The following is a 115343-nucleotide window of genomic DNA, read 5'->3' on the forward strand; positions in this document are numbered from 1 at the left end:
CGGAGGATTAGCTCAGCTGGGAGAGCACCTGCCTTACAAGCAGGGGGTCGCAGGTTCGAGCCCTGCATCCTCCACCATTTATGCCGGTCTAGCTCAATTGGTAGAGCAACTGACTTGTAATCAGTAGGTTGGGGGTTCAAGTCCTCTGGCCGGCACCACTTGCCTATAATACATGGAGGGATAGCGAAGTTGGCCAAACGCGACGGACTGTAAATCCGTTCCCATCGGGTTCGTAGGTTCGAGTCCTACTCCCTCCACCATTGTATATTTTAAAGCTCAGTGTATATAATAAGGTTATACACTTTTTTATTGGGCTATAGCCAAGCGGTAAGGCAACGGTTTTTGGTTCCGTCATGCGTTGGTTCGAATCCAGCTAGCCCAGCCATTTTTTTATTTGAGTCACAATAACATTAGAGCCATTAGCTCAGTTGGTAGAGCATCTGACTTTTAATCAGAGGGTCGGAGGTTCGAATCCTCCATGGCTCACCACTTTCTGGGGCCTTAGCTCAGCTGGGAGAGCGCCTGCTTTGCACGCAGGAGGTCAGCGGTTCGATCCCGCTAGGCTCCATTCTAAAATAGAAGAAATTAAAGAATAGGTAATCAATTACCTATTCTTTTTTTATCTATATTCAGTTGCTTTCGTCATCTGATGCCAGATAGATCCTTTAGCCTTCTCTCCTCCTTCTATCCGGGCAAGTGCCATTTTAGCTTGCATTCTTACCTCGAATTCAGGATCGTCTATAGCTGCATTTAAAGCAGGTATTGCCGTTTCATCACCTAATTCATATAAAAACATAGCTGCTCGCCATCGTACGAGGCGATTTTCATCTTTAAGAGATTCAATCATTTTAGGCATCGCTTGTTTAAAACCAAGATCTGATAAACAGTCACCTGCCGTTCTCCTGACATTAACTGCGTTATCTTTTAATGCCTTGTATAAATATGGTAGTACTCTTTCATTCTCAATCATCCCTAAATAAGCTGTAGCTAGTCTGCGAATAGAAGCTTTCTCATCTTCTAGCGCTTTGTCTAAAAGATCTAAATCTTTAATTGTCGGGGACATCCGATCAAGAGCGGCATACCGAGCTTTCCAATTTGGATTCTCTAACATTTCCATTGTCACTCTCTGGCGGGTAAATTGATGATCCTTGTGCCGGTTAGTTAATGCAAAATCAACTAATTCCTGCAGACGTTTATTATCATAACTAGCTGATAATTCTTCCGTTATTTCCTCTGCGATTTGATCTATGTCTCCATATCTCGGGGATTGCTCTATCCATCTTCGTTCTTCCAGCATATTTTCCGTATTTTCTGATGCTTTTAGTGCAGCTTCAGTGAAATTAGCCGGAAGGCCAACTCTTTTTTCATGTTCACCTTCTACTAACTTAATTTGCATTGGAATAAAGCGAAACATTTGGATAAAAACATTTATCTCACCAAATGAATCATCTGCTTTTTCTGTGGTGGTATAGAAAGTACTCTCAAATGATGCATCAGTGCCTAGTATAGTTGTCACTTCTGGTAATATTTCTTCCCAGGAAACTTTCGGATTTCTCTCCAAGGCAATAAAATCGATTACCCGGTAAATTCCCTTTACACCATTTATCTGAAACAGTTCTTTTATATAAGCAGGCGCGCTATTCAAATCGTCATTTGCTTTGTAATTTTCAGTCCAGTTGTCTGGTAGCTTCTCATCTAAATTTAGTTTCATGGAATAAGGACTTGGTGTCGGCTCAATAGATAAAATTTTCATAAGATTTGTTTCCCCCTCTATAAGCAAGCATATTAGTTTATTCTAACAAACAGCCTATGGTTTATACAATCTTCATGCAATACAATTAGAATGCTCGGAAATGCCTGCTTTATTAGAAAATTTTTCAATACATAAACAAAAAGTACAATTTTCTTGTTATAATAGCCTTATTGTGCAATTAATAATTTTTTTTAAAAATAATGAAACCTAATGTTGTGGTTTTTCGTACAATAGGTAACCGCAAATTTGGCGGAGGTAATAAGATGATCGAGAAAAAGATAGCAAAGAGTATTAAATTAGTAAAAAAAGGAGATCAATCAGCATTCGAAGATATTGTTGAGCACTTCCAAGGCAAGGTGTTTGCAATTTGTTTTCGTATGGTTGGAAATAAACATGAAGCGGAAGATATTGCACAGGAAGCATTTATTCGCGCATATATTAATATACAATCATATGATGAAAATCGAAAGTTCTCGACATGGTTGTACAGGATTGCCACAAACTTGGCCATCGACCGTATGAGGAAGAAGAAACCTGATTATTATCTTGATGCTGAGATTCAAGGTGCTGATGGATTAAACCTTTATGCGCAAATCCCTGATGATGGTGTATTGCCGGAAGATGAAGTAGAAAGCCTTGAGACACAGAGTTATATACAAAAAGAGATAATGGAATTGCCAGCTAAATATCGGAGTATTATTGCATTAAGGTTTATCGACGAACTCTCTCTTAAGGAAATAAGTGAAATACTGGAAATACCAGTTGGCACGGTTAAGACAAGAATTCATAGAGGGAGAGAAGCTTTAAGGAAAAAGCTTCGACATGTGTAAAGGAGTGTGAGTAAGATGAAGTGTAATAATGAAGTGATAGAACTAATGCATCAATATTTAGATGGTGATATAACTGGAAATGATGAAGAAGCATTACGCTCCCATTTGAGATCATGTGAAGCTTGTCAAACACATTTTCGGGAATTAAAAAGAACAGTAGCTTTAATTACTACAAATGTTGATCTCCAGCCTTCTGCTGATTTTACAAACAAAGTGATGGCACAACTGCCAAAAGAGAAGAAAAGATCAACAGTCCGCCGATGGGTGCGAATCCATCCATTAGTAACCGCTGCTGCTATTTTCTTTATTTTAATGTCCAGTAGTCTTTTATCATTTTGGAATCAGGACCATCAATTAAGTTATCCAAAAGGAATGAACCTTGTGGTGGAAAACGACACAGTCATCGTTCCTGAAGGAGTTACTATAGAGAATGATCTGGAAATAAAAAATGGAAATATTAAAATAAATGGAGAAGTAAAAGGCGATGTTGTGATTATTAATGGTGAGAACCTTACTGCATCTGCTGGAAGTGTTGCCGGGGAAATTGAACAAGTTGACCAAATGTTCGGCTGGCTTTGGTACAAGTTAAAAAATTTAACGGAAGAAGTATTTAGCTTTGACGAGTGATCTTATTGGAAGGATAAGATCACTTTTTTTCTATATATAAATAAATTGTAAAGAAAAAGTAAGGAGTTAACATATGCTCTAAGTGAAGTTACAGATTATTTTGTGCTATAATGTGGGTACTAACGATAATTTTAAATAGGAAGAGGATTCGGATGGACATAAGGTTGTGTTTTCATGTTTAATTGGGAATGGTCGTTTCTCAATATATTAAAGATAGTTGTAGACATAGGAATTGTCTGGTACATACTTTACAAGCTTCTTATGCTGATTAGAGGAACAAAGGCTATTCAGTTATTAAAGGGTATTTTCGTTGTTATATCTGTTTATCTGATCAGTGTTTTGTTTGACCTGGCAACAGTACGAATCTTAATGTGGCAAGTAATTATGTGGGGGCCACTAGGGATAATTATCTTATTCCAGCCGGAACTGAGAAGAGCGTTAGAGCAATTAGGAAGAGGAAGCTTCTTCTCCCGTAATTCGAAATCTGAAGACGAAATATTTCATCACTCTATAAAGGCCATTGCAGATTCGTGTAATTATATGGCGAAAAGAAGGATTGGTGCATTAATTACAATCGAACGTGAAACAGCAATGGGTGATTATATTTCAACAGGAATTCCGATTAATGGAAAGTTAACCAATCAGCTATTAACTAACATTTTCATCCCGAATACACCTCTTCATGATGGTGCGGTCATTATTAATAAAGATGAAATTGTTGCCGCAGCTTGTTATTTACCTTTATCGGAAAGTCCGTTTATCTCAAAAGAACTTGGAACAAGGCATAGAGCAGCACTTGGTATTAGTGAAGTAACAGATTCAATTACAATAACTGTATCCGAAGAAACTGGAAATATTTCGTGCACAAAGAATGGAGAACTGCATCGAAATATTACTGTCGATAAATTAACAGAGTTACTTGAAAAGGAGCTCGTGACAAAATTCAAATCCTCTGCAACAAAAGGCTGGAACTGGAGGGGTAAAAAAGATGATGAATAATTGGTTGGAAAAGCCATGGGTCATACGAATTGTCGCTTTAGCACTTTCCGTTTTACTTTTTGTGGTTGTTGCATTTGATGAAAATGTTTCCGAGGAAGATGTTGGTATTGATTCTATCTTCGGAACAACAAATGAAACTAGAACATTGGAAGATATGCCTGTAAATATTGAAATTGATCAGGAGAAATATGTGGTAAGCGGTGTTCCGGAGACAGCAAAGGTAACACTGCAAGGATCAGTTAGTCTTGTTACCTCCACATCTTTACAAAGGAACTTTGAAGTGTTTGTGGATTTAGAGGGGTTAGGAACAGGGACACATGTCGTACCCCTCGAATATTCAGGCATCGCAAACCAGTTAAATGTATATGTGGAGCCTCAGGAAGTAGAAGTGTCGATTGAAGAGAAAGCAGCCCAGGAATATACTCTAAATATTGATGTACTAAACCGTGATCTGATTGCAGCAGGTTATGAAGTTGGTAACGTCTATGCAGATCCGGAAACAGTTACAGTAACTAGTTCGAAAAGTATTGTAGACCGTATAGCTATTGTGAAAGCTTTCGTCGATGTCTCTAATGCGGAGGAATCCTTTACTACAGATGATGTGCCAGTTAAAGTATATGACAATCAAGGAAATGAGTTAAGTGTAAGGATTGATCCGCCAACTGTCGATGTTACCGTGGATGTAAGAAATCCTAATAAGTCTGTACCGATTTCACTGGAAACGACGAATGAATTAGCAGATAATTTAAAGGTTACTTCTATGGAACTGCAAACGAAAGAGGTTACTGTCTTTGCAGCTGAATCATATTTGGATAATTTGAAGGAATTGAAAACAAAGCCAATTGATCTAAGTGAAATAGAGGAAAGTGGCACAATAGAGGTGGAGTTGGATCTCCCGCAGGAAGTAAGGAAAGTCAGCCCTGCTACGGTGAATGTAACTGTCGAAGTAGAACAGACAGAAGAGCGGGTGATGGAGAATATACCAGTCTCTATTGAAGGGCAACCGGAAGATGGAAGTGTATCTTTTGTTACTCCATTTTCCGGGGCTGTAAATGTCACAATAAGGGGCTTCCCTTCAGATATTGAAGCATTAACTGCGGAGGATATTCCGTTGGAAGTGGTATTGGACAATCAATCGCCAGGTGAATATACTTTGCCGATTAATCACAATATTTCCGAGGAAATATTAGAAAATGTCGAAATTGAACTTGCAATAGAAGAAGCAACCATCCTGGTTGAGCCTTAATGTTTAGGAATGAATAAAGGAGAGAATTATTAATGGGAAAATATTTTGGTACTGATGGTGTTCGAGGAGTAGCAAACCAAGATTTAACACCGGAATTAGCATTTAAGTTAGGACGTTATGGTGGTTATGTGTTAACAAAGGAGTCGCAAAATCCTAAAGTATTGATTGGAAGAGATACGCGGATTTCCGGAAACATGTTAGAAGGTGCTCTTGCTGCTGGTCTGTTATCGATTGGTGCCGAAGTGATGAGATTAGGTGTGATTTCTACACCTGGAGTAGCCTATTTATCCAAGGCGATGGACGCTCAGGCAGGAGTAATGATCTCAGCCTCGCATAATCCGGTAGAAGATAATGGGATTAAGTTTTTTGGATCTGACGGGTTTAAATTATCTGATGAGCAAGAGGCAGAAATAGAAGCATTATTAGAGCAAGATGAAGATAATCTTCCACGACCTGTGGGAGGGGATATTGGCCAGATAAATGACTATTTTGAAGGTGGGCAAAAATATATCCATTATTTAAAAGAAACAATTGATAATGAATTTGATGGTATACATATCGCACTTGACTGTGCTCATGGAGCCACTTCAAGTTTAGCTTCTCATTTATTTGCTGATTTAGAAGCAGATATATCAACAATTGGATCATCTCCAAATGGATTGAATATTAATGACGGATTTGGGTCTACTCATCCTGAAAAACTGCAGGAATTAGTGATTGAAAAAGGTGCTGATATTGGATTGGCATTTGATGGAGATGGAGACCGGCTCATAGCAGTTGATGAGAAGGGAAATATAGTAGATGGTGACCAGATAATGTTTATTATCGCTAAATATTTAAATGAAAGAGGTCTGCTGCGTCATTCCACAGTAGTATCCACTGTCATGAGTAATATCGGGTTCTATAAGGCACTGGAAGAAAATAATATGAAGAGCGATAAGACGGCTGTAGGTGACCGGTATGTAATGGAGGAAATGCGTAAAGGTGGTTATAACCTTGGCGGTGAACAATCCGGCCATATTATTTTCCTTGATTACACAACAACAGGAGATGGTATGTTATCTGGACTCCAGCTGGTAAATGTTATGCGTGAAACAGGAAAGAAATTATCTGAACTTGCTGGTGAAATGGATAAATTCCCGCAATTATTAAAAAATATCCGTGTCGTTAATAAAAATGAAGTAATGACAAACAGGCTGGTTCTGGAGTCCATAGAAAAAGTGGAAAAGGAAATGGGCAGTGAAGGCCGGGTACTTGTAAGGCCTTCCGGTACAGAACCATTAGTACGTGTCATGGTAGAGGCACCTACACTGGAAGAATGTAATCATTATGTAGATGAGGTCGTAGCTGTCATTCAAAGTGTTATCGGCTATGAGGAGTAAGAGTAATGTAAAAGGCTTAAAATGTTACCGAATTTTAAGCCTTTTACTAAACACCTTTTTGGCTTGTATTACATAATCTTTTAGTAAGCCATTTTACAATATTTATTGCGCAGAAGAAAGTTTTCAAGTAAAATGGGGACAGTCATCATTTTTTGAAAAAATGGTGCTGATTATTCAAGAATAGAAAGGAGCATTGATGGTTTTCTGATTGATGAAGCGCCAGGGCTAAAAGAGGGAGTCTCTGATAGCTGACGAGGTGGGGGTTTATCGAACATGATCGGCGGATACCTCCCGGTTGGACATCATCTCAACCGATATGTTTTTGTTCGAAAACAAAAAGGCAACTTTTTGCACAAGAATAAAAACAAGATGATACAATCACACGAGAAAGGGGCAAAGAAACGCCCCATGTCATAAATATAAGTCAATCGGTCGTTTGTTTGCCCCTTCATATACAAGGAGGAAACAACGCTATGTGCGGTATTGTAGGTTATATTGGAGCAAATGATTCAAAGGAAGTTTTACTGACAGGACTGGAAAAGTTAGAATACAGAGGCTATGATTCAGCAGGGATTGCAATTCTGAATGAACAGGGAATGAACGTCTTTAAAGTTAAGGGACGTATTGCAGCATTACGTGAGAAAGTCGACGCTTCTGTCATGGCGAATGTTGGGATTGGTCATACGCGCTGGGCAACACACGGTGAACCAAGCGAAGAGAATGCCCACCCGCATCAAAGTGCAACAGAACGTTTTACTTTAGTTCATAATGGGGTAATCGAGAACTATTATGAGCTTCGTGATGAATATTTACAAAATGTAGAACTCAAAAGTGAGACTGATACAGAGATCGTTGTACAGCTAATTGAACAGCTTTATAATGAAACAAATGATGTACTTGAAGCATTCCGCAAAGGATTATCTTTATTAAAAGGATCTTATGGAATTGCATTAATTGACAAAGAAAACCCTGATCTTATATATGTTGCTAAAAACAAGAGCCCATTGCTTGTAGGTCTCGGTGATGGCTTTAACGTTGTCGCAAGTGATGCGATGGCAACACTTAGAGAAACAAATCGTTATGTAGAAATTGAAGATAAAGAAGTAGTGCTTGTTCGTGCGGACAGAGTGGAAATCCAGAAATTAGACGGTACAGTTGTGGAGCGTGCAGAATATGTGGCTGAAATCGATGCGTCTGATACAGAAAAAGGAACATATCCACACTTTATGTTAAAAGAAATTGATGAGCAGCCATTTGTTATTCGTAAGATCATTCAGGAATATCAAGCAGAAGATGACTCTATCAAGCTTAATGAAGATGTACGCAAGGCAATGCAGAAAACAGACAGGGTTTATATTATCGCTGCCGGAACTAGCTACCACGCAGGTCTTGTTGGAAAGCAGTTTATCGAGAAATTAGCAAATATTCCTGTTGAAGTTCATATCGCAAGTGAATTTTCATATAATATGCCACTACTATCTGAAAAGCCATTGTTTATCTTCATTTCTCAAAGTGGAGAAACTGCAGACAGCCGTTCGGTTTTAGTACAGACAAAAGCGTTAGGCCATCCAGCCTTAACAATTACGAATGTTCCTGGTTCTACCCTTTCTCGTGAAGCAGATTACACATTACATTTACATGCAGGACCAGAAATTGCCGTAGCATCAACTAAAGCATATACTGCACAAATTGCTGTACTGGCAATCCTGGCAGTAGACACAGCAAGAGTGAAAGGTCTTGATCTTTCATTTGATCCATTGCAGGAATTAGGTATTGTTGCTAGTGCAATGGAAACATTAACAGATCAGAAAGAAGAATTTGACCGCCTTGCGAAAGAAATGTTCGAAACAACCCGTAACGCTTTCTTTATCGGTCGTGGTGTTGATTACTACGTAGTTCAGGAAGCATCATTGAAACTGAAGGAAATCTCTTATATCCAAGCAGAAGGTTTTGCTGGAGGAGAATTGAAACATGGTACAATTGCATTAATTGAAGAAGGAACACCAGTGATTGCAATTGCTACACAGGAAAACGTGAATTTATCTATCCGTGGAAATGTACAGGAAGTAGCGGCACGTGGAGCAAATACATGTACAGTAAGTATGAAAGGATTGGAGAAAGATAGTGATTCTTTCGTATTGCCACAAGTCCATGAATTGTTAACACCACTTGTAAGTGTTATTCCAATGCAGTTACTTGCATATTATGCAGCATTGCACCGTGATTGTGATGTTGATAAGCCACGTAACCTTGCAAAATCAGTTACGGTAGAGTAAAAGAAAACTTTAATATAAAAAAATCGCATCGTTTGTATAAAAATGTGAGGTCTCACCCCTTTGGATATGATAATCCAAAGGGGTGTTTTTATGGTCTTCCAAAACCCCTGGCTATGCCGGGGGTTCCATAGAGCTTCATGGGGACACAAAAAAGCCTCACTTCAAGGTAAGATATGGTTGGTTTCCCGACCACCAAATCTCACCAAAGAAGGAGGCATGTCCAATGGAGGGCAAGAATAGTTTAGCACATACACAATGGAGATGTAAGTTTCACATCGTTTTTGCGCCAAAATATAGAAGACAAATTATCTATGGAAAGTATAAAAGAAGCATTGGAGAAATAATAAGAGAGCTTTGTGAAAGGAAGGGAGTTGAAATACACGAAGCAAATGCATGTAAAGATCATATTCATATGTTAGTAAGTATCCCACCAAAATTAAGCGTATCTCAATTCATGGGGTACTTAAAGGGCAAAAGTAGTTTAATGATTTTTGATCGTCACGCCAATTTAAAGTACAGATATGGTAATCGCAAATTCTGGTGCCAAGGTTACTTTGTCGATACAGTGGGAAGAAACAAAAATCAAATTCAAGAATATATAAGAAATCAGCTTAAAGAGGACTATATGAGCGATCAGTTAACCTTATTAGAAGAATTTGATCCGTTTACTGGAGAAAAGAATAAGAAGAAATAAGAGATTCTTCTAGAATCAGTGAGTGAGTGTGGTGCGGAAGGGAAACCTATTCAGTGGGCCTTTAAGGCCGAGGCCGGTAACAGAGGCTTCTAGCCGCAGAGCAAACCACCAGTTCACACTGGTGGTTTTGATTATGATCAGGACGAAAACTCGGGAGTCCGAGCTAAAGATTTGGTTGTGAAGTGGAGATCAGGACGAAAACTCGGGAGTCCGAGCTAAAGATTTGGTTGTGAAGTGGAGATCAGGACGAAAACTCGGGAGTCCGAGCTAAAGATTTGGTTGTGAAGTGGAGATCAGGACGAAAACTCGGGAGTCCGAGCTAAAGATTTGGTTGTGAAGCGAAGATCAGGACGAAATCTAGGAAGTGCGAGCCAGAGATTTGGTTGTGAAGCGGAGATCAGGACGAAATTGTCTCCCTGTAACTCTCCCTTTCAAAAATGTAACTCTTCTTACAAGATGTAAGTAAGTTTTACAAAGAAGGGGAAGCGGAGGCAGGTATGTATCGGGCTTTATGTAATACTTCAATCAGAATCGGGAGCGTACCGTTGGTACGCCTTCTCGGTTCTTTTTTATTGGGTGAAATCCCAGAAAAGCAGGTGACACAAGGGATTAAAGTCATCCAAGCAAGAGAAAAAGCGTGAAGAAAAGCGTGAGAAAACGCCAGAAGATCCTCTGTTAATCCTTAAACCTTATCCCTATTACCTCCATAATTTCTATTCTGTTTTGTAAAACTGAGTTCCATTTTCCAATATTTCATCAAATGATTTTTGCCTGATTTCTGTATGAAATAGCGGTTTTCTTTGTAAAACTTAGTTAAATTAAAAGGCGAGGTTCCAAGGGTGAAAAAGGGCGTGATGTCAAGTGGAGAAGGGATTGTGGGGGTGAGAGAGTTTTGTAAAACTAAGTTTAAAAGGCACATAGTAGAGGATAAAGGTTAAGGTAATTAAAAAAGGGTTGCAAATTAATGTGAATCTGGGTTGACTTTTAAATCACCGTTAGTTATCATTTATATAATTTAATAAATAATTTGATGACGAGAAAGAGTAGTTATGTTTATCTTATCTACAGAGAGTTGACGATTTGCTGGAAGTCAATGTTAAGACCATAATGAAAATCCTCTCCGAGAAGCAAAGTTGAAAGGACTTTTAAACTTTGACGGCATTCTACCGATATCCAGGACACGTATGATAGTACGTAGTGAAATGAACTGATAAAAACCACTACTATGGTTTTTTTTATTTTGTTAAAGGAAGATTATATATTTATATATAAACTCGATTCTACGTATGTAGGGTCGAGTTTTTTTAATTAAAATGAGGTGATAATGTTGAAGGAGTCCAGTGTAGAAAGGGAATTAAGGGTTCGTAAAAAATGGGAAAAAGATGGAACGTTCGAACGTTCCATATCTAACCGAGAAGGAAGAGAGACCTATGTTTTTTATGAAGGGCCTCCAACTGCAAATGGCTTGCCACATGCAGGTCATGCCCTTGGGAGAACAATCAAGGACTTTGTAGCGAGGTACAAAACAATGTCTGGTTATCAGGTTTTAAGAAAAGCGGGTTGGGATACACATGGCTTACCTGTGGAATTAGAAGTTGAAAAACAATTGAATATTCGTGGTAAGGATCAAATTGAGGAGTTCGGAATAGAAAATTTTATTCAGAAATGTAAAGAAAGTGTCTTTGCATATGAAAATGAATGGAAACAATTTACTGAGGCTCTTGGTTATTGGGTGGATATGGAAGACCCTTATGTAACCTTAAACAACAAGTATATTGAGTCTGTATGGAATATCCTATCCATGATACATGAGAAGGATTATTTATATAAAGGACACAGGGTTGTTCCTTATTGTCCACATTGTGAGACTTCACTTAGTTCTCACGAAGTTGCACAAGGGTATAAAGATGTTACCGATTTATCCGTTACAGCCAAATTTCGATTACAGGGAACTTCAAAAGAATATCTTTTAGGTTGGACAACTACACCATGGACATTACCAGGTAATGTTGCTGTTGCTGTAAACCCTAATATGAATTATGTACGAGTTAGACAAGGATCAGAAATATTTGTTCTTGCAGAGTCTCTGGCTTCCACTGTTATGAAGGAGGATTATGAGATTTTGGAAGTTATGAAAGGAAAAGACTTAATTGGCGTCTCTTACGAACCGCCTTTTAATTATGTCACAGTAACCAAAGGACATGAAGTTCTCGGTGCAGATTTTGTTACTGATACAAGTGGAACTGGTATTGTGCATATAGCACCTGCCCATGGAGAAGATGATTACAAGGCAATTCAGGATAATCAATTTGATTATGTGAATGTTGTTGATTCCAAAGGTCGTTATAAGGAATATGTAGCCCCGCTTGCAGGACAATTTGTAAAGAAAAGTGACGTAGAAATTATCAAAATGCTATCGAAGCAAAACCTTTTATTTGATAAGCAAAAGTATGAACATAGTTATCCCCATTGTTGGAGATGTGACAGTCCTCTTCTTTACTATGCCATGGAGGGTTGGTTTATTAAGACAACGGAAGTTAAGGAAAACATGCAATCAAATAACCAAGGGGTTCAATGGTTCCCTTCTCACATGAAGGATGGAAGGTTTGGAAACTTTTTGGATAACATGGTGGACTGGAATATTGGAAGAAACAGATATTGGGGAACTCCACTAAACGTTTGGATTTGTCAAGATTGCAGTAAAGAAAAAGCCCCGCATTCAGTTAAAGAATTAAGAGAGCTTTCTATTGAAGAATTGCCAGAAGATATAGAGTTGCATAAACCATACGTAGATAAAGTACATCTAACTTGCTCTTGTGGCGGTACAATGTTTAGAACAAGCGAAGTTATTGATGTATGGTTTGATAGTGGCTCCATGCCATTTGCTCAATATCATTATCCATTTGAAAATAAAGATATGTTTAAGAAGCAATTTCCTGCAGATGTGGTCATTGAGGGGGTTGACCAAACAAGAGGATGGTTTTACAGCTTATTAGCGGTTTCTACTCTGTTTACAGGACAATCACCTTATAAACGAGTCCTTTCTTTAGGACATATTTTAGATGAAAAGGGACAAAAGATGTCAAAAAGTAAGGGAAATGCCTTGAACCCTACTGAGCTAATTAATGAGTTTGGTGCAGATTCGTTAAGATGGGCCTTGTTGGCTGATAGTTCTCCATGGAATAATAAACGCTTTTCCAAAAAGACTGTTAGTCATGCTAAGTCTAAAGTGATTGATACACTTTTGAACGTTTATTCTTTTTACTCCATGTATGCAGAAATTGATCAATTTAATCCAGATAGTGACATGGGTGGAACTCAAAAAACTCTCGATAAATGGGTTTTTTCAAGATTAAATACTGTTATTAGGGAAGTTGTCCAAAGTTTAGATGATTATGATGTAACAAAAGGGGCAAGATCCATTGCAACGTTTGTTGATGAACTTAGTAATTGGTATGTAAGACGTTCCAGGCAACGATTTTGGAGCAGTGGTATGACTGATGATAAAAGGTCAGCATTTAGCACTTTATTTGAGGTCTTAAAGAAGCTCACGCAACTAATGGCTCCTTATACACCTTTTGTTACAGAAGATATATACTCAAACTTAGTGAAAGATAGTGTGCATGTATCTGATTACCCTCAACCTGACGAAACGCTTATTGATGAACAATTAGAAAAAGATATGGATGCTGTCCTACAAATAATAGAGCTAACAAGATCCCTAAGAAATACAGTTGGAATAAAAACCAAACAACCATTAGCTCAATTGGTTGTAGTTCCGATAAAAGAAACCACTCTATCTCAGTTGCAAAAGTATTCCTCTATTATAAAAGATGAAATGAATATAAAAGAAGTAAAGTTTAAAAATGATTACCAAGATTTGTTGCAGGTTGATTTCAAATTGAATTTCTCAGTAGTTGGGCCAAAGTTAGGTAAATCATTGGGTGAAGTTAAAAATAAAGTTGATGAATTAGACGATAACGAGAAGGATAAATTTCTTGAAGATAAAGAAATACAGTTATTATTAAATTCGGGTGATACTATCACACTTAATACGGATGACATACTTATTGAGAAAAAAGGAAAAAATGGTTTTGAATTGCTGGAAGGGAGTAAATTCATAGTTCTATTAGATACTAATTTGACGCAGGAATTAAAAGAAGAAGGATTAGTAAGGGAGTTTGTTCGGGCTGTTCAGACATATCGGAAGGAATTAAATCTTCCAGTTGAACTACGAGTAGATCTTTTTGTTCAGACTGATTTACAGCTTCAAAAAGTATTGATTAAATTTGATGAATTAGTGCAAAAAAATCTAATAATTAGTGCAGTTCATTTTGAAAGTAAACCAGATATGGTAAGTTTCAAAGTAGAAGGGTATGAAGTTAAATTATTCATTAAATCGTAGGGAATACTCATAGATGATACATTATATTCTTTGACTGTTCGCCAATTAAAACTTTTTCATTCCTATCAAGATAAAAACACCTTGCTTAAAAAAGTAAGGTGTTTTTTGCATACGTTAATTGTCATTATACATTTTTTGAAATATAAGTATATTAATATTTACCATATGCTTTATAATCGTTTTCAAGCACTATATGTCACCTAAAAGAAAATGAAAGGGGATCTATATGAATAAATAAAGCTAAGAAATATCATCAAGCCTTTGGTGTGTATGGAATCTGCGTAGAAGATAACAAGCTCTTGGTAATACACAAAAACGGTGACCCGTATAAAAACCGCTATGATCTTCCTGGCGGTAGCTTGGAGTTTAAAAGATGTATCCTTTCAACTGGAAAAGGGTTATATTATGGGATTCATCGGTGCTAATGGTGCAGGGAAAACAACAACTATAAAGTCAATTTTGAATATGATTCATTTGGATAGAGGTGAGATTCATATTTTAGGCAAGAATATGGCCGAACATGAGCTGGAATTGAAACAGGACATCGGGGTAGCAGTTGGCGGTATGAATTTCTATACTAGGAGCAAAATTAAGACACTAACCAATACGATTAAGAAGTTCTATAAGAATTGGGATGAGGCGACCTATCGCAACTGTTTAAGAAAATTCAAGTTAGACGAGAACAAAAGAATCATTGAATTGTCGGAGGGAATGAAGATAAAATACAGCTTATCTCTTGCTCTATCCCACGGGGCGAAGCTTCTTATCCTAGACGAACCGACAAGCGGACTGGATCCAGTTGCTAGAGATAATCTGTTGGATATTTTTCAGGACCTTGTAGTAGATGGCGAAATCAGCATTCTTTTCTCCACTCATATTACATCTGACTTGGAAAAGTGCGCCGATTTTATTACTTTTATCGAAAATGGACAAATCATTCAAAGTATGGAAAAAGAAGATTTTAAGGAATCCTACCGCCTATTGAACGGCAACGAAAGCCAGCTCCACCAAGTGAAAGAAAAATTAATTTCCTACAAAACAAACTCATTCGGCTTTACAGGATTGATTCACTTCAGCAATTATGACCCATCCGCCAATATTAAAGCAACCGTCCCAACTCTTGAAGAAATTTTGATCTTTTTCGCGAAAAAGGAGGATATGTATGTATAATTTAGTAATGAAAGATCTGAAATTAGGAATAAACCCCTGGTTTCTAGCGATGCCTTTTTTAATTGGTGCCTTAATGTTTATTCCCGGCTGGATCTATTTATTAGTCCTTCAGTATTTTTTCTGGATATCGGTACCGAATATCTTTGGTCAATTTAAAGCGCAGAATGATCTGATGCTTACAATGACTTTGCCTGTATCCAGAAAAGACAAGGTGAAGCCAAGGATAATCGTAATCGTTATCTTGGAATTATTGCATATTTTTGTTGCAATGATCTTTAGTTTGTTCACGATTCGCTTGTACCCGAATGTGGACTATTTTTTCTTCGCCCCATATATGGGCTTTTGGGGGATATGTTTTGTGATGCTTGCAATCTTCAACATTATCTTTATCCCCATGTATTACAAAACGGCGTATAAATATGGTGCTGCACTGATTGCCTCTGTTGTGGCAACATTACTTTTTTCTGGAGTTGTACAATGGTTGGGTATCCAGAATAATTTCGTATTTGATACTTTTAATGGTAGTGGTGCTGATGATACGACACTTCAATTATTCATTCTACTTGCTGGAATTACAATATTTGCAGTTTTTACGATTGTAGCCTACAATATAGCCATTAAACGATTTGAGAAAGTGGATATTTAATGAAAATAGATATTTCAAACACCTCTGAAAAACCAATTTATCAGCAACTTTTTGAGCAAATTAGCGCCCAGATTCTTATGGGAGAGATAGACCAAGGCTATAACTTACCGCCAATACGACAAGCAGCCAAGGAATTACGTGTTAGTATTATTACAATAAAAAAAGCTTGGGAAGAACTCGAACGAAAGGGTTTAATTTATACTATAACTGGTAAAGGATGTTTTGTATCCGAACTATCATCCAATGATAAGCTTGAAAAACGTAATGAAATGATTAGGAAGCAAATGATTAAAGATGTGTCCTACTATAAATCTTTTGGGCTGACGATAGATGAAATAATTAAACTATTAAAAGAGATAGATTGACAGCAAATTATATTGTATTCTTTGAGGATGTTGGTGGGGATATATTCCATAGGGCGGCAGACAGTACAGTCCTTGCAAAGGCGGAAATTATCAAGCATTTAAAAAATTTAACTTTTCATATTTTAAAAGCTCAGAATTAATCTGAGCTTTTTTCTATGAGTCCACACTGGGCTTGAATGCCACTTGAATAGTGATTAATACTAGAATAATTAATTCGTCTGTATATTTATTTTCCTTTTTATAAAACCTGGATAATAGTAATTAAGTGACCTCTATCACATCGAATGTTGTCGAATTTTGTTATTTTAGATATGGGATGCACTGTTTAGAAAAATACTTGAGACTTAAGTAAGTAAAGAGTAAAGCTGAAGGTCAGCACAATTACCGAAAGGATGAGATAAAGTTGAAAGATAGGAATTTAACTGAAATTACTCAAAAGCTGAATTTTACAGTGGTTAAGCGTAGTATTAGCCTAAAATTGATTATTGCCATTATGTTAAGTTTAATAGTAAGTTCACCTGTATCAGCTTTTATTAACTCGCTTATCAAGCAATACATACATGGAAATTATGGAGTCTATATCAATGCATTAATTTCATTATTAGTAACAACAGTGGTTATTCTGCTATTTGTAAGATTAATCATTATTAAGCCCTTAAACTTGGTTGAAGAGGCAATGCATACAGCTTCGGAAGGAGATCTAACTGTAACAATACGTCATAATTCAAAAGATGAAATCGGAAGGTTATCCAGCTCTTTCAATGTAATGATAAATAATCTGATTGAATTGATAAATAAAGCTAATCATACTGTATTAAAAATAAATGATTACTCAGATCAACTAAGTTTAATATCTGAAGAAAATAGTAAAGCAATCGATCATATTTCCTCCTCTATTCAGAAAGTGGCTTCAGGGGCTGAAGGGCAGGCACAAAATTCAATAGATTTAGTTTATTCGGCTAAGGAAATATCAAAAAGAATGGACCAGTCTGCTTCGTCTATTCAGACTGTTGCGAATACTTCTATTTCAGCAAACAGTAAGGCAAATGCAGGGAATGATTCTGTTAATAAAACTATTTATCAAATGAGAGAAATCCAGGATTCAGTGAAAAAGACCTCGGACGTTATTCATTCATTAAATATCAAATCAAATAAAATCGAAGAAATTGTTGGAATGATAACCCAAATTGCAGATCAAACAAATTTACTCGCATTGAATGCCTCAATCGAGGCTGCTAGAGCCGGAGAACATGGCAAGGGCTTCGCAGTTGTTGCTGAGGAAGTACGAAAACTTGCAGAACAATCTGGAAGTGCGACAGAGAGTATCCGGGAAATCATTAGAGAAATTCAGACTGTAACAAATGACGCAGTAGAGTCCATGAATCAAGGAAGGAAAATTGTTGAAAAGGGAATGGAATTAGTAGATCATACGGGTTACAGTTTTAGTGATATATCAAAATATATTGAGGAGATATCCAGGCAATCTCAAGAAGTATCTACGGTTGTCAAAGAAGTTAATCAAAGGTCATTAAACATGGCCAAAATGATTGAAGAGGCAGCTTCGGTTACTGAGCAGAATTCAGGAAATATTCAAACAATAACTGCATCAACGGAAGAACAAAGTGCTTCTATGGAAGAGATAGCTTCATCTATCTCTGAGTTAAATGATATGTCTGATGATTTGAAGGGATACCTTGACAGTTTCAAAATAGTGGCAGACACAAACTAACCTTAGTGACTGTTCTGGTTCACCAACTGTATTTAAATCCAGTTGAAGAAAAGAAGCATTGATCTCAGCCAGTAATAGCTTATTAAAGGTAGGATGAATTTTCTAAATTCTATCTCTTCACAGCATAGAATGTAGTGTAAATACTGTTTCGCTCTGCTCTTAAGAAGACAGAGCTTTTTATTTGTTTGTCCCCAATACAAAAGAAGTGTATCATCTAATTCCCAGGTCCATAAAATATCCAAGTCTTTCTACAAATCACTGGAGGCAGCAATAGTTCCAAATTCAGATGGACAAAGATAAACTAAACATTGAAATGTTTGACAGTAATTGGATCTTGCTTTAAAGTTAGACATTCCTAACGACTAAGTGTAAATAACAATAAAATGGAATGGAGAATTATAATGAGAAATTGGTTTTATTTTTTGTGTTCTACAGTAATTATTATGATTACGCTAGCAGGATGTAGTGGCAGTAATGCAAGTACTTCCGCTGGAGGTTCGAAAGATGTATCTGCCGGATTTAAGGAGATTACGTCACTAGACTTAGAAGGTCCCGTTACTAACATGAACTTTTCTCTTGATGATGATGGAGATACTCTGTTATGGGGAGAAAATGATGGGGGTATTGGAGATGATTTAAGGCGGAATGTATGGGTTGATGGAGAAGTTAAGAGCCTTGATATCGAATCATGGGACCAGTTTGCTTTTTTGACTCAAACAGGCAAGCTTATCAATGCAGAGACGAACTGGGATGCTGATGTAGATAAAAGACATTCAATTCTTGAGTATGATCCAATTACCGATCAAACGGAAAAGTTCACGGCTCAGAATGATCGTGATGACATATTGTTACCAGGTCACGGTACATATATTCAAGATCCGAAGACATATATACACACAGAAACAAACCCGAATCATGAAGATGCAGGAATTTATCTTTGGGAAATAGGGAGCAATGAATTTACTGATTTAAATTTTCTTAATGACATAAAGAGCGATGTTGGGGAAATAACGTCATATCCTCACTATTTCCTAAATAAAGATGTAACGACAATATATGCAACGGTTTTAAACGCAGGGATTTTCTCTTATGATATAGAAGCAGGAAAAACAGATAAATTGCTGGATACAGACGAGGTAATGCCACAAGGTAATACGACTACAATGCTGACAGCTGATGAAAAATATCTTATTTATGTTACCAATAATTCTGAAGACTACAATTTAATCTACCATGCTCTGGACTTAGAAACAAAAGATTCACTGGAAATTGGTATGGGGACTAAAGTTTTTACACTGACAAATGGGAATATTGCTATCATCGATGAAGGGGAAGTAAAGATTTTCAACTTTGAAACAGAAAAACTGGAAACCATTCATAAAATTGAATTAGAAGAAAATCAAAGCATTGACAATTTAACGGTAAGTTTAGACGGGAGTACTATCGCCTATGGATATACAACAAAAGGTGAAGGAGACCAGGAAGATACGTCTCATATCAGCATCTTAAGCAATAAGTAATTTTTTTTGGAGGATGAAACTAGAGTTAAGCGGCAGTATTCAATAATTTATAGGATTTTTTTAAGGCAGTTATTTAGAGTAACAGTCTTCTTTTTTATTAGCTGATTATAAGGGAGTCCTGATAGATTCAACTATCATTAATTAGTTATTCCCCAACAGTGAGAAATAAAATGTTTGAGACCCATCAAGATTGGATATGTAGAGGATAAATGGTAAAGGTGGGTACTTATGAAAGCTTTTTTTCGAACACTCTACTCTCTCCTTCTTCTGGGGGCTGGTATCATGCATTTTGTCCGTAAGGGAAATTTTCTAAGAATGGTACCGAAAATATTACCCTTTCGCAGGTTCATTGTATTAATCTCAGGTGTTTTTGAGTTAATATTTTCTTTAATGCTTTGGGTGAAAAAAGGGCAGCAAATTACTGGAAGGCTATTAGCGTTATTCATGATAGCTATTTTTCCTGCAAATGTGTATATGGCTGTAAATATGATTTCATTCAAACCGGAAAAGAAACCAAATCCTTTGTTGCAATGGTTGCGTCTTCCGATGCAGATTCCACTGATTATTGGAGCATTAAAAGTGGGAAGAGGCAAAAGGTAAATTCAGGCATAATCCTGTGGGGTTGTGTCTTTTTTATAGATTTTGATGATGGATACCATGATGTCTACATTGTCTTCAAAGATTCTGATGTTCGATTAGATTCCATCAAGTTTGAAAGTTAGATAAATAAGTGAAAAAAGAGATCTTCATTACAGAAGATCTCTTCCACTTTATAGATCAATCACCATTAAAAATCGAGTTTTTCACAACAACATAATCTACATGACGAATAGCATCAAGTGTGTTTCCTCCAGCGTATGAAATAGAAGATTGCAGATCCTGTTCCATTTCTGTTAAGGTGTCCTGGAGTGAACCTTTATGCTCCACATGCATTTTTTTCCCTTCTACGTTCTTCTTTTCGCCTTTTTGGAATTCGGATGCGGAACCGAAGTACTCCTTATACAGCTTACCGTCTTTTTCGATGTTTTCTCCAGGTGATTCTTCATGTCCGGCAAAAAGCGAACCGATCATGACCATTGATGCACCAAAGTGGATAGATTTAGCGATATCACCGTGTGTTCTTATGCCGCCATCAGCAATAATCGGTTTCGTTGCTGCTTTGGCACACCAGCGTAACGCAGCTAATTGCCACCCGCCTGTTCCGAATCCTGTTTTGATCTTTGTGATACAAACTTTACCAGGGCCAATCCCCACTTTTGTTGCGTCTGCACCAGCATTTTCAAGTTCCCTTACCGCCTCCGGTGTACCAACATTTCCGGCAATAACAAAGCTTTTCGGAAGAAGTTCTTTAATATGCTGGATCATGTTAATAACTGCATTGGAATGACCATGTGCTATATCGATTGTGATATATTCAGGGGTAAGATTAGCTTCAGCCAACTCTTCGATAAATTGATATTCCTCTTCCTTCACACCAACACTAATAGAAGCGTACAATCCTTTTGACTGCATTTCTTCTACAAATGATCTGCGTGTTTCTGGTTCAAAGCGGTGCATAACATAAAAATAATTATTTTCAGCAAGGTAAAGTGCTATATTTTCATCTATAATTGTTTGCATATTTGCAGGGACTACAGGAAGCTTAAAACTGCGTCCACCCAGTGTAACGGTGGTGTCACATTCAGAACGGCTGTTAACGATACATTTAGCGGGTATCAGTTGAATGTCTTCGTAATCAAATGTATTTTCCATTATATACACTCCTAATAATTGATTTAAAATTACAGATTAAAAAAATCCTGACTATAAATGGGTAGAATTTTTCCACCCATTCGTAGTTAGGATTTATCGGTTCCCAGTAGAGACTCTTAGACCATTATTCTAAGAATATACGAATGATTTTTATAAATATTTTCTCAATCCAAAAGTAATTATAAACGAACTTTTATAAAAAGTAAATAGAAAAATGTTCGTGTATTAGTTGAAAAAGGATCGGAATTCCAATTTATTTAATGAATTTGTGGTTTTTTCCTGTATTGAGAGGGGGCAGGAGAAAATGTTGATGAGGTTTTTGAAAAATAAAAGACACCATATGCGGTTTAAAATCACATATAGTGCCTCCGATAAAATTATTCCTCTGAGCGCCAACTGTCATTTATATTAAGGGATTAATTTATCACTTAACCGAATAAATTCATTAGCTTCTTTCGCCATTAATTGAATACCGGCTACCCAGAATTCTTCTTTTGTAATATCGGCATCCAAATGTTTTTTAGCCAGTTCTTCCACTTTCATGGAGCCTGTGTCTCGCAGTAAGGCGATATATTTCTCCTCAAAGCCTTCTGGATTCTCTAAATATTTAGCATAAATCCCTAGGCTAAACAGGAATCCGAATGTATATGGAAAATTATAAAATGGTACATCATCAATGAAGAAGTGCAGTTTGCTGCTCCAGAAATACGGGTGATAGCTAGCTAAACTGTCCCCATATGCTGTCTTTTGTGCTTCTACCATTAATTGATTTAATCTTTTTTCAGGAACAATTCCTCCGGCACGCTCTTCATAAAACGCATTCTCAAACAGGAAACGAGCGTGAATATTCATAAACATAGCAGTTGCATTTTCCAGTTTGGTATTCAGCAGGGAGATCTTTTCTAGCTCCGATTTGGCATTTGACAAAGTGGCACTTCCAATAATCGTCTCTGCAAACGTACTGGCAGTTTCTGCAACATTCATTGCATAATTACGGTTCAATTCCGGTAGGTCTGTCATGACATGGCTGTGAAAAGCGTGGCCTAATTCATGTGCTAATGTGCTTGTATCAGAAGTCGAGCCGGTAAACGTCATAAAAATACGAGATTCTTCTAATTCCGGCAGACTTGTACAATAACCGCCAGGGCGCTTGTTTGGCCGGTCTTCAGCTTCTACCCAGCGGTTTTCCAGAGCGTGTCTGGCGAAGTCCGCTAATTTCGGACCAAAAGTTGTGAAGTTATCTATCACAAAATCACAAGCTTCATTATACGTAAATTCAGTAGATTTCACATTTTCCAGATCTAGTGGTGCATCTACGTCCTGCCATGCCAGTTTTTCCATGCCTAGTAATTTTGCTTTCTGATTTAGAAAATCTATAAATGGCTGCTTATTATTCGAAACAGCAGACCACATGGCATTCAAGGAATCCTCTGTCATACGGTTATATTCCAATGGTTCTTCCAGATGGCTTTTGTATTGATGCTTTGTTTGCAGGGTTATACGGTAGCCAGTTAAATGATTTAACGTATCAGCGAAAACAGGACCATTTTTAGCCCATGCTTCCTCCCAATTTTTAAACAGCTGTTCCCTCACTTCAGGATCTGGATCTGCATACATTCTATTCATTGCCTGACCAACAGAAAGCTCAGATATTTCTCCTTCACGATCAGTGTATGGTATGGTCATAGTGGAAACGATAGTGTCATATATACTGCTCCAGGCGGCAAGCCCGTCTTTATTCAGTTCTGCAATCAGCTCTTCTTCTCCATCTGACAGCAGTCGTTTTCCTTCCTCGCGAATTTCCTTGAGTGCGAAAGCTACCTCTTTTATATCCCCATCATTTAAGAGGTTCACCCACTCGGTATCAGAAATGACAACAAGCTTTTTCTTGAAAACATTGGAAAGCTTTTGTATATCACTATATAATTCCAATATTTGTCCTTTTACTACAGTGGCATGCTCATCATTCATAAATGCATCATGCCACATGTTAACGAAAGTAGATGCCTGACCTAATCCTTTGTCGATGGACTCACGATTTTGCAAAATTGCCTTCAATGCACCGGCTGTTTTTATTTCTTCATCACTATTATTTAATAAAGAATCATACTCCTTAATCTGATGCTTAACCTCCTGCAGTTTTGCTTGTAATTCTTCAGAAGTCGTCCCTCCGGGGAAAATAGAATCTAAATCCCACGTGTCATTATAATTCATTCTAAATCACTCCCTTTTTATCATTGTATACATATCTAGAATAATTAAAAACTGAAACTAACTAAAAAAGCCCTCTAGTTTGTTTTAAAACTAGAAGACTTTTCTGAAAAATTTAAAAAGAACTTAGAATGTTAATTAGTCTAATTCCACATTGTGATAAACTTGCTGAACATCTTCTAAATCCTCTAATGCATCAATCAGTTTCTCAAATTGTTCCTGATCATCCTCTGAAAGAGTAACATCATTCTGAGGAAGCATCGTTAATTCAGCGACAGTAAATTCAGTTATTCCCTTTTCCTTAAAAACTTCCTGAACCGCATGGAACTGGTCAGGCTCGGCATAAATAATGACAACATTATCTTCTTCGATAAGATCCCGGGCATCGACATCTGCCTCCATTAAAATCTCTAATATCTCATCAGCAGACATTCCTTCGATCCCAAAGACAGCAGTATTATCAAACATATAAGATACCGACCCGTTTGTTCCCATATTACCGCCGTTTTTGTTAAAGGCTGCACGGACATCCGCTGCTGTACGATTCACGTTATTGGTTAATGTATCAACAATAATCATTGAGCCACTTGGCCCGAAGCCTTCATAGCGTAATTCATCATAATTCTCATCATCTCCGCCTTTGGCCTTTTCGATGGCGCGATCAATGATTGATCTAGGTACACTGTAGGTTTTGGCTCTTTCCAACACAATCTTTAATGCCTGATTAGATTCTGGATTAGGCTCTCCCTGTTTGGCAGCAACGTAAATCTCGCGGCCGAACTTAGCATAAATACGGCTTGTGTTTTTATCTTTGGCAGCTTTCTTTTCTTTAATATTATTCCATTTACGGCCCATTTGACCACTCTCTTTCTGTTAACTGATTGCTTATATCTACTTATTAAATTATACACTAAAAAATAGTGATTGTGTGCAGGACATGACTGAAACAGTAATATGGTAAAATAAAAAGCGAAAATTCAAATCGATAAAATAATAAGAGGGTAGGGTGTTTAGATGGGGAATTACTTTGAATATAAACATACAATTGATTCAGAAGAAGAACTGCGCAAGCTTATTGGTTATCCAGGTGAGTTAGTAAACAATAAGGCGATTCAATATATTGATAGAAATTGTCAGGAGTTTATATCCAAATCACCCTTTTTATTAATAGCCACATCAAGTGAATCAGGATTTTGTGACGTTTCTCCAAGAGGAGATCATGCCGGTTTTGTCCAAGTGTTAAATGAGAAACAATTAATCATCCCTGAAAGGCCTGGGAATAAAAGGGCAGATTCACTGCGAAATATATTATCAAATCCATATGTAGGGCTGTTATTTGTTATTCCTAGATTAGGGGAGACATTAAGAGTAAATGGAAATGCGGTAATAATTAAGGATGAAGAAATACTTAACAGAATGATTGTTAAAGGTAAGAAACCGCTGCTGGCAATTGGGGTAGATGTGGAAGAATGCTATATTCATTGTGCAAAAGCTTTTATTCGTTCAGGTTTGTGGAATCCGGAATCCTGGACAGATAAGGCGGAATTACCGTCAGCAGCGAAAATGATCTATGAGCATGCTAAACAGCCTGATACAAGTATTTCTTCTATTGAGGAAAGGCTCAAAGAAAGTTATTCAAAAAGACTATATTAACTCATGAACAAGGGGCGTTACTATTGAAAAGTAACGCAACTGATACCCTTGTTTTTAGCATCATTTTTCTTCTCCTAAAGATAAAATCCCGTAGCTCTTTGGTAAATCATAAATTTCAAGTACTATTTAATGAATTGATGACCATAGAATAAAAAAAGGGGGGGGAGAATGAATGACAATACATGTGGTTACAGCGGGGGAATCCCTTTGGCAGATTTCGACTCAGTATCAGATTCCTGTTTCAGATATTGTGAATGTGAATGGTTTGCCTGCTTCTCATGCAATAATTCCCGGACTGGCACTCTATATTCCTGATGATGCCAATGTAAAGAACAGGCCCTATATAGTCAAAGAAGGTGATACGCTCTGGCGGTTAGCGAATCGCTTTAATACTCCAACAGGAACTATCGTCCAAGCAAATCCGGGCGTGAATTTAAATCAATTATATGCCGGGCAGAAGCTTGTCATTCCTACATCGGTAAGACCCCAAATAGAGACGCTCGGATTTATCATTCCATATTCGGCACAAAATGCATTAACTATTTTACGGATATTAACTAATTCCCTTACATACGCAGCAGTCGTTTCATATTCCTTCACATCTCAGGGATATGCTTACGTTTTATTAGATGATACAGAGGTTGTTAGAGAAAGCATACAGCAGGGTATCACCCCGCTTTTAATGATTCGTAATTTTACTTCCGCTGGTTTTGATGCAGAATTAGCAGGAAATGTACTGGCTAATCCGCTGTATCGCAGAAACCTTATTGAAAGTTTATTACGGTTTGTTAATGAAAAGGAATATGGCGGAGTTTCCCTCGATCTTGAATTTATTCCTCCAGCAAGAAGGGGAGATTTTAATACATTTTTGAAAGATCTAAAAGCCGCCCTGGGAACACGGATCCTGCATGTTAATGTGCATGCTAAAACAGAGGACCTGCCAACCAACCGAATCGTAGGTGCATATGACTATAAGGAAATCGGCGAAATTGCTGATGTAGTAGCTGTAATGACAATTGATTACGGATATCCTGGTGGCCCGCCTAATCCTGTGAGCCCGCTATGGTGGATGTATCAGGTTGTCCGATATACCGTGAGCTTGATTGAATCAAGTAAGTTACAAGTTGCCTTTCCTTTATATGGGTATGATTGGAGAGTAGCTGATAATACCTCTACAGCATTATCGGTTACCGGTGCACAAAACCAGGCAATTGCTGCGAATACTGTAATAGAATTTGATGTTGCCGCGGCCTCCCCCTGGTACAGGTATTGGGCTTTAGCTGAAGAGCATGTCACATGGTTTGAAGATATTAGAAGTTACCAGGAAAAATATTATCTTGTTGATCAATATGAATTGCTAGGGGTAACATACTGGCAGGCGGGGTTGCCTGCACCACAGAACTGGTATTACTTAAATAATCATTTTACAGTCACATAAGAGTGGCCACGTCTGGTTACTCTGTATGTGACTGCATTGTTATGGATATATTTTGGATGTTTTTTACAATAGAAAAAGTAATATAGAGTAGGTAAAGATTCCGATAAAGAAGGCTGTAAAACTGCTTTCTCGTTCCTCTGGCAGTTCTTCCTTCATTACATTTAAAATGATGCCTCCTGAAATAAAAGCGACTAATAAGGAAATAACCATTTCATTTACTTCCGTAAGCACACCTATAAACCAGCCGGCAAAGATGGAAGTAGCCAGTAGCCAGCGGCCGTATTTATCATATTCCTCTTTATGTGTTTCACCTAGACTCTTATCATTTGTAATAAAATGAACTCCCATGGCAACAAAGAAGAAGAACATTCCCCACGGCCCTGAAAATTCCTCCCTGATCAGCAGATAGCCAATGATGGCATTATAGACTGTGAAAGAACCTATATGGATCCAAAACACTCCTGATGAAGGCCTGTTTTCTCCATTTGCCCCTCTTTTTTTGGATAACTTTACAACCTTCTCCAGACCATAAAAAATGGCCAGTCCAACCATCGCAATTAAATAAATATGATGTTCAAGAAAGCTCCAAAAGGCATTTTCAATTTCTCCTTCAAGTTCTGCCTGATATTCCCCAAGTTCCGGCAGCAAATGGAGAAATACATAGGCTACAGCTATCCCGCCAACAATAGAGAGTAGCCTGCTTCTCGGTACCATCTTTATAAATTTCATACGTTTCGAGATTAAATGGAGAATTACAAATCCAATGACAAATACAAAACTCAGCCAAAATTCCATATTATTCCCTTCCTTTTCGATCTATTAGATGTTTCTGATCTGTGCTGCTGATTTCTTTATGAAGTGAATTTTTCCCTTTCTATCAAGGGATCAAACATTACTTATTTGCAGAAATGAGGTTTTATTTGAATAAAAATCTTTCTTTTTGCAGAAAGTGATAGTCTATTTGCAAATTCTGTTGCTTCGTTCTTTTACAAATGCCTGATTATCCTGTTTGTTTGCAGGAATTTAAGAAATAAAGTATGATCAGATTTATATTTAGTGCATAAAATTTTGACAAAAAGGGTGACGTTTATGACTGACCAAAAAATATATTCTTTAGAACCGATTATTAACCGCCAATCATGTGTTTTAATTCTTGGTTCTATCCCAGGTCGCCAGTCATTAATGAAACAGCAGTATTATGGCCATCCGAAGAATCATTTTTGGCCAATTCTATTTGAGATTTTCGGGCAGGAAAAGATTGAGGATTACGAAAGGAAGATTGAGTTTTTGCATAATAAAAACATTGCGTTGTGGGATATGATAGGATCATGTTACAGGGAGGGCAGTCTTGATTCCAAGATATTTGAGGCAGAACCAAACCCGCTTGAACAATTGCTTGATGCCTATCCAAATATTAAGAGAATTGGATGTAATGGTACAAAGTCCTATCAAACATTTCAAAGGCACTTCCTACACTTAACCAATCGATTCAATGTAGTGAAACTGCCTTCCACAAGTCCTATTCCGGGCCGATATAATAAAACGTTTGAAGAGAAGGTTCAAATATGGAAGGAATTCATTGAGGGTGAATCCTAGAAAGATTTTCTGAACAAAGTCTCGAATTTTTAATAAAAGAAGAGGATTGAACTATTCAATCCTCTAACAAACCTTCTCCTTTTAAATACTCTTGAGCCACCTCATTTGCACTGTATCCTTCTTCGGCAACTTTATAATTCATTTCTCTCATTTGATCATCACTGATTTTCCCTGCTAGTTGATTAAGTACCTCTTCTAACTCAGGAAATTCCTTGAGAGTTTCTGCACGCAGTAAAGGTGCCCCTTGATATGGAGGGAATAGGTTCTTGTCATCTTCCAGCACTTTTAAGTTATATCTTCTTAGTTCACTGTCTGTTGAGTATGCATCAACCAGGTTAATATCACCTTCTTCAATTGCTGTATACCTTAATTGAGGTTCCATCGTTTTAACATGTGGAAACTGGATGTTATATACCTTCTGAATTCCAATGTATCCATCTTCCCGATCAGAGAATTCCAGAGTAAATACAGCCTTAACTTCATTTTCTACTGCTTGCAAGTCGGAAATTGCCGATAATTGATATCTTTCGGCAAAAGCTTCAGGGACAGCCAATGTGTAAGTATTGTTATATTCCATCGGTTTCAGGAAACGTAAATTAAATTCATCTAATAATCCCTTACGTGCCTGCGTATATACTTCCTCTTCATTATTGCTGGCAGCTGTTTCATTTAAAAACTGTGATAATGCAGTACCGGTAAATTCAGGGTAAATATCTATACTCCCTGTTTGTAATGCATTAAATAAAAACGAGGTTTTTCCTAAGCCGGGTTCCAATTCTACATCTAAATCTGTCTCTTCCTCTATTAGCAGTTTATACATATTGATTAAAATTTCAGGTTCGGTTCCTAACTTTCCGCCAATAACAATCGTTTCATCACCGCTATTTGTCAAGACAGGAACAAGAAGGAACATTAATGAAACAATAACAAGGATACTTATTGTAATAATAGACGTCCGAAAAGAGAACTTTTCCATTTTCTTTAACAGAATATCAAAGAAAATAGCCAGTAATGCAGCAGGAATTGCTCCCATTACAATTAAGGATGTATTATTTCGGTCGATACCTAATAAAATAATATCTCCTAAACCTCCAGCACCAATTAATGCAGCGAGAGTAGCTGTTCCGACAATTAACACCATCGATGTTCGGATTCCTGCCATAATAACAGGCATTGCCAGAGGCAATTCTACTTTTATAAGGCGTTTTGTAGAGTTCATCCCCATTGCTGTAGCAGCTTCAATTAATGAGGGATCAACTTCTTTAATGCCTGTGTATGTATTTCGCAAAACGGGTAATAAGGCATAAAGGATTAAAGCAATAATAGCAGGTATTTTACCAATACCGAATAATGGGATAAATAAACCAAGTAAAGCTAAGGAAGGTATTGTCTGTAAAATGGCCGTAACACCTATTACCGGTTCAGCAACCTTCTCTTTTTTAGTTAAATAAATTCCAAGCGGGATAGAGATAAGTACAGCAAACAGCAATGCGATAAAAGAAATCTGGATGTGTTCAAGCAGTGCCTGCCATAATTGTTGCTGCCGATTTTCAAAAACTTCCATTAAATTAGACATGTTTTAGCCCGCCTTCTTTCAATTCTCCTGAAAAGTAATTTACTATAGCCAATCTGTCTATTTTCCCGATGACTGTACCGTCAGACTCCACAAGAATTTCTTCTCTCTCTGATAATAAATCCAATACTTCTTTCAGGGACGTATCTGTATTAATTCGGAACATATCCACTGAGGATGCATTCGATAAAGGGTGAACAAGCTTTAGTAAATCAAAGTTACCACCCGTTATTTCAGCGGAACCAACGAAATCTTTAACAAAGGAATTAGCCGGATTTGTGAAAAATTCACGAGGCTTGCCTATTTGTACTACTTTTCCTTCCTTCATTAAACAAATGCGGTCAGCTATTTTTAATGCCTCCTGGATATCATGTGTTACAAAAACAATGGTCTTGTTAATCTGTTTTTGCAACTCCACTATTTCTTCCTGGAGCTTTTCTCGGCTGATAGGATCTAATGCACTAAATGGTTCGTCCATTAAGATAATGTCGGGATCTGCTGCAAGAGCTCGGATAACCCCGATGCGCTGCTGTTGGCCGCCAGACAGTTCGTTCGGCTTGCGATTCCGGTATGTTTCTGGGTCAAGACCCACCATTTCTAATAATTCCGCAACACGTTTTTTTACTTTACTTTCTTTCCATTTCTTCATTTCAGGAACAATAGCAATATTTTCTTCAATGGTCATATGTGGAAAAAGTGCAATCTGCTGGAGTACATACCCTATATTCCACCGTAATTCATGAATATTATAATCACTGATCTTTCTTTTATCTATGTAAATAGTTCCTTCAGAAAGAGGGATTAGTCTGTTCATCATTTTTAAGGTAGTTGTTTTACCGCAGCCACTGGGACCGATAAGAACGAATAATTCCCCTTTTTTTATGGAAAAGTCCGCTTGGTTAACTGCTATGGTTCCATCTGAGAACTGTTTTGTTACATTTTCAAAAGTAATCATTTCTTTTACTCCTCATCTATTCTTACTTCTTCCAGGTAGAAATTATCATCTGGATAAAAAACAACCCATTTTGGCTGCTTCCTCCCAAAATGGGTTATTTTATGTTTACCATTTGTTTTCATGATTTTCATTATCGTCTTTTGCGTGACCTTTCTCTTCCTGCATTTTTCCTTTTAACTTCTCTTTTTTACCTTCTGTTACCATTTTGGAGTTACCTACTGCGTTTCCAATCTGGTCTTTGGCTTCACCCTTTACTTTACTCACATTACTTTTCACTTTATCGCTCATGCCATTATTATTACTCACTAAAATGCACTCCTTTTGGAAGAATTATTCACATAATACTTTTACCCGCACTACAACTGCTCAAACAAAGTTTTTCAGATCGAAGATGATAAATATTTTAACAAAGAGCGAGTAAACAGCTGCAAAATAGACAGAATAAAAAAAGCATCATAAATAGAAAAGGGGTGTGGAACATGGCGAAAAAAGGAATCCAAAATTCGAGCATTGAGCAAATCAGAAATGACCATGAAACTGAAACAGCTTTTATGGAAAATAAGGCAAAAAAGAATCGTAATAATGGCGCAAAAAGAGGGAAGTAAAACTCATAAAGATTGGGGGCTTTAATTTTGGCAAATAACAGAGGAACTGACAGACCTGATGATTATAAGCGATTTGCTGGTATTGACAAGGAATACGACTTTAACCAGACTTTAGATGGGGAAGCAAAAACGAACATTAAATCTGATGGCCGTTTCTCCAATCAATTCGATACTGCAGAAAAAAACAGGGTAGCAGAAAAAAACTACGAACCGTCCGATTATAATGGTAACTCGCAAATAGAAAAAGGATTAGCAGAAACCCATGAACAGGTAAGTGATGATTATTTTGAGGGTACAATTGATCAGGATTTAGAATGATGATTCTCTCTTTGATACAAACCAGTATAAGCAATAGCATATACTGGTTTTTAACTAATTACATGGAAATACCCTGTTGAACCATCTAAACACCAAATGATTGGGTTTGCTGTATAAGACGGGGACGGGTTGCCCTATACCAATGCTGGCAAAGAATGAATATGAGAATAATGTCAATCAGATCACCGCCATAATACATAATCATGGCACCGGTCTCCCCTTGTGTTCGGGGTACGCCATCTGGTGGCGATGCGTAGATGTATTTGGAAAGAATACCATGTCCTGCTAAGGCAAGTAATAACACTATGGAACGATAGATAAAACTGTACCTGTGAGCAGTTGGTTCAATATAGATAATTGATGCAGTAAACACATATCCAGCTAAAAAAACATGGACATGGATAATGATATGTAAAAGAAGGTTATGATGCATCATCATGTATAAATCAGTTGTATACAGCAGCCAAAGACCACCAATGTTTAGAATAGTAGCGACAACAGGGTGACTGATCAGACGTATTGGCCACTTTCTCAGCAGTTGTGCCACACGTCGGGCCCCTGATACAGGAAGTGACCGAAGAAGAAGTGTAACGGGTGCAGCAAGAACAATCAGCATGGGAGCCAGCATACCCAATAAAATATGACCGGCCATGTGGATGGAAAAGTTCATATGTGCCTGACTGGCGACAGGTCCTAGCAGAGACAGAGCAACACTAAGGATCCCAAAGAACCAGAAGACACAGCGGATAAACGGCCATTTCCTAAGGTGGCTTTTACGATTAGATGTTATTACTGCACCGATATAAAGAAAAAATACAATGATAAGAAGTATAGCTAGGTGCGAGCTGCTATAGTCTATATTAGTATTCTCCATTTGTTTCATCCTTTTTAAACGGGGAATGTCTAGATTGCTTTAGAAAATAAAGACCGATAAAAATTAGTATCAAAGCTAATCCATTCCAGACTATATCATAGATTATCACATTATCTACATAGCGAATCTGGTGAATTCTCATAATTTTGTGCTGAATGATTCCATCGTACAGTTGGAAGATTCCAGCTCCTAATAAAATTCCACTCCACCATCGCTTTATTTGCCATTCGCTTCTTCGCTTTAGATCAGCTAACATGAACAATCCCCCGATTGTTGCAAACCAGCTGAAAGCATGAAACAGTCCATCTGAAACGAGTCCAATATCTGTCGTTGATTTATCGTAAAAATGGTGCCAGTGAAGAAGCTGGTGAAAAACCGTCTCATCTATAAAAGCAACTAACCCGAGACCAAACAGGAAGCCTGACCACAGATTACGCTGCCGGTAGGAAGTGTTAGTGTGACGCTTCACTGCAGCAACATTGGTTACATGAGTCATAATCTCACCCCTGAGAATGCTTGTATTGTATAACATTTCCAGTATTCCCGGAATACGTGAATTATAAACCGATGGAGCTTCCGCTATCACAACAATAAATATCCGCTTATGTTTCGTTAAGGGGTCTAATAGAACGAGAGTCCGGACCTGCTATTAAGGTCCGGACTAAGATTATTGCTGCTGTTGTATTTTCTGATTTACTTGCTGGCTGATATCATTTGCGTTAAGGCCATTTGCACTAATTACTGAACCCTGAATAGCTGTATTCTGCACGCCCATCATATTTTCATCAAGTCCTGTTATAACACAGCAATCACAACCATTGGCGTCCTGTTCCTGTCTTAGTATTACTACTTCATGACCTTCCGCCTGTAACATTTGCTGAACGTCTGTTAGCGATTCTTCCACTCCAATACGAGCCATTGATTCAACCTCCTTGAAATATCATCTTTTTTAATATGTTCCTAATTGCATAATTCATACATTTTATATTTGTATTTTTTTAGCAAAGTAAAAAATGTTTAGTTTACCGATAAAAAGGTATGAAAAAAGTAGGGATAAATATTATTGGAGGAGGATTTAGAAATGAATATTATAAGGGCAAAAGAAATTACACAGGACCCCGATATGAAAGATGTAGAGTATTTAGGTAAATCAGTATATATTCTGTCTGTTGATGAGGAATCAAAAAAGGCGCTAGTACGATATCGGGAAGGATCTGACGAAACAGTTGAAGTTGATGTAAGACAGCTAAATGAAAATGAATAGAAATATGTGGAATGGCATGGAGAAGGGGAATGCCTAGGACAGCTTAATCCTTCTATCATCAGCTAGTTATCTTTAGCGATATATTACGAACTATTTACATTCATATATTAAATTTGCTCAATAAGTTTCATACCAGCTTACCGGGGTATAAACTAAACAAATCTAATATAAAAGGGGATGACTAGCAATGAATATATTAATACCTTCATGTGCCAGAAGGATAGATTTTGTAGGATTTTTCAAAAATGCATTGAGAGATTTAGGGATCGACGGAAAGGTAGTTGTTGCCGATCCGGATTATAATGCACCATCCTTACAAGCAGGAGATAACAGTTACGTTATCCCTCACCAGACAGATGAGAAATATTTAGATAAAATTTTCGATATATGCGATAAAGAAAATATCGATTGTATTGTGCCATTAAATGATTGGGAGGTTCCCAAATTAGCATCCGCAAAAAGTGAATTTCTGAACAAAGATATCAAGGTATTAGTCGCGGAAGAGGATGTTGTTGAAAAAGTCAGAGATAAAGGGAAATATCGGGAGCTTTTGGAGCCTTTTGAGGTAAAAGCACCAATCTCTTATATGAATGTCGAGGATGCAAAAAAAGGCTTGCAGAGCGGAGAAGTGGACTATCCCTTAATTATCAAACCTCGAAATGGCTCTGCATCTATGGGTGTAGATTTTGCCAATAATTTGGATGAGGTTCAGCACGCCTATGATTCTGCTGTAAAAGAAATACTCGACAGCCCGCTGGATGATGCAACCTCCAAGGAAGCACATGAAAATGTAATTATTCAGGAGGTAATAGAGGGAGACAAGTTCAGTGTAGATATATTCAACGACCTTGATGGTAATTTTGTAACATCCCTTGTTCGTAAGCAGCTGGACATGCGTGGTGGGGATATTGACCGTTGTATAACAGAGAACCCGCCTGAGTTAATGGCTGTTGCTGAGAAAATTGGCTCTAATTTAAATCATGTTGGATATATGAATGCCGATGTGTATTATAACGGGAAAGATTACTACGTTATTGATATAAATCCTCGATTTGGAGGCGGTTATGCATTTTCCCATCGAGCAGGTGCTAATATCCCAGCCGCTATTATTGCAATGGTCAAAGGAGATGAAGTGAAAAAAGAATGGTTAATACAGAAGGCCGGGTTAGAGCTTGCCCGTCATGATACGGTTGTTAACATTAATAAGGAAAAACCGGATGTAATGAAAGAATAATAAGCAGAGGAGTGATAGGATGGGAGACCAATTAGTTCAGCTGCTAGAAGAACTAATTGAGATAGACAGTTCAACAAAGGATGGAGCAAACCATGCCATTGACTATTGCGCAGAATGGTTAAAAGACAGAGGTCTCCAGGTAAAAAGAGTATCTAATCAAGGGTATCGATCATTAGTATGTACCATTGGTGAAGGTGAACAAACGATTGTCTTGAACGGACACGTTGATGTAATTGAAGGGGAGAAAGACCAGTTTCGCCCCTTTTCCAGGAACAACAAAATGTATGGACGAGGTTCCATTGACATGAAAGCAGGGGTTGCGGCGATGATGGTAACTGTTGCTGAGTTAAAGGATCGAAAACTGCCGGCAAAAGTAATGCTTCAGCTTGTTCCGGATGAGGAAAAAGGGGGCAGGTATGGTAGTAAATATTTAGCTGATCAGGGGTACTATGGGGATTTTATGATTTGTGGAGAACCAACCAACTTGGGGATTTCCGTTCAATCAAAGGGTGTTTTGCAACTCGATTTTAAGATCCATGGCAAGCCTTCACATGGCAGCCGGCCATGGGACGGCGTAAACGCCATTTTAAAAGCATATCAGCTTTATGAGGATATCCTGCGGTTACCATTTGCAGAGGAAACGGATCCGCCATTTTTCGATAAACCGTCTATTAACCTTGCAAGGCTTTCAGGTGGAACCGTTTATAACAAGGTTCCTGAATTGTGTGAAATGGCATTAGATATTCGTTATCTGCCGAAACAAAACCCTGATGAGATTTATCAGCAAATTAAGGAAATTACAGATGGAGAAGTAAATATCCACATTTGTAATGAACCAGTTAAAACGAAGGCAGATCACCCTTATGTAAAACTGCTGGAAAGCTCTATAAGAAAAGAAACGCAGCTGGAAGACGTAAAAGTCTTTGGACAGCACGGTTCATCCGATGCGCAGTTTTTTACGAAATACGGAACTGCTGCAGTAGAATTCGGCCCCGTGGGAGCAGACTGGCATGGGGAAGACGAAATGGTCTATATAGACTCTGTCAAAGAGTATGTAAATATATTGAAGGAATTTGTTCAAACAGAGGTAGCAGCAAGTGATAAAGAAGCCCTATTTCAAGCTAAGAACTAGTTGTGTTTTTTACAAAAATGTAACATTAAAGGATAAAAAAACAAAAAATGTTTAATTATTCTACTAGCGAGGTATAAGAATAATGTGATCATAAAGAATCACTAACTAAATCTATAAATTACAGGAGGTAGTTAACTATGGCAAGAAAAAGAAATAACAATAATAATGGAAACATGAGCAGAGAAGAAGCAGGACAAAAAGGTGGAGAAAAAGTAAGCCGTAAATACGATCAGGATTTCTTCCAGGAGATTGGTAAAAAGGGCGGAGAAACAACAAGCGAGAAATATGATCAGGACCATTTCCAGGAAATCGGCCAAAAAGGTGGAGAAACAACAAGCGAGAAATATGACCAGGATCACTTCCAGGAAATCGGTCAAAAAGGTGGAGAAACAACAAGCGAGAAGTATGACACAGAGCACTTCCAGGAAATTGGCCAAAAAGGTGGAGAAACAACAAGCGATAAATATGATAGAGAGCACTTCCAGGAAATTGGCCAAAAAGGCGGAGAAACAACAAGCGATAAATATGATAGAGAACATTTCCAGGAAATTGGTCAAAAAGGCGGAGAAACAACAAGCGATAAATATGATAAAGAACATTTCCAGGAAATCGGCCAAAAAGGCGGAGAAACAACAAGTGAGAAATACGGTGAAGATCACTATGAAGAAATTGGAGAAAAAGGCGGCCGTAATTCAAGAAGAAACAATAAAAATTCTTAATTACGACCAATAAATAGATATTAAAAATAAACATTTCCCAATCATTATAAAGGAGGAATGTAAAAATGGCAAATCAAAAACAATATAAAACAGGAGAAAAAGCTCCTGAAACAGGCAAATACAAAGTAGATAAATTAGTAAACGGAAATAACCATAATGACAATACAGAAATCGACTTAAATGAAGGAGATCAATTCCCTCCGTCTCCATCTGAAAATGAGGCAGCATATTGGGTGAAATCTTCTTAAGGGTGAGACAAGCCCCTCTTTTAAATGTAAAGGGGGGTTTCCTTATCGGCAAATGTAAAACAATCAGACTCACAAAAAGGTGGTTAGAGAATGTTTTATCATAGAAAAGAACTGCAATTTCATGCAAAACCTGATCGTCCGGATCCTGTCTACGCAAAAAAATTACAGGAAATACTAGGCGGTCAATTTGGTGAGATTTCTGTCGCAATGCAATACTTATTTCAAGGCTGGAATGCACGTGGAGATGAAAAATATAAAGATTTAATTATGGATACAGGTACGGAAGAGTTAGGGCATATTGAAATGATCTCCACAATGATTGCGAGATTACTAGACGATGCTCCTGTAAAAGAACAGGAAAAAGCAGCAGAAAACCCGGTGATTGAATCGATTCTGGGAGGAATGAATCCTCATCATGCGATTGTATCAGGGCTTGGAGCAATGCCTGAAAATAGTACAGGGGTTCCATGGAATGCGGGTTATATCGTGGCGAGCGGTAATTTAGTCTCCGACATGAGAGCAAACCTGAATGCAGAATCTCAAGGAAGATTACAAGTAGCTAGATTGTATGAAATGACAGATGACAGTGGAGTAAGAAAAATGCTTTCCTTCCTGCTGGCACGGGATACGATGCATCAGAACCAGTGGATAGCTGCATTGAAAGAATTAGAGGAAAAATACGGCACAACGGTACCGGGAACAGTGCCGGCAGAATGGGAAGCAACTGAATTTTCTTATGACTTAATGAACTTTTCTGATGGTGAAGACAGTAAGAAAGGTTCATGGGCTTCAGGTAAGACCCCGGATGGTAAAGGGGAATTCGGTTATGTACAGGAGCCGAAAGCACATGGCGGGAAACAAGAATTAAAACCTGCTCCATACTATGCTCATGGCACACCGCCAGTGGAAAAATAACAACAAGATAATGGCTGATGAAATAGCATCCTGAAGCAGGGTGCTATTTCATTAACTATCGGAGGTAGAAAGATATGCAACAGTCTAAGGCGAAATCGATAGGAATAGTAACAGCTCCAGGATACACTGACCACTTCGGCGATCTGTTAACGAAAGAATTACCGGATCTTTTAGCTAATGCTATAGATAGTGAGATCCGCTGGGATGTGGAGTATCTTGTCGATCCATTAACTGGTGTCACAGAAGATTCGGAAAAAATAAAAAAAGCTACATATTCTGAGATGAAGGAAAAAGATTGGGATATCGCAATTTGTTTAACTGACTTACCATTCTTTCATAATAAATCACCAATAGTGATGGAGATGGACAGGGTTAATAACATTGCATGGGTAAGTGTTCCCTCACTTGGCATATTTCCTCTAAAAAGAAGAATTATCAGTTTCATTATGAGAATATTAAAGGATTTGACAGATCCATCCTATGACAGTGAAGAACCTATTTCAAAAGAAAGTGGCAAAAGGAAAAAGTTAAAATCCCTCTCTCCATTTCAAAGACTGGAGATGGAAGATAAAGAAAATGGCAATGGTAATGTGCTATATACATATAAGCCAAAAATAATAGGAAATACCCGGTTGATACTGGGAATGCTGCGGGCAAATCAACCGTGGGTTATTTTCCCTCACTTTTTAAAAATAGTTGTTGTTGCTTTTACTACGGGGTGTTTTGCATTAGTTTTCCCTACCATGTGGAAATTGAGCAGCCATTACAATACTGGCCGTATGTTATTAATTACTTTTTTAGCAATCGGATTAATGGTCACATGGATTATCCTTATTCATAAATTATGGGAAAAACCACATAAAGGGCGAAGTAAATCATTGCGGATTATTTATAATGTAACAACCGTTTTCACATTGTTGTTAACAGTTATTTTTTATTATATTATATTGTATATTTGTTTTATTTTTGCTTCCATAACATTAATACCGAGTGAACTTCTACAGACAGAAATTTCCGGAAAAGTTGATTTGTTAAGGTATTTGTCGATAGCCTGGACTGCAACAAGTATTTCCACATTTATTGGAGCTTTCGGTACAACTTTGGAAAATGAAGAGGCAGTTCTTTCTACCACCTATGGTAATCGCCAGAGACAGCGTTATGAAAAAGTCAAAAAAATGAAAAGAAAGCAAGAGGATGATGAATCAAGCTGATTTCTAAAAGGGAACACGGACATAATCTCCGTGTTTTCCTTTTTCTTTCCCCTGTTAATTTCCCCGAAATTTTTAACTAGCCAACCTTATGGATAAAGCTTTAGGAATTACAGTCATAGATAGATTTCAGTTGATCCAACAACATTTCAATAGACAAGAACAGGATATTTTGTGTTTCAAAGATCCTTAAATATGAGTAAAGGTGGAAAAAATAATCATTATATTAGGTTTTTTATACTTGAATCTATTATTTACCAATTACAATGATAGTGTGCAATTTGCAAGATAATGTTGATTTAACAGGATTATATAGTTTAAATGACCTATAGATATAACAGCCTTCCAGAATTAATTAGATTTATTTTACTAATTATATAAAATATGGAAAAATGATTATATTTTTGTAAGCGTTTTCGTGATAGAGTTATATTGATCAATCTTAAAAGGAGGGGTGAGGTAGGACACCTGAGATGGACAACAGTTTCAAAAAAATTTGAAAAGGACGTGAAGGTATTGATAAGAACAAAAAATGCAAAGATCTTTGTAACGTGTCTCATCATTATGTTGTCATTAGGTTTGTCTTTTCAATCTGTGTCTGCGAGTACTCCTGATTTCAGTATGACAGGGTTTGCTACCAATGATGGTGGAACCACGGGCGGTGATGGAGGGGATACTGTAACTGTTTCCACTGGTGACCAAATCATTCAAGCTTTAAAGAATAAGGACGATAACACGCCGCTGAAGATTTACGTAAGTGGTACTATCACACCGAATAACACTTCAGACAGCAAAATTAATATTAAAGATGTTTCGGATGTATCCATTATTGGAGTTGGAACAAATGGTGAATTTGACGGTATAGGAATTAAAGTATGGAGAGCTGATAATGTTGTTATTCGAAACCTCACGATTCATGAGGTGAGGGCAGGCGATAAAGATGCCATCAGTATTGAAGGACCATCCAGTAATATTTGGGTAGACCATAACGAACTGTACGCCGATTTAAATGTTGACAAAGATTATTATGATGGTTTATTTGATGTAAAGAAAAATGCGCATAATATTACTTTCTCCTGGAACTATGTGCATGATAGCTGGAAGGCGATGTTAATGGGCTCTTCTGATAGTGATGATGGCGATCGTAATATCACTTTCCATCATAACCATTTTCAAGATTTAAATTCTCGCGTACCAGCTTTCCGTCATGGAGAAGGACACCTATATAATAACTATTTTGAAGGAATCATCGATACAGGTATCAATGCACGCATGGGTGCAGAGCTGCTTGTTGAAAATAATGTCTTCGAAAACTCAAAGGATCCATTAGGCTACTGGTACAGTGATGAACCAGGCTACTGGAATGTATCCAACAACCTTTATATAAACAGTACGGGAAGTCAGCCTACTTCTTCAACAACTAATTACACTGTCCCGTATAATTACAATTTAACTCCAGTTCAAGATGTAAAAGCAGTCGTTACTCAATATGCAGGGGTGGGAGTAGTCCAGCCTTAAGAATTAGATGAATTAGAGAACCTTATGATGTAAAAAAATAACAAGACAAGATCTGCTATAAGCGATCTTCAGTTTGGTAACTGTCATGATTTCCTGATAGGTCCTTACTGGAGGTCGCTTTATTTATGATTTTAAGGAAGATTGCTTAAAGGTGGTTTAAGAATATTGTAGATTTTATTCTTCCGATGGCAAGAGACAGAGTATAGTTAAACTATAAGTTGCAATTTTTAAATTCATGCTTGTCAACTAGAATATCATATATACGAACAAACAACCGAGCAACATTCGGGGTATGTCTCCCTGTCATACATTATCCACAAATATAATTCTGCCCCTTGATAATAAGCTGCTTTTAGTCTTGTAATATCACTTGTGAAACTTGCCACTTTACAATAAGGGATAAATTTGATAAATTAATTCTCACTATGTCTATTGGAATTAGGGGGAATCAACTGTGAGAGAAAAGAAAGAAGACAGTAACTTTTTCCAAAGATCGTTGTTTCGCTCTTTGGATGGGATCGAATGGCTGGGTAATAAACTTCCTTCGCCATTATCTCTTTTTGCTATATTATCTCTTCTTGTAATTATATTATCTGGTATCTTTTCAGGAGTATCGATAAACAATCCAACTACAGGTGAAACAGTTCAGGTTCATAACTTATTTAGTATGGATGGTTTGCAGTATATTTTCCAGAATGCTGTTGATAATTTTATAGGTTTTGCGCCATTGGGGGCCGTTCTCGTAACAATGTTAGGGATAGGTTTGGCCGAACAGACAGGTCTGGTTAATTCAACATTAAAGGCAACGGTCTTTGCATTTCCAACACGCCTTTTAACAGCAGCGCTTGTGTTTGCAGGGGTTATGTCCAGTCTGGCAATTAATGCTGGGTACGTTGTTTTGCCGCCATTAGGTGCAGTATTGTTTCTGGGTCTTGGCCGTCACCCTATTGCTGGGCTTGCGGCAGCTTTTGCGGGTGTTTCAGGTGGATTTGGTGCTAATTTATTTTTAACCTCGACCGATGCAATCCTGCGGGAATTAACAGCAGAAGCGACACGGACTATTGATCCGCAATATGCTGATACGATTACTGTATCAATGAATTGGTATTTTGCAGCTGTTTCTGTAGTGTTAGTTACTGTAATTGGTACGATAGTTACTGAAAAGGTGATAGAGCCACGGCTCGGAAAATATCAAGGCGAATATAAGGGTGAGCAAGTAGATAAACTGACACCAATAGAGAAGAAAGGTTTGCGCTTTGCAGGCATCAGTTTTCTGATTACATTAGCATTAATGGTCTTTTTATCATTTGGTCCATTAAGAGGCGATGGGAGCTATTTAGATTCCCCGTTCTTTGACTCACTGGTATTTGTCATTTTTATCATCTTCTTTGTCCCGGGACTTGTATATGGGATTGTTTCTAAAATTATAAACAATGATAAGGATTTAACGAAATTACTTGGGAAAACAATGGCAAGTATGAGCGGTTATATTGCTTTAGCTTTTACTGCGGGTCAATTTATTGCATATTTTCGAGAAACAAATATGGGAACAGTGATTGCATATAAAGGAGCAGAGTTTTTACAGGATACTGGTTTTGATGGATTCGGATTAATCTTGACATTTATCTTTCTAACAATGTTTATCAATCTTTTTATTGGAAGCTCATCAGCTAAGTGGACTATTTTAGCTCCGGTATTTGTTCCGATAATGATGAACCTCGGTTATACGCCTGAGTTCACAACATTAGTTTACCGTATATCAGATTCTGTAACGAATATGGTAACACCATTGCTACTATACTTTCCGGTAATCATTGCATTTGCACAACGTTATGAGAAAAAAATGGGAATCGGCACGCTGATTTCCATCATGATACCATATTCTGCAGCTTTTTCTTTAGGGTGGATTATCCTTCTGTTCATTTGGATGTTGTTTGGTCTTCCTGTAGGGCCAGGGGCTGGGATTCAATACCCGGGATAATAATTTTTTAAGGAAATAACCATTCAGCGGATTAAGATGAAGTACGTGAGCACATATCCTTCAATGTGTGCTCACGCTATTTTTTTCTGAAGAGGCTTATTAAAATGCTGCTGACTACAGCTAAAACAGGTAATTCCAGTAAAGGACCTATAACTAATGTTAAGGCAATAAGGGGATTGTCCGGAAATGCGGTCATAGCAATCGCTATAGCTATTGGAGAATTTCTCGCTAAAGTTGTCAGACTTAGGCTGACTCTGTCGGGAATAGAAAAATTCAAAAGTTTTCCAGTATATTGACTGATAAGAAAGTTGATAATGAAAAATAAAAAAACAGGAACTGAAATTTTCCACATTAGCTCTAAATTATCAAGTAATAACTGGCCATGAGAGGCAAATATAGCAGCGATAGCAAGACTAAGAAAAATAATTGGCAGTCTACCCGAGATAGAAGTGAGCCTATCCTTTAACTGTTGCCTGTTTCTCATAACCAGTTTTGTGAAAAAAGCTAAAGCGAACGGGATGAATAAAACGGTAAAAATACTTTCTCCAAGAGATGCAGGTTTTACAAAACCGCTCATACCGCTGAAAATCAGGAGGTAAACGGGAAGCAAAACGAGCTGTAATATTAAGTTTAAAGGTAAAATTGCTGTAGACAATGCTACATTGCCCTTCGCCATTCCTGTAAAGATTAAATACCAGTCAGTACAAGGTGTAACCATTAACATAATAAACCCGATATATAAAGCATAGTTATCCCCTAAAAAGATCCATGCAAGAATCCATGCGTAGATTGGTGTCCAGAGAAAGTTAATGGCAATAGATGTATAGGTGAATTTTACATTCTTAAAAGCTTTCATTATTTCTTCCACAGGGATCTGCAGAAAAGTGATATATAACATAGCTGCCAGTAAAGGGACAATGATGCTTTCCGCATTCAGTCTGATCAAGTCCACGTTACCTAATGCTAAACCGGTAATTACGGATAAAAGGATAATGAGAGTATACATTTTTTCCAATAAGTTCATCACATATCCCAACTTTGCAGTTCGATATTAATTGGTGCAGAGATTCCAAAGGGATTTATATAATGGAAAGCAGTTATTCAAATTCGGATACTCCTTTTGCCATTTTCCTCTCCTCATTAGAAATTATCCCATTAAATTGATATATCAGCGCCCCGCTATCTGAGATTTTGATAGTCACATAACCCTCGTTTGCCCATTTATCCAGTTTTGCTTTTGCTTCTCCCAATGATAATTCAGTATCCATCGCCAGCTCAACCGCTGTTAGCGACCCATTTCTCTGTTCAGCTAATTTTAAAATATTATTTTCGAGTGGGTCCGGGGTAATTCGATTTCTCCCTATGCGAAGAGCCCATCTGCACATAATGACCCCTCCAATTAACGGAGCCAACCCAATTATACAAAGAAAAATGATATCTCCTACAGGCCCAAAAGAGGATGCAGATGGATCACCCATATCTCTAATACATACAATTAAAAACAGTAATCCGGTCAATGCGATACACAAACCGATCACAAAAAGACAAAATTTTATAATTCCTTTCAAATAAGCTCTCATCCAAACATATATCCTGTGTTCATTACAGTAATATTATCATAATTATCCATACAAATGAATATTTAAAAGGGGCCAATGCCTATTCATACGAATAGGTTAACAAAAGAGATTCGCTATTTGAAAGATTGATAGTTTCTTCTTATATAATCATTCGTACAATCAGTTGCTGGCTCTGTAAATTATTTATCAAAGCGCTAAATGTTTAAAAAAATCCTCACGTTATATACCTTATTCTTTGTATCTCAATCAAGGATTTTTACATCTTATGCATTGGAAGGAGCTGACTAAGTGAAATTTTGGCATACTATAAAAAAAGGAAAGGATGGGGTACTTATGTTAATCGCTGATGACATTAATAAATATTATGGTAATAAAAAAGTGCTGTCTAATGTTTCTTTCAATATACCAGAAGGAGCCTGTTATGGTTTGGTCGGACTGAATGGAGCAGGAAAGTCTACATTAATCAAGATTATTGCCTCCGTCATTCATAATTACAGTGGTAAAGTCCAATTATCAGACAATAGCGCTCGTATTGGATATGTACCGCAGGAAATTTCATTGGAAGAATCTTTAACAGCAAGTGATAATTTGTCTTTTTTTGGAAGACTTTACGGTTTGCGCGGCAAAGAATTAGAGAAGCGAACAGACGAAGTTTTAGAAAAGGTTGGTCTTGCAGAACGTAAAAAGGATAAAGTTAAAACATTTTCCGGGGGCATGAAGAGAAGGTTAAATATTGGGTGTGCCATCATCCATGAACCAAACCTGATTATTATGGATGAACCGACAGTCGGAATTGATCCGCAATCCCGTAAATATATTTTTACAATGATTGAACAGTTTAAGAAAGACAATTGTACAATAATCTATGCCAGCCACTACATGGAAGAGATTGAAAGAATATGTGAAGAGGCGGCATTTATCGACAATGGTAAATTTGTAGAATCAGGGTCTGTTAATCATTTACTTCAAAAATATGCGATACCTACTATCTATGTAAAGGGGGAAAATTGTCTCCCTGACGAATTAAGGACTTCCAGTTCAACGAAAGAAAAAAATGGCGGTTATCTCATCACATCTAATAATCCGCTAGCTGAAATGAGAAAAATCATTAATTTCTGTAAAGAAAGCAGGGGCGAGATTGAACGGCTTGAACTCGTGAAGCCGAAGCTTGAAGATATTTTCTTTTCTTTGACTGGAAGCCAGTTAAGAGATTAATAAGGAAGAAGAGGTGAAAAAAATGTATGCTGTTATCATGTTAGAATGGAAGAAAAGTATTCAGGATCGGGGTCTGTTATTTTGGACATTGGTATTGCCAATTATTTTTACGGTTATATTCATATCAATATTCTCCTCAGGATTAAGCGGTTCAGAACGTCAGCAGGTTATTGTCTCGATCGTTTCAGGTTATACGGTCATGTTTGTTTTCTTTATTATGATTTCTATGGTTGATTCTTTTATCAAAGATTGCAATATTGGCATGGTTGCCAGAATTTCGAGCACCAATTTAAAACCTCACCTGTATTTACTGGGCAAATGGAATAATTATATGTATATTGTGATTATACAGATAGTGATATTAACTTTGTTTGGGAAAATTGTATACAATATACCATTAGGTCAGCCTGTCCATATTTTGATACTGTATTTATTTTTAACAATTATGGTGACTGGATTAGGGCTCGCTCTTGCGATGACTGTAAGAACACTAAATATGGGTATTGCACTAACCCAGGTCATTGCATTGGGAGGTGCAGTATTGAGCGGCCTGTGGATCCCGGTTGAAATGATGCCGTCCTTTCTGCAAAATATTAGTAAATTTCTGCCGCAATATTGGGCACATCAGGCGTTACAGGATGCAATGGAAGGGACAATACAACTTGGTGATCTTTTTATAACAATACTCGTTTTATTGGGCTTTACCATCCTGGGATTTGTAATAGCATTGCTAGGCTATCCAGGTTTTTTAAAGAGGGCGAAGGGATAAATAAACAGGAGGCTGAATGATGAAGGTGAAGATAGATATTAATGATAAACATACAGAGCCGTCCATCACCATTCAGACAAATGAATGGACAGATGAACTAGAGGAAATTATCGCAATCATTAAGGGGAAAAATCGAAAGCGGTTATTTGGAATAGAAGCTGATCAGACTATCCTGATTGATCCTAATGACATTGATTTCATTTATGCCGAAAAGAGAAAGGTCTTTGCTTGCATGGGACAGCGCAACCTCGAAATTAAAATGAAGCTTTATGAAATAGAAAACATTCTGGCTCCTTATAATTTTATGCGCTTTTCAAAATCAGTAATTGGCAACCTCAATCATATTGCTCGTTTTGAATTATCATTTAACGGAAATCTATGTGTCTATTTTCACTCCGGGACGAAAGAGTACATTACACGGAAATATGTAGGTCCAATAAAAAACAGACTGGATATGGGAGGGCAATCAAATGATAATGGAAGCAATTAGAAGAAGTATCGTTGGAGTAGCTTTTGCAGGAATTATCACTTTTATTGCTCTAACTACTTTAGTAATCACAGATACAGAAGCCCCTGTCACACAAATATGGCTATACATGCTCTGTTCCATAATCATCGGAATCTATTTTGCCTTATCTTCATTTATATACGGAGATAACGGCTGGAGTAATCTGAAGCAAACAGTGGTTCATTTCCTGCTGTCGATTACTTTTTATTTAATAATAGCTTTATCAGTAGGATGGATTTCCTGGAAAATATCTGATATTCTCTTATGCAGTCTAATATTTATCCTTATTTATGCAGTTTTCTGGACGGCATACTATATGTACTATAAAAAAATAGAAGTTTCCATGAATGAAAATCTTAAAAAGAAACAAGCACGTAAATAATATTATTGGGGAGAGACGAGCGGGGGTTTTCGTGAAATTGCAAGAAGAGAGCGGAAATTGCAAAAAGGGAGCGGAATTTGCAAGAAGGAGGCAAATTTGCAAGAAGGGAGCGGAAATTGCAAGAAGGGAGCAAAAATTGCAAGAAGAATCACACTCTGAACCCAAAACAAAGCGCCCTATTCTACAGGAAAGGGCGCTGCGCCAGTCAATATCTATGCAACTATTTTATAGCGATTGGATCGCTTCTTCAACGGGTGTATTTCCTGTTACAACTTGGAATTCTTTTCCGATCGTTGAGTCATGGAGTAAACTCTCTACAATAACTCTAGCTATATCTTCTCGAGGTACTTCTCCTCTTTCCACTTTTTCCGCAAGTGCGACCTGATTTTTGCCAGGGTCATTTGTAAGGGCACCAGGATGGATGATAGTGTAGTCTAAATCAGTATCTCTTAGCCATTCGTCAGCATAGTGTTTTGCAACAACATATGGTGCAAAGGATTCCGGTGCGGATTGAATCGCTTCACGCGTTGTATCATAGGAGCTAATCATAATATATCGCTTCACATTTGCCTGCTTTGCTGCTTCAATCGTTTTTACTGCACCATCTAAGTCGATCATTAGTGTTTTATCCTTGCCTGTTTTTGGTCCAGACCCTGCTGTAAAGACAATGGCATCAACATCTTCAGCGGCTTTTGCTATTTCTTCAATCTCACCTTCTAAATCGACTATAGCAACATCGGCACCTAAATCTTTAAAGAAATCTGCCTGCTCTTCCTTACGGATCATTGCTTTCGCTTCTAATTTATCATTTTTTTGGATTAATGACACAACATGTTTTCCGATCTGTCCATTCGCTCCGATAACTAATACTTTCATTTTCTTCATCCTTTCCATAGATCTTTCTATGTACCTATTTTAAATCTTCCCAGTAGAGAAGTTAAATAAACTGCCCATTGAAAATATAATAAATTAATGATGGAAGGAAAGAAGAAGTGTGTTAAAATAGGAACAAACGTTTTGTTTTTATGCCTCGGAGAAATACAGCGAAGGAGAATAGAAATGACAGGGAAGACACATTTAATGGGAGGAATAGCTTCAACAGTTGTTGCTGCCCAATTCACGAACTATGACCCGGCACTATTTATTACTGCGGGAGCAATCGGGTCGCTTATCCCGGATATTTGCCATGGGGGCAGCAAGATAGGTCGCAAATTACCTATGTTGTCAAAAATTATTAACAAACTATTTGGTCATAGAACCTTTACACATAGTATGTTATTTCTTGTGCTCATTGGATATGTGCTAACACTTATCACGAGCAATGAATCAGTTATTTTCGGTGTAATATTGGGAATGGTGAGCCATCTGCTTTTAGATGCTTCTACTAAAAATGGAATTAAGCTTCTGTACCCATCTGCTCTAACATTTCGATTTCCGGTAACTGCGAAAACAGGGGGATCTGCTGAAAAAGTAGTTTTAATACTCTTAACATTAGTAACCATTTACTTCGGAAAAGATTTAATTTTGTAAAAAAAAATGACGAGCCGCTTAAACTCAAGTCAGCTCGTCTGCTCCATTATTCGCCAGTTTCTGCAAAATGCTTAATTCTATCGCCAATTTCATCACGAACTCTTTGGAATACTTTCCATTTCTCTTCATCCGTTCCCTCAGCTTTCGCAGGGTCATCAAATCCCCAGTGCTCACGCTTTACACTTGGAGGTGTTACAGGGCATTTATCGGCAGCATCACCGCAAAGTGTGATAGCCAATGTAGCATTATTCAAAATTTCCGGGTCAATAATTTCAGACTTTTGATCAGAAATATTCACTCCCGCTTCACTCATTGCTTTTACTGCATTAGGGTTCAGTCCATGTGCTTCAATTCCTGCACTGTATACTTCCCAATCTTCCCCTAAATACTTTTTCGCCCAGCCCTCAGCCATTTGACTTCTGCATGAGTTTCCTGTACATAAAAAATAAATTGTTTTTTTAGGCATAATAGTCAGCTCCTTTTATTTAAAATATAGTTAAAGTGAGAAATAATCCTGCAAGTGTAATGAATAAAATAGGAATTGTTAAAATGATACCTGTTTTAAAGTAAGTTCCCCAGGAGATTTTGACACCCTTTTGAGACAGTACATGTAACCAGAGTAAAGTTGCTAGAGACCCGATTGGTGTGATCTTTGGGCCTAAATCTGAACCAATAACATTGGCATATATCAGGGCTTCTCGAATTACACCCGATGTATCTGTTTCTGCAATCGCGATGGCATCAATCATAACTGTTGGCATGTTGTTCATTACAGATGACAGGATGGCTGCAATGAAGCCCATTGATATCGTCGCAATAAAAAGCCCCTGTTCCGCACTTGCCTGAATGACATTTGCAAGAATATCAGTTAACCCTGCATTTCTCAATCCGAATACGACGACATACATCCCAATTGAGAAAAAAACAATTTCCCACGGGGCACCTTTAATTACAGCCTTTGTTTCCACAGCGTTACTGTTACGAGCCATTAATAAGAAGAAAACAGCGACAATTCCTGCTACTATGGAAACTGGTATGTTGATAAATTCACTAATAAAGTAGCCTGCTAAGAGTACTGCTAATACATACCAGGAAAGGTGAAACATTTTCACATCTTTTATCGCTTCAGCGGGTATTTTTAACTCTGATAAATCATAATTCCGTGGAATACTTTTCTTGAAATAGAGTAGTAAAACAATAATCGTCGCAGCTAATGAGAAAAGATTTGGTATGATCATACGAGAAGCATACTCAATAAATCCTATATTGAAAAAGTCCGCTGATACGATGTTAACAAGGTTGCTTACTACTAATGGCAGGGAAGTAGTATCTGCAATAAACCCGCTTGCCATAATAAACGGAAATACCATCTTTTCTGTAAAATTTAGATTTCTTACCATTGCTAATACAATAGGGGTTAGAATAAGTGCAGCCCCATCATTGGCAAAAAGTGCAGCAACAACGGCACCAAGTAAGCTGATGTAGATAAACATTTTTGTGCCATTTCCCTGAGCGGCTCTGGCCATATGTAATGCGGCCCATTCAAAAAATCCGATTTCATCCAATATAAGAGAAATGATAATAATAGCAACAAAGGCAAGGGTAGCATTCCAGACAATTTCTGTTACTTCCCAGACATCGTGTAAACTAACTACACCAATAATTAACGCGATGATAGCCCCGCCGCAAGCTGACCATCCAATCGATAATCCTTTAGGCTGCCAGATCACTAATACGAGTGTTATCAAAAAAATAAGTGCAGCCAATAAAATTTGTACTGGCATTTTTCTCCCTCCAATCTAACAACAAGAGATTCTCGTTCCATTTTCTTCGAGTTCTTTGAATTTATGATCCTGATTTGGCAATTGTTTCAATATTTGTTCAACTAAAGAATAATAATCATAATCTCTATTTAATGAATAAAAGTTCCACTGGCCTCTTCTTTCTTCTGTAACAATCCCTGCATCCTTTAATTTGCGAAGATGTTGGCTAACAGATGGTTGGCTTGCTTGGAATATTTCTACGAATTCACATACACAGCACGTATTATTCTCTAAAAGTTTAACTATCATTAAACGAGTTTTATCACCTAACAACTTCAACACTACAGCGGCATTCTCCACTTCAGTTAAATGAATTCCCATTATAGAAACCTCCCCATTTACATCCTATCCATATATCAATATATAATAATATGCTTATATAAAACAAACGATTAGTTTCCAACAGAAAAACTGATGATAGAAAATTCCTTCTATCATCAGCTTTCTCTATTTACTAGTGTTAATGCAAAAACTGTCAGATAAAGCAAACTGATAATGGTGAAAAAACTTATTGACTGAAACAGCTGGATAAACAGGCCGCCAATAGTTGGACCAATTAAACTTCCAAAGCTGAAGAATACCCCGCATAACAGGTTGCCTGTTGGAAGCAGATTTTTGGGCATTAAATCAGTCATATAGGATATTCCAAGTGAAAAAGTAGATCCGACAAACATGCCTGCCAAAAAGAGACAGATGTTCAGAGCAATATATGAGTTTTCCAGAAACCCGGCCATCGTAAATGTTATAAACCCCAGGAATAAGACACTTCTTAATATTTTCTTTCTCCCTAATTTATCACTTAATATTCCTAAAGGTAATTGGAATATAATCCCGCCTATAGCAAATGCAACAAGTAATGTAGATACATGGTGAACATCCAATCCTAACCTTAGTCCATAGACAGGAAAGCTTCCGTTTAGAGATGTTTCTAAAAAGCCATAGGCAAATGGCGGAAGAAAAGCAACCCACGCATACTTCCAGGCGGAAGCAAACCGTTTAAATGTATCCTTGAAAGAACTCATATGGAATTCCTGATCAGGAAATTCATTTTTCAGGGAAAATAAAAATAACCAGCCGAATAAACTTAACAGTGATGAAATAATAAATGGCAAACTTTCATTTATATTCACTAATGGAACCATTAAAGGACCGACAGCAAAGCCGATTCCAAAAAACAATCCATAAATTGCAATGTTTCTGCCTCTTTTATGTTCTGGTGAAAAAGCAGTAATCCAAGTTTGTGCTCCGAAGTTTAACGCATGGTCTCCGATTCCGACGAGCAGACGCAGGAAAAACCAGAATAAAAAAGACTGCCATAAAGGAAATAATAACAGTGAGACAAAGACTAAAAATCCTCCGGTAATGATTAAAGGCTTATATCCATATTTCCTTAAAGGCTGCTCCATAAAGGGAGAGGCAAGAAGTATTCCAATATATAAACCAGTGGCATTTAGTCCATTTAAAAATGAGGAGACCCCGCTAGTTTCAAATAGGACTGCAATTAATGGTAACAGCATGCCCTGGCTAAAGCCTGAAATAGCGACAATACAAACTAAAATCCAAAAACGAAACTTGTTCTTTTTCATTACTATCCCTTCACTTTCTTCTAAGGTGCCTGTATATCATACATGAAATAACGATCGATTGAAAAGAAATTGGTATAATCTCCATAATAGTATCTTTTCTTGTATGCTTTTTCATTAGATTAACTAGAATTTAGTTTAGAAAAAGGTCTATAATAAATTTATGGCGAATTCCAAATATGATACAAACTGGCCATTTGTCAGATCTTCATCACGGAAGGTCTAACTCTATGCTGAATTTTAAAGGAGTTTTTTATACTTTTCAGAATGGGGGCAGGAGATATGAGAGTTCGACTAAGTGATTATTCGGATAAATGGAAGCAAATGTTTGCAGAGGAATCTCAGCGGTTAAGCTCCATTTTTGGGGATGAGATAATATCATTTGAGCACATTGGCAGTACTGCCATCCCAGGTATGAAGGCTAAACCTGTAATAGATATGATTTGTACTGTAAGAAGTATTGAAAGAGTCGATACATATAATGATCAGATGATCAGATTAGGTTATGAAGCAGCCTTCGAGCATGGAATAGAGGGAAGGCGGTTATTCCGTAAAGGTGGCGAAAACCGTACACATCATATTCACTTTTATCAATGGGATAATCCGGAAATCTTCAGACATTTGGTATTCCGCAGTTATCTTCTGGCACACCCGGAGGAAGTGAAAAGGTATAGTCAGTATAAAGAAAAGCTAGCTGAAAGATATGAGTATACATCAGAGTACAGCCCTGCTAAAAAAGCGTTCGTAACGGAAATGGAAAAGAAGGCGCTTGACTGGTGGGAAAATAGATAGGGGACTGATCAAACTTAAAATTAGTCCATTCTCAATAAGAAGATCTCTTGTATTAGTAAGCCAATACAAGAGATCTGGATTATATGTGAGTTTGTTTATAATGATGAAACCACGGCTGAGCATTTTCGATTTGGTGGGCCAGCTGGAGCATTGATGCATCTTTACCAAGCTGGCCAAAGAAATGTATGCCAACTGGAAGCCCTGCTTCGGTCCAGTGAGCAGGGACACTCATTGCAGGTTGGCCTGTTGCATTAGCAATTGGCATAAGTGGATTATAATCAAGCATATTTTGCATCATCCCCTCATAACCAGACAGCTCAAGTCCCTCTCTTTCGCCAATTTTAAGAGGCAATTGATTCATGGTTGGCGTCATCCATACATCAAATTCACAGAAGAATTCCATAATTTTTTGTGCTTCCCTTTGAAGAAATACCCGCGATTCCTCATATTCGAGTGCAGATAACTTTTCGCCATATTTCAACATCTCATAAGTTAGTTTTTCCACATTTGGAGGTGTAGGCTCTTTCCCTGCCATTTGTCCGAGATGTTTAATTACAACAGATCCAGTGGCCATCCAAATGTTGATAAAATGATGTGCCATTGCTTCATGATCAAAGGATGGCGATATATCTACCACATCATGACCGAGGTCTTTCATTAATTGTACAGTCCTTGTAAAATTATCTCTTGTTGCTTTATCATATTTCACCATTGCATTCGTTTCATATCCAACAGCAATTCTTAGTTTTTGTGAAGTTTTTTTCAACGAACTAAAGAAATTAGTCTGTTTATCAAATGCAGGGTAAATCTGAGGATGCTCACATCCATTAAGGATGTCTAACAGAATAGCACTATCCCTCACTGATCTGGTAAGTGCATGATTAACAGAAAAATGATTTACATATGGAGAATATGGTAATCTCCCGCGGCTTGGCTTAAAGCCGAACAATCCACAGGCAGACGCCGGAATGCGAATCGAACCGCCTCCGTCACTTGCATGTGCAAAAGGGATTAACCCTGCCGCAACTGCAGCAGCAGCCCCTCCACTGGATCCTCCGGGGGACCGATCCAGATCCCAGGGATTTTTAGTGGGGCCAAAGAGTACAGGTTCAGTAGTTGGTAAAAAGCCCATTTCCGGTGTGTTAGTTTTTCCTAAAAAAATCAGCCCGGCCTCTTTCCAACGATTAACTATATAATCATTTGCTGGTGCAATAAAATCTTTGAGCATGACAGAACCGCTTGTGGAAGGCTCTCCTTTTACTGGATTAAGATCTTTAATAAGAAAAGGCAGCCCAGCCACAGGACTAGCATGAAGTGGAATGTTTTTTGCCATATCTCTGGCATTATCAAACATTTGATGGATGACAGCATTCAATTTGGGATTTAATTTTTCAATTCGATCAATATAGAAATCAACTAATTCGAGACTTGTTATTAATTTTTGATCTAGAAGCTGTTTTTGACCTGTTGCATCAAGTTCTAATAAATAATTTTCAGTAGCCAATCTTCTCTCCCCTTACATGTTTAGTCAGGAATAACTTCCGGATAGTCACAATATTCAATAATAGTTCCTTCCGTATCAGCAGGGTTCAGATAAATTAGCCGCCTTCCGTGTTTGTTGATGCGCAAAGTGTCTTGTAATACGCGAACCCCCTGTTTTTCCAATTCCTCCATCGCAGCATCAAGGTTTTCAACCCGATAGGCAATATGATGGACCCCTTTTCCTTTTTGCTTAATAAATCTAGCAATTGGCGAAGTCGTATTATTGGTTGGGGCTAACAATTCTGTACGTATTCCATTCACCTCAATTATTGCGATATCGCTCTCTACACCAACTGCATCACTTCTGTAGCGATCAAGCATTTCCCCGCCCAATATATTTATATAAAATTCGATACTGTCTTCTAGACTGCGAACTGCCACACCGAGGTGATCTAATGTTTTTTCCATAATAAGCTCCTTTTTCAGTTTGTTAATCATTATAACATGAGGGTCTTTATTTCCGTACCCTGTTCAAAGATGAATTTCTGCCTGAAAACCCCTTGGAAACAGTTCCCTGTTTTTGCTATGATTAACTAAATGAAAAAAGGGAGATGAAATCACAGTTGGAAGAATTAATAGGAGAATGTGCCGTTTGTGGTGAGTCTGTTTATTGTAAGGGCGGCTTTTTAGAGGGGACAAATGAGAATGGTTTATTACTGTGTCCAAAATGCAGCACTGAACCTTCCGAAGAATAGCGGGATTGCCACAATTGTAATAGGAAAGACGGGGAAATAATGAATAATCAATATCTATATGAGCAGTACAAACCGTTATTATTTACGATTGCGTATCAAATGTTAGGTTCTATTGCTGATGCAGAAGATATTATTCAGGATGTTTTTGTTCAATTAATTGTAATGAATCCGGATAAATTAGCTGCAACATGTCACAAATCCTCCTTTCACATTGTCTTAATAGTGAAAGATAAAAAGGGAGGAATTATAATGGGACCAAGAACTAATTATATGGAGACAGCACCGGAATTAGTCAGGCTTATCGGTCAATTGGAAATGTACAAAAACCAGACAGGATTTGATAAGAAGTTAATCGAATTAATAAAAATCCGGGCCTCACAAATTAACAATTGTGCATTTTGTATAAACATGCATACAAAAGATGCAAGGAAATTAGGCGAGACGGAGCAGAGACTCTACTGTCTGAGCGCTTGGCATGAAACTGATTTTTACTCAGAAGAAGAAAAGGCCGCACTCGAATTAACAGAAGCGGTGACAATGATTTCCTCAAATGGTGTGTCTGATCAGGTGTATGAAAAAGTCCGCCAGCATTTTGACGAAAAGCAGTATATCGATTTAGTTGGATTAATTATCACCATTAATTGCTGGAATCGACTATCGATTGCGAATAATAATGTACCAGAATGAGGAAGATTCAATTGCTCTTTCTCGCTCCTATAATTTTGGTGAACCATCTATTTTGCATATCAAGGAGACAACTATTAATATGAAGAGAAAGAGGTGATGTAAATGAAAACGGAAAAGCAATATTTCGAGGAAGGTAAATCTATTCAGGCATACATGGAGGAAATGAGCACATTAAAACAGGAAAGTATGAAAGTTTACGAAGAATTTCAGCTTCCTGATGATGAACTCATACAGTTATTGAAACAGCATCCACTAAACTTTTTAGTGATCACAGAAGACTGGTGTGGAGATGCGATGATGATTAATCCGGTCATTCGAAAAGTGGCAGAGGCTGCAAATATCGATGCAAGAGTTACATTACGAGATGAAGATACAGAGCTAATTGACCGTCACCTTACCAATGGAGGAAGGGCAATTCCGATTGTTCTCATACTGGATGACGAAGGAAATTTAATTGGTAAATGGGGGCCAAGGGCTCCGGAGGTTCAGCAGATAGTTGATGAATTTCGCTCTGAATTACCTGCTAAAGAAGATCCTCAATTCCAAGAAAAACAAAAAGAGATGATTTCCACACTAACAGGAAGATATGTTAATGAGCCTCAACTTTGGGCATATGTTTATGACAGCTTTAAGGATACTTTACTTCATTTGATAAAGTGAGGCTGCTGATCTGCAGCATATTCAGAAAGTAACTTAAATAGTAATCAAGGCTGCTTATTAGGGAAGCAGCCTTGGTTACATTAACAGTTATTTTTTAATTTTACTAAAATAATGATAAATTTTATTCAATTTTTGATCATGCTTCCCATTACTGTTCTCCATACTGCCAAATTCAAAAAACTTCACTTTGCTAATCCCCACAAAATTTAAAGTTGCTTTCTTTATTAAAGCTTTATGAGCATTATTTAATAAGAAAAATGGATAAAAGGCAGGACCTTTCATTGTTGAAACGCAAACTGCAGTTTTTCCTTTCAGTAACCCTTCTGCGGAATATTTCCCTTTATCTTTATAGGCAAAATTAGAGGCTAATACCTGATCAAAATATCCAAGTAACATTGCTGGCGGTCTTCCCCACCATATAGGATAAACAAACACTAGCTTATCTGCCCATACAATTTGTTTTCTATATTCCTCCATCTCAGGATCCTTGTGCATATCACGTCTCCTTTTCTGGTCATTGAAAGCAAGTGCTGGGTTAAATTTCTCTTCGTATAAATCTATCACCTTAATTTGCTTAATTCTCTCATTAGCTTTGGAACCTTCCATAACTTTCTGTAAGAAGTCATAACATAAGCTATGATGATTAGGGTGTGTATAAACAATTAATACATTCATTCATTCACCTCACTTAGTTATCATTTGATAATAATATAACGCTTTTTATAAATAGTTGTCAATTGATAATTGTTATTTGTTAACTATTTTGTTATTTTGTAATGGAGGTGAAAACAATGGAACAGCATTCATTTTTTGAAAACTTTATAGCGTTTACTGCAAGTGTTCACCGTGTAACCCATGAATTAACAATCGATTGTATCCCTGATAACATAACCCCAGTTCAATACAGTATTATGGAACTCATAGCGGTCAGTGACCCATTGACATTAAGTCAAATAAGTGATTGTCTGCGCATTTCCCTTCCGAACGCAAGCCGTGAGGTTAGAAAATTAAATGAAAAGAAACTTCTCAAAAAGACTGGCGATTTAAATGATAGAAGGAAGCAGTATATTCAACTATCTCAGCAAGGAGAAAAGATAATGAGTGGTATATTTGAATGTATTAAAGAGAGACTTCAAAAAAGATTGAACGGCATTTCTGAAGAGGAATTAAAACAAGGGGAACGTGCAATGAGTGTATTGATGGATAATGTGTTTGCAGAAGATAATTAAAAAGGTAACCTGAGTCTGGGTGAGCAGGACTCAGATCAATTTTTTTAGCTGGTACATCCATAACGAGAAAAAAAGCCTGGCATGGAATCTCAGTTCTTCGCCAGGTTCGCTGTCATCTTTAATATTTATAGGACTGTCCGCCATCAATCGGAATTACTGCTGCATTAATAAAATCTGCCTGATTGGATAACAAGAACGCAACGAGATATCCTACTTCTTCCGGTTTGCCGAAACGCTTCATTGGATTAACACTAACAAATTCCTTGCCAGCTTCCTCCCAATTTTCACCGCCAATTTGCTTTAACGATCCTTCTACCATTGGCGTCATAATCGCGCCAGGTGCTATAGCCTTAATGCTAACGCCATATTGCCCATACTCTACGCCGGAATTTCTAGTTAATCCGACAACCCCGTGTTTACTGGCAGCATAACCTGATTGATTACCAACTCCGCGTATACCTCCAACAGAGGCGGTATTTACAATAGAACCGAATCCCTGTTCCTTCATTACTTTTAATGCATGTTTCATTCCGTAAAAAACACCATTTAAATTAATGCTTACAACCCGTTCGAATTCATCGACAGTGTAGTCTTCTGTTAAGTTTTGTTTTCCTTCAATCCCTGCGTTATTAAAGAACCCATCAATCTTACCAAACTTATCTACTGTTATCTCGATATATTTTTTTACGTCCTCTTCATTTGTTACATTGGCTTCAACTAATTCAATCGTTGTGTCTGGTGCATGAGATAGAATCTCGTTTTTGCTTTCTTCTAAGCCATCTTTGTTCACATCAACGAGTATTAGTGTTGCTCCTTCTTTTGCGATTTGAAGTGCGGTTGCTCTACCGAGACCTGACCCACCGCCGGTTATAATCACTACTTTTTCCTGAAAACGTGTCACCTCAAATTCCTCCTTTTCTGCTAAATTCATTACTTAATATGCTAAAATAATATCTATCTATACTAATTAGAATAAATATACAACCGCTCTTCATTCAGTGAAACATTGAATCAATAGACAGAATCTACATATTTCATGCTATAAAAACTTCTAAAAAGAGGTGAGCTATATGGCAATATTTTTTGTGCGGCATGGTAAAGATGATGAAAGTTATCGCGGTGGGTGGAGCCAACGTGGGCTTATAGCAGAGGGAATCGAACAGTCACGAAAATTAGGAAGCTACTTGGCGGGGAAGAATGACGATTTTAAAATTACGCGGATCATATCCAGTGATTTGACTCGCGCGTTGGAAACGGCAGAATGTATTACTGATCATCTCCCGTTAGAAATAGAACATTCTGAAAAATGGCGTGAAACAAATAATGGAGTTTTAGCTGGAATGGCAAACGAAGAAGCAAATCTTAAATATCCAGGTCTATATTTTAGCAGTTTAGCTATGGATGAGAAGTATCCAGGGGGAGACAGTCCAAATGAGACCTATTCAAGAATAAAGCAAGTATGGGAAGATATATGTGAGGAACATAAGGAGAACGAGGGAGAAAATATTTTGATCATTACACATGGCGGGGTAATTAATATCGTTTATCACCTTTTGAAAGGTTTAGAGTGGACGAATAAAACTTCACGGTTCCCTGTTACATATACAAGTATTCATGCTGTAGAATTTCAAAATAAATCCTGGTGCTTAACTAAAGAAAATGAAACAAATCATCTGTAACAGATAGCTTCTAAGCCCCGGAAGGAGCAATTAATATAAGGTCAGATGACTTTTTTTAGTAAAAACCTGACCTAATAGAAGTCTTCTGATTCATTGGAATATAAGGGGGATTGATCCAATGGTGTATTTATTAATTGGATTAGCCGGGTTTATTGGGGCGGTACTTAGATATTTAGTTGGGCTGCCTTTTAGTAGTGAAGAGGCCGTGTTTCCTTTTGGAACATTAATCGCTAATTTAGCAGGAAGCTTTATATTAGCATACTTAACAAATATTCTATTTAAAAAGTGGCCTATCCCGGCAAATATACAAACAGCCCTTGCTACAGGACTAATCGGGTCATTTACAACATTCTCGACACTTAGTGTAGAAATGGTGACACTATTACAGCACAATAAAACTTTATTAGCATTTATTTATTTTGTAATAAGCTTATTCGGTGGTTTATGGATGAGCAGATTGGGATTTTGCAAAAGGATAGAGGTGAAAAAGGCATGACACTTACTTCTGTTTTGTTAGTGGGGACGGGTGGTTTTTTTGGTGCAATCAGTCGTTATGCTATTAGTCAGATAATTAATAAAAAAAATACCTCCCGTATACCTATAGCGACAGTTATCGTCAATTTAACCGGCTCTTTTTTATTAGGTATTATTATCGGAGTTGGTCTGAATAACATGATAACACTTTTATTGGGGACAGGATTTATGGGTGCTTTTACGACGTTCTCCACCTTTAAGCTCGAAGCTGTCCATCTCCATATAAACAAAAGGAAAAGAGAATTTATCTACTCTCAGTTGATTTGTTATGCTGGGGGTATTAGTTTAGCTTTTATCGGAATGATGATAGGAAATTATTTCTCCTGATAATCAACATAAGAGCCTTTTCCTATTGTATCTGTTATAATTGCTAAAAATGTAAACGGTTAACAAAGAAGGGATGAGTATAATTGCCGCAAATTACAATGACCTTTCCTGAGGGGAAAAATAAAGTAGTTACAATGAGCTATGATGATGGAAAAGCTGCTGACCGTCGTCTTGTCGAAATTTTTAATAAGAATGGGATTAAAGGTACCTTTCACCTGAATTCCGGCCTGCTTGGACAAGGGGACAGGATCCCGAGAGAAGAAATTGCTGAATTATTTCAAGGCCATGAAGTGTCCGCACATACGGTCACACACCCAACAATAGCTAGGTCACCAAAAGCCCAGTTAATTGAAGAGGTGTTTTTTGACCGGAAGATGTTAGAGGAAATAGTGGGTTACACTGTACGGGGTATGTCCTATCCGAACGGTTCCTACAATCAATCAATTAAAGAACTGCTTCCACATCTAGGAATTGAATATTCACGTACGGTAAACAGTACAGAAAGCTTTGCCATGCCCGATGACTTACTGGAATGGAATCCCACCTGTCATCATAATAGAAATCTAATGAAGTTAGCAGAGGATTTTGTTCAGCTGCATAAAACTCAATATTTGTATATGTTTTATGTATGGGGCCACAGTTATGAATTTGACCATGATGAAAATTGGAATCTTATCGAAGATTTCTGTACGTTTATCGGCAATCGTGAGGATATCTGGTATGCTGCCAATATTGAAATCGTTGATTATTTAAATGCTTTTCAAAACCTTAGATTTTCAGCGGATAGCCAGTTTGTTTATAACCCTTCCGTGATGTCTGTATGGTTAAATGTTGAGGGGAAATTCCTTGAGGTTAAAGGCGGGGAGAATACTAGACTAACATAAGATGCAGAAGGCGTAGCCCTCTGCATCCATTTCATTATTTTTTCTTCTTATAGTAAATGACAACTGTAGCTATCAGCCCGATAAATATACATAGATAAGCCACATTTGAATAAGTATCCATCCATGAAGAGATATGTTCCCAATTCTCACCTAACATAGCACCGGTCATTATTAAAATGATATTCCAAATTACTGTACCAATTATTGTGAAAACAAGGAATATCCAAATATTCATTTTTGCCATTCCAGCAGGTATAGAAATTAAGCTGCGGACCAACGGAATCATTCGACAGAAGAGAATGGTCCAATATCCATACTTCGCGAACCATTCATCTGCTTTTGCCAAGTCTTTATTGGAAATGCGAAGGATATGCCCCCACCTATCAATTATTTTTTCTAATTTGTTTACTTTGAGGAGAAGCCCAATTCCATAAAGAGCTATCGCGCCTACAACTGAACCGAATGTGGATGCAGTAATAACTCCAACAATAGTTAAACTGGAGTAGGTTGTCATAAAGCCGCTAAATGGAAGTACGATTTCAGAAGGAATAGGCGGAAATATATTTTCGACAGCCATCATAAAGAAAATGCCCCAATAGCCATATTCCTCCATTATATTAGTTATAAGGTTTTCCATAGTCTCCTCCATCTTAAGAAATAATTATAGATTAAGTGGGCTCTTTATTTGATAATTTCACTCCAGGTATTTATCATATCCCATGAGAAACCAGGCAGTTTTGATAGTGTGTCATTCGCTCCTGATATTTCACCAGCAATATATACAGAACCAAAGAAGATTATGCAAATAAACAGAATTGCTGCATAACATTCTATGACTTGTTTAAAGTTACTATTACTTTTCATTTTGAAGTTTAAATCTCCTTCTCTAATTATTGTACATGAAAAAATAAACCTTAGAAAACTGAATCAGATTTTAAAAAGTATGAAAAATATGCCTAGAGACTAGACAAACGAAGGAATTATAAGTGATTAGAGGTAATTGGAGGAATGCTGAATAACACTGCAATTTCGCAGCATTTGATAATTTGTATAAATCATACGGGACGACAGCCTGTTTAAGTGCGCATCATTACTTATAATGGAAGTGTTAACAGCTTTCATTGTCGCCGCGGATTTTGACTTTTGAATATTATATGATGCATGTTCTGTGATTACATCATCATAAACTGCTAGTTCCTGTGCCGATACAATTATTTCACTGTCATTACCAGCTATAGACCGCACCTCGTGTGCCGGGTTAATAAGTGTAGTTGACGTAACAAGTAATGACAATATAAAAAGCAAAAGGGCATTTCGCATTTAGGATTCACCTCCATTCACTTATTAGTATAAATAAGGGTAAAGAAAAAGTAAATTCTCTTATGCCTTTAATAAGCGGTTCAATTTTAGTTTGCTTCGTTTTGAAACTAAAATATATAATATATCGCCGGCGTTAATTTTTGTATCACCTGTAGGTGTGACTAAATCATTGTGTCTAATAATAGCATTGATAAGCACATCCTGGGGGAAATCAATATCTTTAATGGTACTACCATTCAATGTCGATTCTTCGTTCACTTCATACTCCATAATCTCTGCATTTGCTTTGCCAATTGAAACTAGTTCCAGAGAGTGACTAGGTTCGACTTTCTTCGGCCCGGTTAGTTTTAAAGATTTTGCAAAAACAGCAATTGTAGAACCTTGTAACAAAGTAGAAGTTAATACAACGAAAAATACTACATTAAAAATCATCGGACTATCTTCGATTCCTGCGATTAGCGGGAATGTCGCAAGTACAATTGGAACAGCCCCTCTAAGACCCGCCCATGAAAGGAAGATTCTCTCCCTCCATTCAAAGCCCATCCTGAATATGGACAGAAAGACAGCGATAGGTCTTGCAATAATAATTAGTATTACAGCTAACAGAAGCCCTTTCCACATGACATCAAAGGTGAATAATTGAGAAGGGAATACTAATAATCCAAGAATGACAAACATGAGGATTTGCATAATCCAAGCAAAGCCTTCATTAAATTTTACAATTGAGTGACGGTAGGTCAGGTCTGCATTACCAATAATCATTGCAGCGAAGTAAACGGCCAGTAAACCACTTGCACCGACAAAATCAGTAATACTGTATGCAAGCAAAGCAAAAGCTACTGCAAATACAGGGTACAGTCCACTTGAATCCAAATTAACCCGATTAATAGAATAGATACCGAGTTTTCCAAGTAGAAAACCAATTAACAAGCCTATGCCCATTTGCCAGAAGAATGACAGGATTAATAGAATGTAGGAAGGGTTATCGATTGTTAATAATTGAATAAAAGAAATTGTTAAAAATACGGCCATTGGATCGTTTGTTCCAGACTCCACCTCAAGCGTTGCGCCTAAACGTTCCTTAATATTTTGCCCTTTTAGTACAGAAAAAACGGCAGCTGCGTCTGTCGAACCGACGATAGAACCGAAGAGAAATGCCTCAAACCATCCGATATCCAATATTAATTTAGCAGCAATTGCTACAATAGTCGTTGTTAATAACACCCCAAGAGTTGCCAGGGATAAAGCGGGCTTGGCAACAGATCTGACGGTAGAGAACTTTGTCTGTAAACCACCTTCAAACAAGATGATTACAAGCGCAATTATCCCGATAACTTGCGCAAGCTGTGCATTATCAAAATAGATGAATCCTAGCCCCTCGCTGCCGCTAACCATTCCGACCACTATAAATAAGATGAGGGCCGGTACACCTAATTTAGTTGATATTTTCGTTGTCAGTACCCCGACAATTAACAGCAATGAAGCTACAAAAATAAAGTGTTCCAATGTTAATAATCCATGTTCCATTTAGTTCGTCTCCTTTCTATAAGTTGACATCAATTTGTATCAATGTATCTTCTTCTTTTTCTATTCCTAAGTATTCGAGTGTTTCAAGAGTTGAAGAATGATGGAGTATTTTCTGCAGTAAGGATATTGCTACACCCTTCTTATAGGCATGATATCCAAATGTTTTCCTTAAAGTGTGTGTTCCAACATTTTCTGTTATTCCGATTTCTTTTGCAGCATGATTGATAATTCGATATGCTTGCTGCCGGGTAATTGGAAGTTCACTTTTCTGTGATTTAAACAGGTAGTGATCCATCTGAAGATTATTACATTCCAAATAGGATTTTGTTGCGTTTTTAATATTGTGATTAAGATAATAGGGGGGATCGGTGTCTCTGAGAAAAATGAAGTCCTTCATCTGCTGGCCATCCCAGACATGACTGACTTTAAGGTGTAATAGATCATTAAGACGAAGGCCTGTGTTTATACCGACAGTAAAAAACACATAATCTCTTTTCGAATGGTGAAATAAGAGCTGCTTTATTTGATTGATTTGATCAATTTCCTTAATTGGATGAACAAATTCCATAACGAACCTCCTCTTAATAATGTTCCTTAATATTAATTATAGCATTATTATGTAACATTATCTACAAAGGTGCTTCCATGCCCCAGATACACGGTCGGTATTTGTTTTGGGATTTTAACCATGATAAGATAAAATGGTTTTTAAAATATATCACTTCAATACAGTGGGGGAACTTATGAATCGAAAAACTATTATCTATATAATCCTTTCTGTATGTCTGTTTATCTCTATTAGCTTCTCGATCTATTACTATACTCAAGCTGAACATTACGATCAGCAAATAGATGAAGTGACGGAACCGGATTCCTCTTTACCGGCATATCATTTTGTTCTAATCGGAGAGGAAATGGATCATGATTACTGGCGGCTAGTTGGAGAAGGTGCAAAAGACACAGAAGAAAAATACGATGTTTTTGTAGAATATGAAGGACCAAGAAGATCTAATCCGGAGGAACAACTCGAATTACTTGATATTGCAATAAAGTCTGATGTAGATGGCATTATTGTTCAGGCGCTTAGTGATGATTTCCTTCCATTGATAAACAAGGCTGTCAGGGAAGGGATACCTGTCATAACTATCGATACAGATGCTCCCGAGAGCACCAGGGCCAGTTACATAGGAACGGACAATTATGAAGCGGGCAAGCTTGCTGGAGAAACTCTAGTGAAAGATACAAACGGTGAAGCGACGATTGGAATCATTACTGGAAGTTTTACTAATGCGCATCATCAGTTACGCGTGCAGGGTTTCCGTGAAATTATCTCCCGGGAAGAAGGGATAGAGGTTGTCGCCATTGAGGAATCAAATATTACAAGGGTTACTGCGGAAGAAAAGGCATATCAAATGTTAAAGGAATATCCGAACATTGATGCATTATATGGAACGAGCGCATTAGATGGAATTGGCATGGCACAGGCTACCGCTTCATTGAACTTAACTAATGATGATTTGTATTTAATTGCTTTTGACACTTTGCCGGAGAATGTTGAATTAATGAAACAAGGGAAAATTGACGTATTAATTGAACAAAAGCCATATGAAATGGGGTATCGCAGTATTGAATTAATGCTCGATGTGATGGAGGGACTACCGGTAGAAGATGCCTATAACACTGATGTTAACGTTGTTCGGATAGAAGATATAATAAAGAAGAGTGAAGGCTTATGATAAAGATCCGTACGAAATTGCTCATTTATTTTGTTGCTGTTTTGATATTAGTTATTGTGATGTTTTTTGTAAGGGAACAGAATGCTGCAAGAATTATTGAGCTTCATAATGAAAGTACTGAACAGTATTTACTATTAAACGAGTTGACCAGTAAGACAGATCAAACATTTCAATCATTGCAGATTTACGTTCATGAACCGATTAAGGAAAACTTAATCTACTACCAAGAGGATAAGCAGCAGTTGTTAGATTTGCAACAAGAATATGACCAGCTAACATCAAAGGGAATTGAGAAGAAGAACTACTTGAATGTCTTAACAAGTTTCCTTAAGTATAGTGATCAGACAGTCCGGGGTGTAGACGAGAATGATGTTGAACAATACTCATTTTCTTTAAATGAAGCTGATAACACTGCGGATTATATCCATGAGAAAACATTGGAACTGTTAAATGAAGAGTTAACTTCCTATCAGCAGTTTATAACATTAGAGGATAAGAGAATTGCCTATACAAAAAATATGGGGACCGCAGTTTTTGTTTCCATTATTATAGTTAGTGTTTTTTTTGCTGTATGGTTTTCTGACGGAATAACGAGAACAATATCGAATTTAACTAATGCTGCAAAGGAAATATCTGCAGGTAATTATCAGGGCAAGGATGTTGAAGTCCCGACAAAAGATGAGTTATCGATCTTAACAGAGACATTTAATGAGATGAAACGTAATATCTCAGAGTCTGTCACTGAGGTAAAGGAAAAGGCGAGACTTGCTCAATTATTGAAGGAGATGGAATTGAGAAGTTTGCAAAATCAAATTAATCCACACTTCTTATTCAATACGTTAAATACTATTTCAAAAACCGCCTATATCGAAGGAGCTGAACGGACTAGTGACTTAATTTCTTCCATATCATCTCTGCTGCGTTATAATATTGGGAATATGGAACGAGATACTACGATTAAAGATGAAGTGGAGATCGTTAAGGAATACTTCTTTATCCAGGAAAGCCGATTTGGTGACCGAGTAACATTTCGTTTAAATGTGGAGGAAGGTTGCGTGAACAAATCTATTCCTTGTTTAACGTTACAGCCAATTGTTGAAAATGCATTTGTTCATGGTATAGAAGGAATGGCAGATGGTGCAACAATTGAATTACATATCTACCAATATGATCAACAGGTATGTATAGATATTAAAGATAACGGTGCAGGCATGGATCAGACTGCTATTAATCGTATATTTAATTCTGATGAAAGCGATGAAAAGATCGCAGAAAGCCGTTCAGGCCATTCAACAGGAATAGGTCTAAGGAATGTTATTGACCGCTTAAAGTTATTTGATAAAAATAGCGAAATGTCCATTAAGTCAGAACGGGGAAAAGGGACTGTTGTACAGATCAGACTAACTTAGAAAGGGGAAAAGGCAATTGATCAAAGTTATGCTCGTTGATGATGAGGCAATTGAACGAGAAGGAATTCGCCTAATGCTGGAGAGAAACCGGTTAAATTTAGAAATTGTAGCAGAGGCACAAAATGGGGAAAAAGCAATTGAACTTGCAGAGATGCACAAGCCAGATATTATTTTTATGGATATTAAAATGCCTGTCATCGATGGTCTTCAAGCAACAAAAGAGATACTATCTCAATTACCTGACACCAAATGCATTATGGTTTCTGCATATGATACATTCCAATATGCACAGGATGCGATGAGATTCGGTGTGAAGGAATACTTATTGAAGCCTGGCAAAGTGACCGAAGTAATAGAAGCTTTTGATCGTATGGCAAAAGAAGTTCAAACTAAAAAAGCACAAGTAAAAGAGAATGAAACTATACGGGGGAAATTGGAACAATCCAACGCATTAATGGAAATGGAATTAATTGTTTCACTGATGATGGATCACGTCCATGAGTTTAGTAATTGGGATCAGTGGTTTGACATGAATAATATGAAAGGGTTTGTCGCTGTTTTTTCATTTTCATCAGAGTATCTGAATCCGGATTATCATACAAAAGGTGAATGGTACAGGCTATTGAAACAATCATTAGAAGAACAACCATTGAAATGTTTTATTGGTCCTTTAACAAGCTTCCAAGTTCCTGTATTTGTAAAAACCGACGAAAATGAATCAAAGGAATTAAGTGAGAATTTTGCAAAAACAGTCATTCATTCTTCAATTAGCAGGCTGGACGGATGTGAATTAATCGCTGGGATAGGAACACAAGTAGCTAATATACAAAATTTCAGGATCTCATATGAAGAGGCCACATACGCATTAGCGCTAGTCCAAAATCATTCTGATGCTAATTTTTTAGTATATAGCAGTAAGCTGGAGGAGAGAAGAAAGGAATTTATTCCATATGAATTAGAGAAGAATGTATTAGAAGCCGTTCAAAAGGGAGATCAGCAAGATGGAATGAAGGCTTTCGAGCAGTACTTCCAATGGATTCAGCAATATGCTAACTACAACGTGAGTAAGGTACAAAAGGCAACAGAAGACTTTTTCATCATTCTAACTAGATCAACACAAGAATTAGGATTAGACCAGGACTTCTCCATTCCTCTACTTCAGTATGAGACGAATATGCAAATAAAAGAAGCGGCAAAGATTCACATTTTGACAATTATTAAGCAAATTAATGATTGGAGAGCAAACGGGGTTAAAGGTTTACTCGTTCAGGCGAAGGAGTATGTGACACACCATTTTCAAAAGACACTTACCCTGGAAGAAGTAGCAACACAGGTGAATCTTAGCTCCTATTATTTAAGTAAGCTTTTTAAAGAGTATTTTGATAAAACATTTGTAGAATATCTGACAGAATTAAGAATTCAGAAAGCGAAAACTTATCTGTTAAACGGCGCCACCCCGCTTAAAGAAATTGCTATAAATATTGGTTACAAGGATCCAAATTATTTCAGCCGGGTTTTTAAAAAAGAAACTGGTTTGAGTCCGAGTGAATACCGGCATAAATATCAATAAAAAGTGGCCATAAATGAATAATCTATCTGGCGAGACTGGGATATAAAGGAGTTTTTCTTACTCGACCTGCCCCGAGAGTTTATATATTCCATCTCGCTTTTTGATGATAACAACAGCAAGTATAGTCAACTCCTCTTGCTCCACAGCGTATTAATCCTATCTATCAAACACCTAATTCCCATTTGAATTGCTCCCGCAGAAATTGAATAATCCCATCTAGTGGAGGGAAAATGCAACACGCCCGGATAGGTAGTGTTGTTTTCCGAATCTACTCTTACAGCGGGAAATCCAATTCCTTTATTATTTGTCTTTAGCTTACAAATATTGGTTTCGTCCAGGCTGCTTTTTCTAGAAAACCGTGGCCAATCACAAAAAAGTCTAGCATAAAACAAAATAGTGAAGATGAATGCGCTATTTTGTAAATGTATACATGGTAAATTGTTAACAAGCTAGCAAAAATGAAAGCGAATCAACTTAATAAAGAAACCGGTATCAATAAAATAACAGTAAGGGTGAGTGATCAACATGGAAAAGAAACATTCATTATGGTATGTCATATTAATTGCTGCATCTGCCGGTATGGCGGGTTTGTTATATGGTTTTGATACGGCAGTGATTTCGGGTGCAATTGGATACCTTCAGGACTTGTATGACTTAAGTCCGGCAATGGAAGGCTGGGTTATCTCCTGTGTCATGATCGGTGGTGTCATTGGTGTAGCATTATCAGGCTTTTTAAGTGACAAATTTGGCCGAAAGAATATATTAATGGTTTCAGCCATATTTTTTATCATATCTGCATTGGGATCTGCATTCGCTATTGATGTAACGACATTAGTACTTGCAAGAATACTCGGCGGTTTCGGAATAGGTTTTGCTTCCGCATTATCAGTTACGTATATCAGTGAATGTGCTCCGCCTGCAATTCGCGGAAGATTAGGGTCTATGTATCAGCTTTTCACCATTCTCGGTATTTGTGCGACATTCTATATCAATTACGGTGTAGCAAATAGCGGAACATATGAATGGGGACTTGAAGCAGGATGGCGCTGGATGTTAGGGTATGGAACAATTCCCGGGATTATCTTTTTATTCCTCTTGTTCTTTATTCCTGAGAGTCCACGGTATCTGATTCAAAAAGGGAAAGACCAGGAAGCTTATCAAATATTGAAAAGAATTAACGGGGAAGAAATTGCTAAAAAAGAAGAAAAAGATATTAAGGCATCTATTAAAGCAGAACAAAGCAGTTCGGCAAAGGAATTATTAAAACCAGGTTTACGAATGGCAATGGGTGTAGGAGTTTTCCTCGCATTATTTAATCAGGTGATTGGTATGAATGCGGTCACATACTATGGTCCGGATATCTTCCGGAGTGTAGGGTTTGAAAACAATACAGAGTTCTTAGCTACAAGTATTATCGGAAGTGTACAAGTTGTATTTACTATTGTCGCAATCCTGTTAATTGATAAGCTGGGCAGAAAAAAACTGATGGCAATCGGTTCCAGCTTTATGGCAATCTTCATGCTGTTAATCGGCAGTGTGTTTTATTTTTCACCAGCTAATGCAGGAGTGTTGCTCATTATTCTGATCGCTGGCTTTACTGCATCTTTCTGTATCTCGATGGGTCCGATTCCATGGATTATGATTCCGGAGATTTTTCCGAATCATTTACGGGCGAAGGCGGTAGGAATTGCAACCATTTTCTTATGGGGAGCTAACTGGGCTATTGGACAGTTCACACCAGTATTAATTAACAATATGGGCAGTGCCTTTACTTTCTGGATGTTCGCTGTTATAAATGTAATCTGCTTTATCTTCGTCATGACAATCGTTCCGGAGACAAAGAATAAAACACTGGAAGAGATCGGTGAAATCTGGAAGCCGAAAACAGCGGCAAAAAAGAAAAAAACATATGAAGAAATGGTTTGATTGAGTATATTTGATTGGAGATAAATAATCAGTCTACCTAGCAACCGGATAAAGTACAATGCATGAACGGCAGAGTATAGACTGCTGAGGGGACAGCGTAATTGAAAAGACGGCCAGGAGCGGAATGCTCTGGAGGTCGGTCCATTTGCCACTCTAAGGTATATTCCTAAAGACAGCAAACCAGTGAAGTTGAAAGGAATAGACTAACAAAAATGGTTCCAGATAAATTTATTATCCGGAACCATTTTTACTTTGTTCTGTCCCATTCTTTGTCATCTTCTTCACTTTTTTCCTCGCGATAGACGCAAGCAAAATACAAACAGGCAAAATGAACGCAAATACGAAAGAAACAACAAAGTATGGCCCTGAGATAAAAGAATAGGCATTAAATGTATTGGGAACCATGATGGTAGCACCAAAGAATAACAAAAGTGCCAGTGGAATAGAAAAGGTTTTATTATCTTTTAATTTGAACAGATGATTCAAACCGGTTTCCAGGACATAATAAGAGATACATATTTTAAAGAAAATAGTGAAAAACCAGATAAAGGCAACAAGTATTTCTATCCGTTCAAAGAAATCCATAATACTGATTCTCTGACCTAATGCATATATTGGATAAGTATAATGGGTAGTTGCTTTGACACCAAGTACCATAATACATGCAAACGTAATGATAGATAAAATTCCACCGCTAATAAACCCGCCAAGCATTAAACCCCGCTTCGCACTTTTTGGTCTGTTCACTTTATGCGTCATACCAAGAAGAATAAATAACTCCAAATATGTAATCCCAATAATTGGAAGCGCCCCTACAAACGTTCCGATTCGGTTCAGTTGAAAAACAGGTTGAATATTCTCGATGTTGGCATCTTTCATCACAAGGATTGTTACTAGTAATGCAAAAAACAGGGTGAATGGAATGAATACTTCGGCTGTTCTTCCGATAACTTCCATTCCATATCTGACTGCAATAAGAGCAGTAATTACAATTAACAATTCAATTGCTTCTTCGGGGGTACCCATGAGAATTTGCAGTGACATAAAGTCACCGATTGACCAGACATTCGCCACTGCATTGAGATAGATATAACCATTGAAGAAAATGATAAGCATAAAACCTAACCATTTTCCGAAAGTCTCTTCGATAAGGCTGAAAATACTCTTTTCCATCTGCTGATTAATAATAGCATTATACAATAAGATGATCAGTAACCCGGACAGTGTAGCGATGATTACAGTGAGCCACCCGTTTTCTTTCCCGATAGAAGCAGCAATAGATGGGATAAATATTATCGAAGCCCCAAGTGTGTTCATGATAACCAGAATTGTAAATTGCCTGCCGTCAATCTTTTCTATCATTCATCGCACCTCCCGACAGAATTAACCCCCATTCTCCCGGTAGCTTTTCAGCCATTGTCCGATCGGGTCTGAAACTGGTTTTGTCACAGCTTCTACCATGCTGACAATATAGGGGAATTTTATACCGAATAACCCAAGGGAAATAAGGATAACAGCAAGGGTCATGGTAGTCAGAAAGAAGATTAAATCCTTTCTAAGTTTTAATTTGCTCAGTCTCTTTATTTCTATATAAAAGAAGAAAGCACTTATGGACCAGAATAATAATACATTCAGCATATTAACCTCCTGACCCCGTCTTCTCCATGACATCATCATATATCGGTGTAGTAATGGAACCAGACTGATTTATTTCTATCGTAACATTAGCTTTAATCTCTGTTTGCTGGAAATGTTCGGGCCAGTTACCCTTTATTTTTTCCCATTGCTTCGGCTGTGACTTTCTTAGCACACTGCCAAAACCAAAGATGTCACTGTTAAATTCCTTTGCAGCATTTACACTGGAATTGATAAGGTCAACTGTTTTTTGTTCTAACTTTTTTTCAATCTCTTTGATGGACTCAGGTATGGATAAATCAATGGAGCATGAAATTTCACCAACATTGACAGTTATATTTGTTTCTACGGTTATTTTAGGATGGCCGTTTACAAAAGATCCCTTCAATTTTGTATCACTATTTGTTGTTTCTAACGAAATCTTCCCGCCGTCTTCACACTCGACCCAGCCGACCGTATTGTTTATATTATTAGTGATATAATTGAATCCTTTGCTCTCCTTTTCACTTAACCATCCAATTAGCTTATCCCCATTAAAAATACCGATACTGTTTAGCCGGGTCTTTACCGGTGGATCGGATTGGGTCACATTTTGAACCGTTTTCCCTATTTCCGGATCACCCACCATGTATACTCCTGTCATTACAGCTTCCTTTCCTGTTGAAGTCATTGATTCAAACAGTTCATATAGTTGCACTTCCTTAGTTGGTGCCCAGAAGTTTTGTGATGATTGAATACTTGCAGTAATCCTCTGTGCAGGTATCTTTTCAAGAGGTGTGATTACACTAATCAGTTCCTCACCGGTCGTGTCTTTGGCAATAACCATATGGAAATCTGTCCGAAAGCCATGATCTCTGACTAAATAATCAATTGTTTCTCCAATGCCTTCCCGAGCAAATTCTTCACCAAAAATAACTACCTGAAGGTGGCTTAAATGGACTCTTCTCGGGGAAGCTTTCGTTAACTTTCTAATAGCCTCAAAGATAGTTTTTCCGGTTGCTGAATAGATTACTACACTGGATCTATTGGAGATCTGGTCTCCGGCAATTTCGGTTGGATTAACTACCTGGATAGTCACCTTGAAACCATCCTCATCATCCTTATCAATTGCTAGTCCTGTTGCTAAAGTAATTTCAGTTAATTCCTCTGAACTCCAGCAGCCGGTTAGACTGATACAGATAAATAAAGAGATGAAAAGTTTAAATAGAGTGCTCATATAATCCCTCTTCTATCCTTTTTTATCAGGCATAGGCCTTTGACTGTCCTCTCGAATAGTATTTCGCTGATTAATAAGCCTTGGCCTAGTCCTGAGCTTCCACCTAGGTGCACGAAATACAGCATCTTTCTGATCATTTGATATAAAGGGAGCAAATGGTGACATATAGGGGATGCCAAAAGACCTTAAACTGCTTAAATGTAATGTTAATATGAGTAAACCAATAAAGATGCCAAACAAACCGAATGTTGCTGCCATTATCATAAAAGGAAAGCGTAGCATTCTAACACTGATTGCTAAATTATAACTTGGAAAGATAAAACTGCTGATCGCCGTTAAGGAAACAACGATAACCATCGTTGCTGATACAATTCCTGCATCTACCGCTGCCTGACCTAACACGAGCGCTCCTACAATTGAAATGGCGGATCCAACTGCACTAGGAAGCCGTATGCCCGCTTCCCGCAGAATTTCGAAGGTCACTTCCATTAAAAGAGCTTCAACCACTGCAGGGAATGGGATTCCTTCTCTTTGTGCAGCTAAGCTGATAAGAAGGGTTGTTGGTATCATTTCCTGGTGGAACGTCGTTAAAGCAATATAAGTAGACGGTGTTAGCAAAGCAAGGAAAAAAGCTATAAAACGTAATGCTCTTATTAAGCTGGATATATCACTTCTCTGGTAATAATCTTCATTCGATTGAAAGAAATCGAGAAAAAGTGCTGGTACGAGTAAGACAAAAGGAGTACCGTCAACTAAGATGGCTACTTTTCCCTCTAATAGACCTGCACTGATTGCATCAGGTCTTTCACTGTTGATCATCGTTGGGAAAGGCGTGTATGTCTCGTCTTGGATCAATTCCTCCACATATCCACTTTCCAGAATTGCATCAATATCCATTTTATCTAACCTTGACTTAACCTCTTCCACAACACCGGGGTTAACAATGCCGTGTATGTAGGCAATTGTTACTTTTGTTTGTGTCTTTGTTCCATAAACAAAGGATTCCAGCCACAAATTCGGGTCCTTTATCCTTTTGCGGATTAGAGCAATATTCACACTGATAGTTTCTGTAAAGGCGTCTTTCGGTCCCCGAACAACTCTTTGTGTTGTTGGTTCCTCCACTCCGCGCTCTTTTGCTCCCCTGGCACCTACCGCAAACCCTTTATTAACTCCGTCAATCAGTAAAATAGTATCTCCGGCTAATAAATGCTGCAGCAGTGTTTTAAAATTACTAATCTCCGTTAATTCAGCTGTAGTGATATTGAAGTTCTTGATATATTGATAAAGTTGCTGAACATCTGGGATTTTTTCATTAGCATTCGTTCCTCTGAGATCATTAATGATTGGATTCAAAAGATAGTTTTGAACAATTTCTTTATCAATGAGACCTTCCAAAAATATAATAGCTGCATTTACAGGGTGGATTTTTCCCAGCTGAAAAGCTCTTGTTTCTACATCAGAGCTGTTTCCTAAAAGCCGGAATACTTCCTTTTTATTCGCTTCAAGTTCATTAGACAAATTAACATCGAAGTGGGAAGATATGTTATCGATTTCTATTCGTTTTGTATTATTCTTTTTCCGGATTCTATGTTTCATCGCCATTAACTTATCCTCTGTATAATTATTGCCCCTTTTGTTAAAGGGAAGACATTACCTTTAATCGGTATTATTTACTATTGCAACAAAAATATGTACAGAATCTAATAAATTCATTTAAAGAAAAGACGTAGTAGAAAGTGATGTGGTATTGTAATATTATTGTGACTTTTAAGATTCGCATTTCGCGATGGGAGGATACCAATGGCACGAATTTTATATATAGAAGATGAAATGGAGATAGGAAGCTGGGTGGCAGAGGATCTTACGTCGAGAGGGTATGAGGTGACATGGCGCCAATCAGGGGAAAATCTGGAGCACTACCTGAAAGATATAGATATTGCAGTATTAGATGTCATGCTGCCAGGGTTGGACGGGTTTTCACTCGGTAAGCGTATCAAAAGAGAAGTGGATAATTTACCAATTCTCATGTTGTCGGCCCGTACAGCAGTGGAAGATAAAATTGAAGGGCTCAGTTTTGCGGATGATTATTTAACAAAGCCTTTTCATCCGGAAGAACTTGCGGCAAGGATAGAAGTGTTGCTTCGGAGATTCCAGAAGAATGAAGATATTTTGGAAATAGGTCATTTAAAAATAGATCCAAAAACGATGCTGATCATCAATCAAAATACGGATGAAGAAATTCTGTTAACAGGAAAGCAATTTTACTTATTTCAGTATTTTATTCGCCATCTCAACCAGATCCTTACAAAAGAGCAGCTTTATGAAGGGGTATGGGGTGAGAAATATATGGATGGGGATAAGACTTTAATGGTACATATCCGCTATTTACGTGAGAAACTTGAAGAGAATCCTGCAAAGCCGGTTATTATTGAAACAATACGAGGAATAGGATACCGGGTGAAAATATGATGAGATTATTCCGTTCATTACTGGCCAAATATATGATGATTATTATTTTAGCCATTTTCCTTATGCAACTTGTGTATCTCATCCTTGCAGTATTTGTTTTTAGTCTGTCAAAAGGTATAGACGAAACCTATTCTTCTGATGAAGCAGATTATGAAGCTATTGAGAAACAATGGCATGAAGAAGGCAAACAATTACAGGGTGCAACTGTTCAGGAAGTACAGCAGCTTTTTGAGGAATGGAAGGACAAATATGCGGATGCATCGATGTTCTGGGTAAATCAAGATGGTGACCTTGTGACACAGTTAGATGTTACGGAAGAGCTTCCTGCTGAATGGACACCGGAATATACTGCAAGGTTTATCAAGGAGCGCTATGATGGTGACCCTTTTACAGTCATTGCCTTCGTTGGTAATGACGAATCGAACGGCTTTATTGTCTTTGAAATTCCCAGAGAAGTATTCAAAACACCTTTAGAAATGACATATGACAAATTTGGAGCGGTCCTGCTAATTGGTTCGATTATTATTATATTCCTCTTTATTTTTCTTTCGTTCCTGTTTTTCAAAGGGATCAGGAAAAGGCTGCTTCATTTACAGGAAGCGATGGAAATAAGAGATGTCGATGGTTTGCCAGTGCAAATTGAAGTGAATAAGCAGGATGAGATTGGCAGATTACAGCAGGCGTTTAATCAAATGGTTGATGAATTAAGGGAAAGTAAATTACGGGAACAGGAAGAGGAGCAATTGCGAAAAGAACTTATTGCCAATTTATCGCATGATCTCCGAACACCACTTACAAAGATTAATGCCCAAATTTATGAGCTCGAAAAAGCTGATATGCCGGCAAGTACTGCCAATTCCTTAACAGTCATGGAAAGATCTATTGCTGATATAGATAAACTAATCGAGAATCTAATGTCCTACACATTACTGATGGCAAGCAAATACAAACTGGACCTTGAGGAGAGAGATGTTATTCGCAGTGTCCGTGAGTCCTTAGCTACATGGTATCCTGCTTTTGAAAAAGAAGGGTTTACTGTAGAGGTGGAGATTGGGACATTTAAGCACAATAACTGGTTAGTTGATCCCATATGGTTTAACCGGATTCTTGATAACTTATTGCAAAATGTGTTGCGCCATGCAAACAGTGGTAAGTATCTCGCGGTGAAAACGGAGTCCACTGCACAGTATGACGCTTTTATTATGCAAGACAAGGGAAATGGGATGAAAGGTATTACGGAAAAGAAAGGCGCAGGGATAGGACTGTCAATAGTTGATATGATGGTCAAAGGAATGGAAATGGACTGGGAAATCCACTCGAATGATCACGGAACAATGATAAAAATTATTAAATGGAAGTAAAGTGTAAAGCTTGTGCCCTTGGGTGAAAGTAAAACAATCGGGCGAGTGTCGTCCATACACACTATGTATTTTGTTTATTTAAATAAGCGTCTAGGGAGTGGAACATATTGATGTTCCACTTCTTCTTATGCACTTTTTTAAACAAAATTTAAACTTGACCCATACCTTATTTTAACTTTCGCCACTTAAAATAGGTTGTGAGGTGATCAATATGGAATATATCGTAGAAACGAAGAATTTAACCAAACGGTTTGGAAAAGAACAGGCAGTGTCAGGACTGGAGATGAAAATACCTAAAGGAGAGATTTATGGTTTTCTTGGACCGAATGGTGCTGGAAAAACAACAACGATTCGGATGTTATTAGGATTGATGAGGCCGACATCCGGTTCTGTTCATATTTTTCAAAAAGATTTGAGAAAAGAGCGGATTCGCATATTAAATAAAGTTGGATCATTGGTAGAAAACCCGTCTTATTACCCTCATTTAACAGCAGGGGAAAACTTAGAAGCATTAAGAAAAATAATCGGTGTGCCAAAGACCAGGATAAAGGAAGTATTAAAGATTGTTCGACTGGAGGATGTCGCAAATAAGAAAGTAAAAGGTTTCTCTATGGGGATGAAACAGCGTTTAGGGATCGCAGCATCCTTGTTAAATAATCCGGAACTATTAATATTAGATGAACCGACAAATGGTCTGGACCCATCTGGTATTATCGAAATCCGGCAGCTTATCCAGCGTTTACCGCATGATTACGGGATGACTGTTATTATTTCAAGTCACTTGCTGTCGGAAATAGATCAAATGGCTACAACGGTAGGGGTTGTTTCAAAAGGGAAGATGATTTTCCAGGACTCCATTGAGGAGATGAGAAAATTTGCAAAACAAAAAGTAGTATTAAAAGTGAGTGACAGTGAATCGGCATGGCGGGCGCTTCTTGCAAGAGGAATGCGAGCTGATTGGGACGAAAAAAATATAACCCTCCTTAATCAATCTGATGAAAATGTAGCAACTGCAGTAAAATATCTCGTCAAGGATGGTTTCTCCATTTATCGTGTGGAGGAAGAGAAGAAATCTTTAGAAGATGTCTTCCTGCAAATGACAAAGGAGGAGCGTTTAGTATGATGATGAGACTGCTTAGAGTTGATTTTCTCAAAATTAAACGCAAAGGTCTCTGGCTCTTAACAGTATTAGGCCCTTTTGGTGTTGTTGCATTACAAATGGTTAATTACGGGGTAAGAAAGGATTATTTACTACAGCAAAGTGAGAATGACTGGCTTTATTATATTGAATATATTAGCAACTTTACTCATCTGGCGATAGTATTAGGCATAGTTATTTTGACTTCCTTTATCGCTAGCATAGAGAATGAGACAAATGCATGGAAACAATTAATTGCATTACCTGTTTCAAAGCTGTCAGTCTACTTATCAAAATTTACGGTAATCACTATCCTGCTTTTTATATCATCAGTATTACTGTTACTATTTTCATATAGTTACGGTCTGTACCTTGATTTAGGAGAGGAGATTCCCTATATAACATTACTGAAATACAGTTTTTTCCCTTTCCTTGCAGCATTGCCTGTACTGGCATTACAGCTCTGGATTGCAACAGTAAGCCATAACCAGGCAATCCCTGTAACTGTAGGAGTAATCGGCGTTATTCTCGCATATTCAGCTTTTACATTGCCTGACTGGATGATATGGAAATGGCCGTCACTAATAAATGGATGGGATAAGCCTTATATTAACGCACTTCTTGGATTAAGTGTTGGCATTTTGCTTTATGTAATTGGAATGTTTGATTTTAAGAGAAGGGATGTGAAATAGATGTTGCCGATTATGAGCTCAGAATGGTATAAATTAAGCAAATCTAGAATACTTTGGATACTTCTTGTTGGTCCAATGGTTGGATTGTTTATTGGTTTAACAGCAAACTTTGACAATTTAGGTGGAGGGCCGAATGAATGGTATGTAAAATTACTATCAATGAATCTGACATATGCCCTGCTGTTTCTACCATTAATAACTGGTGTGCTTGCCAGTGTGGTATGCAGATATGAACACCAGGAAGGCGGGTGGAAGCAGCTGTTGGCTATGCCGTTAACAAGGGGGAAGGTGTTTATATCCAAGTATATCCTGCTGATAGCACTTGTTATGGTAATGCAGCTGCTCTATCTTGGTTCAATCTATTTGGTTGGGGTAATTGATGGAATTCCAGAACCATTCCCACTTAATATTGTCTGGAAGAGCATTTTTGGCGGCTGGGTAGCAACATTGCCACTTGTTGCACTGCAGTTATGGATGTCGATATTGTTTAAAAGCTTTGCAGCACCCTTTGCAGTTAATGTTATTTTTACCCTTCCAACAATACTGGTAGTGAACTCGGAACGATTCGGACCTTATTACCCATGGGCACAGCCATTTTCAATGATGTATATTGGCGGAAATACGGAGGATATATTTTTTGTTCCATGGGATCAGTTGTTAATCGTTGTGGGAGGCAGTTTTCTATTATTCTTTGCAGGTGGTTACCTGTATTTTCAACGGAAGGCCGTTTAATAAAAGGGGTTATGTGAAAATGAAAAGATTATTACTATTATTACTTTTGATAATGATGGTTCCGGGGTGCAGTAATGTAGAGGCTGTAGAAGAATCAGAGAAGTATATTTCTCCTGTAGAAAAGTTAGACATTATTGATGGGGTGAGAGTAATTGGGCTCGGTGAGGCGACCCATGGCAATGTCGAGTTCCAGCAATTAAAGAAAGATGTCGAAAATGAAGATGTCCATGTATTTGTCCTGGAAGGTGACTTTGGCGCCGGTCAGCTAATAAACCAATTTATCCTATCTGGTGAAGGTGCGGCAAAGGATGTTGTTTCTGCCCTTGATTATGACATATATAAAACAGAGGAAATGATTGAATTTGTGCAGTGGATGCATGATTATAACATGGAAGTGAGTGAGGATGAGAAAATCTGGTTTTACGGAAATGATATGCAGCGCTATGATGCCAGTAAGCAGAAAGTGCTGGAATTCTATCACCTTGTGTCAGAGGAGAAGGCTGCCTTATATCGGGAGAAATTGTCCCTGATTTCAAATCAAACGATGCGTGATTTAACAGAAGAAGAGTTAAGACAGGTGATGGAAACATTGGAGGAAATCTCTTCAGACTTGATAGAAAATGAACAAAGCTATATTGAACGGTCACCTGATGAACAATATGCTTTCGCTTTGCAAAACACGAAGGTGATGAAACAACGGACAGAACTCTTTTTAACAAATAATTACTCTCAATTGCGTGATCAGTATTTGGCTGAAAACCTCAAATGGATCGTCGATTATGAAAGATCACGAGGTCATGAAAAAGTATTAGTATCGGGTCATAATGGTCATATCGAAAAAACTTCAGCAAACGCAGCAGGTTATAAATCAATGGGTAATTATCTTGACGAGTTATATGGTTCAGAATATTTCGCGATTGGTACAGACTTCTTAGAGAGTGAGTTTCAAGCGAAAAATGGTAATACAGGCAAACGGGAAGTCTATAAGGTTGAGAATAATAATGAATTGGTTACTGCATTTCAACAGGTTGAGAATAATAATGAATTGGTTACTGCATTTCAACAGGTTGAGGATAACGTTTTTTATGTTGACTTTAGCCAAGCTTCAAAATCTGAAGAACTTTTGAATATAATATCAAGCAGGCAAAAGATGGGGAATATTGGAGATGAATTTCATTCATGGTACAAACTTATGAAAAGATTCTATACCATCGAAATGATTCCTGATGAGGCATATGACGGGGTCATCATTGTGAAAAAAGCCACACCGACAAAAATAATGGAATAAGACTGAATCGAAAAACTTGGCTCCTTGCCGAGTTTTTTTTGTATTTTTAATTAACCCCGGTAAAACTGGTGAAAAATTTGGATGTTTTAATAAATAATTGGATATTCGAATGAACAGGAAACCGTTACAATCTATGTAAGCGCTATTAAAAAGGGAGGAAAGAGAATGAGAAAGCTATCATTTATCATTATTATCAGTTTTGGATTAATGTTGGGACTAGTGGCTTGCAGCAGTGGCGAAAGTCAGGAAACGTCAGGTAATGACGTTATTGAACTGACACTATGGAATGACTGGACAGAAGACAGACCGGAAAACAGAGCGTATAAAAGCATGGTAGAGAAATTTAATGAACAGCATGATGATATTGAAGTAGTAATTGAAGCAATTCCGCACGATCAGTATGAAACCAAACTTCGTACACAGGCAGCGGGCCAGCAATTGCCAGACATGTTTCGTGTATGGCCTGGAGCAAGAATTCAGCCATTAGTTGAAGGAGATGCCGTTCTGCCATTAAACGATATTACAGATAATTGGAAAGGATATATTCCGGAAGCTATTATGGAAGATTATGCAGTAGACGGAAATCAATATGCGATTCCTGGGAATGTTAGTGAAACCAGCCTGATTTTCTACAATAAAGAAATGGTTGCACAAGCAGGGTTTGACACATTTCCAGCAACGTATGAAGAGTTAAAAACATTAATTCAGTCATTAAATGACCAGGATATCACACCAATTGCTTTAGGGAATAAAGGTATTTGGCCGCTTCAATCTATTTATATATCAACAATTGCTGACAGATTCACCGGAAGTGATTTTCTGCCAGATGTATTAAATGGAGAGGGTTCATTTGAAAATGAGCAGTTTATTAAATCTTTGGCTGTTATCCAGGAGTTAACTGAAATGAATGCGTTTAACTCTGATATGAACACATTAGATGAAGCTCAGGCCCGTAATAACTTTATCAGTGGAAATACAGCGATGCATTTTGCAGGTTCTTGGGCGATTGGTCCGATTTTAGATAGTGTAGAGAATATTGATAATATCGGTGTAGCGCCATTTCCATCCTTTGCAGGTGGAGAGGGAGATCCGCAAAAAATCGCAGGTGTAGCAGGCGGGGGCATTGCTCTTAACAGTAAGTTAACGGAAGAAGAGCAGCAGGCAGCATTTGAATTTCTGAAATTTTTCTACAGTGATGAAATGTATCAGCAATTAATCGATGCAAATATCATTGTCCCAGCAGATGTGGAAATTGGAGAAGACATTCCGCAGGTTTTCCAGGAAGCGAACAAATTAGCCCAAGGTGGTTTGGCTCCTGTGTATGATGCGACCTTAACGCCTGAGTTAACAGATGTGATTAATAATGGATTACAGTCCATTACATTAGGAGAAATGACACCGGAAGAACTAGCTGCACAGATGCAGCAGGAACTGGAGTCAGAATAATAATGCAGTATTCAGGTTGCTAATTTAAACAGATTAGCAGCCTGTGACTCATATTGGAGGTGAAATGGATGCATGCAGCAAGAAATAGAACAATCGCCATTACTGTCGGAATATTGCCAGCATTAATCATTTACCTGATTTTTGCTATCCTGCCTATCTTACAATCATTTTATTATTCCTTTATGGAATGGGATGGATTTTCGGATATGCGATATGTAGGGCTGGCAAACTTCATTGAATTATTTCAGGATCCATTGTTTTGGAATTCGATGAAAAATAATATATATGTTGTTTTGGCTTCTGTACTGGGCCAAGTCCCAATTGCCTTGTTTATTGCCTTATTATTAAACAGGAAGATTAAAGGCCTGAAAATTTTCCGAACGATCGGCTTTTTACCAGTAGTTCTTTCAACGGTCGTTATATCCATCACTTGGAGTCTAATTTATAATTCCGAAAACGGCTTAATTAATGAGTTGCTTCGGACAGCTGGCCTCGATTTTTTGGCGCAAAATTGGCTTGGTGATTCGAATTGGTCGATGATTGCAGTATTGGTGACAGTCATTTGGCAATTTGTAGGTTTATATTTAATTATATTCTTAGCAGCATTGCAAAACGTGCCGGAAGAAGTATTGGAAGCAGCTAAAATGGATGGAGCTTCGGAATGGAAGACAACATGGAGTATTACCATCCCAATGATATGGGATACGATTATCGTAGCAGTTATTCTTTGTATCTCAGGCAGCTTAAAGACATTTGATCTCATTTACGTTATGACAAATGGCGGTCCGGCTCATTCTACTGACGTAATGGCATTATATATGTTTAATGAGACATTTAGTAAATTACAATATGGATACGGCAGTGCGGTTTCTGTCATTATTTTCTTCTTCAGTCTGATTTTAATTTATACAGTAACAAAATTATTAGGAAGAAAAATGCTCTAGAAAGGAGGGCGAACTGATGCAGTCAACTTATGAAAAGCTAGAACAGCAAAAGGGTGCACTGAGAAAAAAGTTCCCCATCAAGAAGCCTGTTATCTACTTCATTCTCATTATATTTGCGATTGTGAATGCATATCCAATTATCTGGATGGTTATTAATTCGTTTAAGTCAGAACAGGAATTTGCTACAAATCAATTCGGTCTTCCACAGGAATTAGTTTTTGAAAATTACATTAGTGCCTGGAATACTGCCAATCTGGGGACATTGTTTACTAACAGTATTTTTATTTGCCTTACAGCAACTTTTTTAACTGTATTGATCGGTGCATTTACGTCATACTTTCTTTCAAGATTTACCTTCAAACTGAATAAGGTTGTATACACATTCTTTATTTTTGGGATGCTGATTCCGATCCATGCAACATTAGTTCCAATGTTTATTTTGATGAGAAATTTAGGGTTGCTTAATACTCCTGTTACATTAATTTTTCCGTATATCGCTTTCCACTTGCCAATAACTATTTTTATTTTGACAAGCTTCATGAAGGCTTTTCCAAAAGATATTGAAGAATCAGCCATTATGGATGGATGCGGGATATTCCGGATCTTCTGGTCGATTATTCTGCCAATGTCACGACCTGCTTTAGCTACAGTGATTATATTGAATTTTATTTATAACTGGAACGAGTTTTCTTTTGCACTTGTCTTGATCAATGATCCTAATCTGCAAACATTACCATTAGGTCTAGCCAGTTTTGCCGGGCAATTTACAACCAATTACGGTGCGCAGATGGCAGGTCTTACCATGTCGTTAATCCCAATTATTGCTTTTTATCTCCTTTTGGAAAAAGAAATCGTAAAAGGCATGACAGCAGGTGCTGTAAAAGGATAGTATGATAGGTAAATAACAAAAGGTGATGTGTATGTTTCGACATTGGAGCTTAAGAAAGAAATTTATCTTTGTATTTTTTGTTTTGATTACCTTGCCTACTATTCTTTTTGGCAGCTTAATCTATTATCAGGCAACAGATGTCTTTAAGGATCAGGCAATAGAAAATATTAATGCAAGATTAGAAAAAAACAATGAAAACTTACTGGAGAATCTGCGGACAATCGAAAATATATCTTCCTTCATGATTTATGATGAGAGTTTTCGCACATTCTTCACAACCCCTGAAGAAGATGTCATTGTGGCTAGGGAGGCAGAAAATGATATTAAAGGTTTCTTTACCTTTCAAATTATGAGCAATGAATACATCGATTCCATAAAATTGATTAATGAAAATGGCGATGTGCTAAATTTCGGCAATCCTGTCAGGGGAAGTGAACTATCATTACGAAGAGAGGCTGTTGCAAATGAGGGGGAGCCGGTCTGGAGCAACACGTATGAACTTTACAGTGACTGGTCCGGCAGTCATCATGTGATTAGCTTGACGAGAATAATAAATGATATCAATCATATTTCTGAGCCAATTGGTATGGCGAGGATTCGATTAGATGAAGAACAGTTATACAACAGAATAGAGGTGGATGCAAGACAGCAGGGAAATTTTTTTGTTCTGGCGAAAAATGGCGAAGTAGTGTTACACCCGAACCGTGAATTTGCAGGTGAATTGTATCCGGAGCAGGACGTAATTGATTTAGTAGTTCATCATAATAAGAAGAATTCTGTTTATGAAACAGATGGGGAAAAATTCCTGATTGTGAAGCAGAGTATCCCCGGGACAAATTGGATCTCCGTAATTATGGTTAATCAGGACGATGTAGTACAAAGTTTATATAATATAAGATCATTGATTGTTTATATGGTTATCATTCTGGCTATTCTTGGTGTTATTGCATTTATAGGGTTCTACTTATGGCATATTAAGCCGATTCTCGCGTTAACAGAGCAAACGAAACAATTGGAAAAAGGAAACTTTTCGGCAAAAGTAAATGTGAATTCAAAAGATGAAATTGGCCGTTTAGGAACCAGATTTAATCAAATGGTTGTGACTATTCAAAAATATATTGACCGTGAATATAAGTTGAAAATTAAGCAGAAGGAATCTGAGTTAAAAGCTTTACAGTCGCAGATAGACCCCCACTTTCTATACAATACGCTTGATATGATCCGCTGGACTGCTCGAATGGAAAATGCAATGGAAACAAGTAAACTGATCGAGCGTTTATCTAAAATGTTCCGAATGAATTTGAACAAAGGGAGGATGTGGGTCACATTAAGGGAAGAATTATTGTATATTGAGAATTATTTAGAATTGCAGCGGAGTAGAATGGGTGAGCGTTTAAAGTATTGTATTTATTATGATGAACAGATAAAAGATACAAAAATAATGAAACAATTATTGCAACCGGTAGTTGAGAACAGCATTTTGCACGGATTTAAGGATCTTTCAGGAACTGGTGAAATTTATATCAGATGTTATCTTTTCGGTAAAAATATACTGATCGATGTAATAGATAATGGCGCAGGATTTGCGGCAAGTGATACAGACCAGATTCGCGATGGATTTGCACTGGAGAATATCCAGGAAAGATTGAATTTGGCAACAGGTGAAGACTCTGAGGTAAAACAGAAAAGTGTGGAAAAAGGTGCATGGGTTCAAATAAAGATACCTTTGTATGACATAATGGAGGGAAATAAAAAAGAATCAGGTGAAAACAAATGACCTACAGCCTATTAATTGTTGATGATGAGCCAGTTATTCGGAGAGGTTTGCTTAACACAATTAACTGGAACGAGGCAGGTATTGAGAACGTTGTTACAGCTTTTGACGGAGTTGATGCAATTCAAAAGATAAACGAGAACAACGGTTTCGATATCATGATAACAGATGTCCGCATGCCTAATAAGGATGGCTTGCAGCTTGCCGGTTACGTGTCAGCACACTTTCCCCAAACAAAAATTATTATGATAAGTGGCTATGATGAATTTAGTTATGCACAGCGGGCCATTCAGCTAGGGGTGGAGGATTATTTATTAAAACCGGTTGATGTAGACCAGTTAATGGAACTTACCGAAAAAATGATTGGAAAACTAGCCAAAGAGCAGAAGGAGTCACAAAAACGCCAGCAGGAAAATCTGCTGAATCTGATTGTAGAAGAAGTCTTTGGACAAACGCTAAATAATGAAACAGACAGAAGTGGATGGGAAACTAAGAATCTTAAAATATTTTTTTCGATGAAAAAGAACTACTGGGAACTTAGTAAACATCTTTCTGAAGGTGAACTGCAAGGATATAAAAAAGATTGGAAACAAAAGATCAGTAAAAACGTATCAAGGAAAAATAAAACAGGAGTATCCCTGTTCATAAGTGAAAATATTCTATTGTCTTGTTTTATAGACGATTCCGGTAACGGTCGTAGCCCAGGATTCACGAAAGATTATGAGAAAATACTGCACGATGACGAGTTGCTTTTTTATTACTACCCATTCCCGGTAAGAATAAATGAGCTGAATCGAGTCGTAAATGTGATGACACAGTCTCTTGCGCAGCTGCCCATAAAGGAAAATAATCATTTGGTATATGAAGACATCCCTGACAGGAGAAGGTGGAATAAACATCCTGAACAAATAGAAGAAGCATTATTTACCGCCACCGTCCATAATGATATGGAGACAATACATGCCAGCATAAATAAACTTATCCATTATTTCGAGGATCATAATTTGCGATTAGGTGAGGTGATTCGTCTTTCGGAAAAGATAGTTACTAGGATTATGCACAACTGCAAGAATGTCTTACAAAAGGAAGCAGCTGAATCTGAACAGATCTGGTCATACAGTCCCGATGTTTTATTAATCGATTCATATCCAAAACTGTATGAGATGATAGACAGTGAACTCAAAAAAATTAGAACCGCGTTTTATTTAGATAAGCGGGGTAATAATGACTGGCTGATTAATCGCGCATTAGAGTATATTCATCAATATTTCAGGTCGGATATTAAAGCACAGGAAGTAGCGGATGTTATAAATATTTCACCAAGTTATTTCAGCTCACTTTTTAAGCAGAAAACGGGTAAAAATTTTAATGAATATGTCAATTTTCTTCGAATTGAAGAATCTAAAAAGCTATTAACCGAAACACCGCTAAAAATAGGAGAGATTGCTGAACAAATAGGATATAATGAATATAAGTATTTTGTAGAAGTTTTCAAAAAACTCTCATCGGTGACTCCAACAGAATATCGAAAACTTACTAGTAACCATAACAAGATATTAGAGGAGGAGAAATCATGGAAAAGTTAAAAATTACAATTCCAGAGGATTTTATGTTAGGTGCTGCGGTATCTGCATGGCAAACAGAAGGATGGTCTGGAAAGAAGGATACACAGGATTCTTATTTAGATCTTTGGTATAAGGAAAATAAGAATGTATGGCATAACGGGTACGGACCAGCGGTAGCGACAGACTTTAGAAACCGATATAAAGAGGATATTGCGCTCATGAAGGAAATCGGTTTATCTCATTTTCGAACATCCATTAACTGGTCGCGTTTTTTAACAGACTATGAGAACGCAACAGTAGACGAAGAATATGCTAACTACATAGATGATATGATCAATGAACTTCTTCGCAATGGAGTAGAGCCGATGATATGTCTAGAGCATTATGAACTGCCTGCCGAGCTGTTTACTAAATATGGCGGTTGGGAGTCAAAGCATGTTGTAGAGCTTTTTGTTAAATATGCTGAGAAGGTATTTGACCGTTATGGGGACAGGGTAAAACACTGGTTTACCTTCAATGAACCTGTAGTTGTGCAGACACGTGTTTATTTAGACGCTATTCGATGGCCATTTGAACAAAATACAAAAAAATGGATGCAGTGGAATTATCATAAAGGCCTTGCAACAGCAAAAGTCGTCGAACTTTTTAAGCAAAAAGACTTAAAAGCAAAAACGGGTGCGAAGATTGGTGTTATCTTGAACCCTGAAGTAACTTATGCCAGATCAACTGCAGCACATGACCAGCAAGCAGCTGAAATGTATGATCTCTTCTTTAACCGAACGTTTTTAGATCCGGCTATAAAAGGAGAATATCCCGCTCCATTATTCGAATTAATGGAAAAACACGACATTACTTTTGACCACACTGAAGACGAACTTTCTATAATAAAAAATAATACGGTCGATTACGTTGGGATAAATCTGTATTTTCCTCACCGTGTACAGGCAAGAACTTCTGCCTGGAATAATGCGGTTCCGTTTCATCCGGCTTATTATTATGAGAAATTTGACATGCCTGGCAAGAAGATGAACCCACACAGAGGATGGGAGATATTCCCGCAGATTATGTACGATATGGCGACAAGAATAAAAGAGGAATATGGGAATATTGAATGGTTTATTGCAGAGAATGGAATGGGTGTGGAAAATGAAAAGCGATTTAAAAATGAGGAGAATATGATTCAGGATGACTATCGGATTGAGTTTATCTCAGAACATTTAAAATGGCTTCTGAAAGCTGTAGAAGAAGGTGCCAACTGTAAAGGATATATGTTATGGGCCTTTTCAGACAATGTTTCTCCAATGAATGCATTCAAAAATAGATATGGCTTAGTAGAAATTGATTTAGAGGATAACCGGAATCGTCACTTGAAAAAATCCGCTTACTGGTATAAGCAAATCATTGCAGAGAGAGAGTTTCACGCATTAAATGATGCAGTAAACAAATGAAGTGTACCGGTTTCCTGGTCAGAGGTGAAGAATATGAATACCTATTTAGCAATTGACATTGGTGGAACATTTGTCAAAATAGGGATCGTTAATGAAGAAGGAAAGATCCTTGATGATTATAAAGAACCTACTCCTCCAACTCTTGAGGGACTTTTACAGTTAATAAATAAAGCTCACGGCAATCACCAGAAGGTAAAAGGAATTGCTGTCAGCAGTCCTGGGGCTGTTTCAGATCACGGCTGTATTTATGGTTCTAGTGCCGTCCGGTATTTACACGGTCCCAATATAAAAGAGTTGATTCAAAACCAAGTTCATTTACCAGTTTTTCTAGGGAATGACGCAAACTGTGCGGCATATGCAGAAATGTGGCAAGGAGCTGCAACAGGGTTAAGTGATTTCCTTGTAACAGTAATCGGGACAGGAATCGGAGGTGCGTTGATTAAGAACGGGCAGATTCATAAAGGGGCAAACTTACATGGTGGAGAATTCGGCTTTATGCTGTTAGACCCTGATACGATTGAAAATGACGGAGTGTGGAGCAGAATTGCATCAACAAAAGCATTAGTCAAAAAAGTTGCTAAAGCGAAGCAAACCGATCCGGCCCTTCTGACAGGTGAGATGATTTTTCAGATGGCTGAAGATCAAGATCCCGTTTGTCAGGAAGCGGTAGATCGTTTCTACCACCTTTTGGCTGTCGGAATATATAATCTTCAATACATCTATGATCCTGAGGTTATCCTGATAGGCGGCGGAATTAGTGAACGGGGAGAATTGATTGAAAAAATTAATGAAAAACTGGACGATATAATAAATCGGATCGAACTAGCCAGAATAAAACCTGTCATAAAATTATGTCAGTACAGGCAGCATGCTAATTTACTTGGTGCAGTTTACGGCTACAGACAACAGTTTAAAGATTGAGAAAGAGATTACTTTATCCTCATTCTTAAAAAATCTCACATTATTCTAGTATATCCATATATTAACTCGTATGGAAAAGGTTTTGTTAAAAAAGTAATCTTTTTTTAAATAATTTGCAAAATTAATTGGATTAGTTAGCAATTTTAGGTTATAGTAAAGGAAGAATAGCCATTTTTTATATAGGGGAGCCGGAGTCATATCATTTATGAGGTCCGGTTCTTTTTTTTGTATTATTTTCACTGAATAAATAAGGAAGAGGAGTTGAGGTTGATGTGTGGCAGATTTACTTTGACTATTTCTAAAGAAATGATTGAGAGCGAGCTTGGTATTAGTATCAGTGAATATAGGGAGAGTTATAATATAGCACCAACCCAGAGTGTGCTTGGTATGGTCGGTTCAGATCATGGATACCGCTCCGGATATTTCAGGTGGGGCCTTATTCCAAGCTGGGCAAAGGATGCTTCAATCGGATCCAGATTGATTAATGCCCGAAGTGAAACCATTGACGAAAAACGTTCCTTTCAGCCGCTGCTTAGCAGGAGAAGGTGTGCCATTATTGCTGACAGTTTCTATGAATGGAAACGGGAAGATGGTAAGAAAGTTCCTTACAGGATCATGCTTAATGACAAAAAGGTCTTCACTTTTGCAGGGTTATGGGACCGCTGGGTAAAGGATGGAGAAGAAATGGTTACCTGTACCATTTTAACGACAGAGCCTAATAACTTAATGAGTGAAATTCATGATCGAATGCCAGTTATTCTTGATGAGCAATGCAGAGAGCTATGGCTTGATCCAGCTGTTGAGGATAAGGAGCTGCTAAAGTCCATTTTAAAACCTTATGATGCAGAAGAGATGTCATTTTACCAGGTCTCTGCAGATGTAAATAATCCAAGAAATAATGAAGCAAGCTTAATTGAATCAGTATAGAAATAATGAATAAATTATGAGCACTCGTACAAATTAATGGTAGAGAATAGACTAACATTAGAGGGTGTATCATGAGGTATTTTAAATCATTTGGATTAAAACTGTTAGTAACAACTATCACGTTATTATCAACTTTTAGTGTGTTTTATGATGCTGACATATCAAAGATATTTATAACCATTTCCATATTAACAGTCGTTTCATTTATTATCGGTGATATTTTAATCCTCAGGAAAGTTAGCAACACAGTGGCGACAGTGTTAGACTTGCCGTTCCATTTACTCCTCTTGTGGATTACAGGAGAGTTATTGCTTGCGGAAACCACTTATGAAATTTTGTCAGTATCCGTATTTGCTGCTGTCTTAATCACATCACTTGAACCCTTTGTCCACCATATGTTAGAGCAGTCGGAAAAAGACTTTGTTACAACATTAAACAATGCACGTTTTCAAACAGAGATAAGTAAAGAGTTGCAAGAAAGAGATGAGGACAAATAAGTATCTTTGGATCCATATGAATTATCCCCTCCGTTTTTATATAGGTGGGGATTTTTCACCTCCATTTCCACTTGACTCCTCCCTGATCAAAACTATTTCTCTTTAGAATGAATTTTTCAGTTAATGCCTTTCATATAATATCATGGTAATATTGTTTTAAACTGGTAAACGATGTGTTTGGAATGGAAGCACCGTTTTGCAAAATTTATGAAAAAGGTTGTGAGGGAATTGGATCATTTAATCAATCAGTTAGTGTATGCAAGGGAAAGTACGATCGAATATGTAAAACATATAGACCCGGAGAGCTTATATGTGATCCCTTCTGGTTTTAACAATCATGTTCAATGGAATCTCGGCCATATTTACGTCGCATTTGAGAAGATTGTATTTCTTTTAACAGGAAATAAAGCAAATTTTCCTGATCATTTTGCCGAATGGTTCAGTCCAGACACATCACCAAAGAATTGGGATAAAGAGGCTCCTTCGGGAGACGAACTGATTGGACTATTGGAGGATCAATTGGAAAGGCTCCACTCCCTTTCTTCTGAGAAAGTGGATCAGCCAATTCTGGAAACCTATACAACTTCAACTGGTTTTTCTATCTCAACAATTGGCGAATGCCTAAGTTTTATCATTCACCACGAAGGTATGCATTTAGGGATGATCAAGAGTATCTGTCAGTCTGTTAACAAGAATGAATGATGGTTTTGTAAAATAAGCAAGGTGCCTGGTATCCAGCCATGCACTTTTTTTCTTGCCACAGCGCAAAAGTATGTCCATCCCCACTGATCAGCAGTCTCACTTTATGGAAACATAACATGTTATATGCTTAATAACTATGTTATGATTATAAATATCCAAAACTGTTAAATAACTACCATAACACATAGAATATGGAACCTTTTCTATGGTTCATTCGTATGTAATATTGGAAACAAAAAAGGGGAGGTGTATTAATTGGAGCATTAGATATTTACTGGTGGTTATTGTTGGGGAGTCTTGCCGTTGCCCTTATTTCTTTATTCTTAGGTAATATTTTAGATGGGATATTAGAGAGTGTGTTCGACACAGTTGGTGACTTTTTTAACCCATTGCTGGTTTTTGGTACCTTGTCCGTCATCGGAGGTGCAGGGGTTCTTCTGAGCAAATATAGCGGATTGGGAGAGTTCTATGTTCTCGCAGTTAGTATTCTTTTTGGACTGGGGGCATATTTTCTGATTTATTATTTTCTTGTAATACCTATGTCCAATGCTGAGTCATCTACTTCTATCTCTGTCTATGACTTAGAAGGGAAGATAGGCGAAGTGATTACAACAATACCTGCAACAGGAATGGGCGAAGTGTTTGTTTCTTCATCCAGTGGCAGCAGAAGTGAAACAGCAATCAGTTTTGACGATACAGAAATTAAACAAGGGAAAAATGTAGTTATTGTAGAAGTGAAGGATCATATATTATATGTTTCAGAGATTGATGAATTTTAAGGAGGGAAAATGATGGACATTATCATAGTAATTGGTGTAATAGTTGCAGTAATTATCGCATTTGCAATATTATTTGCGGTACGCTACAAAACAGTTGGTGCAGATGATGCAATGATTGTTACTGGGAGTTTTCTAGGTAGTAAAAACGTACATAGAACGGATGATGGCGGGGGAATTAAAATTGTCCATGGCGGTGGTGCGTTCATTCTGCCAATCTTTCAACGTGCAGAGAACATCAGCTTGCGTTCTCACAGTTTAGATATTTCTACACCTAATGTGTACACGGAAAATGGTGTGCCCGTTATGGCGGATGGTACGGCAATTATTAAGGTTCAAAGTACAACTGAGGGAATTGCTACTGCAGGGGAGCAATTTTTAGGGAAAGACAATTCCGAGTTGCGTAAAGAGGCCCAGGAAGTACTGGAAGGTCATCTGCGTGCAATTTTAGGTACGATGACCGTTGAGGAAATTTACAAAAACCGTGAACGATTTGCTCAGGAAGTGCAGACACAAGCAGCAGTTGATCTTAAGAAAATGGGTCTGCAAATTGTCTCATTCACGATTAAAGATGTACAGGATGAAAATGGTTATCTAGAAGCATTAGGTAAGCCGCGAATCGCTGAAGTAAAACGTGATGCGCAGATTGCTGAAGCCAACGCGATGCGTGATGCAAGAATTCAAAAAGCATCAGCAGAAAGAGAAAGTAAAAGTGCGGAATTGTTAAGTGAAACACAAATTGCAGAATCGACAAAAGAGAAAGAATTGAAGATTGCAGAATACAAGCGTGATCAGGATACAGCGAAAGCCGAAGCAGATATGGCCTATAAGCTGCAGTCTGCGAAAGCAGAACAAAAAGTAAAAGAAGAAGAAATGCAAATTCAATTAGTTGAGAAAAATAAGCAAATTGAGATTGATGAAAAAGAAGTACTGCGTAAACAACGGCAGTATGAAGCAGAAATATCTAAAAAGGCCGAGGCTGAACGTTATGCTACGGAACAAAAAGCCGAGGCAGACAAAGTTACCCGTGTGAAGCAAGCGGAAGCAGAAGCAGCGCAAATCCGCCTTGACGGGGAAGCGGAAGCCGATGCGATTAGACAAAAAGGTTTGGCTGAAGCCGAAGCAAAAGAAAAGCTGGCAGAGGCAATGGAGAAATATGGAGAAGCGGCTATTTTAGAAATGATTATCAAAATGCTTCCAGACTTTGCTGCTAAAATTGCAGAGCCAGTTAGTAAAATTGATAAAGTTACAGTTGTAGATAATGGAAATGGTGACGGTGATGGTGCCACAAGGATGAGCAGCTATGTAACGAAATTAATGAGCCAATTGCCGGAAACTTTAAAAGATGTCTCTGGTGTTGATTTAAAAGGGATGCTTGATAACATATCGACAAGAAATGAGTCAAAAATTAAAGAAAACCTCGAGGTCGCTAAACAGACAAAGCCTGAATACAGTGAAGTAGAATAGAACAAATACACTAAGAACAGGTTGGCATTTGGATTGGATGGATATGCTAACCTGTTCAAAAACTTTGGAGGAACTGATGAAAGCATTAAAACCTTTTTTTCTTGTAACTGATATTGGTTTTATTATTTATTGGATTGTAACCTATTTTAGTTGGATCCCAAAGGAATGGGCATTTAAAGATTATGATAATGAGATGATCATAGCATGGAACTGGTCTTTCTTTCCATTGGATATTTTCATTTCGGTAACTGGTCTGTTCAGTTTATATTTATATAAAAAAAAGAAAAGCTCCTGGAAAAACTTTGCGTTAATTTCTCTTGTACTGACATTCTGTTCCGGGCTTCAGGCAATCGCTTTTTGGGCATTTAGCGGCGATTTCGATATAACATGGTGGTCTGTTAATTTATATTTACTCATATATCCATTATTCTTTATTCCAATGTTTCTATCTAAAGCTGAGGATTAATTATTTGGGTTAACCGGGAAGGCTCTTTCACCCTGATCTAAATCAAGCACCTCAGATTCTCTTCAGAATATCTCCCATTATTCACGGGATATTTTCCTTGCGATCGCTTCAAGAATGTATATAACTGGGACTTGTGTTGTTACATTGGAGTCTTGATACCATTCTTCAGTTACATAATAAGAAATGTTCATATTAGATATTTTGGCGATCGTGGAAAGTTTATTATTTGTGATACTGATTATTTTACTTCCTTCTTTTTTCAATTGGTTAATTTGCGTAACAGTAAAAGGATTTTCTCCAGATACTGATAGTACGATTGTTACACTATTATCCCGAAATTTCGTGTGGATAGGGAAATGCGGGTCTTTTATATAAAGCGAGAATTTACCAATTGCAGAAAAGTATCTTGCACCATATTCGGCCAGGATGCCTGAACTTCCTGTACCGATAAATATGATGCTGTCAGCAGCGGAAACGAGAGTTGCTGCTTCCTGCATCTTATACTCTAAATCACTATGTAATGTGCGTTCAAAAAACTCGGTAATGGAGTGTTGCGGGCTCTTAATTACCGTTTTTTTCTTTTCCTCCAGACTCATCTTCAATTTTATCTTAAATTCTGAAAATCCTTCACAACCTGCTTTGCGACAAAACCGCAAAATAGTAGCAGTTGATACATGTGTCTCGTCTGCAAGCTCACGGATCCTCATATATGCTGCTTTCTCACTATTTTGTGAAATATAATTATATAAAGCAGTTTCTAACTCGTTAAATGAAACGATCATTTCATGGGTAAAAATGGACATAATATTTACCTGCCTCTTGTTTTCTTAAGATCACTATAGCATATTTCCAGGGAAGTAACACACTGTTACATTTGTGAAACGATTGACTAAATGTGTTATACGGAACGGAATCCTTCTATTATATTTACCTTGCTTATACCAATCTCTATAATAAATCTAGCACAAGTAATGAAGCTTAATTATAAATGTGAAGGTGTGAAACGTATGGATCAGAAAGTTATATTTCTTGATGTAGATGGCACATTGGCTAACGATAGTGGCATTATACCTGATTCGGCATATAATGCCATCAATCTGGCTAGAGAAAATGGCCATCTCATCTTTCTTAGTACAGGAAGGTCAAAAGCAGAATTATTCGATCATATATTAGAGATCGGATTTGATGGAATCATTGGTGCTGCTGGAGGTTATATAGAAGTAGAAAATGAAGTTATTTTCCACCAGTTTGTTGAAAGAGAAGCAATAGAACATTTAGTTAGATTCTTCAATCATCATAACGTTGATTATTATCTGGAATCTAATGGTGGTCTTTTTGCAAGCGAAAACTGCAAATTGCGTATAGAAGAAATCATAAATCGGACAATTGCAGAGAGGCCGGATCTGAAGGAAGAGATGGAACAGGGTTTGAGGCCGTTCCAGCAAGTATTAAAGGATAATGAAAATCTTATCAGGGAAGATATTAATAAGATTTCTTTCCTCGGATCAGACCTGCCTTTTGAGTTCATCCAAAAAGAATTTGAATCGAAGTTTGAGGTGATTCCCAGTACTGTACCGATTTTTGGCGAAAATAGCGGAGAATTATCTATTAAAGGAATCAATAAAGCTATCGCGATAGAGAGGGTGCTGAAATATCTTAAAAAGAACCGTACAGATACATTTGCATATGGAGACGGTCTCAATGACTTGGAAATGTTGGCATTTGTACAGCATGGTATCGCTATGGGAAATGCCAGATCAGAATTAAAGGAAATAGCAGATGATATCACCTTTACCCCAGATCAAAATGGACTTTTTCAAAGTTTCAAAAAATACGGTTTGATTTAAAAGCTGACAATGTAAAAAAACCTTGTCAGGAAATTTCACATTTTTGTGTTCTTCTTCCGAAAAGGGATGGTAAAGTAACATCTATCATACATAAGAGGAGGAGTACATAATGAAAATTTCAAGAAAAATCTATCTATCTATTGCCACTGCATTAACAATTGCAATTATGTTGGCAGCACCTTATCTTCCGGGTGCTGGCATAGGAACAGATCATGTAAGTAAATCGGGTCTGTTAACAATGGAAAGTGTATCAGCGGCAAGTCAGAATGAGGAATTGCCAAATGTAGCAATTCTCGCTACAGGCGGGACAATTGCAGGCAGTGGAAACTCAGGAACTGATACAACAGATTACAAAGCAGGAGAATTAAGTGTGGAGGCATTGATTAATGCGGTGCCCGAAATGGCTGATATAGCGAATATATCTGGTGAACAGATTGCCAATGTTGGCAGCCCGGAAATTACGAATGAAATTCTGCTGAAATTAGGAAATAGGATTAATGAATTATTAGCAAGTGATGATGTGGATGGAGTAGTGGTCACTCATGGTACTGACACGCTGGAGGAGACAGCATATTTTCTGAATTTAGTAGTGAAAAGTGATAAACCGGTTGTTGTTGTGGGATCAATGAGACCGGCAACAGCAGTAAGTGCAGATGGACCATTAAACTTATATAATGCAGTTTTACTTGCATCATCTCAGGAATCAAAAGGAAGAGGTGTACTTGTTGCACTAAATGACCGAATAGGGGCAGCGAGATATATTACAAAAACAAATACAACGGTTGTGGATACATTTTCTGCAGCGGAAGAAGGATATTTAGGAAGAATTGTTGGAGGTAAACCTTACTATTATAATGAATCTACTAGAAAACATACGGCAGAAACAGTTTTCGATATCTCTCAGGTGACGGAGTTGCCACAAGTAGACATTGTTTACAGCTATCAAAGTAATCCAAGATATATGATTGATGGAGCTGTAGAAAATGGGGCAGACGGGATCGTAATAGTAGGCTCAGGTAATGGTTCATTGTCTTCTGCCTATGTAGAGGGGGCACAGAATGCGATTGAGAGTGGCAGTGAAATTGTTGTTTCAAGCAGGGTTGGTACAGGTACAGTTTCACCAAGAGACAGTTTCATCACATCTGATTCCTTAAATGCACAAAAGGCAAGAATCTTACTAATGCTAGCTTTAACAGTAACAGATGACGATGATCAGATTCAGAAATTCTATAACGAGTATTAAGAGAGGAGGGATAATTCCCTCTTCTTTTTTTCAGGGAGTTGAAACTTTTTGGATAATTCATTCGTACAGAAAGTATGCCAGTGATATTATGGAAGAGATGATCTGGTTCTGTTATTTAAACATAATGCATATATAAAAACTTTAGAATTAATTATATTTTGGAGGATTGATGAAATGTTTAAAAAGTTGCTAGCAAGTGCGGGGATAGGTAGTGCTGAGGTAGATACTCAGTTAATTAATGAAACATTAAGTTCTGGGGATATGCTTAGAGGGAAAGTCGTAATCAAAGGTGGCCGAACAGAGCAGCAAGTGGACCGTATTAATCTTTTTGTAATGACAGAGGCTTTACGGGAAAGAGATGATAAGAAGTATTATGAAAAAGTTGTCTTACACCGATTCGCTTTAAATGAATCGTTTACCATTGGCGCTGGGGAAAGAAAGGAAATTGATTTTGAGTTTGAATTACCGATTCATACACCACCTACAATTAACCGAACCAGAGTATGGGTTCAAACAGGTCTGGACATCCCACAAGCAATTGATCCAAATGACCGTGATTATTTACAAGTAACCCCACATATCTATATGGACACTGTCCTGCGAGCTATTACACATGAATTAGGATTTGAGCTGCGTAAGGTGGACATGGAGCATTCCAGACGACATGGATATATTCAGGAATTTGAATTCCGTCCATCACCTGAATTTCGTTCAGACCTGGATGAGTTAGAGGCAGTATTCTTTGTAAAAGAGGATAGAATTGAGCTCGTTCTGCAAGTGGATAGAAGAGTAAAAGGTTTAGGAAGTTTGTTTGCTGAGGCTCTCGATATGGATGAATCGAATGTTCGCCTGTCATTTACAAAATCTGAAATTGAACAGGGAGCGTTATTTGTGGCAGATAAATTAAGAGATGTAATAAAGCAGTATAGTTAACGTTCTCAGAATGTAAGTGAAGCAAGTTTACTGTGAGTATAATAGAAAAGCTGATCATTGATAATTAAATCAGATGATCAGCTTTTTCGCTTTTCTTACTTATATTACTCATTTAATGTATCCTTAACAGATCCATCTTTATTGTGGATGATTACCTGTGTCTGCTTATTTTTTGCTATTTCTTTTGCACGGTCAATGGCATCTTGTTTATTATCATATACATTTGAAGCTTTTTTGGCATCTTCGGCTTTTACCGCCCAACCATCCTCATGGGGAATCACATGTTCACCTTTATCCATTAATTCTGGCCGGCTTGATTGTTGATCGCCACCTCTGCTCCTTAAATCTTCATCGCTCATTTTCTTTACCTGGTTTATTTCTTTCTCAGAGGCATTTTCATACCATTCTTTTGCTTGATCTGTAGCAATAGGAATAGCCCTTCCTTCCTTATATCCTTCATCGATCATGGCATTGGCAATATCAATGGCTTTATTTCTTACGGGCTCATCCAGATTTTTGAGTGAACTGGGGTAATCAGTTGTATCCCAAGGCAATTGTCATCCTCCTCTATCACATTTGCTGAGCAAATTCTTCACATGCATCGGCACAAGCAAAGCATGCTTTTGCACATTTTTGACAATGGTCATGGTCATGCTTTTCGCATTCCGTTCCACATGCCGTACAGATTTTGGAACATACTGCTGCTAAGTCTTTAACAAATGGCGAGTTTCTGGAGATAGCTGTCTCCAGGTAGCTGCAAATATCCGCACATTCGCGGTCAAGTCGGATACATTCTGCCATTTTATTTATATTTTCTTCTTGCAAACATGCATCAAAGCAGTGGTTACAAGATGCCATACATTCATGTAGAGTATCTAAAAGTTTCTGTTGATCCATAATATAATACCCTCCAGTTTAATTAGTTTGGTTACATAATATACGCTTCCCGCTGAATGAAGATATAAACATGTCTTTAAGAGGCGAGGGAGAAATATTTATGCGGAATCGCTTGAATAATGTCGGAAAACGTCGATATAAGTAGAGAAGAAAAACAACTTAGAGAGGAACGGGGTAAGCATGAAACTTAGCTTGAAGCCAAAAAACTGGTGGTTAATTATAAAAAGACAAAGTGGATTGATACGAACGAGATTAATCGCAGCATTTTTAGCGATATTAATTATTCCAGGGTCAATTATCGGTTATTTTTCCTATGATACTGCAAGAGACGAAGTTAGAGAGAAAATAATTAATGGAACGGAGTCTAGTCTTCAGTTAGTAGAAAGTAACACTGCGCAATTTATAAATCGATCGATGATGAATCTAAATACATTGACAGATGTCATCAATAGGTATTCATTGGATAATGAACAAGAGATCGTTAGGGAATTCATGGATTATTTTGTGAGTAGTAATGCAGAATTAGTAGATGTAACAATAGGACTAGAAGATGGTTCATTTATAGGTACTCCGACAAGTGATGAAAGCGCATATGATCCAAGGGAAGAGACTTGGTATACTTCTGCTCTAGAATCACAAGAAATATCGATTTCTAATGTGGTACAAAGTACAGTTGATGATGAATGGGTAGTGAGATTATCTCAACCATTGGCCAATCAGCAAGGAGTAGTCCAGTTGGCAGTAAGTTTATCTCCATTAGCCGAATCTGTGAAAGCAACCAAGCTTGGTGATACAGGGACAATGGCCATTCTGGATAGTGCAGGTCATATTGCCACAGGGACTGGTTTTATTTTCGATGCTGGAGAAATTGGTCAGGGAGTAAATTTTGATATTAGAACAGGTAACGCGTCAAATGAAGAAGTTAGTATAACAAATGTAGATTTAGGAATGCCAACACAACTTTTTGAAATAACAGAGTCAACTAGTGGTTGGACTGTTACTGGTTTAATTGCTCTTAGTGACTATAATGTTGCAGCAGCACCTATTCTTAAAACAGTATTAGCTGTGCTTGGCATTTCTATTTTACTCGGATTTTTGCTGTTATTTTTCACTGTTCGCTCGATTACCGTCCCATTGAAAAAACTAAGTAAAAGTACCAGAAATATTCGTGACGGGAATCTGAACGAGCAAGTTGAAATTAAGCGGAAAGATGAAATCGGGCTGTTGGCGGAAGACTTTAATGATATGACTAACTCACTGCGAACTGTAGTAAAAGATGTGAAGAGTGCATCCGACCTTTTATCAGGATCATCTGCTTCCATTAAATTAAGCACAGAAGAGACAACAAGAGCTGTAGAAGATGTGGTTAATACGATTCAGGAAACAGCTGAAACGGCAACAAGCGGTGTAGAAGCAACGGAAGAGACTGCAGGAGCGGTCGGTAACATGGCAGATGGCATTCAGTCTATTGCAGATTCTGTACAAATTATTGTGGAAACTGTGAATAAGACCGATAAGGATGTAGGTAAGGGTAGCGAAACTATTACAAATGTAAGAGAACAAATGGATAAAATTCTAGAAGCGGTTCAGGAATCCTCCAACATGATTGTAGAACTGTCTGCATTATCCAACGAAGCAATCAACATGAACAGTGCGATTGGGGATATAGCTCAACAAACTAATCTGTTATCATTAAACGCATCGATTGAAGCGGCGAGATCAGGAGAGCACGGAAGAGGATTTGCGGTAGTTGCAAATGAAATTTTAAAACTATCAGACCAGTCTAAAGAGGTAGCTGAAGGTATTGATTCTACCATTATGAAGATGATTCATATTGTGGAGCGAGCGACAGAAACAATGCGGGGGAATGTCCACAATCAGTTAAATCAAGGGTTGCGTATTAGTGAAGAAGCAGCCTCAGCGTTTACTAATATAGAGGAATCAACGCAGCAAATTGTTCAACAGATTCAGGATATCTCTGGAGTTACAGAAAATATAACTGAAGGAACACAACTGGTTGTTGAAAATATTAACAAGCTGGAGAAGGTAACTAAGATGTCGGCAGATAGTGCCCATACTACTTCCGCTTCAGCTGAGGAACAAATGGCTGCAATGCAGGAGATCGCTTCAGCATCAGAACAATTAGCAGACATGGCGAATACATTAGAAGATTTAGTGAAGAGATTCAAACTTTAATATTAATGATATGAAATAAAAGGGTTGTATTAAAAGTAGATCTGAACAAAGAGTTATTGTTCAGATTTGCTTTTTTGTGCTTTCATTTTTAATCATCAAAGCGGTAGGGATGAGATTTTGGAGAATAAAGAAGTCTTAATTATCTATGGAGTAACAGTTCTGGTGAGTAATGAAAAAAGAATGAGCTCATGACTCATTCTTTTTTTCATTGCAAAGACATATTCTTGATCTACTGTAATGAGGTATCCCTTATATTAGAAGGGTTTTCAATTATGAGATAAAAATTCCTAAAATTAATGCGACCCCTAATCCGACAAGGCCAATCAATGTCTCCATCACAGTCCATGATTTTAATGTATCTTTTACATCAAGTCCGAAGTAACGTCCTACTAACCAGAATCCGGAATCATTTACATGTGATAAGACAGTCGCACCAGAAGCGATGGCGATAACAATTAAACCAAGAACCGGACCTTCTAAGTTTAGTATACTAATTAATGGTGAAACTAATCCAGCGGCAGTAACCATCGAAACTGTTGCTGAACCTTGTGCCACACGAACTGCTGCAGCAATAAGAAAGGCGAGCAAAATTGGTGGTAAATTAGATCCTGCCATCATATTCCCGATTACATCACCAACACCGGAGTCGATTAATACTTGTTTAAACACACCGCCGGCACCTGTTACAAGAATGATAATACCTGCAGGCTCCAATCCTTTATTTGCAATATCCTGTACTTCCTGACGAGTGTAACCCCGTTTGGTTCCTAAGAAGACAAACGTTAGAATCGTAGCAATAGTTAAAGCTACAAATGGATGACCTAAAAATGTAAAGATCTGTTTCATAATATGGCCATCATCTAATAGTACTCCTGAAAACGTATTTAATAGAATAAGTACTAATGGAATTAATATAATTGTTGCGATCAATGGAAAGCTTGGAAGCTCACGATCATATTCTACTTCTTCTGTATTCATATAATCAGGTACGACTACATGCAGTCTTTTTGAAATATAACGGGCAAACAACGGACCGGCAATAATCATTGATGGAATCCCTGCAAGCGCCCCAAACAGGATTACCCATCCAAGTTCAGCACCGACTAATTCAGCAACAGCAATCGGGCCAGGTGTTGGCGGGATAAAACTATGTGTAACAGCTAGACCTGCTAGTAATGGAATTCCGTAATAAAGCAGTGATTTGCCTGTTTTCTTTGCAAGACCGTATACAATTGGAACAAGGATGATAAAACCTACATCGAAAAATACCGGAATAGCAACAAGAAATCCTGTAATACCTAATGACCACTGTGCCTTGTCTTCGCCAAATTTATTAATCATTGTTCGCGCAAGGCGATCAGCTCCGCCTGATACTTCAAGCATTTGACCGAACATGGCACCTAACCCTACAACGACGGCTACAAATCCAAGGGTGCCGCCCATCCCTTCCTGCATTGTTTCAATTACTTGATCAAGAGGCATCCCTGCGAGAATACCAACAATTAAACTTACTACTAATAATGAAACGAATGCATGCAGCTTTGTACGTATAACTAAAAATAATAATAGGAAAATTCCTGCAATTGCAATTAATATTAACATTTGATCTGACATAACACTTTCATCCCTTCAAAACTATTTTTTACTAACAGCATGTCCACCGAATTCATTTCTTAATGCTGCAACAACTTTCCCTGTAAATGTGTCATCTTCCAGTGATCTGTATCTCATCATTAATGCGAGTGTAATAACAGGTGCAGCAGTTTGTAAGTCCAGTGCAGTTTCTACAGTCCATTTTCCCTCACCGGAAGATTGCATCACACCACGAATTTGATCAAGATGAGAATCCTTAGAAAAGGCATTCTCCGTCAATTCCATTAACCAGGAACGGATGACAGAACCGTTGTTCCATACTTTGGCAACCTTTTCATAATCGTATGAAAATGGTGACTTCTCTAATAAATCAAAGCCTTCTCCGATTGCCTGCATCATTCCGTATTCAATACCGTTGTGTACCATTTTCAGGAAGTGACCGCTTCCAACTTCGCCAGTATACAGATAGCCGTTCTTTACAGTGAGATCGTTAAAAATTGGTTCGAGTTCCTTGAAAACAGCCGCATCTCCACCGACCATCGTACAGGCACCATTACGGGCACCATCTGTACCACCGCTTGTCCCGCAATCAAAGAAATAAACCCCTTTATCCTTACACTGCTTTCCTCGTTCAATCGAATCTTTATAATGGGCATTTCCACCATCGATGATTCTGTCACCATTCTCCAGACTGCTCAGAAGCTCAGTAAATACAGTCTCGGTTATTTCACCTGCTGGTAACATTAGCCAGACAGTTCGAGGGGGTGTCAGTGATTGAACTAACTCACCAAGTGAATCAGCTGCTGTAACCCCTTCCGTTTTTATTTTCGCTAATATCTCTTTATTTGCATCATGTGCAATTACTTTATGTTGTTTATCTAATAGGTTAAGTGCCAGCTGATATCCCATTTTTCCTAAACCTACCATTCCTATTTCCATTAAGACCATTCCTTTATCGAAAAAAATTTCGTTCTCATTCATTATACGAAAAAAAATTCTTTTTTCAACCGTTTACAAAAAATATTTTTTTTCATGGACACATCTTGTATAATAAAAAACAAAGTAGAAGAATGTTGGAAACTATTGAATCCAGTCTTGTCAGGGGAGTATTTTATGAGAAAAAACCAAACATGTCTTATGAATATCAGGACAAATTACCCGAGATTTAGTGTGACAGAGAGAAAAATAGCTGACTATATAATAAAGCATCCGCAAAATATTATTCATTCATCAATAAATCAAGTTGCGGAAGATTTAAATGTGGCAGAATCAACTGTTTTCCGATTTTGTAAGAGAATCGGATACAAAGGATATCAAGCGATGAAGATTGCCCTTGCATCTGAGGTTATATCATCCGAGGATAATATTCATGAAAAAGTTGAACAAGGAGATATGATAGAAACAGTCGCATCGAAAGTTTTCCAATCACATATTCAATCATTAAAAGATACGTTAGAAATTATCGATGAAGAAAAGCTTCAGCTTGCAGTAGGAATGTTGACTGCTGCGAGGAGTGTACAATTCTTTGGCAGTGGTGGCTCAAGTATTGTAGCGTTGGATGGGTATCACAAGTTTATAAGGACAGGTTTGCAGGTTCAGGCAGTTCAAGACACCCATATGCAATTAATGGCAGCAGCTCAATTAACTTCAGAAGATTGTGCGATTTTAATCTCTCACTCAGGAGCTTCAAAAGACATTATCCATATTCTTAACATTTTGCGAAAGAGTAATGTGAAAACGATCGCAATTACAAATTTTGCAAAATCTACTTTAAGTGAATCTGTTAATATTGCTTTGTATACAAGCTCTGAGGAAACTTCTTACCGTACAGAAGCATTCTCTTCAAGGGTTGCTCAATTGACGCTTATTGATGTATTATATGTAAACATCCTAATGAAACTGGGAGAGAAAGGGCAAACTGCTTTGGAAAAAATGCGCGAAGCATTGATGATTAAGCGGCTGTGAGAATGGAACAGGAGTGAAGAAATATGGTAAAAAACTTACCTTTGCTGTTAGCGATGTTATCAATCGGTACAAGTGTCCTGATGATAAGTTTAACTATGCAGCTTCAAGAGTTGGTGCGTTGGACCTTAATATTAATTGCCGTGCTTCTCAATATTTGGAGTGCCATAGGATTAATTTTGCATGTTGGCATTCAAAAACTTAACAGAAATTGATTGATCCAAAACAGAATCCTTCAAAAATAAGCCGGGTCAATCAACCCGGCTTATCTGTATATCTTGTCACAAGTTATTAATGTGCCCTATAATACATATCCTGCTAAAACACTTTGTACTTCATAAATATTTAAGCTTTTGTTGAATTGTTTTTGTATAGGCTGAGAGCTGCCGGATAACCAAATTTTCAACTCAGCATCTAAATCAAAGTTCCCTGCAGTTTCGATGCTGAAATAGTTAATATTTTTATATGGCAGTGAGAGGATTTCTGTTTTCTTTCCTGTGATCCCTTGCTTGTCGACTAAGATGAGGCGTTTATTTGTAAAGATAAACAAATCACGAATCAGTTTATAGGCTTTCTCCACTTGTTCTCCTGAAGCTAAAGTTGTTGCAAATTCCTTTTCAATTTCACTTACTTTAATTTCAGAAGCATTTCCCATTAATCCGTCTAAAAATCCCATATAAATCCTCCTTGGTCATAGTTAATCCTAAATACACAATGTTCTTTTATTGATTGTCCATCCCTGAATACCTTCCTATTTTGGCATAATTACACTATAATTATGTCAAAAATTGAAGTGAAATTAAAGTAGCTAACGGGATTTTAGGAAATAGCTATTATCACAACTTTGGATATAACAGTCCACCACAGGTCAGTCACAACTAATTTCGATAATTTACTACAATGATACCTGCAGCTACCATCACAATTGCTCCAATAATCATGACATTTAACGTTTCACCAGTAATAAATATCGCTGATAGCAATACACCGGATACAGGAATAATAAATTTATACATACTAATCTTTCCAGCAGCCTGATATTTTAAAAGCGAGTACCATAGAGCAAAGGCAACTGCCGAAAGAAGGGCAGAGTAGAGTAATAGGCCCCAGCCAAATGGTGTAAATATTATGGCATTATCCTGCATTTGTGGATATCCAATGAAGAGTAACAAAATCGCTCCTAATGTTAATTGCCAACCGGTAATGGCGAATGGATGAATCCCTGTTGCTAACTCCTTTGCCATAATGGTTGCAATCGCGCTCGTCAAACCCGCTAAAATCATGAAGCCCTCACCATCCCACTGAAAGGATAATTGAAAAGACTGTCCCCAATTAGCAAAAATAATTCCGATAAAGCCTGCGATTATGCCAATCCCCTTTTTCCGGTCCAACTTGTCATTTCTGTAGTAATAATGCGCAATTATCACAGTGAAAAAGACACCACTTGAAGAAAGAATCGAACCTTGCATTCCTGAAACGATCGCAAGTCCGTTGTAAAAAAAGTAATATTGCAGTGCTGTTTGGATGATGCCTAATACAGTTAAAACAAGTAATTGTTTTCTTGTTATCTTTAACGCTTTCCAATTAATAAATGCTAGTAATGTTAATACAAAGATACCGGCCAGTAAAAATCGAATTCCTGCAAAAACCATTTTAGCCATCACATCATCTGATGCCATTTGCAGTTCGATGTAACTTACTTTCAGCACAGGAAACGCACTTCCCCAAAGTATTGAACAAAATATCGCAATCATGATCGCCGACCATGGGTTAATCAAAAACTTCTTCAAAATAATTCATCTCCTAATTGCAAATAAGATAATCTTATGCTTTTGAAGAAGAACAAGCAAGTTTTCTGTTTTATCCTTTTGCATATGATAAGGAAAGCATTTGATAAAAGGGGTAGTAAGAACTAAAGAGGGAGAAACTATGTTATGTCAGAGGTAAATGATCTGGAGCGGTATGAGGTTTGTACATTGAAAAGGGGGACTATGGTTGATGCAACCGTAGTCCCCCTTTGCTGTTTATTTTCCAATAAATTGTTGTGTCCAGACATCCCCATTGGCAACATACCCAACACCGATGTGAGTAAAGTTAGCATTAAGAATGTTTGCACGGTGTCCTTCACTGTTCATCCATGCTTTCACTACTTCTTCTGGAGATTGTTGACCTTTTGCGATATTTTCTCCAGCTGTTCGATAGTTAATACCGAATTGCTTCATCATATCAAATGGAGAACCATATGTCGGACTGTTATGGCTGAAGTAGCCATTTGTCGCCATATCCTGAGATTTGACTCTTGCCACTTTGCTTAGTTCTGTATCGATTTTCAAGGGTGCCAAACCTTGTTTTTGGCGTTCTGCATTTGTTAGGGCAACTACTTGCTGTTCAAACTGGCTAAGCTCCTGTGCTGCCTGATCTGTTTCTTTTGCAGGTTGCTCTGCAGCTGTTTCTTCTTTTACCGGCGCCTGAGGCTGTTCAACTTTATTATTCTCTGGTGTTGCTTTACCTGGTTCTTGTTCAACGACTACTTCTTGTTTATTTTCTTCTACTTTTACATTTGCTGCAGGATATTTAGCTAGCAATTGATTAATCATATCCTGTAGATTAGTATTTGAAAAATTACTTGCTTCAAATTGATAGTAGATTTGTTGTGAATGGTTTGATTGTGCCTGAACATCATGTGAAAAGCCGCTTCCAAATAATAAAGAAGAAACTAGTAATGCTCCTATACCTATTTTTTTAAACATGTGTAAATCACTCCTTGTTGAAATTTCACCTTAATCATAGCATGGGTTTTCTCGTAATATTCCAGGATATAATTGGAAGTTTAATAGAAAGAGTAGAAAACCAATAATCGTAAGAAACAGAGTCTATGTTAAATGTTAAAAATATACACTTATAGTAAGAAATACACTAAAAAGCATATTGACAACAAATCAGTTTGCTAGTTTTTGTAATATACCGTCGTAAATTATTAATAGAATGTTACCACTTTGTAATTTTATTTACCTGTTCCCCACATTCTTTAGGCTGACTAACAGAGCAATATGGGAATACTTTTTAGACAATGTGTACTAATGAAAAAGAATTAATAATATGCTAACCTTACTGTGTAATCGTTTACTGTTCTCTGTCAGATATAGCACTGGAGGACAAGTATTCGTACAGGCTTATAGAAGAAAATATAATTTCCAGCAGTAATATTCAATTCAGGATAAATATAGGGGGATATAGAATGGACTTTAATGTGCAGGAATTGGAAGGTAAATATGGTGTTTCCATAAATGCTATTGTTGATCAGAAAGATAATGATTATCAGGGAATAAAGGCATATAAGACTGTTCAGGAAGCAGTGAATAATGTGAAAGAAAACGCTGGGACAATCTTTATCACTAAAGGGACTTATTATGAAAAATTAGAAATTAACATACCTTCTGTCACATTGATTGGTGAGGACAGAGAGGAAACGGTTTTGACTTATGATGTGGCGAGTGGAACGGAGAAGGAAGATGGAACAACTTATGGTACTTTTGAGAGTGCAAGTGTTATTGTAAAAGCGCCGAATTTCACCGCACATAATCTGACATTTGAGAATGGGTTCGACTATATGGCTGAATACAGGAAGTTGGATGATGATCCGACAAAAGTGAAGAACATTCAGGCGGTAGCTTTTCGGACAACAGATGAAAGTGATCGGACAAAGCTTGTTAACTGCCGTTTTAAGGGAAATCAGGATACATTGCTTGTTGATAAAGGCACGCATTATTTTAAAGACTGTATAATTGAAGGAAATGTTGACTTTATCTTTGGTGCCGGGAAGGCTGTTTTTGAAACTTGTGACATTATCTCGCTTGACAGAGGGGATTCTGTTAATAATGGATTTATCACCGCTGCCAGTACGTCAATAAACACACCATATGGTTATATTTTCGAATCATGTAATCTATTGAAGGAATCTGCTAAGATGGAAAGTGAAACCGTTTATTTAGGCCGGCCATGGCACCCGGGAGGGGATCCAGATGCGGAAGCTAGTGTTTTATTTTATCAATGTAAAATGGATGGCCATATTAAGACAGATGCATGGACAGAGATGGGCGGATTTTCTCCAATGGATGCCAGATTGTTTGAATATGAAAGCAAAGGTCCTGGGGCAAAAGTAAGTGATAACCGAAGAGTATTAAAAAATGAGGAGGCAACGGCCTTTCGTGAGTATCTTCGTAACCAGTGTGTACGATAATGCAGAATAAGGGGTGATCAATTAGTGGAAGATGTCGAACAGCATGAATCTGTGCAAATTCAGGATGAGCATGTGCCGGGATTTTTAATTCATTATAAAAAAGATCATTCACAAATGCCGATATTTCACCGTCATTTAGGTTATGAAATTGTATGGTTAAAGGATGGGGAGGCATTGTATGTCTTCGAGGAGAAAGTGTATCGCCTCAGAAAAAATACAATACTCCTGTTTAAAAGTTCGGAATTTCATCGTGTAAGTTTGAAGGAGGATGCAGCATATGAACGAGTAGTTGTAATGTTCACAGAGGACTTTCTTTCCTTCGATCACCCTGTTTTTACTCAATTCTGCGACTTTCTTGATCAGCTTCCTTCACCGCATTACATGCTGGATTTGTTTGTATGGCATACGGAGAAGCTGCAAGTGATAATAGATAACTTACTAATCGAGAATCAGAACGAAGATAAATGGCAGCATAGAGTAGCGCTTGAGTTATTCCTGCTAGAGTTATTGTTATTTATTTGCCGTGAGATTAAGGATGAGAATAAACGTGGACATCACCTGACAATAGAACAGCAGCAGGCAAGCCCTGTCGCGGTCCATGATAAAATTATAAAGGATATTAATGAAGTGTGGAATACGGATTGGCGCCTGGATAAGATGGCAGAGAAGCTGCATATTAGTAAATATTATCTATGTCACTTTTTTAAAAAGGAATTTGGTGTAACAATACAGGAATATATTCTGCAAAGAAGGCTTTTTGAAGCGAATAAACTTCTGACAGATACAGGGCTGCCTGTCCATCAGATTGCAGAGTATATAGGTTTCATGTCTGCTTCCAGTTTTATAAGAAGATATAAAGAAAGAACAGGGATAACACCGAATCAGTATAGAAAGAATAATGACAATTACCGTCGTATCATCAAGTAAATAATGGGAAGATATTTTGCCAAAGAAAAGTATACTCCAAAATGGGTATACTTTTCTTTTTTAGGTGTGTATAATACCATTGATAAAGGTATAGAAGGGGTTTAAATAATATGCGAAAGTTGCTTTATTTCTTGTTCATCCTATTTGTTGTGATCCTGTTAAGTGCATGCGGGCAGGGACAGCAAAGTTCATCTGGAAATGATATGGAAGAGCAAGTTGAAATACAGAAAGGCGAGAAGCCAGTTGTGACAATGAAGATGGAAAATGGTGAGGAAATAGTTATGGAACTGTACCCCGAATTTGCGCCGGAAACAGTAGAGAACTTTATCCAATTGGTAAGTGAGGGGTTTTATGATGGCCTAATCTTCCACAGGGTTATACCGGGATTTATGATTCAGGGAGGCGATCCGGAAGGTAACGGGCTTGGTGGATCCGATAACACGATTACTGGTGAATTTGAAAGTAATGGTTTTGAAAATCCGCTGCTTCACAAAGAAGGGGTGATCTCTATGGCCAGAAGTCAAGACCCTGACTCTGCCAGTTCCCAGTTCTTTATTATGGTAGAAGATTCCCCTCATTTAGATGGTGACTATGCAGCATTTGGCCAGGTGATTAGCGGTATGGATACGGTCCATGAAATAGCCAATGTGAAGCGTGACCGCAATGATAAACCGGAAAAAGATCAGGTGATCAGCGAAATGACGGTAAATTTACCAGAATAGTGATAGATGAGATAGTTCTTAACGGGAGGAAAATAAGGAGGAATAAGTTTGACTTCAAATGTTGAAACATATGTGACAGAAATAGAAGAATTAGATAAGAAGGGTTCAGGCCGTTCCGTAGTATGGCGGGATATTGGACAAGTAAATCCAAAGAAATTAAAGCTTAATATTCCACAATCTTTAGTTGGAGAGAAAGTGAAAGTAACGGTTGAAAACCCTGACCGGAAATGGGCAATTGTAAAACCGGAAGAAATCGTGGAAGGACATTCAGAACGGGTGGAAGCTCCATGTCCGCATTTTGAGCGATGTGGCGGTTGTGTATGGCAGCACTGGTCATATGAGGGGCAACTAAAAGAGAAAACGAACCATGTTAAAAAGGTAATTGAAGAGCAAGGATTTGATGCAGGTCTGGTGAAGGATGTAATTGGTATGACAAACCCGTGGCATTATCGTAATAAAATGGAATTTACTTTTGCTAAAGATGGTTCTCTCGGACTTCATGAGGCTGGTAATTTCAGAAAAATCATCTCATTAGAAACGTGTTTAATTGCAGGTAAAGAAATGGTCGAGGCAACAATGGAAGTCGCAAAATGGGCAAATGACCATCACCTGTCGGGATATGATAAGGATACCCATCAAGGCCTGCTTCGCCACTTGATGGTCCGCCAATCATTTGTAACAGGGGAAATAATGTTAGGTTTATTTGCGACAGAGTCTCCTGCTGGTGATCTGGAACAAGCTGTTGAAGATCTAAAAGAGCGAATTACTGGGAATTTCCCGAAAGTGAAGAGCCTGCTGTGGCTGGAAAACAGGGACTGGGCCGACAGAACCCAATCAGAAAAAACGCATGTGTTATCAGGTCGTGATTATATCTATGATGAAATGCTAGGCTATCGTTATCGTCTTTGGTTTGATACTTTCTTTCAAACAAACCCTCTTCAGGCGCAAAAATTAGTAGAATTAGCATTAGAAATGTCTAAGCCGACAAAAAATGATAAAATGATTGATTTGTTTTGCGGTGTTGGGACATTCTCCCTGCCTTTTGCAAGCGCAGTTGGTAAGCTTGCTGGTATCGAGATTGTGGAATCATCGATAGAATCAGCGAAACGAAATGCGGAGGATAATGGGATTACAAATACGTATTTCCTCGCAAAGGATGCAAGACGGGGGATCGATCAAATGCTAGAGTCATTTGGTGTACCGGACATTCTTTTGCTTGACCCGCCTCGTTCAGGAGCAGGTGGAAAAGTAATGCGCAGAATAGGCCGCTCAAAACCAAAGCAAGTAGTTTATGTATCATGCAACCCGGACACATTTGCAACAGATATACTGGAATTAGCACAGTTTGGATATGAATTGAAACAGGTCCAGCCTGTTGATTTATTTCCACATACAGTGCACGTAGAATGTGTCGCACAATTAATTTTAACAGATGAAGCAGCTACCCTTTAGCGGGGTAACTGCTTTTTATATTTTATCACAAACCTATATATCACCGGACTTTTTACCATTTTGGATAAAAGTATGATATGATAGAAATATAGTTTAATAAGGCACCTTGGGAGGTACTGTCATGATAAATAAACGGAAGATCCTTTTACAGGTCTTTTTCTCGTTTTTTAAGATAAGTCCCATTACTTTTGGCGGCGGGTATGCAATGATCCCGATGATTGAGAAAGAAGTGATAGAGAAGAGAAAATGGATGGAAATGAAGGATTTATCAGAAATCTTTGCATTAGCACAGTCTGTACCTGGTGCAATAGCTGTTAATTCCGCTACATTTATTGGTTACAGGCTGGGTGGAGTCTCTGGTTCACTTGCTGCGCTGATCGGTATATTAATTCCTAATTTTATTATTGTTGTTTTATTGAGTATTCTGTTTGTTCTCGTAAAAGACAATCCGGCCGTGGCTGCAGCTTTTACAGGTATCCGTCCAGCGATTGTAGCACTGATTGTTTATGCCGCTTACCGAATCGGACGTACAGCAATCTACGATAAGACAACGCTTATAATTGGCATTGTCACTGTGGGATTGTTACTTATATTAAAAATACATCCAGTAATTATCATTTTTGCGGGTATAGGTGTGGGTATAATCGTTGTGAAAATTAAAAACTGGTTGGGTATTATTACAAATTTAGAAAAAAAAGAAGAGCATACTCTTCTGGATTAAGGCGGGAGATTTTTTGGAATTAATAACGCTTTTTTGGACATTTCTTATGGTTGGCTTTGTTTCGTTTGGTGGCGGGTATGCGATGCTGCCTGTGATTGAGACAGAAGTAACCAGTCATGGATGGATGACGACACAGGAGTTTACAGATGTTATAGCCGTTGCGGGTATGTCTCCAGGCCCTATTGCAACGAATAGTGCCATATTTGTCGGATACCATGTAGCGAGCCTGCCTGGAGCGGTTGTATCAACGATTGGTATGGTGATCCCTTCTTTACTACTTATATTGATAATCTCTGCTTTTTTCTTTCGTATTAACCAGCATACGCTCGTAAAGTCGGCATTATATGGCCTCAGGCCGATCATCACAGGGTTAATTATTTATGCAGCAATAAAATTTGCGTCTAGTAATGAAATGATTGGAGCTTTCTCCTGGCATACGATTAGCTTATTCCTTATTTTCTTCATTGCGCTATTGGCATTAGTTAAATGGAAAATTCATCCGGTTTTTGTGATTTTAATCTCAGGTATTATTGGTATGACAATATATTAGGAGAATAAAAAATGAAAGCAGGTGTAGTAATGAAGAGAAAAGGAAACGGGACCTGTAGTCATGTAAGCAGAGATACTAATAATATAGACGTATAGTCAATAGATAGAGTTCTAAAAGCAGAAGAAATAGCTCTCCTTGAAGAAGAGAGCTTTCTTATAGGAACAGATGATGAAGAAAAAATGAAAGCTTACGGGGAAATCCCTGATTCAACTGTGTGAAAAATGTGGAATAAACATCATACATTGCAAAGTACTAAATCTGTAATACCTCCATGCTCAAAAGTTTCACTTCATTTCCAACTTAACCCGTTGGTTTAATTTTGAAACTAATGGTATACTAGTTGGAAAAACGGGTTCCTTAAGGGTGAAAAGCAATTGTTAAAAGATTTCTTAAAACAAACGTCAAATAAATATATTGGAATGAAACAAGTCTACCAGCACATCCATCATCAGGGTCCTCTTACCAAACCGCAATTAATGGAACTTACGAAGATGAAGCAGACAACGATTACACGTTATTTAGAGGAATTAGCAGAATTACAGTTGATTAAGTTTTCTAAATATGATGCTTCTACCGGGGGAAGACCACCAGCGATGTTTGAAATTCAACCTTCAGGTGGTTTTATAATCGGTGTTGATTTGTCCAGAATACATACAGAAATTGTATTATTTGATCTGCTTTTTACTCCAATTGAACAGTGTTCTTTTCCAATGACTAAACAACATACACCCCAAGTTACGATCGGGCAAATAGTTGATCAGATTCAAATAATAATTAAAAAGCATAACATATCCAATCAGCAGCTACTAGGCATTGGTCTCGGTACAGTTGGTCCCATTGACAGGGAGAATGGTACAATAATAAACCCGCGTTATTTTCATGCCCCCGGATGGGAAGAGGTGGCAATAGTTAAGGCACTGCAGGAACATTTTGCCTTAAGGATTAGAATTGATAATGGGGCTAA

At 37.7% G+C, this 115343-nt stretch carries 116 protein-coding genes, 6 tRNA genes, 2 pseudogenes and 1 riboswitch (1 of these 125 running past the window's edge); of the genes and pseudogenes, 85 read left to right on the top strand and 39 right to left on the bottom strand.

Features of this window, described 5'->3' with window-relative positions:
- The first annotated feature begins 1 nt into the window (after position 1).
- From BMW36_RS04355 to BMW36_RS04380, 6 genes are all read left to right on the top strand, one after another.
- Positions 2-77, top strand: a tRNA-Val gene (locus BMW36_RS04355).
- Between the two features lie 5 nt (positions 78-82).
- A tRNA-Thr gene (locus BMW36_RS04360) sits at positions 83-158 on the top strand.
- A 16-nt stretch (positions 159-174) separates the two neighbouring features.
- Positions 175-260, top strand: a tRNA-Tyr gene (locus BMW36_RS04365).
- Between the two features lie 50 nt (positions 261-310).
- A tRNA-Gln gene (locus BMW36_RS04370) sits at positions 311-385 on the top strand.
- A 28-nt stretch (positions 386-413) separates the two neighbouring features.
- Positions 414-489 (top strand) — tRNA-Lys (locus BMW36_RS04375).
- Positions 490-495: 6 nt separating this feature from the next.
- Positions 496-568, top strand: a tRNA-Ala gene (locus tag BMW36_RS04380).
- Positions 569-619: 51 nt separating this feature from the next.
- On the opposite strand, the gene BMW36_RS04385 is transcribed toward BMW36_RS04380, so the two are convergent.
- A complete protein-coding gene (locus BMW36_RS04385) occupies positions 620-1753 on the bottom strand; it encodes a conserved virulence factor C family protein (protein WP_089739441.1) in 1134 nt (377 codons plus the stop codon).
- A gap of 263 nt (positions 1754-2016) precedes the next feature.
- Here BMW36_RS04385 and sigW point away from each other — a divergent pair, with 263 nt between their 5' ends.
- The 15 genes and pseudogenes from sigW to BMW36_RS04460 all read left to right on the top strand — a co-directional run bounded on the left by sigW (position 2017) and on the right by BMW36_RS04460 (position 20242).
- Entirely contained in the window at positions 2017-2583 is a 567-nt protein-coding gene (gene sigW, locus BMW36_RS04390) for an RNA polymerase sigma factor SigW (RefSeq protein WP_175480352.1), read from the top strand.
- Positions 2584-2598: 15 nt separating this feature from the next.
- Positions 2599-3210, top strand: coding sequence for an anti-sigma factor family protein (locus tag BMW36_RS04395; RefSeq protein WP_089739443.1), 612 nt, complete (start codon positions 2599-2601; stop codon positions 3208-3210).
- Positions 3211-3384: 174 nt separating this feature from the next.
- Positions 3385-4209: a diadenylate cyclase CdaA gene (gene cdaA / locus BMW36_RS04400; protein WP_089739445.1), complete on the top strand. Its 825-nt coding sequence runs from the start codon at positions 3385-3387 to the stop codon at positions 4207-4209.
- Complete coding sequence (locus tag BMW36_RS04405; protein WP_245711584.1) at positions 4199-5455, top strand: CdaR family protein; 1257 nt, start codon at positions 4199-4201, stop codon at positions 5453-5455. The genes cdaA and BMW36_RS04405 overlap by 11 nt, the downstream gene beginning before the upstream one ends.
- A 32-nt stretch (positions 5456-5487) precedes the next feature.
- Positions 5488-6837: a phosphoglucosamine mutase gene (gene glmM / locus BMW36_RS04410; protein WP_089739447.1), complete on the top strand. Its 1350-nt coding sequence runs from the start codon at positions 5488-5490 to the stop codon at positions 6835-6837.
- Between the two features lie 473 nt (positions 6838-7310).
- Positions 7311-9113, top strand: a complete 1803-nt coding sequence (glmS, locus tag BMW36_RS04415) for a glutamine--fructose-6-phosphate transaminase (isomerizing) (RefSeq protein WP_089739449.1) — start codon at positions 7311-7313, stop codon at positions 9111-9113.
- Between the two features lie 223 nt (positions 9114-9336).
- Positions 9337-9807, top strand: a complete 471-nt coding sequence (gene tnpA / locus BMW36_RS04420) for an IS200/IS605 family transposase (RefSeq protein WP_089739451.1) — start codon at positions 9337-9339, stop codon at positions 9805-9807.
- Between the two features lie 1324 nt (positions 9808-11131).
- Positions 11132-14212, top strand: a complete 3081-nt coding sequence (gene ileS / locus BMW36_RS04425) for an isoleucine--tRNA ligase (protein ID WP_089739453.1) — start codon at positions 11132-11134, stop codon at positions 14210-14212.
- A 230-nt stretch (positions 14213-14442) separates the two neighbouring features.
- A pseudogene (locus tag BMW36_RS20530) lies at positions 14443-14631 on the top strand (hypothetical protein); the annotation flags it as partial.
- A complete protein-coding gene (locus BMW36_RS04435) occupies positions 14618-15382 on the top strand; it encodes an ATP-binding cassette domain-containing protein (RefSeq protein WP_245711585.1) in 765 nt (254 codons plus the stop codon). The pseudogene BMW36_RS20530 and the gene BMW36_RS04435, both read left to right, overlap by 14 nt.
- Positions 15375-16028 (top strand): ABC-2 transporter permease, encoded by a 654-nt coding sequence (locus tag BMW36_RS04440; protein WP_089739458.1) that lies wholly within the window; start codon positions 15375-15377, stop codon positions 16026-16028. The genes BMW36_RS04435 and BMW36_RS04440 overlap by 8 nt, the downstream gene beginning before the upstream one ends.
- Positions 16028-16393: a GntR family transcriptional regulator gene (locus tag BMW36_RS04445; RefSeq protein WP_089739459.1), complete on the top strand. Its 366-nt coding sequence runs from the start codon at positions 16028-16030 to the stop codon at positions 16391-16393. Before BMW36_RS04440 ends, BMW36_RS04445 begins: the two co-directional genes overlap by 1 nt.
- Positions 16394-16796: 403 nt before the next feature.
- Positions 16797-18122 carry a methyl-accepting chemotaxis protein gene (locus tag BMW36_RS04450; RefSeq protein ID WP_089739461.1) on the top strand — a complete coding sequence of 442 codons (1326 nt, stop codon included), beginning with the start codon at positions 16797-16799 and terminating at the stop codon, positions 18120-18122.
- A 401-nt stretch (positions 18123-18523) separates the two neighbouring features.
- Positions 18524-19642, top strand: a complete 1119-nt coding sequence (locus tag BMW36_RS04455) for a hypothetical protein (protein WP_089739462.1) — start codon at positions 18524-18526, stop codon at positions 19640-19642.
- A gap of 228 nt (positions 19643-19870) precedes the next feature.
- Entirely contained in the window at positions 19871-20242 is a 372-nt protein-coding gene (locus BMW36_RS04460) for a DoxX family protein (RefSeq protein ID WP_089739464.1), read from the top strand.
- Positions 20243-20419: 177 nt separating this feature from the next.
- On the opposite strand, the gene guaC is transcribed toward BMW36_RS04460, so the two are convergent.
- The 3 genes from guaC to BMW36_RS04475 form a co-directional block, all read right to left on the bottom strand.
- Complete coding sequence (guaC, locus tag BMW36_RS04465) at positions 20420-21394, bottom strand: GMP reductase (protein ID WP_089739466.1); 975 nt, start codon at positions 21392-21394, stop codon at positions 20420-20422.
- Between the two features lie 63 nt (positions 21395-21457).
- Positions 21458-21557: riboswitch (purine riboswitch) on the bottom strand.
- 245 nt (positions 21558-21802) lie between these two features.
- On the bottom strand, positions 21803-23608 hold the full coding sequence (locus tag BMW36_RS04470; protein WP_089739468.1) for a M3 family oligoendopeptidase: 1806 nt from the start codon (positions 23606-23608) through the stop codon (positions 21803-21805).
- Positions 23609-23743: 135 nt separating this feature from the next.
- Positions 23744-24460 (bottom strand): YebC/PmpR family DNA-binding transcriptional regulator, encoded by a 717-nt coding sequence (locus tag BMW36_RS04475; protein ID WP_089739470.1) that lies wholly within the window; start codon positions 24458-24460, stop codon positions 23744-23746.
- A gap of 159 nt (positions 24461-24619) precedes the next feature.
- On the opposite strand from BMW36_RS04475, the gene BMW36_RS04480 reads away from it, so the two are divergent.
- Both BMW36_RS04480 and BMW36_RS04485 read left to right on the top strand, forming a co-directional pair.
- Complete coding sequence (locus BMW36_RS04480) at positions 24620-25258, top strand: pyridoxamine 5'-phosphate oxidase family protein (RefSeq protein ID WP_089739472.1); 639 nt, start codon at positions 24620-24622, stop codon at positions 25256-25258.
- A 172-nt stretch (positions 25259-25430) separates the two neighbouring features.
- Positions 25431-26696, top strand: coding sequence for a LysM peptidoglycan-binding domain-containing protein (locus BMW36_RS04485; RefSeq protein WP_089739474.1), 1266 nt, complete (start codon positions 25431-25433; stop codon positions 26694-26696).
- A gap of 63 nt (positions 26697-26759) precedes the next feature.
- Here BMW36_RS04485 and BMW36_RS04490 read toward each other — a convergent pair whose 3' ends face one another.
- Positions 26760-27491 carry a hypothetical protein gene (locus tag BMW36_RS04490; RefSeq protein ID WP_089739476.1) on the bottom strand — a complete coding sequence of 244 codons (732 nt, stop codon included), beginning with the start codon at positions 27489-27491 and terminating at the stop codon, positions 26760-26762.
- Between the two features lie 294 nt (positions 27492-27785).
- Between BMW36_RS04490 and BMW36_RS04495 the strand changes: the two genes are divergently transcribed.
- Entirely contained in the window at positions 27786-28292 is a 507-nt protein-coding gene (locus BMW36_RS04495; RefSeq protein WP_089739477.1) for a DNA-deoxyinosine glycosylase, read from the top strand.
- 55 nt (positions 28293-28347) lie between these two features.
- On the opposite strand, the gene opuFB is transcribed toward BMW36_RS04495, so the two are convergent.
- The 3 genes from opuFB to BMW36_RS04510 form a co-directional block, all read right to left on the bottom strand.
- Positions 28348-29868 (bottom strand): osmoprotectant update ABC transporter permease/substrate-binding subunit OpuFB, encoded by a 1521-nt coding sequence (gene opuFB / locus BMW36_RS04500; protein ID WP_089739478.1) that lies wholly within the window; start codon positions 29866-29868, stop codon positions 28348-28350.
- Complete coding sequence (locus tag BMW36_RS04505) at positions 29861-30820, bottom strand: ABC transporter ATP-binding protein (RefSeq protein WP_089739480.1); 960 nt, start codon at positions 30818-30820, stop codon at positions 29861-29863. The genes opuFB and BMW36_RS04505 overlap by 8 nt, the downstream gene beginning before the upstream one ends.
- Positions 30821-30925: 105 nt before the next feature.
- Entirely contained in the window at positions 30926-31126 is a 201-nt protein-coding gene (locus BMW36_RS04510) for a CsbD family protein (RefSeq protein WP_245711586.1), read from the bottom strand.
- A 173-nt stretch (positions 31127-31299) separates the two neighbouring features.
- Here BMW36_RS04510 and BMW36_RS04515 point away from each other — a divergent pair, with 173 nt between their 5' ends.
- Both BMW36_RS04515 and BMW36_RS04520 read left to right on the top strand, forming a co-directional pair.
- Complete coding sequence (locus BMW36_RS04515) at positions 31300-31425, top strand: biofilm-forming protein (protein WP_089739482.1); 126 nt, start codon at positions 31300-31302, stop codon at positions 31423-31425.
- Between the two features lie 27 nt (positions 31426-31452).
- A complete protein-coding gene (locus tag BMW36_RS04520) occupies positions 31453-31743 on the top strand; it encodes a YozQ family protein (RefSeq protein ID WP_089739485.1) in 291 nt (96 codons plus the stop codon).
- Positions 31744-31828: 85 nt separating this feature from the next.
- On the opposite strand, the gene BMW36_RS04525 is transcribed toward BMW36_RS04520, so the two are convergent.
- The 3 genes from BMW36_RS04525 to BMW36_RS04535 form a co-directional block, all read right to left on the bottom strand.
- Positions 31829-32617, bottom strand: coding sequence for a cytochrome c oxidase assembly protein (locus BMW36_RS04525; RefSeq protein ID WP_089739486.1), 789 nt, complete (start codon positions 32615-32617; stop codon positions 31829-31831).
- The gene (locus tag BMW36_RS04530; protein ID WP_089739488.1) at positions 32604-33113 is read right to left on the bottom strand and encodes a DUF2243 domain-containing protein; all 510 of its coding nucleotides are present in this window, start codon (positions 33111-33113) and stop codon (positions 32604-32606) included. Before BMW36_RS04530 ends, BMW36_RS04525 begins: the two co-directional genes overlap by 14 nt.
- A gap of 171 nt (positions 33114-33284) precedes the next feature.
- Positions 33285-33536, bottom strand: a complete 252-nt coding sequence (locus BMW36_RS04535) for a YkuS family protein (protein WP_089739490.1) — start codon at positions 33534-33536, stop codon at positions 33285-33287.
- A gap of 162 nt (positions 33537-33698) precedes the next feature.
- Here BMW36_RS04535 and BMW36_RS04540 point away from each other — a divergent pair, with 162 nt between their 5' ends.
- The 9 genes from BMW36_RS04540 to BMW36_RS04580 all read left to right on the top strand — a co-directional run bounded on the left by BMW36_RS04540 (position 33699) and on the right by BMW36_RS04580 (position 42836).
- Positions 33699-33881 carry an H-type small acid-soluble spore protein gene (locus tag BMW36_RS04540; protein WP_089739492.1) on the top strand — a complete coding sequence of 61 codons (183 nt, stop codon included), beginning with the start codon at positions 33699-33701 and terminating at the stop codon, positions 33879-33881.
- Positions 33882-34068: 187 nt separating this feature from the next.
- Positions 34069-35115 carry an ATP-grasp domain-containing protein gene (locus BMW36_RS04545; RefSeq protein ID WP_089739494.1) on the top strand — a complete coding sequence of 349 codons (1047 nt, stop codon included), beginning with the start codon at positions 34069-34071 and terminating at the stop codon, positions 35113-35115.
- A 19-nt stretch (positions 35116-35134) separates the two neighbouring features.
- Positions 35135-36247, top strand: a complete 1113-nt coding sequence (locus BMW36_RS04550) for a M20 family metallopeptidase (protein ID WP_089739496.1) — start codon at positions 35135-35137, stop codon at positions 36245-36247.
- Positions 36248-36384: 137 nt separating this feature from the next.
- Positions 36385-36966 carry a con-10 family general stress protein gene (locus tag BMW36_RS20710; RefSeq protein ID WP_089739497.1) on the top strand — a complete coding sequence of 194 codons (582 nt, stop codon included), beginning with the start codon at positions 36385-36387 and terminating at the stop codon, positions 36964-36966.
- Between the two features lie 65 nt (positions 36967-37031).
- Positions 37032-37214 carry a YjzC family protein gene (locus BMW36_RS04560; protein WP_089739500.1) on the top strand — a complete coding sequence of 61 codons (183 nt, stop codon included), beginning with the start codon at positions 37032-37034 and terminating at the stop codon, positions 37212-37214.
- Positions 37215-37304: 90 nt separating this feature from the next.
- Entirely contained in the window at positions 37305-38129 is an 825-nt protein-coding gene (locus BMW36_RS04565; RefSeq protein WP_089739502.1) for a manganese catalase, read from the top strand.
- A 74-nt stretch (positions 38130-38203) separates the two neighbouring features.
- Positions 38204-39340 carry a hypothetical protein gene (locus BMW36_RS04570; RefSeq protein ID WP_089739504.1) on the top strand — a complete coding sequence of 379 codons (1137 nt, stop codon included), beginning with the start codon at positions 38204-38206 and terminating at the stop codon, positions 39338-39340.
- Between the two features lie 561 nt (positions 39341-39901).
- The gene (locus BMW36_RS04575; RefSeq protein ID WP_089739895.1) at positions 39902-40855 is read left to right on the top strand and encodes a pectate lyase family protein; all 954 of its coding nucleotides are present in this window, start codon (positions 39902-39904) and stop codon (positions 40853-40855) included.
- Between the two features lie 454 nt (positions 40856-41309).
- On the top strand, positions 41310-42836 hold the full coding sequence (locus BMW36_RS04580; RefSeq protein WP_089739506.1) for an AbgT family transporter: 1527 nt from the start codon (positions 41310-41312) through the stop codon (positions 42834-42836).
- A 76-nt stretch (positions 42837-42912) separates the two neighbouring features.
- Here BMW36_RS04580 and BMW36_RS04585 read toward each other — a convergent pair whose 3' ends face one another.
- The gene (locus BMW36_RS04585) at positions 42913-43860 is read right to left on the bottom strand and encodes an arsenic resistance protein (protein ID WP_089739508.1); all 948 of its coding nucleotides are present in this window, start codon (positions 43858-43860) and stop codon (positions 42913-42915) included.
- Between the two features lie 73 nt (positions 43861-43933).
- Entirely contained in the window at positions 43934-44416 is a 483-nt protein-coding gene (locus tag BMW36_RS20270) for a hypothetical protein (protein WP_089739510.1), read from the bottom strand.
- A gap of 288 nt (positions 44417-44704) precedes the next feature.
- Between BMW36_RS20270 and BMW36_RS04595 the strand changes: the two genes are divergently transcribed.
- Genes BMW36_RS04595 through BMW36_RS04610 form a run of 4 tightly spaced genes read left to right on the top strand, consistent with a single transcriptional unit; the run spans position 44705 to position 47290 of the window.
- Positions 44705-45631: an ABC transporter ATP-binding protein gene (locus BMW36_RS04595; protein WP_245711587.1), complete on the top strand. Its 927-nt coding sequence runs from the start codon at positions 44705-44707 to the stop codon at positions 45629-45631.
- Positions 45632-45653: 22 nt separating this feature from the next.
- On the top strand, positions 45654-46400 hold the full coding sequence (locus BMW36_RS04600) for an ABC transporter permease (protein ID WP_089739512.1): 747 nt from the start codon (positions 45654-45656) through the stop codon (positions 46398-46400).
- A 16-nt stretch (positions 46401-46416) separates the two neighbouring features.
- Positions 46417-46890, top strand: a complete 474-nt coding sequence (locus tag BMW36_RS04605; RefSeq protein WP_245711588.1) for a LytTR family DNA-binding domain-containing protein — start codon at positions 46417-46419, stop codon at positions 46888-46890.
- Entirely contained in the window at positions 46871-47290 is a 420-nt protein-coding gene (locus BMW36_RS04610; RefSeq protein WP_089739516.1) for a DUF3021 domain-containing protein, read from the top strand. Before BMW36_RS04605 ends, BMW36_RS04610 begins: the two co-directional genes overlap by 20 nt.
- 225 nt (positions 47291-47515) lie before the next feature.
- Here BMW36_RS04610 and BMW36_RS04615 read toward each other — a convergent pair whose 3' ends face one another.
- Positions 47516-48166, bottom strand: a complete 651-nt coding sequence (locus BMW36_RS04615) for an SDR family oxidoreductase (protein ID WP_089739518.1) — start codon at positions 48164-48166, stop codon at positions 47516-47518.
- 183 nt (positions 48167-48349) lie between these two features.
- Between BMW36_RS04615 and BMW36_RS04620 the strand changes: the two genes are divergently transcribed.
- Positions 48350-48820: a metal-dependent hydrolase gene (locus BMW36_RS04620; RefSeq protein WP_089739519.1), complete on the top strand. Its 471-nt coding sequence runs from the start codon at positions 48350-48352 to the stop codon at positions 48818-48820.
- Between the two features lie 46 nt (positions 48821-48866).
- Here the strand turns inward: BMW36_RS04620 and arsC are convergent, their stop codons facing one another.
- The 4 genes from arsC to BMW36_RS04640 form a co-directional block, all read right to left on the bottom strand.
- Positions 48867-49286 carry an arsenate reductase (thioredoxin) gene (gene arsC / locus BMW36_RS04625; RefSeq protein ID WP_089739521.1) on the bottom strand — a complete coding sequence of 140 codons (420 nt, stop codon included), beginning with the start codon at positions 49284-49286 and terminating at the stop codon, positions 48867-48869.
- A 19-nt stretch (positions 49287-49305) separates the two neighbouring features.
- Positions 49306-50604 carry an arsenic transporter gene (locus BMW36_RS04630; protein ID WP_089739524.1) on the bottom strand — a complete coding sequence of 433 codons (1299 nt, stop codon included), beginning with the start codon at positions 50602-50604 and terminating at the stop codon, positions 49306-49308.
- A gap of 15 nt (positions 50605-50619) precedes the next feature.
- Positions 50620-50964 (bottom strand): ArsR/SmtB family transcription factor, encoded by a 345-nt coding sequence (locus tag BMW36_RS04635; RefSeq protein WP_089739526.1) that lies wholly within the window; start codon positions 50962-50964, stop codon positions 50620-50622.
- A gap of 116 nt (positions 50965-51080) precedes the next feature.
- The gene (locus BMW36_RS04640; RefSeq protein WP_089739528.1) at positions 51081-52229 is read right to left on the bottom strand and encodes an MFS transporter; all 1149 of its coding nucleotides are present in this window, start codon (positions 52227-52229) and stop codon (positions 51081-51083) included.
- Between the two features lie 279 nt (positions 52230-52508).
- Here BMW36_RS04640 and BMW36_RS04645 point away from each other — a divergent pair, with 279 nt between their 5' ends.
- Positions 52509-53018 carry a GrpB family protein gene (locus BMW36_RS04645; RefSeq protein WP_089739530.1) on the top strand — a complete coding sequence of 170 codons (510 nt, stop codon included), beginning with the start codon at positions 52509-52511 and terminating at the stop codon, positions 53016-53018.
- Between the two features lie 79 nt (positions 53019-53097).
- On the opposite strand, the gene BMW36_RS04650 is transcribed toward BMW36_RS04645, so the two are convergent.
- Together BMW36_RS04650 and BMW36_RS04655 are read right to left on the bottom strand one after the other, a co-directional pair.
- Positions 53098-54522, bottom strand: a complete 1425-nt coding sequence (locus BMW36_RS04650) for an amidase (RefSeq protein ID WP_089739532.1) — start codon at positions 54520-54522, stop codon at positions 53098-53100.
- A gap of 20 nt (positions 54523-54542) precedes the next feature.
- Complete coding sequence (locus tag BMW36_RS04655) at positions 54543-54968, bottom strand: VOC family protein (protein ID WP_089739534.1); 426 nt, start codon at positions 54966-54968, stop codon at positions 54543-54545.
- Between the two features lie 326 nt (positions 54969-55294).
- Between BMW36_RS04655 and BMW36_RS20715 the strand changes: the two are divergent.
- From BMW36_RS20715 to BMW36_RS04665, 3 genes and pseudogenes are all read left to right on the top strand, one after another.
- Positions 55295-55402: pseudogene (locus tag BMW36_RS20715) on the top strand (sigma factor); the annotation flags it as partial.
- Positions 55403-55504: 102 nt separating this feature from the next.
- Positions 55505-55942, top strand: a complete 438-nt coding sequence (locus BMW36_RS04660) for a carboxymuconolactone decarboxylase family protein (RefSeq protein ID WP_175480363.1) — start codon at positions 55505-55507, stop codon at positions 55940-55942.
- A gap of 102 nt (positions 55943-56044) precedes the next feature.
- Positions 56045-56602, top strand: a complete 558-nt coding sequence (locus tag BMW36_RS04665; RefSeq protein WP_089739537.1) for a thioredoxin family protein — start codon at positions 56045-56047, stop codon at positions 56600-56602.
- An 87-nt stretch (positions 56603-56689) separates the two neighbouring features.
- On the opposite strand, the gene BMW36_RS04670 is transcribed toward BMW36_RS04665, so the two are convergent.
- A complete protein-coding gene (locus tag BMW36_RS04670) occupies positions 56690-57277 on the bottom strand; it encodes an NAD(P)H-dependent oxidoreductase (protein ID WP_089739539.1) in 588 nt (195 codons plus the stop codon).
- 116 nt (positions 57278-57393) lie between these two features.
- On the opposite strand from BMW36_RS04670, the gene BMW36_RS04675 reads away from it, so the two are divergent.
- Positions 57394-57831: a MarR family transcriptional regulator gene (locus BMW36_RS04675; RefSeq protein WP_089739541.1), complete on the top strand. Its 438-nt coding sequence runs from the start codon at positions 57394-57396 to the stop codon at positions 57829-57831.
- Positions 57832-57949: 118 nt separating this feature from the next.
- On the opposite strand, the gene BMW36_RS04680 is transcribed toward BMW36_RS04675, so the two are convergent.
- Positions 57950-58732 (bottom strand): SDR family oxidoreductase, encoded by a 783-nt coding sequence (locus BMW36_RS04680; protein WP_089739543.1) that lies wholly within the window; start codon positions 58730-58732, stop codon positions 57950-57952.
- Between the two features lie 169 nt (positions 58733-58901).
- Between BMW36_RS04680 and BMW36_RS04685 the strand changes: the two genes are divergently transcribed.
- The 4 genes from BMW36_RS04685 to BMW36_RS04700 all read left to right on the top strand — a co-directional run bounded on the left by BMW36_RS04685 (position 58902) and on the right by BMW36_RS04700 (position 61255).
- Positions 58902-59510, top strand: coding sequence for a histidine phosphatase family protein (locus tag BMW36_RS04685; protein ID WP_089739545.1), 609 nt, complete (start codon positions 58902-58904; stop codon positions 59508-59510).
- A gap of 118 nt (positions 59511-59628) precedes the next feature.
- On the top strand, positions 59629-60006 hold the full coding sequence (locus BMW36_RS04690) for a fluoride efflux transporter FluC (protein ID WP_089739547.1): 378 nt from the start codon (positions 59629-59631) through the stop codon (positions 60004-60006).
- Positions 60003-60371: a fluoride efflux transporter CrcB gene (crcB, locus tag BMW36_RS04695; RefSeq protein WP_089739549.1), complete on the top strand. Its 369-nt coding sequence runs from the start codon at positions 60003-60005 to the stop codon at positions 60369-60371. The genes BMW36_RS04690 and crcB overlap by 4 nt, the downstream gene beginning before the upstream one ends.
- 83 nt (positions 60372-60454) lie before the next feature.
- Positions 60455-61255 (top strand): polysaccharide deacetylase family protein, encoded by an 801-nt coding sequence (locus BMW36_RS04700; protein WP_089739552.1) that lies wholly within the window; start codon positions 60455-60457, stop codon positions 61253-61255.
- A gap of 34 nt (positions 61256-61289) precedes the next feature.
- Here the strand turns inward: BMW36_RS04700 and BMW36_RS04705 are convergent, their stop codons facing one another.
- From BMW36_RS04705 to BMW36_RS04725, 5 genes are all read right to left on the bottom strand, one after another.
- Positions 61290-61892: a DedA family protein gene (locus tag BMW36_RS04705; RefSeq protein WP_089739553.1), complete on the bottom strand. Its 603-nt coding sequence runs from the start codon at positions 61890-61892 to the stop codon at positions 61290-61292.
- A 44-nt stretch (positions 61893-61936) separates the two neighbouring features.
- Complete coding sequence (locus tag BMW36_RS04710) at positions 61937-62119, bottom strand: hypothetical protein (RefSeq protein WP_089739555.1); 183 nt, start codon at positions 62117-62119, stop codon at positions 61937-61939.
- A 126-nt stretch (positions 62120-62245) separates the two neighbouring features.
- Positions 62246-62575, bottom strand: coding sequence for a hypothetical protein (locus BMW36_RS04715; protein WP_089739557.1), 330 nt, complete (start codon positions 62573-62575; stop codon positions 62246-62248).
- 60 nt (positions 62576-62635) lie between these two features.
- Positions 62636-64102: a potassium/proton antiporter gene (locus BMW36_RS04720; RefSeq protein WP_089739559.1), complete on the bottom strand. Its 1467-nt coding sequence runs from the start codon at positions 64100-64102 to the stop codon at positions 62636-62638.
- 16 nt (positions 64103-64118) lie between these two features.
- The gene (locus tag BMW36_RS04725) at positions 64119-64670 is read right to left on the bottom strand and encodes a tyrosine-type recombinase/integrase (protein ID WP_089739561.1); all 552 of its coding nucleotides are present in this window, start codon (positions 64668-64670) and stop codon (positions 64119-64121) included.
- 175 nt (positions 64671-64845) lie between these two features.
- On the opposite strand from BMW36_RS04725, the gene BMW36_RS04730 reads away from it, so the two are divergent.
- The 4 genes from BMW36_RS04730 (at position 64846) to BMW36_RS04745 (ending at position 70743) form a co-directional block, all read left to right on the top strand.
- Positions 64846-65838 (top strand): sugar-binding protein, encoded by a 993-nt coding sequence (locus BMW36_RS04730; protein ID WP_089739563.1) that lies wholly within the window; start codon positions 64846-64848, stop codon positions 65836-65838.
- Positions 65835-67247, top strand: coding sequence for a sensor histidine kinase (locus BMW36_RS04735; protein ID WP_089739565.1), 1413 nt, complete (start codon positions 65835-65837; stop codon positions 67245-67247). The genes BMW36_RS04730 and BMW36_RS04735 overlap by 4 nt, the downstream gene beginning before the upstream one ends.
- A gap of 16 nt (positions 67248-67263) precedes the next feature.
- Entirely contained in the window at positions 67264-68817 is a 1554-nt protein-coding gene (locus tag BMW36_RS04740; protein WP_089739567.1) for a response regulator transcription factor, read from the top strand.
- Positions 68818-69342: 525 nt separating this feature from the next.
- Positions 69343-70743, top strand: a complete 1401-nt coding sequence (locus tag BMW36_RS04745) for a sugar porter family MFS transporter (RefSeq protein WP_089739569.1) — start codon at positions 69343-69345, stop codon at positions 70741-70743.
- A 231-nt stretch (positions 70744-70974) separates the two neighbouring features.
- Here the strand turns inward: BMW36_RS04745 and BMW36_RS04750 are convergent, their stop codons facing one another.
- Genes BMW36_RS04750 through BMW36_RS04765 form a run of 4 tightly spaced genes read right to left on the bottom strand, consistent with a single transcriptional unit; the run spans position 70975 to position 75190 of the window.
- Positions 70975-72105: a GerAB/ArcD/ProY family transporter gene (locus BMW36_RS04750; protein ID WP_089739571.1), complete on the bottom strand. Its 1131-nt coding sequence runs from the start codon at positions 72103-72105 to the stop codon at positions 70975-70977.
- Positions 72106-72126: 21 nt separating this feature from the next.
- Complete coding sequence (locus tag BMW36_RS04755; protein ID WP_089739573.1) at positions 72127-72381, bottom strand: hypothetical protein; 255 nt, start codon at positions 72379-72381, stop codon at positions 72127-72129.
- Between the two features lies 1 nt (position 72382).
- Positions 72383-73594, bottom strand: coding sequence for a Ger(x)C family spore germination protein (locus tag BMW36_RS04760; RefSeq protein ID WP_089739574.1), 1212 nt, complete (start codon positions 73592-73594; stop codon positions 72383-72385).
- Positions 73595-73606: 12 nt separating this feature from the next.
- A complete protein-coding gene (locus BMW36_RS04765; protein WP_089739897.1) occupies positions 73607-75190 on the bottom strand; it encodes a spore germination protein in 1584 nt (527 codons plus the stop codon).
- Positions 75191-75394: 204 nt separating this feature from the next.
- Between BMW36_RS04765 and BMW36_RS04770 the strand changes: the two genes are divergently transcribed.
- The 19 genes from BMW36_RS04770 to BMW36_RS04860 all read left to right on the top strand — a co-directional run bounded on the left by BMW36_RS04770 (position 75395) and on the right by BMW36_RS04860 (position 95096).
- Positions 75395-76063 carry a response regulator transcription factor gene (locus BMW36_RS04770; RefSeq protein ID WP_089739576.1) on the top strand — a complete coding sequence of 223 codons (669 nt, stop codon included), beginning with the start codon at positions 75395-75397 and terminating at the stop codon, positions 76061-76063.
- Complete coding sequence (locus BMW36_RS04775; RefSeq protein WP_342707248.1) at positions 76060-77424, top strand: HAMP domain-containing sensor histidine kinase; 1365 nt, start codon at positions 76060-76062, stop codon at positions 77422-77424. The genes BMW36_RS04770 and BMW36_RS04775 overlap by 4 nt, the downstream gene beginning before the upstream one ends.
- Before the next feature lie 211 nt (positions 77425-77635).
- Positions 77636-78547: an ABC transporter ATP-binding protein gene (locus BMW36_RS04780; RefSeq protein WP_089739580.1), complete on the top strand. Its 912-nt coding sequence runs from the start codon at positions 77636-77638 to the stop codon at positions 78545-78547.
- Positions 78544-79254 carry an ABC transporter permease gene (locus BMW36_RS04785; protein ID WP_089739582.1) on the top strand — a complete coding sequence of 237 codons (711 nt, stop codon included), beginning with the start codon at positions 78544-78546 and terminating at the stop codon, positions 79252-79254. Before BMW36_RS04780 ends, BMW36_RS04785 begins: the two co-directional genes overlap by 4 nt.
- The gene (locus BMW36_RS04790) at positions 79255-79986 is read left to right on the top strand and encodes an ABC transporter permease (protein WP_089739584.1); all 732 of its coding nucleotides are present in this window, start codon (positions 79255-79257) and stop codon (positions 79984-79986) included.
- 19 nt (positions 79987-80005) lie between these two features.
- On the top strand, positions 80006-81274 hold the full coding sequence (locus BMW36_RS04795) for an erythromycin esterase family protein (RefSeq protein ID WP_089739586.1): 1269 nt from the start codon (positions 80006-80008) through the stop codon (positions 81272-81274).
- A gap of 165 nt (positions 81275-81439) precedes the next feature.
- Positions 81440-82720: an extracellular solute-binding protein gene (locus tag BMW36_RS04800; RefSeq protein WP_089739588.1), complete on the top strand. Its 1281-nt coding sequence runs from the start codon at positions 81440-81442 to the stop codon at positions 82718-82720.
- A gap of 68 nt (positions 82721-82788) precedes the next feature.
- Complete coding sequence (locus BMW36_RS04805) at positions 82789-83664, top strand: carbohydrate ABC transporter permease (protein ID WP_089739589.1); 876 nt, start codon at positions 82789-82791, stop codon at positions 83662-83664.
- A 16-nt stretch (positions 83665-83680) separates the two neighbouring features.
- Positions 83681-84553, top strand: a complete 873-nt coding sequence (locus BMW36_RS04810; RefSeq protein WP_089739591.1) for a carbohydrate ABC transporter permease — start codon at positions 83681-83683, stop codon at positions 84551-84553.
- A gap of 31 nt (positions 84554-84584) precedes the next feature.
- Positions 84585-86330 (top strand): sensor histidine kinase, encoded by a 1746-nt coding sequence (locus BMW36_RS04815; RefSeq protein ID WP_175480354.1) that lies wholly within the window; start codon positions 84585-84587, stop codon positions 86328-86330.
- Positions 86327-87913 (top strand): response regulator transcription factor, encoded by a 1587-nt coding sequence (locus tag BMW36_RS04820; RefSeq protein ID WP_089739594.1) that lies wholly within the window; start codon positions 86327-86329, stop codon positions 87911-87913. Before BMW36_RS04815 ends, BMW36_RS04820 begins: the two co-directional genes overlap by 4 nt.
- Positions 87901-89340: a glycoside hydrolase family 1 protein gene (locus BMW36_RS04825; protein WP_089739596.1), complete on the top strand. Its 1440-nt coding sequence runs from the start codon at positions 87901-87903 to the stop codon at positions 89338-89340. The genes BMW36_RS04820 and BMW36_RS04825 overlap by 13 nt, the downstream gene beginning before the upstream one ends.
- A 33-nt stretch (positions 89341-89373) precedes the next feature.
- Positions 89374-90261, top strand: a complete 888-nt coding sequence (locus tag BMW36_RS04830; protein ID WP_089739598.1) for an ROK family protein — start codon at positions 89374-89376, stop codon at positions 90259-90261.
- 270 nt (positions 90262-90531) lie between these two features.
- Positions 90532-91188 carry an SOS response-associated peptidase gene (locus BMW36_RS04835; protein ID WP_089739600.1) on the top strand — a complete coding sequence of 219 codons (657 nt, stop codon included), beginning with the start codon at positions 90532-90534 and terminating at the stop codon, positions 91186-91188.
- Positions 91189-91259: 71 nt separating this feature from the next.
- Positions 91260-91685 (top strand): DUF2512 family protein, encoded by a 426-nt coding sequence (locus BMW36_RS04840; RefSeq protein ID WP_089739602.1) that lies wholly within the window; start codon positions 91260-91262, stop codon positions 91683-91685.
- Between the two features lie 228 nt (positions 91686-91913).
- A complete protein-coding gene (locus BMW36_RS04845; protein WP_089739898.1) occupies positions 91914-92387 on the top strand; it encodes a DinB family protein in 474 nt (157 codons plus the stop codon).
- A gap of 269 nt (positions 92388-92656) precedes the next feature.
- Positions 92657-93166, top strand: coding sequence for an NfeD family membrane protein (locus BMW36_RS04850; RefSeq protein ID WP_483866641.1), 510 nt, complete (start codon positions 92657-92659; stop codon positions 93164-93166).
- A gap of 9 nt (positions 93167-93175) precedes the next feature.
- Positions 93176-94630 (top strand): flotillin lipid rafts scaffold protein FloT, encoded by a 1455-nt coding sequence (locus BMW36_RS04855; protein ID WP_245711589.1) that lies wholly within the window; start codon positions 93176-93178, stop codon positions 94628-94630.
- A gap of 76 nt (positions 94631-94706) precedes the next feature.
- Complete coding sequence (locus BMW36_RS04860; protein ID WP_175480355.1) at positions 94707-95096, top strand: YvaD family protein; 390 nt, start codon at positions 94707-94709, stop codon at positions 95094-95096.
- Positions 95097-95173: 77 nt separating this feature from the next.
- Here BMW36_RS04860 and BMW36_RS04865 read toward each other — a convergent pair whose 3' ends face one another.
- Positions 95174-95893, bottom strand: coding sequence for a MurR/RpiR family transcriptional regulator (locus BMW36_RS04865; RefSeq protein ID WP_089739900.1), 720 nt, complete (start codon positions 95891-95893; stop codon positions 95174-95176).
- A gap of 210 nt (positions 95894-96103) precedes the next feature.
- Here BMW36_RS04865 and BMW36_RS04870 point away from each other — a divergent pair, with 210 nt between their 5' ends.
- From BMW36_RS04870 to BMW36_RS04880, 3 genes are all read left to right on the top strand, one after another.
- Complete coding sequence (locus BMW36_RS04870) at positions 96104-96943, top strand: Cof-type HAD-IIB family hydrolase (protein WP_089739608.1); 840 nt, start codon at positions 96104-96106, stop codon at positions 96941-96943.
- A gap of 109 nt (positions 96944-97052) precedes the next feature.
- Positions 97053-98186 carry a type II asparaginase gene (locus BMW36_RS04875; protein WP_089739609.1) on the top strand — a complete coding sequence of 378 codons (1134 nt, stop codon included), beginning with the start codon at positions 97053-97055 and terminating at the stop codon, positions 98184-98186.
- Positions 98187-98360: 174 nt separating this feature from the next.
- Positions 98361-99119, top strand: coding sequence for a sporulation protein (locus tag BMW36_RS04880; protein WP_089739611.1), 759 nt, complete (start codon positions 98361-98363; stop codon positions 99117-99119).
- Between the two features lie 104 nt (positions 99120-99223).
- On the opposite strand, the gene BMW36_RS04885 is transcribed toward BMW36_RS04880, so the two are convergent.
- Together BMW36_RS04885 and BMW36_RS04890 are read right to left on the bottom strand one after the other, a co-directional pair.
- The gene (locus BMW36_RS04885) at positions 99224-99673 is read right to left on the bottom strand and encodes a DUF2188 domain-containing protein (protein ID WP_089739613.1); all 450 of its coding nucleotides are present in this window, start codon (positions 99671-99673) and stop codon (positions 99224-99226) included.
- Between the two features lie 16 nt (positions 99674-99689).
- The gene (locus tag BMW36_RS04890) at positions 99690-100016 is read right to left on the bottom strand and encodes a four-helix bundle copper-binding protein (protein WP_089739614.1); all 327 of its coding nucleotides are present in this window, start codon (positions 100014-100016) and stop codon (positions 99690-99692) included.
- A gap of 180 nt (positions 100017-100196) precedes the next feature.
- Here BMW36_RS04890 and BMW36_RS04895 point away from each other — a divergent pair, with 180 nt between their 5' ends.
- Entirely contained in the window at positions 100197-102212 is a 2016-nt protein-coding gene (locus tag BMW36_RS04895; protein WP_089739617.1) for a methyl-accepting chemotaxis protein, read from the top strand.
- Positions 102213-102482: 270 nt separating this feature from the next.
- On the opposite strand, the gene BMW36_RS04900 is transcribed toward BMW36_RS04895, so the two are convergent.
- Together BMW36_RS04900 and gnd are read right to left on the bottom strand one after the other, a co-directional pair.
- Complete coding sequence (locus BMW36_RS04900; RefSeq protein ID WP_089739619.1) at positions 102483-103826, bottom strand: GntP family permease; 1344 nt, start codon at positions 103824-103826, stop codon at positions 102483-102485.
- 21 nt (positions 103827-103847) lie between these two features.
- Positions 103848-104744: a phosphogluconate dehydrogenase (NAD(+)-dependent, decarboxylating) gene (gene gnd / locus BMW36_RS04905; RefSeq protein WP_089739621.1), complete on the bottom strand. Its 897-nt coding sequence runs from the start codon at positions 104742-104744 to the stop codon at positions 103848-103850.
- 174 nt (positions 104745-104918) lie between these two features.
- Between gnd and BMW36_RS04910 the strand changes: the two genes are divergently transcribed.
- Together BMW36_RS04910 and BMW36_RS04915 are read left to right on the top strand one after the other, a co-directional pair.
- On the top strand, positions 104919-105770 hold the full coding sequence (locus BMW36_RS04910) for a MurR/RpiR family transcriptional regulator (RefSeq protein WP_089739622.1): 852 nt from the start codon (positions 104919-104921) through the stop codon (positions 105768-105770).
- 23 nt (positions 105771-105793) lie between these two features.
- Complete coding sequence (locus tag BMW36_RS04915; protein WP_089739625.1) at positions 105794-105982, top strand: hypothetical protein; 189 nt, start codon at positions 105794-105796, stop codon at positions 105980-105982.
- Between the two features lie 86 nt (positions 105983-106068).
- On the opposite strand, the gene BMW36_RS04920 is transcribed toward BMW36_RS04915, so the two are convergent.
- From BMW36_RS04920 to BMW36_RS04930, 3 genes are all read right to left on the bottom strand, one after another.
- Positions 106069-106443 carry a PH domain-containing protein gene (locus BMW36_RS04920; RefSeq protein WP_089739627.1) on the bottom strand — a complete coding sequence of 125 codons (375 nt, stop codon included), beginning with the start codon at positions 106441-106443 and terminating at the stop codon, positions 106069-106071.
- Positions 106444-106645: 202 nt separating this feature from the next.
- Positions 106646-107557, bottom strand: coding sequence for a DMT family transporter (locus BMW36_RS04925; RefSeq protein WP_245711590.1), 912 nt, complete (start codon positions 107555-107557; stop codon positions 106646-106648).
- A gap of 234 nt (positions 107558-107791) precedes the next feature.
- Positions 107792-108517, bottom strand: a complete 726-nt coding sequence (locus tag BMW36_RS04930) for a CAP domain-containing protein (RefSeq protein WP_089739629.1) — start codon at positions 108515-108517, stop codon at positions 107792-107794.
- A 488-nt stretch (positions 108518-109005) separates the two neighbouring features.
- Between BMW36_RS04930 and BMW36_RS04935 the strand changes: the two genes are divergently transcribed.
- The 7 genes from BMW36_RS04935 to BMW36_RS04965 all read left to right on the top strand — a co-directional run.
- Complete coding sequence (locus tag BMW36_RS04935) at positions 109006-110007, top strand: pectinesterase family protein (RefSeq protein WP_089739631.1); 1002 nt, start codon at positions 109006-109008, stop codon at positions 110005-110007.
- 24 nt (positions 110008-110031) lie between these two features.
- The gene (locus BMW36_RS04940) at positions 110032-110934 is read left to right on the top strand and encodes a helix-turn-helix transcriptional regulator (protein ID WP_089739633.1); all 903 of its coding nucleotides are present in this window, start codon (positions 110032-110034) and stop codon (positions 110932-110934) included.
- Between the two features lie 110 nt (positions 110935-111044).
- Complete coding sequence (locus BMW36_RS04945) at positions 111045-111656, top strand: peptidylprolyl isomerase (RefSeq protein ID WP_089739635.1); 612 nt, start codon at positions 111045-111047, stop codon at positions 111654-111656.
- Between the two features lie 48 nt (positions 111657-111704).
- A complete protein-coding gene (gene rlmD / locus BMW36_RS04950; RefSeq protein WP_089739637.1) occupies positions 111705-113108 on the top strand; it encodes a 23S rRNA (uracil(1939)-C(5))-methyltransferase RlmD in 1404 nt (467 codons plus the stop codon).
- Between the two features lie 121 nt (positions 113109-113229).
- Entirely contained in the window at positions 113230-113829 is a 600-nt protein-coding gene (locus BMW36_RS04955) for a chromate transporter (protein WP_089739639.1), read from the top strand.
- A gap of 13 nt (positions 113830-113842) precedes the next feature.
- Entirely contained in the window at positions 113843-114379 is a 537-nt protein-coding gene (locus BMW36_RS04960) for a chromate transporter (protein WP_089739641.1), read from the top strand.
- Positions 114380-114753: 374 nt separating this feature from the next.
- Positions 114754-115343, top strand: partial view of an ROK family protein gene (locus BMW36_RS04965; protein WP_089739643.1) — the 5' portion only. 580 nt of this gene lie beyond the right edge of the window; the window shows 590 of its 1170 coding nt (coding positions 1-590); it begins with the start codon at positions 114754-114756; its stop codon lies off the right edge, out of view.

Source organism: Gracilibacillus ureilyticus, from assembly GCF_900111195.1.
Taxonomy (GTDB): domain Bacteria; phylum Bacillota; class Bacilli; order Bacillales; family Amphibacillaceae; genus Gracilibacillus; species Gracilibacillus ureilyticus.

Bases quoted from the DNA above. Each gene is read 5' to 3' on its own strand.
- gnd (WP_089739621.1), bottom strand. From the start codon at position 104,744: ATGGAAATAGGAATGGTAGGTTTAGGAAAAATGGGATATCAGCTGGCA.
- BMW36_RS04765 (WP_089739897.1), bottom strand. From the start codon at position 75,190: ATGAAACATAGAATCCGGAAAAAGAATAATACAAAACGAATAGAAATC.
- BMW36_RS04915 (WP_089739625.1), top strand. From the start codon at position 105,794: ATGGTAAAAAACTTACCTTTGCTGTTAGCGATGTTATCAATCGGTACA.
- BMW36_RS04630 (WP_089739524.1), bottom strand. From the start codon at position 50,604: ATGCCAGTACAAATTTTATTGGCTGCACTTATTTTTTTGATAACACTC.
- BMW36_RS04705 (WP_089739553.1), bottom strand. From the start codon at position 61,892: ATGGAAAACCTTATAACTAATATAATGGAGGAATATGGCTATTGGGGC.
- BMW36_RS04395 (WP_089739443.1), top strand. From the start codon at position 2,599: ATGAAGTGTAATAATGAAGTGATAGAACTAATGCATCAATATTTAGAT.
- BMW36_RS04460 (WP_089739464.1), top strand. From the start codon at position 19,871: ATGAAAGCTTTTTTTCGAACACTCTACTCTCTCCTTCTTCTGGGGGCT.
- BMW36_RS04800 (WP_089739588.1), top strand. From the start codon at position 81,440: ATGAGAAAGCTATCATTTATCATTATTATCAGTTTTGGATTAATGTTG.
- BMW36_RS04585 (WP_089739508.1), bottom strand. From the start codon at position 43,860: ATGAACTTATTGGAAAAAATGTATACTCTCATTATCCTTTTATCCGTA.
- BMW36_RS04640 (WP_089739528.1), bottom strand. From the start codon at position 52,229: ATGAAAAAGAACAAGTTTCGTTTTTGGATTTTAGTTTGTATTGTCGCT.
- BMW36_RS20710 (WP_089739497.1), top strand. From the start codon at position 36,385: ATGGCAAGAAAAAGAAATAACAATAATAATGGAAACATGAGCAGAGAA.
- BMW36_RS04675 (WP_089739541.1), top strand. From the start codon at position 57,394: ATGGAACAGCATTCATTTTTTGAAAACTTTATAGCGTTTACTGCAAGT.
- BMW36_RS04435 (WP_245711585.1), top strand. From the start codon at position 14,618: ATGGGATTCATCGGTGCTAATGGTGCAGGGAAAACAACAACTATAAAG.
- BMW36_RS04735 (WP_089739565.1), top strand. From the start codon at position 65,835: ATGATAAAGATCCGTACGAAATTGCTCATTTATTTTGTTGCTGTTTTG.
- glmS (WP_089739449.1), top strand. From the start codon at position 7,311: ATGTGCGGTATTGTAGGTTATATTGGAGCAAATGATTCAAAGGAAGTT.
- BMW36_RS04470 (WP_089739468.1), bottom strand. From the start codon at position 23,608: ATGAATTATAATGACACGTGGGATTTAGATTCTATTTTCCCCGGAGGG.
- BMW36_RS04575 (WP_089739895.1), top strand. From the start codon at position 39,902: ATGTTGTCATTAGGTTTGTCTTTTCAATCTGTGTCTGCGAGTACTCCT.
- BMW36_RS04810 (WP_089739591.1), top strand. From the start codon at position 83,681: ATGCAGTCAACTTATGAAAAGCTAGAACAGCAAAAGGGTGCACTGAGA.
- BMW36_RS04570 (WP_089739504.1), top strand. From the start codon at position 38,204: ATGCAACAGTCTAAGGCGAAATCGATAGGAATAGTAACAGCTCCAGGA.
- BMW36_RS04745 (WP_089739569.1), top strand. From the start codon at position 69,343: ATGGAAAAGAAACATTCATTATGGTATGTCATATTAATTGCTGCATCT.
- sigW (WP_175480352.1), top strand. From the start codon at position 2,017: ATGATCGAGAAAAAGATAGCAAAGAGTATTAAATTAGTAAAAAAAGGA.
- BMW36_RS04785 (WP_089739582.1), top strand. From the start codon at position 78,544: ATGATGATGAGACTGCTTAGAGTTGATTTTCTCAAAATTAAACGCAAA.
- arsC (WP_089739521.1), bottom strand. From the start codon at position 49,286: ATGCCTAAAAAAACAATTTATTTTTTATGTACAGGAAACTCATGCAGA.
- BMW36_RS04405 (WP_245711584.1), top strand. From the start codon at position 4,199: ATGATGAATAATTGGTTGGAAAAGCCATGGGTCATACGAATTGTCGCT.
- BMW36_RS04440 (WP_089739458.1), top strand. From the start codon at position 15,375: ATGTATAATTTAGTAATGAAAGATCTGAAATTAGGAATAAACCCCTGG.
- BMW36_RS04545 (WP_089739494.1), top strand. From the start codon at position 34,069: ATGAATATATTAATACCTTCATGTGCCAGAAGGATAGATTTTGTAGGA.
- BMW36_RS04690 (WP_089739547.1), top strand. From the start codon at position 59,629: ATGGTGTATTTATTAATTGGATTAGCCGGGTTTATTGGGGCGGTACTT.
- BMW36_RS04890 (WP_089739614.1), bottom strand. From the start codon at position 100,016: ATGGATCAACAGAAACTTTTAGATACTCTACATGAATGTATGGCATCT.
- BMW36_RS04505 (WP_089739480.1), bottom strand. From the start codon at position 30,820: ATGATTACTTTTGAAAATGTAACAAAACAGTTCTCAGATGGAACCATA.
- BMW36_RS04485 (WP_089739474.1), top strand. From the start codon at position 25,431: ATGACAATACATGTGGTTACAGCGGGGGAATCCCTTTGGCAGATTTCG.
- BMW36_RS04620 (WP_089739519.1), top strand. From the start codon at position 48,350: ATGACAGGGAAGACACATTTAATGGGAGGAATAGCTTCAACAGTTGTT.
- BMW36_RS04525 (WP_089739486.1), bottom strand. From the start codon at position 32,617: ATGGAGAATACTAATATAGACTATAGCAGCTCGCACCTAGCTATACTT.
- BMW36_RS04855 (WP_245711589.1), top strand. From the start codon at position 93,176: ATGATGGACATTATCATAGTAATTGGTGTAATAGTTGCAGTAATTATC.
- BMW36_RS04920 (WP_089739627.1), bottom strand. From the start codon at position 106,443: ATGGGATTTTTAGACGGATTAATGGGAAATGCTTCTGAAATTAAAGTA.
- BMW36_RS04895 (WP_089739617.1), top strand. From the start codon at position 100,197: ATGAAACTTAGCTTGAAGCCAAAAAACTGGTGGTTAATTATAAAAAGA.
- BMW36_RS04935 (WP_089739631.1), top strand. From the start codon at position 109,006: ATGGACTTTAATGTGCAGGAATTGGAAGGTAAATATGGTGTTTCCATA.
- BMW36_RS04910 (WP_089739622.1), top strand. From the start codon at position 104,919: ATGAGAAAAAACCAAACATGTCTTATGAATATCAGGACAAATTACCCG.
- BMW36_RS04540 (WP_089739492.1), top strand. From the start codon at position 33,699: ATGAATATTATAAGGGCAAAAGAAATTACACAGGACCCCGATATGAAA.
- BMW36_RS04610 (WP_089739516.1), top strand. From the start codon at position 46,871: ATGATAATGGAAGCAATTAGAAGAAGTATCGTTGGAGTAGCTTTTGCA.
- BMW36_RS04760 (WP_089739574.1), bottom strand. From the start codon at position 73,594: ATGAGCACTCTATTTAAACTTTTCATCTCTTTATTTATCTGTATCAGT.
- glmM (WP_089739447.1), top strand. From the start codon at position 5,488: ATGGGAAAATATTTTGGTACTGATGGTGTTCGAGGAGTAGCAAACCAA.
- BMW36_RS04475 (WP_089739470.1), bottom strand. From the start codon at position 24,460: ATGGGCCGTAAATGGAATAATATTAAAGAAAAGAAAGCTGCCAAAGAT.
- BMW36_RS04600 (WP_089739512.1), top strand. From the start codon at position 45,654: ATGTATGCTGTTATCATGTTAGAATGGAAGAAAAGTATTCAGGATCGG.
- BMW36_RS04560 (WP_089739500.1), top strand. From the start codon at position 37,032: ATGGCAAATCAAAAACAATATAAAACAGGAGAAAAAGCTCCTGAAACA.
- BMW36_RS04495 (WP_089739477.1), top strand. From the start codon at position 27,786: ATGACTGACCAAAAAATATATTCTTTAGAACCGATTATTAACCGCCAA.
- BMW36_RS04775 (WP_342707248.1), top strand. From the start codon at position 76,060: ATGATGAGATTATTCCGTTCATTACTGGCCAAATATATGATGATTATT.
- BMW36_RS04490 (WP_089739476.1), bottom strand. From the start codon at position 27,491: ATGGAATTTTGGCTGAGTTTTGTATTTGTCATTGGATTTGTAATTCTC.
- BMW36_RS20270 (WP_089739510.1), bottom strand. From the start codon at position 44,416: ATGAGAGCTTATTTGAAAGGAATTATAAAATTTTGTCTTTTTGTGATC.
- BMW36_RS04820 (WP_089739594.1), top strand. From the start codon at position 86,327: ATGACCTACAGCCTATTAATTGTTGATGATGAGCCAGTTATTCGGAGA.
- BMW36_RS04715 (WP_089739557.1), bottom strand. From the start codon at position 62,575: ATGCGAAATGCCCTTTTGCTTTTTATATTGTCATTACTTGTTACGTCA.
- BMW36_RS04780 (WP_089739580.1), top strand. From the start codon at position 77,636: ATGGAATATATCGTAGAAACGAAGAATTTAACCAAACGGTTTGGAAAA.
- crcB (WP_089739549.1), top strand. From the start codon at position 60,003: ATGACACTTACTTCTGTTTTGTTAGTGGGGACGGGTGGTTTTTTTGGT.
- BMW36_RS04795 (WP_089739586.1), top strand. From the start codon at position 80,006: ATGAAAAGATTATTACTATTATTACTTTTGATAATGATGGTTCCGGGG.
- BMW36_RS04645 (WP_089739530.1), top strand. From the start codon at position 52,509: ATGAGAGTTCGACTAAGTGATTATTCGGATAAATGGAAGCAAATGTTT.
- BMW36_RS04755 (WP_089739573.1), bottom strand. From the start codon at position 72,381: ATGCTGAATGTATTATTATTCTGGTCCATAAGTGCTTTCTTCTTTTAT.
- BMW36_RS04670 (WP_089739539.1), bottom strand. From the start codon at position 57,277: ATGAATGTATTAATTGTTTATACACACCCTAATCATCATAGCTTATGT.
- BMW36_RS04880 (WP_089739611.1), top strand. From the start codon at position 98,361: ATGTTTAAAAAGTTGCTAGCAAGTGCGGGGATAGGTAGTGCTGAGGTA.
- BMW36_RS04790 (WP_089739584.1), top strand. From the start codon at position 79,255: ATGTTGCCGATTATGAGCTCAGAATGGTATAAATTAAGCAAATCTAGA.
- BMW36_RS04945 (WP_089739635.1), top strand. From the start codon at position 111,045: ATGCGAAAGTTGCTTTATTTCTTGTTCATCCTATTTGTTGTGATCCTG.
- BMW36_RS04565 (WP_089739502.1), top strand. From the start codon at position 37,305: ATGTTTTATCATAGAAAAGAACTGCAATTTCATGCAAAACCTGATCGT.
- BMW36_RS04455 (WP_089739462.1), top strand. From the start codon at position 18,524: ATGAGAAATTGGTTTTATTTTTTGTGTTCTACAGTAATTATTATGATT.
- BMW36_RS04875 (WP_089739609.1), top strand. From the start codon at position 97,053: ATGAAAATTTCAAGAAAAATCTATCTATCTATTGCCACTGCATTAACA.
- BMW36_RS04805 (WP_089739589.1), top strand. From the start codon at position 82,789: ATGCATGCAGCAAGAAATAGAACAATCGCCATTACTGTCGGAATATTG.
- cdaA (WP_089739445.1), top strand. From the start codon at position 3,385: ATGTTTAATTGGGAATGGTCGTTTCTCAATATATTAAAGATAGTTGTA.
- BMW36_RS04480 (WP_089739472.1), top strand. From the start codon at position 24,620: ATGGGGAATTACTTTGAATATAAACATACAATTGATTCAGAAGAAGAA.
- BMW36_RS04730 (WP_089739563.1), top strand. From the start codon at position 64,846: ATGAATCGAAAAACTATTATCTATATAATCCTTTCTGTATGTCTGTTT.
- ileS (WP_089739453.1), top strand. From the start codon at position 11,132: ATGTTGAAGGAGTCCAGTGTAGAAAGGGAATTAAGGGTTCGTAAAAAA.
- opuFB (WP_089739478.1), bottom strand. From the start codon at position 29,868: ATGTCTAATTTAATGGAAGTTTTTGAAAATCGGCAGCAACAATTATGG.
- BMW36_RS04615 (WP_089739518.1), bottom strand. From the start codon at position 48,166: ATGAAAGTATTAGTTATCGGAGCGAATGGACAGATCGGAAAACATGTT.
- BMW36_RS04385 (WP_089739441.1), bottom strand. From the start codon at position 1,753: ATGAAAATTTTATCTATTGAGCCGACACCAAGTCCTTATTCCATGAAA.
- BMW36_RS04835 (WP_089739600.1), top strand. From the start codon at position 90,532: ATGTGTGGCAGATTTACTTTGACTATTTCTAAAGAAATGATTGAGAGC.
- BMW36_RS04530 (WP_089739488.1), bottom strand. From the start codon at position 33,113: ATGACTCATGTAACCAATGTTGCTGCAGTGAAGCGTCACACTAACACT.
- BMW36_RS04825 (WP_089739596.1), top strand. From the start codon at position 87,901: ATGGAAAAGTTAAAAATTACAATTCCAGAGGATTTTATGTTAGGTGCT.
- BMW36_RS04710 (WP_089739555.1), bottom strand. From the start codon at position 62,119: ATGAAAAGTAATAGTAACTTTAAACAAGTCATAGAATGTTATGCAGCA.
- BMW36_RS04445 (WP_089739459.1), top strand. From the start codon at position 16,028: ATGAAAATAGATATTTCAAACACCTCTGAAAAACCAATTTATCAGCAA.
- BMW36_RS04635 (WP_089739526.1), bottom strand. From the start codon at position 50,964: ATGGGAATTCATTTAACTGAAGTGGAGAATGCCGCTGTAGTGTTGAAG.
- BMW36_RS04900 (WP_089739619.1), bottom strand. From the start codon at position 103,826: ATGTCAGATCAAATGTTAATATTAATTGCAATTGCAGGAATTTTCCTA.
- BMW36_RS04685 (WP_089739545.1), top strand. From the start codon at position 58,902: ATGGCAATATTTTTTGTGCGGCATGGTAAAGATGATGAAAGTTATCGC.
- BMW36_RS04515 (WP_089739482.1), top strand. From the start codon at position 31,300: ATGGCGAAAAAAGGAATCCAAAATTCGAGCATTGAGCAAATCAGAAAT.
- BMW36_RS04665 (WP_089739537.1), top strand. From the start codon at position 56,045: ATGAAAACGGAAAAGCAATATTTCGAGGAAGGTAAATCTATTCAGGCA.
- BMW36_RS04840 (WP_089739602.1), top strand. From the start codon at position 91,260: ATGAGGTATTTTAAATCATTTGGATTAAAACTGTTAGTAACAACTATC.
- BMW36_RS04655 (WP_089739534.1), bottom strand. From the start codon at position 54,968: ATGGAAAAAACATTAGATCACCTCGGTGTGGCAGTTCGCAGTCTAGAA.
- BMW36_RS04750 (WP_089739571.1), bottom strand. From the start codon at position 72,105: ATGATAGAAAAGATTGACGGCAGGCAATTTACAATTCTGGTTATCATG.
- BMW36_RS04860 (WP_175480355.1), top strand. From the start codon at position 94,707: ATGAAAGCATTAAAACCTTTTTTTCTTGTAACTGATATTGGTTTTATT.
- BMW36_RS04725 (WP_089739561.1), bottom strand. From the start codon at position 64,670: ATGGAATTTGTTCATCCAATTAAGGAAATTGATCAAATCAATCAAATA.
- BMW36_RS04770 (WP_089739576.1), top strand. From the start codon at position 75,395: ATGGCACGAATTTTATATATAGAAGATGAAATGGAGATAGGAAGCTGG.
- BMW36_RS04550 (WP_089739496.1), top strand. From the start codon at position 35,135: ATGGGAGACCAATTAGTTCAGCTGCTAGAAGAACTAATTGAGATAGAC.
- guaC (WP_089739466.1), bottom strand. From the start codon at position 21,394: ATGGAAAATACATTTGATTACGAAGACATTCAACTGATACCCGCTAAA.
- BMW36_RS04720 (WP_089739559.1), bottom strand. From the start codon at position 64,102: ATGGAACATGGATTATTAACATTGGAACACTTTATTTTTGTAGCTTCA.
- BMW36_RS04660 (WP_175480363.1), top strand. From the start codon at position 55,505: ATGGGACCAAGAACTAATTATATGGAGACAGCACCGGAATTAGTCAGG.
- tnpA (WP_089739451.1), top strand. From the start codon at position 9,337: ATGGAGGGCAAGAATAGTTTAGCACATACACAATGGAGATGTAAGTTT.
- BMW36_RS04830 (WP_089739598.1), top strand. From the start codon at position 89,374: ATGAATACCTATTTAGCAATTGACATTGGTGGAACATTTGTCAAAATA.
- BMW36_RS04955 (WP_089739639.1), top strand. From the start codon at position 113,230: ATGATAAATAAACGGAAGATCCTTTTACAGGTCTTTTTCTCGTTTTTT.
- BMW36_RS04930 (WP_089739629.1), bottom strand. From the start codon at position 108,517: ATGTTTAAAAAAATAGGTATAGGAGCATTACTAGTTTCTTCTTTATTA.
- BMW36_RS04605 (WP_245711588.1), top strand. From the start codon at position 46,417: ATGATGAAGGTGAAGATAGATATTAATGATAAACATACAGAGCCGTCC.
- BMW36_RS04870 (WP_089739608.1), top strand. From the start codon at position 96,104: ATGGATCAGAAAGTTATATTTCTTGATGTAGATGGCACATTGGCTAAC.
- BMW36_RS04535 (WP_089739490.1), bottom strand. From the start codon at position 33,536: ATGGCTCGTATTGGAGTGGAAGAATCGCTAACAGACGTTCAGCAAATG.
- BMW36_RS04815 (WP_175480354.1), top strand. From the start codon at position 84,585: ATGTTTCGACATTGGAGCTTAAGAAAGAAATTTATCTTTGTATTTTTT.